Origin of the sequence: Chelativorans salis, from assembly GCF_025336525.1 — a bacterium.
Classification (GTDB): Bacteria; Pseudomonadota; Alphaproteobacteria; order Rhizobiales; family Rhizobiaceae; genus Chelativorans; species Chelativorans salis.
Map to the genome: position 1 here is coordinate 565973 of NZ_JAOCZP010000003.1, position 112485 is coordinate 678457.

Below are 112485 nucleotides of genomic sequence, written 5' to 3' on the forward strand. Positions count from 1 at the left end.
CCACACCGTCGAGGACCAGGCGCTCTTGACCGAGGCGCTGTCGACGCGGGCGGGACGCAGGGTTTCGGTGTCGGTGCCGCAGCGCGGCGAGAAGAAGGATCTCGCGGAGCATGCCCTGCGCAACGCGCGCGAGGCGCTGGGACGCAGGCTTGCCGAAACCTCTTCGCAGGCACGGCTCCTGGAAGGCTTCGCCGAGACCTTCGGGCTGGAGGCGGCACCCCGGCGTATCGAGGTCTACGACAACTCCCACATCATGGGCACCAACGCCGTCGGTGCGATGATCGTGGCGGGCGCCGAAGGTTTCGTGAAGAACCAGTACCGCAAATTCAACATCCGCTCGACCGAGATCACGCCAGGCGATGATTTCGGCATGATGCGCGAGGTAATGCAACGGCGGTTCTCCCGGCTCATCAACGAACAGGGCCTGCCGGAAAACGGCGCTGACGGCGAGGAGGAGGCTGATGCCTTCCCCACCTGGCCGGACGTCATCCTGATCGACGGCGGCAAGGGGCAGATGTCGTCCGTGCGGCAGATCCTCGACGATCTCGGCATCGCCGACCTTGTCACGGTGATCGGCATCGCCAAGGGGCCGGATCGGGACGCCGGGCGCGAACGCTTCTTCATGGAGGGAAAGCAGCCCTTCTCGCTGCCGGTGCGCGATCCCGTCCTCTATTTCATGCAGCGGCTGCGCGACGAGGCGCACCGCTTCGCCATCGGCTCGCACCGGTCACGGCGCAAGAAGGAGATGGTGAGGAACCCGCTCGATGAGATCGCCGGCATCGGACCGGGGCGCAAGCGGACGCTTCTGCACCACTTCGGTACAGCGAAGGCGGTCAGCCGGGCGGGTATCGAGGACCTGATGGAGGTCGATGGGATCTCCGAATCCATCGCCCGGCAGATCTACAACCACTTCCACGAGGGAAGATAGGGCTTTACCGACCGAGGGGTCGCCCATATGTCAGCTTGACCGCACGCTACGGCGTCTGATTTTGAAAAGGCTATCCATGAGCCAGCAATCCATGCAACAGCCGCAAAGCGCCTTCAATCTGCCCAACCTGCTCACCTATGCGCGCATCATGGCGGTGCCGCTGATAGTCCTGTGCTTTTTCCTCGAAGGGCGGCTGCAGTCGAGCGATTTCGCACGCTGGAGTGCGCTCGGCATCTTCCTGGCGGCCAGCATCACCGACTATTTCGACGGTTATCTCGCCCGTACCTGGCAGCAGACCTCGAATATTGGCAAGATGCTGGACCCGATCGCCGACAAGCTCCTGGTGGCCACCTGCCTCTTGCTGCTCGCCGCCGATACGGACCGCACCATTGCCGGATGGACGCTGTGGGCGGCGATCATCATCCTGTGCCGGGAGATCCTCGTGTCGGGCTTGCGCGAATATCTGGCGGCGCTCAAGGTGAGCGTGCCGGTGACCCAGCTCGCCAAATGGAAGACGACGATCCAGATGGTGGCGATCGGCTTCCTGCTGGCCGGCCCCGCAGGAGACAAGGTGGTGCCCTATACGACGGAGGCCGGCATCGTGCTTCTGTGGTTCTCCGCACTGGTGACGCTTTATACCGGCTACGACTATTTTCGCGCCGGGCTGAAGCATATCATCGAGGAATGAACGGCATGAAACTCGTCTATTTCGCATGGGTACGCGAACGCATCGGCAAGGAGACCGAAACGGTCACCCCGCCCGGCGAGGTAGAGACGGTGGCCGATCTCCTGGCATGGCTGAAGGCGCGCGGCGACGGCTATGCGGTTGCCCTCGAGCATGCGGAGGTGATCCGCGTCGCCGTGGACCACGAACATGTGGATCATGATGCGAAGCTGCCGGCCGATGGCGAGGTGGCGCTGTTTCCGCCGATGACGGGAGGCTGACCGTGAAAAACCGCTGCCAGCCCCTCGTGCGCGTGCAGGCGGAGGATTTCGACATCGCCGCCGAGATCGACCGGCTGACGGCGGGACGCAAGGACGTCGGCGCGGTGGTGACGTTCACCGGGCGCTGCCGCGACGAGGACGGAAAGCTCGCCGCGCTGGAACTTGAACACTATCCCGGCATGGCCGAGGCTGAGATCGGCCGTATAGCGAGCGAAGCAGCAGAGCGGTGGCCGCTCACCGGCCTCACCGTCATCCACCGCTTCGGCAAACTCCTGCCGGCCGAGAACATCGTCCTGGTCGTGGCCGCCTCGACGCACCGAAAGGCCGCACTGGAAGCGGCGGACTTTCTCATGGACTACCTCAAATCGCGTGCGCCCTTCTGGAAAAAGGAACACCCCGCCGGCGGCGACACGGGCCACTGGGTGGAGGCGAAGGCGGCGGACGAAGAGGCGCTGGGGCGCTGGCGGAAATAGCCGGAAGGTTCGGCGAGAGCCATTAAGTGCTATCGGTCGTCATCAGGGACAAGCCGAAGGCTTGTCCGGCACCCATTCCGCGACATCAACGTTCCGGAATGGGTTCCGGACAGCCTCCGCTTCACTCCGGCTTCCGGAATGACGCAGGCGGGGTGGCTACAACTCAACCGACCAGCTCGACGTCAGAGAACCAGTAGCGGATCTCCTCGGCCGCCGTCTCAGGCGCGTCTGAGCCGTGGACGGAGTTCTCGCCGATGGAGTTGGCATAGAGCTTGCGGATGGTGCCCTCAGCGGCGTCGGCCGGATTGGTGGCGCCCATGATCTCGCGGTTCTTGGCGATGGCGTTCTCGCCTTCCAGCACCTGCACCACGGTCGGGCCGGAGGACATGAACTCGCACAGCTCGTCGAAGAAGGGGCGTTCCTTGTGGACCGCATAGAAGCCTTCGGCCTGACGGCGGCTCATCCACACGCGCTTGGAGGCGACGACCCTCAGGCCCGCGTCTTCGAACATCTTGGTGATGGCGCCGGTCAGGTTGCGCGCCGTGGCGTCCGGCTTGATCATGGAGAAGGTGCGTTCAATCGCCATTTCAGGTCCTTGCGTTTGACGGGAAAGAATTGAGATGGCGGGTCTATAGCGGCGCGGAAGGCTCGTGTGAAGAGCGATCACGCCGCCGCGGGCACGCTGCGGCCCAAGCCGTCGTGAAGATCGAGACACCGAGCGAACCACTCGGCCACCGGATCGTCGGGCGCCAGGAAGGGAAAGGGCGAGGCCACGCGCGCCCATTGCAGAGCGCCGGCGACGATATAGTCGGAAAAGAGCGGGCCGTCGCCGCCGATGAATGGCTGGTGCCAGAAGAGTGTGCGCAGCGGCGCGAGGCTCGTCCGGAATCCTTCGAGCTTCGCTTCGCGGCCCGCCGGCACCTCTTCCAGCGCTTTGCCGAAGCGCGCCTCGCGGCTTTCCCGGAAATAGGTCTGGTCGGCAGGGCCGAGCATGCCATGGATATCCATCAGCGCCGCCTCGCCGATGAAGGGATGGAGCGTAAGCTGAGACCAGCGCTCGACGAACCGCGCCATCGCCTTGCCGCCTTCTCCGGCGAACAGCGTCGGCCGGTCCGGATAGGCTTCCTCCAGATAAAGCGCGATGGCGAAAGAATCTCTTACCACACGGTCGCCATCACGAATGACGGGTACGGACTTGGCCGCGCCCTCCTGGATACCGGCGATCTCAGTGAAGCGGGTGGGAACGGTCTCGAAGGAAAGGTCCTTGTGGGCGAGCGCAAAAGCGGTCTTCCAGCAATGCGGGCTGAAGGGCCGGCGTTCGTCGCTTCCGACCAGGTCATAGAGCAGGATCGTCATCGCCTTCTCCCTTGTGTCCCTACCGCTTATCCCACTCCGGGCGAAGGTTCCAATCGCTTTTTTGCACGGTAAGGATGTATGGAATTGATGGGTGGCAGCGCTAAAGATGCGCTAGTCATGAGCACCGACTCGCCAGACCGGGGAAACAGCATGAAGCGGCATTTCGAGATGATGGCGGCCTATAACCGGTGGGCGAATGGCCTCCTCTACGAGGCCGCGGCCGGTCTGAGCGCGGAGGAATATGCGCGCGACGTGGGTGCCTTCTTCAAGTCCATGGTGGGAACGCTCAACCACATTCTCGTGGCCGACCGCATCTGGATGAAGCGCTTCACCGGCAAAGGCGGGGCGCCGGCGCGACTCGACGCGATCCTTCATCCGGCCCTGCCGTCGCTCAAGCAGGCGCGCGAGGCGGAGGACGAACGCGTTGTCGATTGGATCGCCGGCCTTGACGAGAAAGCGCTCCAGGGGCGGTTCACCTACATGACCGTCGTCAACCCGCGCACCATCTCCCAGCGCCTGGCACCGGCGCTCACACATTTCTTCAACCACCAGACACACCATCGCGGCCAGGCGCACATGATCCTGTCGGTGCTGGGCAAAGAGCCACCGTCGCTCGACATGATCTATTTTCACCGCACACCGGAAGGCAGGGAGTTTTCCTAGAGGGCTTGCAAGTGCCAGCAGCAACGTCCTAAACCGCGCCGTCATGCTTACGATCAACGACCTTTCATTGCGCATTGCCGGGCGGCTACTCATCGAGCATGCCTCGCTCACCCTGCCCGCCGGCACCAAAGCCGGACTGGTGGGCCGCAACGGCACGGGCAAGACAACGCTGTTCCGCGCGATCACCGGCGAGCTAGCGCCGGAGACGGGCACGGTCAGCCTGCCCAAGGGAACGCGCATCGGCCAGGTGGCGCAGGAAGCGCCCGGCACCGAAGAGCCGCTGATCGACATCGTTCTGAAGGCGGATGCGGAGCGCGAGCGTCTGATGCGCGAGGCGGAAACGGCGGAAGACCCGCACCGCATCGCCGAGATCCAGGTGCGGCTTGCCGACATCGACGCCCATTCGGCCGAGGCGCGGGCGGCTTCCATCCTCTCCGGCCTCGGGTTCGATGCCGAGGCGCAGAAGCGCCCGGCCTCCTCCTTCTCCGGCGGTTGGCGCATGCGCGTTGCGCTGGCGGCGGTGCTGTTCGCCGAGCCCGACCTGCTTCTCCTCGACGAGCCGACCAATTATCTCGACCTCGAAGGCACGATGTGGCTCGAAAGCTACCTGTCGCGCTATCCGCACACGGTGCTTCTCATCAGCCACGACCGCGACCTTCTCAACAACGCCGTCTCCTCGATCGTGCATCTGGAGCAGAAGAGGCTCACCTTCTGGCGCGGCGGCTACGACCAGTTCGCCCGGCAATACGCGGAAAAGGCCGAGCTGCAGGAGAAGTCGCGCGTCAAGCAGGAGGCCCAGCGCAAGCATATGGAGGCTTTCGTCGAGCGCTTCCGCTACAAGGCCTCGAAGGCAAGGCAGGCGCAGTCGCGCCTCAAGGCGCTGGCGCGCATGCAGCCGATCGCCGCGGCGGTGAACGAGCACGTTCGGCCGTTTCGTTTCCCCAATCCGGCCAAGGCCGTCGCCTCCCCCATCGTCGCCGTAGAGGGCGGCACGGTCGGCTACGAGCCGGGCAAGCCGGTTCTGAAGAACCTGTCACTGCGCATCGACGAGGACGACCGCATCGCCCTTCTCGGCTCCAACGGCAACGGGAAGTCCACCTTCGCCAAGCTGATCGCCGGCAGGCTCGGTCTCGAAAAGGGCACGATGACGCTGGCGCCGGGGCTGAAGGTGTCGATCTTCGCCCAGCACCAGCTCGAGGATCTGAGGCCCGATGAGAACGCGCACCAGCATGTGCGCCGGCTGATGCCGGATGCGCCGGAGGCCAAGGTCAGAGCGCGCGTGGCGCAGTTCGGCCTTTCGACGGAGAAGATGGACACGCCGGCGCGCGACCTGTCGGGCGGCGAGAAGGCGCGCCTCCTGATGGGCCTTGCCTCCTTCGAGGCGCCGCATCTGTTCATCCTCGACGAGCCGACCAACCATCTCGACATCGACAGCCGCGAGGCGCTGGTCGAGGCGTTGAACACCTACGAGGGCGCGGTCATCCTCATCAGCCACGACCGGCACCTGATCGAAGCATGCGCAGACCGGCTGTGGCTGGTCGACCAGGGCACCGTGCGCCCCTATGAGGGCGACATGGAGGACTACCGCGCGCTGACCACCGGCGGAGCGAGCCGCAACAGGGAAAAGCGCGAGGCGGAAAAGGCTTCGAAGGCCGAACGCCGGCGCGAGGCGGCCAAGCGGCGGGCCGCACTCGAGCCGCTTGCCAAGGAGATCAAGGCGACCGAAGGCCTGATCGAGCGTACCCGCAAGCGCCTGGAAGCCATCGAAGCGCAAATGGCCGATGCCGGCCTCTACGAGCGCGACCCTGGCAAGGCCTCTTCCCTCGCCAAGGAGCGCGCGGACCTTGCGCGGACCGTCGAGCGGCAGGAGGAGAAATGGCTGGCGCTTTCGGCCGAGTATGAGGGGGAGATGGCGGAATGAGCGCGATTGTCATCGGCTTCGACGCCGACGACACGCTGTGGCAAAACGAGCGTTTCTACCGGCTCACGGAAGGACGCTTCACCGAGCTTCTAGCCGACTACGCCAAACCCGATCATCTTTCGGCGCGTCTCTTGGAGGCGGAGAAGCGCAATCTCGGCAAGTACGGCTTCGGCATCAAGGGTTTTACCCTTTCGATGATCGAGACGGCGATCGAGATCACCGAGGGGCGCGTGCCGGCGGAGACGATCCGGGACATTCTGGAAGCGGGGCGCGAGATGCTCGACCATCCGGTCGAGCCGTTGCCGCACGCCCGCGAAACGCTGGAGGCGCTCGCCGGGCAGTATCGCATCGTGCTGATCACCAAGGGCGACCTGTTCGACCAGGAGCGCAAGCTGGCGGCTTCGGGTCTCGGCGATTTCTTCGATGCGGTAGAGATCGTCAGCGACAAGAACCGTGCGGTCTACGAGCGCATATTCACCCGGCACGGCAACGGTGCCGACAAGGCGATGATGGTCGGCAACTCGATGAAGTCGGACGTGCTGCCGGCGATCGAGGCCGGCGGCTGGGGCGTGTTCGTTCCCCATGAACTCACCTGGGCGCATGAGCATGCCGAGGCGCCTTCGGGCGCCGACCGCTTCCGGCAGATCGAGCATCTGGGGGAGTTGGAGGCGGTGCTTCGGGAGATTGGGTAGCTCCCTGTTGTACGTGCATGGCACCCCGCCCACGTGGTTCGACAGGCTCACCGTGAGGGCTATGTTTGCGCCCTTCCCCCAGCGTTGCGGCTTGCACTAGCGTCGCCATGCCTTCACCCTCATCCTGAGCCTGTCGAAGGACGAGGGTGAAGGCACAACGTACCTGCACTACCCCATCACGCCTTCTTCTCCCAACGCCGGTCCCGGCCCTGCTGCCAATAGGTGACGTCGTGGCCGGCAGCCTTCATCACCTTCCACTGTGCACGGGCGGCATCGAGTTGTGCCGTGTCGTGGCCGTCGAAGAGGAAGACGGCGCGCTCGTAGCCGTCGAGAGGGCCAGGTTCGGCCCCGTCGACTAGGAAGCGGATCGTCGCGCCATTGGGGCTTTCGGGAGCGGTGGTGAGGAGCACCGGCTGTTCGGCCGCATTCGGCTCGCGGTCAGTGCCGTGCGGCAGGAAGCTGTCGTCGCGGAAGGTCCACAGCCGCGCGTCGAGGGCGTCGCGGCGCTCCTCGCCGGCCGTCTGGACGGCGACCTTCCACCCCCGCTCCAGGCTCTTCTCCACGAGCGGGGGCAGTGCCTCTTCCAGCGTCGATTCGGTCAGGTGATAGAAAAGGACTTCCACCCTCACCCCTCGTAATGGTCGGCCACCAGCCGGTCGAGCAGGCGCACGCCGTAGCCAGACGCCCACGACTGGTTGATCTCGGAGGATGGCGAGGACATGGCCGTGCCGGCGACGTCGAGATGCGCCCAGGGCGTGCCGTCGACAAAGCGCTTGAGGAACTGGGCGGCGGTGATGGAGCCTGCGTGGCGCCCGCCGGTGTTCTTCATATCGGCGTTCTTGGTGTCAATGAGCTTGTCGTATTCCTTGCCCATCGGCATGCGCCAGACCTTCTCGCCCGTCACGGTTCCAGCTGCCGTCAAGCGCTCGGCAAGCGTGTCGTTGTTGGAGAACAGACCAGCGTGGCTGTTGCCCAGCGCAACCAGGACGGCGCCGGTGAGCGTCGCCAGATTGACCATGAACTGGGGCTTGAACTCTTCGTTGCAGTACCACAACAGGTCGGCCAGAACGAGGCGGCCTTCAGCGTCGGTGTTGATGATCTCGATCGTCTGGCCGGACATGGAGGTGACGATGTCACCCGGCCGCTGCGCGTTGCCGTCCGGCATGTTCTCGACAAGACCGATGATGCCGACCGCATTCACCTTCGCCTTGCGGGCGGCGAGCGCATGTATAAGGCCGACGACTGTCGCCGCACCCGCCATATCCCCTTTCATGTCTTCCATACTGGCGGCCGGCTTGATGGAGATGCCACCGGTATCGAAGACGACGCCCTTGCCGATAAAGGCGACGGGCTTCTGCTTCGCCTTGCCGCCGTTCCAGCGCATCACCGCCATGCGCGGCGGGCGCACGGAACCCTGCGCCACTCCCAGAAGCGCGCGCATGCCGAGTTTCTTCATCTCCTTCTCAGTGAGGATATCCACCTTGACCCCGAGTTCCTCCAGTTCCTTGGCATGCGCCGCGAATTCCACCGGACCCAGCACATTGGCGGGCTCGTTCACGAGATCACGGGCCAGGAGCACGCCGTCGCCCACGGCGGAAGCCTCGGCGAAAGCCTTTTTCGCAGCCGCCGGGTCGGCGCACTGGATGGTGAATTTCACCGCTTTGCCGGCGGCGGGCTTGGGCGCGCCGTTCTCATCCTTGCGGGTCTTGTACTTGTCGAAGGTGTAGGAGCGCAGCACGATGCCGAGGCCGATCAGCGCCACGTCACGGGCACTGGCCTCGGCACCGGCGACCTCCGCGACGACCGTCACCTCGGTTGCCTTCTTGGCGGCGGCAGAAGCGGCACCGCCGATCTTCAGCCAGGCCTGTTCGTCGAGCGCATCCGTCTTGCCGGCGCCGACGGCGGCAAGACGGTCGTAGCTCGTCCCCTGCGGTGCCAACGCCTCGACACTTGTCGCGAGCTTGCCGGAAAAATCGGCAGCCGCGAAAACCTTCGGAAGGATGTCGGCCGGGTCACACGCCCTGGCTGCCTCCCCGAGCTTGCCGCCCTCCGGCGCCAATACGATGACACTGCCTTTCTTGGGCGCAGCGAATTTGGCGAACGAGATGGTCGGTTTATCTGTCATGGAGCTTCCTGTCCGGTAGGTTTGGGGCTGGCGCGATCTTGGCGGTTTTGAACAAATTGACAAGGGGGTGGAATGGGGTATGCGTTAAACCATTCCTTGGGGAGTGCAGGCAGGGAATCGTTAACCGCGTTCTTTTCCGCTTCGTTAGGCCTGTCCACGACAGACTGGGGCGGGGACAATTTCTGCCGAACCTTTCAAACCGGCGGGTCCGCGTTGTACCACCATGACGCACGGGAGGCCGTGCGCCATATAGTGGCCGTCAACACAGGTGACACATCTGCCGATGAAGGTGATTGAGCTCTACATATTGCGGCGCACGCTATCGATTTTCGCTGCCGCGCTGGCGTGGGTGCTTCTCATCGTGTGGACCACCCAGGTGCTCAACCGCATCGACCTGGTGACGAGCAGCGGGCAGTCGGCCGCGACCTTCTTCGTCGCCGGTGCGCTGACGCTGCCGGCTGTTATCCCCATCGTCATGCCGTTTGCCATCGGCATCGCCGTCGCCCAGACCCTGGCGACGATGAACACGGATTCGGAGTTGGTGGTCATCAGCGCTGCGGGAAGTCCGCGCCACGCCGTCATCCGGCCGATCCTGCTGATCGCCATCGCCACCAGCATTGCCGCCTTCGCCATCAGCAACACGCTGGAGCCATATTCACGCCAAGCCCTGCGCCAGCTTCTGGCCAGCGCGAATGCAGACCTGATTTCCACGGTCCTTCAGGAGGGCAGCTTTCAGAAGATGGACGACGGGGTGTTCGTGCAGATATCCGAGCGCCTGCCGGACGGGCAACTGGGTGGCATCTTCGTCGCCGATACGCGCGAAAAGGGCATGAAGCTGATTTACCACGCGCGCCGCGGCATTACAGTCGAGCGGGAGGGCGGCAGCATTCTCGTCATGCAGGATGGCGAAGTGCAGCGGCAGTCCGAGAACGGCGACGTCTCGGTGATCCGCTTCGAAGCCTACGCCTTCGATCTGTCCCAATTCACCCGCGGCTCGGACACGCCGACGCTTTATCGCAAGGACCGTTATCTCACCTATCTTCTCAACCCGGATCCAAACGACAAGGCCTACGCGACAAACCCGCAAAGCTATCGCGCCGAACTGCACAAGCGGCTTACCGATTGGCTCTATCCCATTGTTTTTGCGCTCATAGGGATCGCAGTGGCAGGCGACGCGCGCTCCTTCCGAGAGGCGCGGGTGCATCCGATGATCACCACCTTGGCGATCGGCCTTCTGGTGCGCTGGGTGGGCTTTTATGCCAGCAACCAGGCGGAGACGAAGCCATTCTTCGTTTTTGTCCTCTATGCGGTGCCCATAGGCATGATGGTCATCTGTACGGGTTTCATCGCCACCAACCGCATGATGGAGCTGCCGACGAGCTGGACGGAAAAGCTGAGCGAGCGTCTCCAGAGCGTTCGTGAGGATCTTTCCCGGCGCTTCGGCTGGGCGCGGAGGCGCGCATGATCGGCAGAACGCTCGGCGGTTATTTCTTTCGCCGCTACACGGTCATCACGGCTTGGAACTTTCTTGGCATCGCCGCGCTCGTCTTCATCGTCACCTTCACCGAGATTGCCGGGCGGGCGGGCGATCTCGAAGGCTATTCGGCCCAATGGGCGCTGGGGCTTGCAGCCCTGCAACTGCCTATCATCATGCAGCAGGTCGTGCCCTTCGTCGGGCTCATCTCGGCGATGGCCACCCTCATCAGCCTGAACCGCAAATATGAATTGGTGGTCGCGCGTGCGGCCGGCATCTCCGCCTGGCAGTTCCTGGCGCCGATTGCCCTCGGTGCCTTCATCTTCGGTCTGCTTGCGGTGCTCATCCTGAGCCCAATCGCGGCAGCCGGTTTCTCCAAGGCGCAGACGATCGAGGCCGAGGTACGCGGCGCCAAGACCAGGGCGAATACGGGCGAAGAGCGTTGGATCAAGCAGCGGACCCAATCAGGCGAGACGATCATCGGCGCGGATGCCGCCCTCGAGGGCGGTACGGCGCTGGTGCGGCCGGTATTCTTCATCATGGATCAGGAAGACCGAATCGTCGAGAGGCTGGACGCTCGCCGCGCATGGCTCCGCGATGGCCACTGGGAACTGAATGACGTAACCCGGCGGCGCGGCGGGGGCCCACCGGAGACCCTGGCAACCGTTGACGTACCAACAAGTCTGCAGTCCGAATTCGTGGGTCAACAGCTCACACAGCCCGAGGCGGTGTCGGTTTTCGCGCTTCCGGCGAAGATCGAGGTGGCGCGCTCTTTTGGCTTACGCGCCAATGCTTTCGCTATGTATTTTCATTCGTTGGTGACGCTGCCTCCCCTCCTCGTGGCTATGACATTGATTGCGGCGACGGTCTCCATGAGATTTGCGCGGATGGGGCAATCGGTAACGGTGATTCTGGGTGGCGTCCTTGCCGGCTTTCTGCTTTATGTCGTTTCGGTTTTGGTCAAGGCATTTGGTAGCGCCGGATTCGTGCCGCCTTTCGTGGCGGCGTGGGTGCCGGTGGTCGTAGCGATGTTTTTTGGAGTAACCTTCCTGTTGTTCAAGGAGGACGGCTAGTGGCGGGGGAAGCGGTGACGAGGGGCCGCAAGGCCTCTCTCTTGACGCGTCGGCGACGCGTCAAGGTGGGTGTGGCGCTTGTCGCCCTTATCGCGGCCGCCTCCGTCGCAACCGCGCAGGTGGGCGGGTTCGACAGAAGCGAGTTGCCGCGGGACGCGCAGATGCTGCTTTCCGCCGATACGCTCGTCTACGACAACGACCTCAACACGATCAGTGCCGTGGGCGGCGTGCAAATCGAATATGCCGGCAATCGGTTGGTGGCCCAGCGCGTCACCTACGACCGCACGACTTCACGCGTGATCGCCAGCGGCAATGTCGAAATCATCGAGGAGGACGGCAACCGCATCTATGCTGACCAGATCGATGTCACCGACGATTTCAGCGAGGGCTTCGTCCATGCGCTCAGGGTGGAGACGGTCGACGAGACCTATTTCGCCGCGGAAAGTGCGGAGCGTTCGGGAAACAGGCTGACCACCTTCAACAAAGCCGTCTACACCGCCTGCGAACCGTGCGAGGAAAATCCGGACAGGCCGCCGCTGTGGCAGATCAAGGCGAAGAAGATCATCTGGGACGGAGAGGCCAAGACGGTGCGCTTCGAGCGGCCCCGTTTCGAGTTCTTCGGCGTGCCGATCGCCTTCTTCCCCTATTTCGAAATCGCCGATCCGACAGTGAAGCGCAAGTCCGGCTTCCTCATGCCCAGCATCAGGGGCGGCAGCGAGCTGGGCTACGGGCTGAAGGTGCCCTACTACCTGGCGCTGTCGCCGACCTACGATCTCACAGCGTCGGTGACCGGCTATACCAACCAGGGCTTTCTCGGTGAGGCCGAATGGCGCCAGCAGTTCGATAACGGGCAGTACAACCTGAAGATCGCCGGCATCCGCCAGCAGAGCCCCGAGGAATGGGGTCGCGACAAGGTCGACCACTTCGAGACCGGTCGCGGCATGATCGGCTCCACGGGGCGCTTCGAAATCAATCCGCGCTGGGCCTTCGGCTGGGACGTCTTGGCACAGACGGACAAGAATTTCTCCAAAACCTACGGCATCGAGGGTTTTTCGGGCTCGGTGCATACCTCGGAAATCTATCTGACCGGCCTCAACGACCGCAACTATTTCGACCTGAGGGGCTATCACTTCCAGGTGCAGGAAAACCGGCTCGACGACCATCCACGTGCGCGCAACGACAAACAGCCCTGGGTGGCGCCGAATCTCGACTATTCCTATACGCCCGACGAACCGGTCGCCGGCGGCGAGTTGAACCTCGATGTCAACGTTCAGGCGCTGCACCGCAGCGAGGGCATGTACGGCACGAAGCTGCAGGGGCTGGAAGGCAATTCCGGGCGGCTGACGGCGGAGGCCGAGTGGAAGCGTTCCTTCGTGACCAGCATGGGGCTGGTGCTTACTCCCATGCTGCACGCCCGCGGCGACGGCATCTACAGCGACCTGTCGGCCGGCGCCCAGACAGAAATCGAGGCTTTCGCGATCAACGGCCAGGCGACGAACAGCGACATACGCTCCGCCTACTACAGGTCCATGGTGACCGCCGGCTTGGAGGCGCGCTGGCCGATCCTGTTCTCCACCGCCAGCGCCTCGCATGTCCTGGAGCCGATGGCGCAAATCTTCGTGCGGCCCGACGAACCCTATAACGACGATCTCGGCATCCCGAACGAGGACGCCCAATCGCTCGTCTTCGATGCCTCGACGCTGTTCGAACGCGACAAGTTCTCCGGATACGACCGCATCGAGGGCGGCACCAGGGCCAATCTCGGCATCCGCTATTCGGGCATGTTCGCGGGCGGCTGGACGGCGCACGGCCTGTTCGGCCAGTCCTATCATCTGGGCGGCGTGAACTCCTATGCCTCGCCCGATTTGGTAAACGCCGGCGCCTATTCGGGCTTGGACACGGACGTGTCCGACTATGTCGGGCTGGTCGGCTTCACAGCACCCAACGGCTTCTCCGCTTCGCTGGCGGGGCGTTTCGACGACGAGACGTTCGAACTGCGCCGCACGGACGTGCGGGCGGGGACAAGGCTGGGCCCGCTGAGCGTGAACGCGCAATACGCCTTCATCCAGAGCCAGCCGCTCTACGGGTTCGACGAAGATCGCCGGGAGGTCGGCGGGAGCGCTTCGCTGCGCTTCCACGAGAACTGGCGTGGATTTGCTTCGGCGACCTACGACCTGGAGACCAACGTGCTGGTGAAAAACTCCTTCGGCTTCGCTTATGATGACGAGTGCTTCATCTATACGATGACCTTCAGCCAGACGCGCAGCCGCAGCACCAACGAGCCGGAGAACAAATTCGGTTTCAGCATTGCGCTGCGTACGCTCGGTGAATTCGGCAGCAGTTCGAGTGCGCTCACGCAGTAGAATCAAGAAGGATCGGCGATCCATGCCACGGTTTTGCCTCTCGTGGCGCGTATGGATAGAAAACCGAGTTCGAATGGTCAGTATGTTATGAAGAATACAGAAACGACCCAGCCAGCGGGCAGAACCCGCCTACTGACAGCAGCGCTGTTGGCGGCGGCATTATCAGCCGTTGCCATGGCGCCGACCACCCCCGCAATGGCAGCGGAGATCCGCTATGTCGTCAACGACAAGGCGGTGACGAGCTATGATATCCAGCGCCGTGTCGCGCTTTTGCAGCTGATGCGGCGGAACGGCAATCTGAACGAGCTCGCCGCGCAGGAGATGATCGACCAGACACTGCGCCAGCAGGAGATAGAGCGGGCGCGGGTTCCCGTTACGGATGAAATGGTCAACCAGTCCTACGCGAACTTCGCCTCCTCCAACAATCTTTCTCAGGCGCAACTGGACCAGATTCTGGCTCAGTCCGGCGTGACGAAGGAACACTTCAAGGAGTTCATGCGTACGCAGATTGGCTGGGGCCGCCTGTTGCAGGCGCGCCAGCGCTCCGGAGGTTCGCTGAGCGAGCAGGAGGTGGTGCACAGGATGCTGCAGCAGGGCGGGCAGAAGCCGACGGCGACCGAGTACATGCTGCAGCGGGTAATCTTCGTCATCCCGTCCGCCGAACGGTCGCAACTGCTTGCCAAGCGCAAGCGCGAGGCACAAGCCATGCGCGACCGCTTCCAGAGCTGCGACACGACCGTGCAATTTGCCAAGGGCCTGATCGACGTAACCGTGCAGGACATGGGTCGCGTGCTGGCGCCGGAGCTGCCGGGGGACTGGAAAGAGCAGGTGCAGAGCACCAGCCCCGGCAACGCCACACCGGTGCGCGAGACGGAACGCGGTGTGGAGTTCATCGGCGTTTGTAGCGCGCGGGAGGTCTCGGATGACCACGTGGCGCAGATGGTTTTCCAGAGCGAGGAACAGAGCGATGGAACCGTCCAGCAATTATCGGAAGAGCTGATGACGGAGTTGCGCGAGAAGGCGCGCATCGCCAAGCGCTGATGGTGCTTAAGGCTGCGGCTGGCTCGTGACCGGATCTGCCCCCTCCCCGCTGGCGCTGACGATCGGCGAGCCCGCCGGTATCGGGGCGGAAGTGTTGCTCGGTGCATGGCTGGCGCGCGAGGCGAAGGCACTGCCCACCTTCTACGTTCTGGGCGATCCGGCTCTGATCGCGGCACGGGCGCAGCGGCTGGCGCTCGATGTACCGCTCATTGAGGTTTCGCCGGAGAATACGGCGGCGCATTTTGCGACCGCCCTTCCGGTCGTGCCGCTGGAAAACCGACTGGCCGATACGCCAGGCATTCCCTCCGGCGCCAATGCGGCCGGCGTGGTCGAGGCGATCACGCGCGCCGTGGAGGACACGCTATCGGGCCGTGCGGCCGCCATAGTCACCTGCCCCATTGCCAAAAAGCCGCTCTATGACGCAGGCTTCCAGTATCCCGGTCACACGGAATATCTTGGCCATCTGGCGGAAGAGGCGACCGGCGGGCCGGCCACCGCTGTCATGATGCTTGCAGGGCCGGACTTGAAAACAGTACCGGTGACGGTCCACCAGGCCCTGAACGAGGTGGCGGAAAGCCTGACCCGGCAAGCGATCGAGACAACGGGCGAGATCGTCGCCCGGGACCTTATCGGGCGTTTCGCCATTCCCTCCCCGCGGCTTGCCGTTTCCGGCCTCAATCCCCATGCAGGCGAAGGCGGCGCGATGGGCAGAGAGGATATCGACATTATCGCACCAGCCATCGCGGCCCTGCGCGACAAAGGCATCGACGCCTTCGGCCCACTGCCGGCGGACACGATGTTTCACGCTGCGGCGCGGAAAAACTACGATGCCGCTCTTTGCATGTATCATGATCAGGCGCTGATCCCGGTGAAGACGCTCGCCTTCGACGATACGGTGAACGTGACACTCGGCCTCCCCTTCATCCGCACCTCACCCGACCACGGCACCGCATTCGACATCGCCGGAAAGGGCGTTGCCCGCCCCGACAGCCTGATTGTGGCCATCGAGCTCGCCCGGTGGCTTGCCGACAATGCGGAAAAGCACGCACCATGACAATGGACGGACTGCCGCCGCTGCGCGATGTCATTCGGCGGCACGGGCTTTTCGCCAAAAAGGCGCTCGGCCAGAACTTCCTGCTCGACCTTAACCTGACACGCCGCATCGCGCGCGCGGCAGGCCGGCTCGACGGTGCGACAGTCATCGAGGTGGGGCCGGGGCCTGGCGGTCTGACGCGGGCGCTCTTGAGCGAGGGGGCCTCACGCGTGGTTGCGATCGAACGCGACGAGCGATGCATCGCGGCACTGGAGGAGATCGCCGGACACTATCCCGGCCGGCTGGAGATTGTGGCCGGCGATGCGCTGAAGACGGATTTCGCGGCACTTGCCGATGGGAAGGAGCCGGTAAAGGTCGTCGCCAACCTGCCCTACAATATCGGCACCGAACTGCTCGTCCGCTGGCTGACGCCGGAAGGATGGCCGCCCTTCTACGCGTCCATGACGCTCATGTTCCAACGCGAGGTGGCCGAGCGTATCGTCGCCCGAGCGGACAGCGGCCACTACGGACGCCTCGGCGTGCTGGCCGGCTGGCGCACGGAGGCACGAATCGTCTTCGAGGTGCCACCCCAAGCCTTCACGCCGCCGCCCAAGGTGACCTCGTCGGTGGTGCAGCTTGTGCCACGCGCCGAGCCCCTGCCAGTCGAGGTGGGAAAGCTGGCGCGGGTGACGGAAGCGGCCTTCGGTCAGCGGCGCAAGATGCTGCGCCAGAGCCTGAAGGCGGTCGGCGGTGAGGCCCTTCTGGAGACGACGGGGATCGACGGGAGACGTCGGGCAGAGACGCTGAGCGTTGAGGAGTTCGTGGCACTGGCGACTGCGCTTTGAGGCCGCACTTGCTCACGCGAGCGTCGGCTACTCCGGTTTTTCCTCCAACAGTCCGGCGACGAAATCGAAGAGCCCTGGCCGCCGGTCGCGGCGTAGGCGTTCCGCTGCGACGATCGCCTGCACTGCCTTGAAGGCGCGCGTCAGGTCGTCATTGATGATGACGTAATCGTAGTCCCGCCATTGCTCGATCTCATGGCGGGCGTTCCTAAGGCGTGTCTCGATGACGTTATCGGGGTCCTCTGCACGCCGCTTCAGCCGCGCCAGCAACTCGTCCATCGTCGGCGGCAGCACGAAGACGGAGACGATATCGCCGCGCATCTTCTCGCGCAGCTGTGTGGCGCCCTGCCAGTCGATGTCGAACAGCATGTCGCGGCCAGCAGCGATCGCCTCCTCCACGGGCTTGCGCGGCGTGCCGTAGAGGTTGCCGTGCACTTCGGCCCATTCGAGAAGCTCATCGCTGTCGCGCAGCATCTCGAAGTCGCGTTGGGACTTGAAATGGTAGTGCACGCCCTCGATCTCGCTCGCCCTGCGCGGCCGCGTCGTCACGCTTACCGACAGGGCAAATTCCTTGTCATTCTCCAGAAGACTGCGCGCAATCGTCGACTTGCCGGCGCCGGAGGGCGACGACAGAACAAGCATCAGGCCCCTGCGGCGAATGCCGTTGGATGAGAAGTCCGCTTCCATGCCCGCTACTCCAGATTCTGTACCTGCTCCCGGAACTGGTCGACGACCGCCTTCAGTTCGAGGCCGATCGCCGTCACGGAAGCGGCATTGGACTTGGAGCACAAAGTATTCGATTCGCGGTTAAATTCCTGCGCAAGAAAATCGAGCTTGCGACCGACCGGGCCACCGGTGGCTAGAAGCGCACGAGCGGAGGCGACATGCGTTTTCAGCCGGTCGATTTCTTCGCGGATATCGGCCTTGGTGGCGAGGAAGGCGGCTTCCTGGTGGAGGCGGCTCTCGTCGAGAGCGGGGGCTGCGTCCACGAGAAGCTGCACCTGCTCTTCGAGGCGGGCGCGTATATTGGCTGGCTCGCGCGAGGAGTCGGCTTCCGCCCGCAGGGTGAGCACCTCGATTGCCGCAAGGTGACCTTCCAGGACCGTGCCCAGTGACGCGCCTTCGTCGCATCGCGCCGTCGTAAGCTCGTCCAAGGCAGTATCCAGCGCCCGAAGGGCGAGTTCGTCGAGCCGCGCACGCGCCTCTTCGTCGGCACTGGCGTCGGGCATCTCCATCACCCCGCGCAGCGCCAGAAGGCCGTCGGCCGTAGCGGGGGCGGCACCGTGTTCCTGTTCCAGCCAATGAGCAAGTTTAGCCATCTCGGCTAGGAACGCCTCGTCGACCACGGGGCGGCGCAGTGCCTCGCCGCGCGTAACGGAAAGGCTTGCCTGTATGTTGCCGCGGGAGAAGCGCTTACCGACAGCACTTTTCGCCGGCTGCTCCAACCGCTCAAAACCCGGCGGCAGACGCAGGCGCGCCTCAAGCCCGCGGCCGTTGACCGAGCGAAGCTCCCAGGTGACCGAGGCCATCTCGTCGTCAAGCCCGGCGCGGGCGAAGCCCGTCATGCTTTGTAGTGCCATCTTCTTCCCCACCGCCTGCGATTCCTGCCGCGAGCGGCCGCGTCAGTTGCCTTCTTCGCCCTCTTCGGCATCAGTCTCGGCGGCCTCCGCCTCGGCGCGGGCTCTGCGCTCGCTCTCGATCTTGCGCCAGCGCGCCACGTTCTCGTTATGCTCTTCGAGCGTCGTGGCGAAGACGTGCCCGCCCGATCCGTCGGCGACAAAATAAAGCTCGTCCGTCTGCGACGGGTTGGCCACCGCCTCAAGCGCGGCGCGGCCCGGATTGGCGATCGGCGTCGGCGGCAGACCGTCAATCAGGTAGGTGTTGTAAGGCGTCTCCTTGGCCAGATCGGAGCGGTAGATGGGACGGTCGGCCGGCTTTCCCTCGCCGCCGAACAATCCATAGATGACCGTGGGATCGGACTGCAGGCGCATGCCCCGCTCCAGCCGATTGAGGAAGACGGCGGCCACGCGCGAGCGCTCGTCGGCCTGGCCAGTCTCTTTCTCGACGATGGAGGCCAGCGTCACGAATTCCTCGATGTTCTGCAGGGGAAGGCCCTCGGCACGCCTCTCCCAGATGCTTTGGACCAGTTCCTCCTGCTGGGCCTTCAGCTTGGCGATGGCCTCCGTGCGCGGCATGCCGCGGGTAAAGCGCAACGTATCGGCGGCGAGGCTCCCCTCGGGAGGCATTTCCTCAGGCATTTCGCCCGAAAGTTCCGGGGTTGCGGCCACCGTCTTGAACACCTGGGCAACCGTGCGGCCCTCGGGGACGGTGAGCGAATAGAGCACGGACTTGCCGCTCTCCAGAAGCTCCATGATATCCAACATGGAGGCGCCCGCCTTGATCTCGTATTCGCCGGCCTTGAGGCTGGCGTCGGCACCGTGCACGCGCAGGCCGATGAGGAAAATGCGCTGGTCACTGATGAGGCCCTGGCGCTCCAGCGTCTCGGCGATCTCACGCACGCCGGTATTGGGCCGAATGAGGATCGTCTCGGTCGTCGTCGACGGTCCCCGCCCCTCGAATTCGTGCTTGCCTAAATAAAAGGCAACGCCGGCAACAATCACCAGGAAGACGACGGAGGAGACGACGAAGTTCAGAAACACGACAAACTGGTTGCGCGACTGGCGCGAACGCTTGGGTGGCGGCGGCGTTCCCGCCTCCGGGCGCAGCGCCTCGCGCGCCGACCTGGCGGCGAGCGGCCTTGCCGTCTGCTCGGACCTCTTGCCGAAATTGTCCGCTTCTTCCGTCATCGCGTCAGCCGTCTCCTCTCCGCGATCAGCGGATTCATCGCCACAAAGTGAGGCACAATAGCGTCAAATTTCCGGCTTCAACGTCCCTGATCGCGCTCGCGATCAGGCCTCGAAGCGCCGGAACACCAGCGAGGCGTTGGTGCCGCCGAAGCCGAAAGAATTGGACAAGGCCACGTCGATCTTGCGCTTGCGCGGCTTATGCGGGACGAGGTCGATCACCGTCTCGGCTTCCGGATTGTCGAGATTGATGGTCGGCGGTGCCATGCCATCGCGGATGGCCAGGATCGAGAAGATCGCCTCGGCGGCACCCGCAGCCCCGAGAAGATGACCGATAGACGACTTGGTGGATGACATCGACACCTTGTCCGCCGTATCGCCCACCAGGCGCTCGACAGCCTTGAGCTCGATGGTGTCGGCCATCGTGGAGGTGCCGTGGGCGTTGATATAGTCGATGTCGGCGGGCGTTAAGCCGGCACGCTTGATCGCCGCGCTCATGCAGCGGAAGGCGCCATCGCCGTTCTCGGCGGGTGCCGTGATGTGATAGGCGTCGCCCGTCAGGCCGTAGCCCACCACCTCGGCATAGATTTTGGCGCCGCGTGCCTTGGCATGCTCCAGTTCCTCGAGCACCACCACGCCGGCCCCCTCGCCCATGACGAAACCGTCGCGGTCGCGATCATAGGGTCGCGAGGCCTTTTCCGGCGTATCGTTGAAACTGGTGGAAAGCGCCTTGCAGGCGGAGAAGCCGGCAATCGACAGGCGTGTGACGGGCGATTCGGCGCCGCCGGCGAGCATCACGTCGGCATCGCCCAGCATGATGAGGCGCGAAGCATCGCCGATGGCGTGAGCGCCTGTGGAGCAGGCCGTGACCACGGCGTGGTTCGGCCCCTTCAACCGATGGCGTATCGACACCTGACCGGAGACCAGATTGATGATATTGCCGGGGATGAAGAAAGGACTGATGCGCCGGGGGCCGCGGTCATGCAGGATGAGCGCGTTCTCGGCGATGCCCTCGATGCCGCCGATGCCGGAGCCGATGAGCACTCCGGTAGCGTAGCGATCGTCCTCCGTCTTCGGCTCCCAGCCGGAATCGGCCAGCGCCAGGTCGGCGGCGGCCATGCCGTAGACGATGAAGTCGCCCACCTTGCGTTGCTCGCGCGGCTCCAGGAAGGCGTCCGGATCGAACGCCCCCTCACCCTCGCGCGGGATGGTGTTGGCAACTTTGCACGGCAGGTCGTCGACCTCGAACTGGTCGATGCGCCTTGCCGCGCTCTTGCCGGAAAGCAGGCTCTTCCAACTTTGCTCGGCGCCGAGGCCAAGCGGCGAGAGGAGCCCGATACCGGTGACGACGACGCGTCTCATTTTACTGAATGTCCCGCCTTTGTGGCAGTTTCAGCCGGAAGCCAAGCACGGAGGCGTCAGGCAGTCGCCTTGTCGATATACTTCACCGCATCACCGACGGTGAGAATCGTTTCGGCCGCATCGTCAGGGATTTCGACGCCGAACTCTTCCTCGAAAGCCATCACCAGTTCGACGGTGTCGAGGCTGTCCGCGCCGAGATCGTCGATGAAGCTGGCCTGTTCGGTGACCTTTTCGGCGTCGACGCCAAGATGCTCGACAACGATTTTCTTGACGCGTTCTGCAGTATCGCTCATGTGGGAACCCTCGACTTCATGAATTTCCGGTCTTCGTTAGCGGCAGGCTTGCCGCTAATCAAGCTGAAAAGATGACCGGATCAACGGCTTTCTCGCCCTTCACCAGCCGTCCTCGCTTCTTTTGCAGACAGCCAGCCGTGCCGCGCGCGCCATATCACGAATGCCGGGCGCACGCCAAGCCGCACTGTCAGATCATTACCATGCCGCCGTTCACATGGATGGTCTGGCCCGTTACGTAGCCGGCTTCCGCGGAGGCCAGATAGACGACCGCGGATGCGATCTCCTCGCCCGAGCCCATGCGCTTCATGGGAATAACCCCCATGATCGCCTCGCGCTGCTTCTCATTCAGCTTCTCGGTCATGGCCGATTCGATAAAGCCGGGGGCAACGCAGTTGACCGTGACGTTGCGGGTGGCGATCTCCTGGGCCAGAGATTTGGAAAAGCCGATGAGACCGGCCTTGGAGGCGCAGTAATTGGCCTGGCCGGGGTTACCGGTGACGCCCACCACGGACGAGATGTTGATGATGCGGCCGAAGCGGCGGCGCATCATGGGGTGGGTCAGCTCGCGCGTGAGGCGGAAAGCGGCGGTAAGGTTGACCTCCAGCACGGCATCCCAGTCCTCGTCGCTCATGCGCACAAACAGGCCGTCACGGGTAATGCCGGCGTTGTTGACGAGGATATCGACGCCCTCGAGCTCCGATTCCGCTTTCCCGGCCATCGCCTTGACTTCGCTGCGATCGGACAGGTTGGCGGGGAATATCTTCGTGCGCTCCCCAAGCTCGCCTGCAAGGCTCTCCAGCTTCTCGACGCGCGTGCCGTGAAGCCCGACGACGGCGCCCCGCGCATGAAGAGCACGGGCAACGGCCTCGCCGATGCCGCCGGATGCTCCGGTGATGAGCGCCTTGCGGCCACTGAGATCGAACATGACCTAGTCCTTCTTCGAATTCGCTCGGGAAATTCCTATCACAACGCTCAGACGAGCGCCTTCATCGCTGCCTCTATATCCACCGGCGCATTGACCGCGGTCGCCTTGAGATCCCGGTTGATGCGGCGGGCAAGGCCCGTCAGCACTTTGCCCGAGCCGATCTCGTAGAGCGTGCCGACACCGTTCTTGCCGAACCACTCCACCGTCTCGCGCCAGCGCACGCGACCGGTGACCTGCTCGACAAGGCGGGCGGCGATCTCGTCGGGATCGCTGAGCGGACTGACCGTGACATTGGCGACGACCGGCACGGCAGGGGCGCTCTTGGCCACATCGGCCAATGCCTCGCGCATGCGTTCGGCGGCGGCAGCCATAAGCGCGGAGTGGAAGGGGGCGGAGACCGGCAGCATGATGGCACGCCTGGCCCCCCTGTCGGTGGCGAGCCTCGCCGCCTTTTCCACGGCCGGCGTGGCGCCGGAGATGACGAGCTGGCCACCGCCATTGTCATTGGCGATTTGGCACACTGAGCCCTTTCCGGCCTCCGCGCAGACCGCCTCGACGTCACTTGTTTCAAGTCCGATTATGGCCGCCATGGCGCCCTCGCCCACTGGCACTGCAGCCTGCATGGCGTTGCCGCGGATGCGCAGGAGGCGGGCCGTGTCGGCAAGGCTGAATGTGCCGGCCGCGCAAAGGGCCGAATATTCGCCCAGCGAATGGCCAGCGACATAGGCAACCTTGTCCTTCAGCGACAGGCCGCCCTTCTCCATCACGCGCATGACCGCCATGGAAACGGCCATCAGCGCGGGCTGGGCGTTGGCCGTCAGCGTCAGCTCATCCTCCGGCCCTTCCCACATGACCTTGGAAAGCCCCTGCCCGAGCGCCTCGTCCACTTCGTCGAAGACCGCGCGCGCTTCCGGAAAAGCTTCGGCGAGATCGCGCCCCATGCCGACCGCCTGGCTGCCCTGGCCGGGAAAAGTGAAGGCGATGGTCATTGCCGGCTACTCCCACTTTTTACTGACTTGCCCGTTGGGGCGCACGTGGTGGCGCAACAGTCAGGCCGCGTCAAGCCTTTTGCCGCGCAGCTTGCGCCGATCGCCGAGATGGATTTGGCAAGCGGTTGATGTTGCGGGCTGCTATGGTGCTTGTGTCAGGAGATGTCACCCTCTCCGGAACGCTGGTATGGCAACCGGAGACCAAGTCGCCTATATGAGACCGGCTTTGGCTTCCGGTGCCGTTCGGCGTGCCGCACCATGGCGCGTATCGAGTGCCGTTCCATTCCCCCAGCCATATCGACGGTCTTCCATGCAGCACGCGATCTCCATTTCCAAGCTTTCCAAGGTTTATGATTCGGGGCTTGCGGCCCTGCAAGAGGTCGACCTCGATATCCGCAACGGCGAGATCCTGGCCCTGCTTGGCCCGAACGGCGCGGGCAAGACGACGCTGATCTCCATCGTCTGCGGCATCGTCAACGCGACCAACGGCAAGGTCAGCGTGCAAGGCCACGACATCATCAGCGAGTTCCGCGCTGCGCGCGAACGCATCGGGCTGGTGCCGCAGGAGCTGCACGTGGAGACCTTCGAGACCGTCTGGGACACGGTGAGCTACAGCCGCGGCCTGTTCGGCAAAAAGCCGAACCCGCCGCTCATCGAGCAGCTCCTCAAGGACCTCACATTGTGGGACAAGAAGGACAGCAAGATTCTCGAGCTTTCAGGCGGTATGAAGCGCCGCGTCATGATCGCCAAGGCGCTGGCGCACGAGCCGAAGATCCTGTTCCTCGACGAGCCGACGGCAGGTGTCGACGTCGAATTGCGCAAGGACATGTGGCAGCTCGTGCGGCGGCTGCGCGAGGGCGGCGTCACCATTATCCTCACCACTCACTATATCGAGGAGGCGGAGGAGATCGCCGACCGGGTAGGCGTGATCAACAAGGGTCGGCTGATCCTCGTGGAGGAGAAGAGCGAGCTGATGCGCAAGCTTGGCAAGAAGCAGCTCACCGTGGAACTGAACGAGGTCCTGGAAACGCTGCCGGAGGCGCTTGGCGGCTATGATCTCGACCTCGAGAACGGCGGCGAACGTATCGTCTACCGCTACAACTCACAGGCCGAGCGCACCGGTATCGGCTCGCTGCTCGCCGATCTGAACCGGGCCGGCATATCCGTCAAGGATATCGCCACCGAGCAAAGCTCTCTGGAAGACATCTTCGTCACTCTCGTGGAGGAATCGCGATGAACTTCGAGGCCGTCAAAGCGATCTATATCTTCGAGATGGCGCGCATGCGGCGCACGCTGCTTCAAAGCGTGGTCTCGCCGGTGCTTTCCACCTCGCTCTACTTCATCGTCTTCGGCGCCGCCATCGGCTCACGCATCGAAGAGATCGATGGCGTTCCGTACGGCTCCTTCATCGTGCCGGGGCTGATGATGCTGACGCTGTTGCAGAACTCCATCTCCAACGCCTCCTTCGGCATCTATTTCCCGAAATTCGTCGGCACGATCTACGAGGTGCTGTCGGCGCCCATCTCCTTCCTCGAAATCGTGCTCGGCTATGTGGGAGCGGCGGCGACCAAGTCGCTGATCCTCGGCACCATCATCCTGGCGACCGCACATCTCTTCGTCCCCATCGAGATCCGCCACCCCTTCTGGATGCTTTTCTTCCTGGTGGCGACGGCGGTCACCTTCAGCCTGTTCGGCTTCATCATCGGTATCTGGGCCGACAATTTCGAGAAGCTGCAGCTCATCCCGCTGCTCGTCGTCACGCCGCTGGTCTTCCTCGGCGGCTCGTTCTACTCCATCGAGATGCTGCCGGAGTTCTGGCAGAAGGTGACGCTCGCAAACCCGGTGCTCTACCTCATCAGCGGCTTCCGCTGGAGCTTTTACGAGACGTCGGATGTGAGCGTGGAAGTCAGCATTGCCATGATCTTGCTGTTCCTGGCGCTCTGCCTGGGGCTCGTGTGGTGGATCTTCAAGACGGGGTATAGGTTGAAGACGTGAGTTCACGCCGCAATCCCACCTGAATGTGACCGGCGGGCGGGGTTCGGACGCTGCCGATGCTCACCGGCTGTGGTATGCTGTTGCTACTATGCTCGGGTGGGTCGGACCGTGATGGTGCCCGAAACTCGCTACGCCAGGAACGGCAATACCCGTATCGCCTACCAGGCGATTGGACAGGGGGCGCTCGATCTCGTTTTCGTTCCTGGCTTCATCTCCAATCTGGACCTTCACTGGGAAGACCCTGGCTACAGTCGCCTTCTGCGGCGCCTTTCATCCTTCTCCCGGCTTATCCAGTTCGACAAGCGCGGCACCGGGCTGAGCGACCGCGTCGACCCTGCCCATCTGCCAAGCCTCGAAACACGGATGGAGGACGTTCATGCCGTGATGGACGCGGCCGGCAGCGGACGTGCCGCCCTCCTCGGATCCTCCGAAGGCGCGCCGATGTCGATCCTCTTTGCGGCCACTTATCCGGAACGGACGCGGGCGCTGGTGCTCTATGGCGGCTATGCGCATTTCCATCGCTGGGTTCAGGGGCCCGAAGCCGTCGCGCACTTCACCGAGGAGGCCGAGCGAAGCTGGGGCACGGGCGCGATGCTGCGCCACTTCGCGCCGGGTCGCGTCGAGGATCCGCATTTCAGCCGGTGGTGGGCGCGTTTCGAGCGGCTGTCGGCAAGCCCCACCGCGGCCGTAGCTCTCACCCGCATGAACGCGCTGATCGATCTTCGCGCGATCCTGCCGAGCATCCGTGTTCCTACCCTCGTGATCCATCGCCAGGAGGATGTGCGCGTCGACCCCGAAGCCGGCCGTTATCTGGCGCAAAACATCCCCGGCGCCCGGTTGATCGAAATCCCCGGCCGCGACCATCCTATCTGGACCGGCGACGTCGACCAGGTGGCGGACGTCATCGAGGAGTTTCTGACCGGCATCCGCCCACAGCCGCAAACCAGCCGTGCGCTGGCCACGCTGCTTGCCAGCGGCATGGTGGGGCCTGAGCGTCATGCGGCGAAACTCGGCGACCGACACTGGCTCGAGCGGGCCGAGCAACTGCGTACCGCCGCGGCCGGAGCCGTAGAGCGGTTCGGCGGCCGGATCGTTACCCTCGACCTGGAAAGGCTGATAGCCCGCTTCGATGGACCGGCGCAGGCCGCCGGCTGCGCGACCATCCTGCGCGAGACGGCGCAGTGGCTCGGCCTGCGCCTTTCGCAAGGGCTTCACGTCGGCGAGGTCGAAATCAGCGGCGACGTCATCGCAGGTCTGGCCGTCCACGTGACGGAGCGGATCGCCCGGCATGCGGATGCCGGAGAGATCCTCGCCTCGTCTGTCACCGCCGAGCTATCCGCCGGGTCCGGCCTGCATTTCTGCGACCGTGAAGAGATAGCCGTGGAGGGGCTCTCGCGGCCGATGCGGCTCGTTACGATGATGACCGAGCAGCACCTGGAGCCCGCCCGCCACCGCCGGAAGGAGGCGGACCTCGGGAAGCTCAGCGCCCGCGAGCGCGAGGTCCTTGCGCTGGTGGCCAACGGCCTCAGCAATCCGGCGATCGCCGCCGACCTGCGCTTGAGCGAGCACACGGTCAAGCGCCACGTGGCGAACATCCTGTTGAAGCTCGACCTGCCGACGCGGGCGGCTGCGGCAGCGCTCGCCGCGCGTCAGCCCGAGGTCCGCTAGAGCGCCGTGCGTCCGTTCGGACGCTACACAAGGACGCTCTAGCACTTTGAATCTACGCATTGGCCCGATCAGGCCATTCGCTACTGGTGCTTTCAGGCGAAGCGGAAGACGCCGGAGGCGCGTATCAATCTCCCCAATGCTTGCGCCTGCACAGACGGCGGGGCAGCCATCAAGAGGAGGAGAAGATGCTGAAATTCGTCCGCAAAGCCATAACATGCGCGGCTGCCGGGGGCTTGGTGCTCGCTGCGACCGCAACCGCCGCATTCGCCGACGAGTCCGCGGCTGCGACCTATAAGGACATCGAGGAAACGCTCGGTTCCGTCCCCAGCCTCTTCCAGGTCTTCCCCGAAGTGGGGATCGCCGGGGCCTGGGCCGAGTTCAAGTCGGTGCAGCTCAATCCGGATACCGCGCTCGACGGAAAGACCAAGGAACTGTTGGGCCTGGCGGTGTCGGCGCAGGTTCCTTGCCAGTACTGCATCTATTTCCACACGGCAGCGGCAAAAGCCAACGGCGCAACGGACGAGGAAATCCGCGAAGCCGTCGCCATGGCCGCCATCGTGCGCCATTGGAGTACCGTTCTGAACGGCAATCAGGTGGACCTTGTCACCTTCCAGAAGGAGGTGGACACGATCCTGCAACGGGCTGCCGACAAGGCGAAGACAGGCAGCACCGCCCAGTGAGATACGCTCAGTGACAGACTTAAGGCGTTTTCCGGCCCCTCGGCCGGCGGGCGCCCTCGAAAAATCCAGGGAGATACAAATGCTCACGGAAACAAAACCGGTGACAGGAGCGGCCATCAAGCATGCGATCGAAAACCGCGACGGCCGGATGCTCTCGAGCTTCTATGCGGATGACGCGCTGGTCCGCGTCATCGACCGAAACAACCCGCCGAGCAAGCCGCGCGAGGTGCGTGGCCGTGCGGCGATCACCACGTTCTGGGACGACATCTGCAGCCGCGCCATGACGCACCGCGTCGACACGAGCATTACTGAAGATGACCGGATGGCCTTCACCCAGAGCTGCGCCTATCCCGACGGGACCAAGGTCTTCTGCATTGCCACGATCGAGCTGAAGGACGGCCGGATCGCCGAGCAGACCGTGGTCCAGGCCTGGGACGAGTGAACCGCCGAGGCGGAAACCCATGGGAGGTATGACATGTTTATCGCACGCTGGCAGGTTCAAGCCCGCTTCGGGCACAAGCAGAACACTATCGATCACATGCGTCGCTGGATGGAGGAAATCGGCCCCAAGGCGGGCACGGACGAGATGGGTCTCGAGCTTCTGACCGGTTCGATCGGCGCGAAGGAGGCGATTGTGGAGGCCAACCATACCGTGGAAAGCCTGGCACAGCTCGAGCAATTCTTCGAAGACATCGGAAAAATCGACGCCCACAAACAGTGGGGCAAGGAGCTGGAGCCCTACGTCGTCTCCGGCTCGACCTTCTGGAACATCTATCGCATCCTATAGCATGAGGAACCGCCGGCTTCCGAGCCGGCGGTTCGTTCCTTCGCCAAGGCAAGCCTTGCATCCCACCCAAAACCCTGTATATACGCGCCGTCTGCCGGTCCCAGCCGGGGGCTGAACGGAGGGCTGGGTGTTCTCGCCCGTTGTGAAGGCAAAAGTCTTCCGCCTCCCGTGTCTCCGCTCTCGACCGTCTCCAACACGCGCCTTTCTTCTCCGGCCAAGCCGGCAAGATAGGTCGCTGAGGCTTTAGCCGCTGGGGCCCGGACGGACGGAAGATGAAGAAAGGCAAGACAATGGCTCTATACGAACATGTGTTTCTTGCCCGGCAGGACCTCTCCGCGCAGCAGGTCGATGCGCTCCTTGAGCAGTACAAGGGCGTCATCGAGAAGGGCGGAGGCACGATCGGCCGGGTCGAGAACTGGGGACTGAAGTCCCTCGCCTACCGGATCAAGAAGAACCGCAAGGCCTATTTCACGCTCGTGGACATCGACGCGCCGGCAGACGCCGTCAAGGAGATGGAGCGGCAGATGGGTCTGTCCGAGGACGTGCTGCGCTTCATGACCGTGCGTGTGGATGCGCACGAGGAAGGCCCGTCGGCGATGATGCAGCGCCGCGACGACCGCGACCGTGGTCCGCGCCGGGACGATCGCGGCCCGCGCCGCGACGACCGTGGCCCGCGCCGTGATCACGATGACCGCCCCCCGCGCCCTCCGCGCGAAGCCAGTGAGGGAGGCCAATAATGGTCGACATCAACCAGATTCCGACGCGGCGTCCCTTCCACCGCCGCCGCAAGACCTGCCCGTTCTCCGGCTCCAATGCGCCGAAGATCGACTACAAGGACGTCAAGCTCCTGCAGCGCTACATCTCCGAGCGCGGCAAGATCGTGCCCTCGCGCATCACAGCGGTGAGCCAGAAGAAGCAGCGTGAGCTTGCAAAGGCGATCAAGCGGGCGCGCTTCCTGGGTCTTTTGCCCTACGTGGTAAAGTAAGACCGGCCGCGGGCGCACTGGCGCCCGCAGCCCCCTCCCCGCGGCGGGCGCGGATCGAGGGACGAGAAAATCCCGAGTTGGGGCAAAGCCCCTAACTGCCAGCAAGGCAGGACAGCGAACCTGAAGCCGCAAGGCACCCGTTTCCTGACCTGCCTTCCATGTTCAAGCGGCGACAGCCGCCAAAGAAGGAAACGGAACGATGCAAATCATTCTCCTGGAACGCATCCCGCGGCTCGGCCAGATGGGCGATGTCGTGAAGGTCAAGGACGGCTTTGCGCGCAACTTCCTCCTGCCGCAGGGCAAGGCGCTGCGCGCCAACGAGGCCAACAGGAAGAAGTTCGAGACACAGCGCGTCGAGCTCGAGGCGCGCGACCTTGAGCGCAAGAAGGAAGCCGAGGGCGTCGCCGAAAAACTCGACGGCCAGAGCTTTATCGTCATCCGCTCGGCCGCCGAGACGGGACAGCTCTACGGCTCCGTATCGCCGCGCGACATCGTCGAGGTGCTGAACGAGAACGGCTTCAAGATCGGCCGCAATCAGGTTGACCTCAACCAGCCGATCAAGACCATCGGTGTGCTCAATGTGGCGATCGCGCTGCACCCCGAGGTCGTCGTGACCATCACCCTCAACGTCGCCCGCTCGGCCGACGAGGCAGAGCGCCAGGCGCAGGGCGAGACGCTGGATTCGGCCGAGGCGATCTACGGCGAGGACGTCAACGAGAGCGCACGGCCGGAAGAATTCTTCGACCCGGAAGCCGAGTTCGCTGAGCCGGAAGAGACCGAAGAGGTCCCTGCCGCCGAAGAACCCGCCGGGGGCGAAGAGGAAGAAAAGGCCTAAGCGCCGATTCTTCCATAGCACTCTCCTGGGGCCGGGCGGCGATGACGTCCGGCCCCACATTTATTGTGAACCAATATTTCAAGCGAATTGAACCAATTGAGACGAGACGGCCACCGACACCGTAATAGCCGGATTACCGCGACTTTCACGATGTCAGCAGTCTTCCTGCCGTGGCGCGGGCAAACTCGGGTAACCCTTTTCAACCGTGATGCATCTGTTGCATAATCGCTACATCCTAGGCATGTAAGCGGGGTGAGTGATGAATCGGTTGCTTGCGAAACTTGCATCCCGCCTCGTGCGGAAGGGCTCCCTGAGTATCACCGACGCGGACGGCGCCGTGCACAGCTTCGGCGACGGGTCAGGCGAGCCGGTACGTATCGTCATCCATTCCAGGCGAGCCGAGCGGGCCATCGCGCTCGACCCGATGCTGGCGGTTCCGGAAAGCTATATGGAAGGCGAGTTGGACTTCGAGCGGGGCGATGTCCTGGCGCTGCTCAAGCTCAGCTATCAGAATCTAGACGGCGCCGGCGCGGAGACGTTCGTCATGAAGCTGGGCGAAGGCGTTCGCTATCTTTTCCGCCGCCTGCACCAGTTCAACCCCGCCGGCCGTTCCAAGCGCAATGTGGCGCGCCACTACGACCTTTCCGGCGAGCTCTATCGGCTCTTCCTCGACGAGGACATGCAGTATTCCTGCGCCTATTTCCCCCAGCCGGACATATCGCTGGACGAGGCGCAGCGCGCTAAGAAGCGCCATATCGCCGCCAAGCTGGCGCTGGAACCGGGCCAGAAAGTGCTCGACATCGGCTCGGGATGGGGCGGTCTCGGCCTTTATCTGGCGCGTCAGTTCGATGTCGACCTTCTGGGCGTGACCCTGTCGGAGGAGCAGCACGCGGTGTCCCGCAAGCGCGCCGAGGAGGAGAAGCTCGACGGCAAGGCGCGCTTCGAGATCGCCGACTACAGGGCGCTTTCCGGCCCCTTCGACCGCATCGTCTCGGTCGGCATGTTCGAACATGTGGGGATCAACCACTACCGCACCTTCTTCGACAAATGCGCACAGCTCATGGGTGACGCCGGCGTGATGCTCCTGCACACGATCGGCCGCACGTCGGGACCGACGGTTACCAACGCCTTCATCCGCAAGCACATCTTCCCCGGCGGCTACATCCCTTCCCTTTCGGAGGTGATTCCGGCGATCGAGAAGTCCGGCCTCATGGTCACCGACGTCGAGGTCCTGCGGCTGCACTATGCGGAGACGCTGAAGAACTGGCGCGAGCGCTTCCTCGCAAATCGCGACAAGGTGCTGGAGATCTATGACGAGCGCTTCGCGCGCATGTGGGAATTCTATCTCGCCGGCTCGGAAGCCGCCTTCCGGTGGCAGGACCTGGTGGTCTTCCAGATCCAGCTTGCCAAGAAGCGCGAGACGCTGCCCCTGACGCGCGACTATATCGGCGAGACGGAGAAGCGCCTGGCCTCTCCCGATGGGCAAAAGACGTTTACCGACGCGGCCGAATAGGAATATTATCCACCCTACCCTGATGATTCGCTGTCAAGCATGGAAAGCGCAGCAATGCGTTTTCCATCGTGCGGGTGCAATTGCGTGTGGATAGCGGGTGCTTCGGCCAGGTTTGAGCGATAAGTCGGGCATAACGGCCTTACGCAACGGCGCGCAAAGGTTTACGAGGGAACGGTTTTGGGGGCGCCGGATCTGTCCGCTGTTATCCGGCAGCCATAATAACGACAACGGAAATCCCGATGGCTGATGCAGTCCGCAAGCTGAACACGGCGGAAACGCCTCTTTATCGTGAGGCGCCCAACAACATCGAGGCCGAGCAGGCCCTGCTCGGCGCCATCCTCGTCAACAACGACGCCTTCTACCGCGTCTCGGATTTTTTGAAGCCGACCCATTTCTACGAGCCGCTGCACCGCAAGATCTACGAGGTGGCGGGCGAGCTCATCCGCATGGGCAAGATGGCCAATCCGGTGACCATCAAGACCTTCCTACCCGCCGACGAGAAGGTGGGCGAGATGACGGTGCAGCAGTACACCGCCCGGCTGGCAGCGGAGGCCGTCACCATCATCAACGCCGCCGACTATGGCCGCGCCATCTACGATCTTGCCGTCCGCCGGGCGCTGATCACCGTCGGCGAGGATATGGTCAATATCGCCTATGATGCACCTGTCGACATGGCGCCGGGCGACCAGATCGAGGATGCGGAGCGGCGGCTGTTCGAGCTCGCCGAGACCGGGCGCTACGACGGCGGTTTCGAAAGCTTCGGCGACGCCACCAAGATCGCCGTCGATATGGCCAATGCCGCCTTCATGCGCGACGGCCATCTTTCCGGCATCGCCACAGGCTTGCGCGATCTCGACCGGCGCATGGGCGGGCTGCAGCCGTCGGACCTCATCATCCTCGCCGGCCGCCCCGGCATGGGCAAGACGTCGCTCGCCACCAACATCGCCTTCAACATCGCCAACGCCTACGAGCCGGCGCAGCAGGCCGACGGCTCCTTCGCCGCGGCCAATGGCGGCGTCGTCGGCTTCTTCTCGCTGGAAATGTCGTCGGAGCAGCTCGCCACCCGTATCATCTCCGAGCAGACGGAAATTCCCTCCTCCAAAATCCGCCGCGGAGAGATTTCCGAGGCCGATTTCGAGAAGCTGGTGGGCTGTGCCCAGATGATGCAGAAGATCCCGCTCTTCATCGACCAGACGGGCGGCATCTCCATCGCCCAGCTCGCCGCGCGCGCCCGGCGGCTGAAGCGCCAGCGCGGGCTCGACGTGCTGGTCATCGACTATGTGCAGCTCATGCAGGGCACCAGCGCCCGCGCCCAGCAGAACCGCGTGCAGGAGATCACCGAGATCACCACGGGCTTGAAGGCACTCGCCAAAGAGCTCGCCGTGCCGATCGTCGCGCTCTCCCAGCTTTCCCGCCAGGTGGAAAACCGCGAGGACAAGCGTCCGCAGCTTTCGGACCTGCGCGAATCGGGCTCAATCGAGCAGGACGCCGACGTGGTTCTCTTCGTCTACCGCGAGGAGTATTATCTGGGCAACCGCGAGCCGAAGCCCGGCACGGAAGAGTACATCAAATGGGAGAGCGAGATGAATGAGGCGCGCGGCAAGGCCGAGGTCATCATCGCCAAGCAGCGCCACGGACCTACCGGCACTGTCAATCTCGGCTTCCAGGGCGAGTTCACCCGCTTCTCCGATCTCGCCGAGGACTCCCACCTGCCGGAGCGTTTCGAGTAGAGGTGCCCTATTCGCCCGACATGATCGGCAGCGGGCCAATGCCGCATCTGGCCGGGGGGCGGCTTGTCATCAATCTTTCCGCGCTTGCCGCCAATTACCGGCTGCTGGCGGAGCGCTCGACGCCCGCGCAAGCGGCGGCCGTCGTGAAGGCCGATGCCTACGGGCTCGGACTTGCGCCGGTGGCACGCACGCTCTGGGCGGCGGGATGCCGGCGCTTCTTCGTAGCACTTCCGCATGAGGGTCTGGCGATGCGCGACATCCTGCCGGAAGCGGAAATCTTCGTCTTCAACGGGCTTTTCGGCTCGGAGGCGGCGGTGGCCTATCGCGCGGGGCGGTTGATTCCGGTCCTCAACGCGCAAAGCGACCTCTCCATCTGGGAAGCTTACGGCTGGGACGACGGCGAGACGCCGCGCCCCTGCGCCATCCACGTCGAGACCGGCATGAACCGGCTGGGGCTCACGCCGGAGCGGGCGCGCACGCTGGCCGAAGAGAACGCCCTGACGAGAGCGCTCACCCCGGTGCTGGTGATGAGCCACCTTGCTTGTGCGGACACGCCCGACCATCCCATGAACCGGCGACAACTTGAATCCTTTCAGGCACTTCGGACGCTCTTTCCAGAAACCGAAACAAGCCTCGCCAACTCCGCCGGGATATTCCTCGGTGGTGGTTTCCTGTGCAATGTCACCCGCCCAGGCATCGCCCTCTACGGCGGCGCACCCGTCAGCGGCGCCGCCAATCCCATGCAGCCGGTGGTGACAGCGGAAGCGCGTGTGTCGCAGGTGAAGCAGGTTCGTGCCGGCGACACCGTCAGCTACGGCGCCACCCCGCTTGCCCGCGACACGATCATTGCGGTTGCCTCCACCGGCTATGCCGACGGCTATCACCGCGCGGCCTCGGGCGGCGGCGTGCCGCTGCGCAACCTGAGCAACGGCGCCAGCGGCTTCATCCACGGGCACGAGGCACCGGTGCTCGGCCGGGTGACAATGGACCTCACGCTTTTCGACGTCACGGCACTCGGACCGGACGCGGTGGCGGTGGGGGATCATGTCGAGCTCTTCGGGCCGAACATGCCGATCAACACGGTGGCGGAGGCGGCAGGCACCATTGCCTATGAACTGCTGACCTCGCTCGGGCCGCGGTATCACCGCGAGTATGTGGGGGGAGGTGAGGAGTGAGCCAATCGCCTTTGCTCTGCGCCTTGCACGGCAGGAAAATCTGCTAATGGCCAAGTCCCGCGTCCAGTTTATCTGCCAGAATTGCGGCACCGCCCACGCCCGCTGGGCGGGCAAGTGCGACGGCTGCGGCGAGTGGAATACGCTGGTGGAGGAAGGCACCTCAAGCGGCATCGGTAGTGGGCCGCAGTCCTTGCGCAAGGCGCGGGCCGGCCGCGCCGTGGCGCTGACGACGCTTTCCGGCGACATCGAGGATGCGCCGCGCATCGTCACCGGCATTGGCGAACTGGACCGGGCGACGGGCGGCGGCTTCGTGCGCGGTTCCGCGCTTCTGGTGGGTGGCGATCCCGGCATCGGCAAGTCTACCCTGCTGACCCAGGCGGCGGCCGCCCTTGCCGCCAGGGGCCACCGCATCATCTATGTCTCGGGCGAGGAGGCGGTGGCGCAGATCAGGCTCAGGGCACAGCGGCTCGGCGTGGCGGAAACGCCGGTGGAGCTTGCCGCCGAGACCAATGTCGAGGACATCCTGGCCACCATTGGCGACGGCAAGAGGCCGGACCTCGTCATCCTCGATTCCATCCAGACGCTCTGGACCGACCTTGCCGAATCGGCGCCGGGCACGGTGACCCAGGTGCGTGCGGCGGCGCAGGCGATGATCCGGTACGCGAAATCGACAGGTGCCGCCATCGTGCTCGTCGGCCACGTGACCAAGGAAGGCCAGATCGCCGGCCCGCGCGTCGTCGAGCACATGGTGGACGGCGTGCTCTATTTCGAGGGCGAAGGCGGGCATCACTACCGCATCCTGCGCACGGTGAAGAACCGCTTCGGCCCGACGGATGAGATCGGCGTCTTCGAGATGGGCGACCGGGGCCTTCGCGAGGTGCCGAACCCATCGGAGCTCTTCCTGGGCGAGCGCAGTGCGGCCGCACCGGGTGCAGCCGTCTTCGCCGGCATGGAGGGCACGCGGCCGGTTCTGGTTGAAATCCAGGCGCTCGTCGCCCCCTCCCCGCTCGGCACGCCGCGGCGCGCCGTGGTGGGCTGGGATTCGCCCAGGCTTTCCATGGTGCTGGCGGTGCTCGAGGCGCATTGCGGCGTGCGTTTTGCCACCCATGACGTGTACCTGAACGTGGCCGGCGGCTACCGCATCTCGGAACCGGCGGCAGACCTCGCCGTGGCGGCCGCCCTTGTCTCCTCGCTCACCGGGCTTGCCCTGCCCGCCGATTGCGTCTATTTCGGCGAAATCAGCCTCTCGGGCGCCGTCCGCCCGGTCGCGCATGCGGGAAGCCGGCTCAAGGAAGCCGAGAAACTTGGCTTCGGCCAGGCCGTCATGCCGCCGGGAAACGAAGAACCCGCGGGCGGCATTTCGGCGCAGGCATGGCGGCCAGAGAGCCTTGCGGATCTCGTTGCCCGGATAGCCGGCTCGAGCACGCCGTGAAGGAGAAAACTTTGGTGGATTGGCTGGCAGGATACGGGAAGAAGCGGTATTGGGCGTGCTTCCTGAAATGGAGTTTGGGTGACGATGCCAATCACGCTGCTTGACGGAATCCTCGTCGGCTTCACGCTTGTCTCGGCGATGCTTGCCATGGTGCGCGGATTCTCGCGCGAAATCCTCTCCATCGCCTCCTGGGCGCTTGCCGCGATTGCCGCCTATTTCTTCTACCCATTGGTGTTGCCCTATGTAACACCCTATATAGGCAATGCGATGGTCGCTCTGGCGGCGGCGGCGGCAGCGGTCTTTTTCATCGCGCTCATCATCGTGACGGTGATCACGATGAAGGTGGCCGACTTCATCATCGACTCCAGGGTCGGCGCGCTCGACCGCACGTTGGGCTTCTTGTACGGCGCAGTGCGCGGCATCCTGGTGGTGGCGGTGGCGCTTTTGTTCCTGAACTGGCTCCTGGGTGCAAACCCGCCGAGCTGGGTCGCGGAGGCGAAGTCACGTCCGCTCCTGGAGGGTGTGGGAGAGTGGCTGCAGGACCTGCTGCCCGACGACCCGGAGACATCGATCTTCGACCGCGTGTCGCCCGGCTCCAGCACGGCAGGCGATACGGAGACGAACAACTGACGGCCCGGAAGGCCGCCAGAAGGAAGACTAACCAAGGCACAAGGCGGCCAGCGATGGCGGACGACACTGATTTGCCTCTCATGGGCGAAGCCGACGATCATTTCCACGACGAGTGCGGCGTTTTCGGCATCTTCGGGCGCCAGGACGCGGCGGCGATCGCCACGCTGGGCCTGCACGCCCTGCAACACCGCGGCCAGGAGGCCGCCGGCATCGTCTCCTTCGACGGCAGCCAGTTCCATGTCGAGCGGCATATCGGGCTCATCGGTGACACGTTCACCAAACCCGCCGTGATCGAGCGGCTGAACGGCTCTCGCGCCATCGGTCACACCCGCTATTCGACCACGGGCGGCTCCGGCCTGCGCAACGTGCAGCCTTTCTTCGCCGAGCTGGCCGAGGGTGGGCTGGCGGTTGCCCATAACGGCAACATCACCAACGCGATGACCGTGCAGCGCCGCCTGCAGAAGCAGGGCTCGATCTTCTCCTCCACCTCCGATACCGAAACCATCATGCATCTGGTGGCGACCAGCAAGGAGCGCCACACCAACGCCCGCTTCATCGATGCAGTGCGCCAGCTCGAAGGCGCCTTCTCGCTGGTGGCGCTGACCTCGAAGAAGATGATCGGCTGCCGCGATCCGCTGGGCATCCGCCCGCTGGTGCTGGGCGATCTCGAAGGCGCCTATATCCTTGCCTCGGAAAGCTGCGCGCTCGACATAATCGGCGCCCGCTTTGTCCGCGATCTTGAGCCGGGCGAGATGGTGGTGGTCACGGAAAAGGGGATCGAGAGCTTCTTCCCCTTCAAAAAGGCCAAGCAGCGTTTCTGCATCTTCGAATATGTGTATTTCGCCCGGCCCGATTCCTCGGTCGAAGGGCGCAATGTCTATGAGGTGCGCAAGCAGATCGGTGCCGAACTGGCGCGCGAGAACCCTCTGGAGGCCGACATCGTCGTTCCGGTGCCCGATTCGGGCACGCCGGCCGCGATCGGCTTTGCTCAAGCAGCGGGGCTTCCCTTCGAGCTCGGCATCATCCGCAACCACTATGTGGGCCGCACCTTCATCCAGCCGACCGATTCCATCCGGCACATGGGCGTCAAGCTGAAGCACAATGCCAACCGCCGCCTGATCGAGGGCAAGCGCGTGGTTCTGGTGGACGATTCGATCGTGCGCGGCACGACCAGCCAGAAGATCGTGCAGATGGTGCGCGATGCGGGAGCTACCGAAGTGCACATGCGCATCGCCTCGCCGCCGACACGCGCCTCCTGCTTCTACGGCGTCGACACGCCGCAGACGTCGAAGCTCCTCGCCTCTCGCATGTCGATCGAGGAGATGGCGGAGTTCATCCGCGTCGATTCGCTGGGCTTCCTCTCCATCGACGGGCTCTACCGGGCTGTCGGAGAAGCCGCGCGCAACAACGAGCAGCCGCAGTTCTGCGACGCCTGCTTCACCACCGAATACCCGACGGAGCTGACCGACCACCACGGCACCGATAACGTGCGCCAGCTCTCGCTGCTGGCGGCCGGCGGGCAGTAGCACCCCTTCTCCTTCCTATCTAAGTGCGGGGAAAACCAGCACATGACGGAACCTCTGGACCTTTCAGGCCGCATCGCGCTCGTCACCGGCGCCTCGCGCGGCATCGGCTATTTCCTTGCCAAGGAGCTGGCGGCGGCGGGAGCCCACGTGCTTGCCGTGGCGCGCACGGTGGGCGGGCTTGAAGAGCTGGACGACGAAATCAAGGCCGGCGGCGGCGAGGCGACGTTGGTGCCGCTGGACCTGACCGACATGGCCGGCATCGACCGCCTGGGCGGCGCCATCCACGAGCGCTGGGGCAAGCTCGATGTCTTGGTGGCCAATGCCGGCATCCTCGGCACCATCTCGCCCATCGGCCACGTGGAGGCGAAGACCTTCGAGAAGGTGATGACTATCAACGTCACATCCACCTGGCGGCTGATACGCTCGGTCGACCCGCTGCTCAGGGCTTCGGACGCAGGCCGCGCCATTGTCATGTCGTCGGGTGCCGCGCATGTGGCGCGCGCCTTCTGGGCGCCCTATGCGGCTTCCAAGGCGGCTGTCGAGGTGCTGGTGCGCTCCTGGGCGGACGAGACCAAAAACATGCCGCTCAGGGTCAACTCGGTCAGCCCCGGGGCCACGCGCACGGCGATGCGGGCGCAGGCGATGCCCGGCGAGGATCCCCAGACCCTGCCGCATCCCTCGGAAGTGGCGGCGAAAGTCCTGCCTCTGGCAAGCTCGGAACTGACGGAGACTGGGCTTGTCTTCGACGTCCGAAGGGACCGCTTCTTGCACTACCGGGTGCCGGAATAGCGCTCTTCTTCTAAAACACGATTGACCTCACCCGGTCTTGCGTTACCCTCGCGTGTAGCGGCCGTCAGAAGCCGCGCAGGGAGAGAGCACCGTCAGCCATTGTTGCGGTGAATCAAGTTGTGCTCCAACTCATTGTTTATGTGAAAATTTGAGCAATTCCGGAAAAAGCGGGGACCGGTTGTCCATCCGGAATTGCGACAAGATAAGGGACTGGATCCGGTCATCGATTCGGTGAAACGATGATACGATCTGGACCGATTGCGGAGACCGGCCTGCGGCTCGGAGGTGCGGAAGAATGACGATAGTCATTGCGCTTATCATAGCGATCCTGGCTTTGTGGCTTGTCGCCGCGATCTACTGCCGAATACGGCTGGGATTGAGCCTGCACCAAGCGATGCTCTATGCGCCGCTGAAGTTTTTCTTCCGCATCGGCGACGGCGCCATCGTCACGGCTCACGCGGCGGAGCCGCCCGTCATCTATGCGGTGTGGCACCGGTCTCGCCTGGAGCCGGCATTGATGCTGGCGATCTTGCCGAACGACACGCTGCATATCCTGGATGAGGCCTCGGCGAACGCCTGGTGGCTCGATCCCTGGCGCGCACTGGCACGTACCATCGCCTTCAACGCCCGGCACATCTTCGTCAGTCGGCGGCTGGTGCGCCGCCTTAGGGGCAAGGGGCGGCTCGCCGTCTACCTTCCGGACAACGAGGCGCCGGACGCCAAGGCCTTCCGTCTCTTCCGGGCGATCGCCCGCATCGCCGCGGCGGCGGAGGCGCGCGTGGTGCCGATCCATGTGGAAGGCTCCGTGCGGTCGTTCTTCTCACTGGCGCCGGACGGTGGGCGGCAGCTTCTGCCGCGCCTGACCGTGGCCACACTGGCGCCCCTGACCATTGCCGAAATGGTGGCGCTCGCCGATACCGAAGGAAAGCCGATGGCCGCCAATGCGCTGTTCGACCGCATGCTGGCGGTTCGCCGCGCAGCGCCCGAGACGACGAAGGATCCCGAGTTGGCCTGAGGCCGCCGGTGGCTCAGTCCCCGGCGTCCTTCGCCGCCGCTTCCTCGCGCTCCGCACGGCGCGAATAGGCGCGCACGCTGAAGGCAAGGAAGACGAGATAGGCAATGGCAGAGGCCGCCATGGTCTGCCAGGTGTAGCTGGCCAGAAGCAGCGCGTAGAAGACGACGACGAGCATCAGCGGCATCACCAGCTCGCGGCGAACGCGGCTGCCGGAGCTTTTGCCGGAATAGACCGGCAGGCGGCTGATCAGGAGAACCGCGATGGCCAGCGTATAGGCCGAGGCCGCCAACGCCACCGGGCGGTCCGGCACCACGCCGAGAAACCCGACATAGACCGGCAGCATGACGAGTGCGGCACCCGCCGGCGCCGGCACGCCGACGAAGTAGTCTGCCTGCCAGGCCGGGCGGTCCGCATCGTCCAGCATGACGTTGAAGCGGGCAAGACGCAGCGCACAGGCAATGGCGAAGAGAAGCGCGGCGATCCAGCCGATGGCCCCTGCCCTGTCGAGCATGTAGGCGTAAAGCACAAGTGCGGGGGCGACGCCGAAATTGACGATGTCGGCAAGCGAATCCATCTGCGCGCCGAATTTCGAGGAGGCCTTGAGCATGCGCGCCACCCGTCCGTCCACGGCGTCGAGGAAGGCGGCGACAAGCACCATGATGACCGCCGTCTCCACCCGCCCCTCGAAGGCAAGGCGAATACCGGAAAGCCCGGCGCAGATGGCCAGCACCGTAATGAGGTTCGGCACGATGAGGCGCAGCGGGATTTCGCGGATGCGCGGTCCGCCGCCGCCGTGCGGCTCGAAAGGTGGAAACGGCCCGGCCATCAGGACACCCGCACGAGCGGCGGTGCTTCCTCGCTGCCGAACTCGGCGATGACCGTCTCGCCGCCGGTCGCAATCTGGCCGACGGCAACGCGCGGCCGGGCTCCTTCCGGCAGGTAGACGTCGACGCGCGAGCCGAAGCGGATGAGGCCGAAACGCTCGCCGACGGCAATCTCACCCGGCGCCTCGGCCCAGCAAAGGATGCGACGGGCGACGAGGCCGGCAATCTGCACCACGGGAATAGGCCCGTGAGGGCTTTCGATGATGAGGCTGTTGCGCTCGTTCTCACTACTGGCCTTGTCGAGGTCGGCGTTGAGGAAGCGGCCGGGCCGATGCTCGATCAGCGAAACGCGCCCGCGCACGGGCGCGCGGTTGATGTGGCAGGCGAAGACGTTCATGAAAACCGAGATGCGCAACATCTCTTTGGAGCCCAGGCCGAGCTCTGGCGGCGGCACGGCCGGGCCGACGGAGGATACCGAACCGTCGGCCGGCGCGATGACCAGCCTGTCGTCGACCGGCGTGACGCGCGGCGGATCGCGGAAGAAAAAGGCGCACCAGGCCGTCAGCAGCATGCCGATCCAGAACAGCGGCTCCCAGATGAGGCCGAGGACGAGGGAGGCGACTGCGAACCCGGCGATGAAGGGATAGCCCTCACGGTGGATGGGCACGAATGTCTTTCGGATCGTGTCGACTAAGCTCATCGGTTCTCCGCGCCCCGGTGGATATCAGGTGCGGATTTCCTATCGGAAAGAGCGCCGCGCTGCAACGCGGGTGGCACAGCTATGCCCTTGCTTCCGGTATGGGTGGAGCGCAGAAGTCCAACGGGAAGACACCGATGGCTGCCTTGCGGAAAGCGGATCGCCTCCGTAGCTTCCTGCGGTCGTTCCGACATATCTGTTTTGACCATGGCACCAAGAATATCGTCAAGAATTGCAAGCTTCGTTGATGCGCTGCCATTGGAACCCGGTTTTCGGGTTCTCGAAGTGGGTTGCGGGCCAGGCGTTGCCGCTCGCGAGATTTCGCGACGTATCGGCAGCGGCACAGTCGTTGCGATAGATCGTTCGGCCAAAGCGATCAGGATCGCAACTGACGGATCAAAGCCTGAGATCGCAACCGGTCGGCTGCGTTTCCAGCACGTCGCAATCGAGGATTTCGAGTTGCGATCCGGGGAGGAGCCATTCGACATCGCCTTCGCCATGCGGGTCGGAGCTCTTGACGGGCGTCACCCGGAGTTGAGGAAATGTGCGATGAACCGCCTGAAAGCGGCTCTAAAACCGGAAGGTCTATTGTTCATTGACAGCGACATTCCCGTTCGAGGTAGTGAAATAGATGACTAAGATCGAGACCTGAGCCGATCGTACCATTGCCGAGGGACGGCAACGGGCCGCAAGCAGAATTCGAGCCGAAGCCCCATCCGCTCCTAATAACTCGGCACCTTCCGCACCACCACGCCCATCTCGTCCGTCTCGCGGGCGAGCCGCAGGCGCTCTTCCGCCTCGCTCGCCTCGCGCTGGCGATCCCACATGTCGGCATAAAGGCCGCGGGCGGCGATGAGTGCGTGATGGGTGCCGCGCTCGGCGATGCGGCCGTCCTTCAGGACGATGATCTCGTCGGCGGCAATGACGGTGGAAAGCCGGTGGGCGATGACCAGCGTCGTGCGGCCGCGGCTGACCATGTCGAGGGCGGCCTGAATCTCCTGTTCGGTATGGGTGTCGAGCGCAGAAGTCGCCTCGTCGAGGATGAGGATCGGAGGCGCTTTGAGGATGGTGCGGGCGATGGCCACACGCTGCTTCTCTCCGCCGGAGAGCTTCAGCCCGCGCTCGCCGACCATGGTGTCGTAGCCGGCGGGCAGGCCGTCGATGAAATCGGCGATCTGCGCCAGTTCTGCGGCCCGGCGCACCTCCTCCTCCGATGCATCAGGCCGGCCGTAGCGGATGTTGTAGGCAATCGTATCGTTGAAGAGCACCGTGTCCTGCGGCACCATGCCGATCGCTGCCCGCAGGCTTTCCTGCGTGACGTCGCGCACGTCCTGGCCGTCGATCAGGACGGCGCCCTCCTGAATGTCGTAGAAGCGGAAGATGAGGCGCGAGATGGTTGATTTGCCGGCGCCCGAGGGGCCGACCACCGCCACCGTCCTGCCGGCGGGAATGTCGAAGCTGATGCCCTTGAGGATCGGCCGATCCCCATCATAGGCGAAGGCGACATCGTCGAAGCGCACATGGCCCTTATCGACCTTGAGCGGCGCCGCACCCGGCCGATCCTGCACCTCCGCGGGAACATCGAGCAGATCGAACATCTGCTCGATGTCGGTAAGGGCCTGGCGGATTTCGCGGTAGATGAAGCCGATGAAGTTGAGCGGAATCGATAGCTGCATCAGCATCGTGTTGATGAAGACGAAGTCGCCCACCGTCTGCGTGCCGCGCATCACTTCCCACGCCGACAGCCCCATGGCAGTGGCCATGCCGAGGCCGAAGATGACGCCCTGACCGAAATTCAGCCAGCCGAGCGAGGTCCAGGTCTTGGTGGCCGCCTCCTCGTAGCGCCCCATGGAGCGGTCGAAGCGGCTGGCCTCCATCGCCTCGTTGTTGAAGTATTTCACCGTCTCGAAATTGAGCAGCGAGTCGATCGCCTTGGTGTTGGCGTCGGTGTCGGAATCGTTCATCTCCCGGCGGATGGTGATGCGCCAGTCGCTCGCCCGCACCGTGAACCACGTATAGAGGCACACGGTGACGGCGATGATGGCGACATAGGCCCAGCCATAGGCGACGGCGAAGATGACGGCCGAAAGGGCGAACTCCAGGATTGTGGGGACCGTGTTCAGGATTGTGAAGCGGACGATGGTATCGATGCCCTTGGTGCCGCGCTCGATGATGCGCGACAGGCCTCCCGTACGCCGCTCCAGATGGAAGCGCAAAGACAGCGCGTGCATGTGCACGAAGGTGCGGTAGGCGAGCTGGCGTACGGCATGCTGGCCGACGCGGGCGAACAGCGCATCGCGAAGCTGGTTGAAGCCGAGCTGGACGACGCGCACCAGATTGTAGGCGACCACCAGCATCAGGGGACCGGCCAGGACGGCCGGCAGATAAGCGGGCGCCGTCCCCTCGCCCGAAAGCTCGTCGGTCGCCCATTTGTAGAAATAGGGAACGAGAACGAGGATCACCTTCGCCAGGACAAGGAAGACAGTTGCCACCACCACGCGAAACTTGAGATCCTGCCGGTCGGACGGCCACATGTACGGCCACAGGTTCACCAGCGTGCGGAGCGTGGTGCCGGATTCGGCGGAGACGGTTTTTTGGGCCAATGCGTGCTGCCTCAGATTTCCCTGCCGTTCTCGTCCGCCCGCGCGGCGCAGGCATTGAGAAGGCCGCCCACCGCCCCGGAAAGCGCCAACAGCGCCTCCCTGTCCACCGCATAGCGCGAGCGCTGTCCCTGCGGGCTCATGCGCACCAGCCCCGCCTCAAGAAGGATCTTCAGGTGCTGTGAGACGGTGGACTGGGCAAGCTGCAGCCGGCAGACGACGTCCTTGCAGCAGCAGTAGTCGACGCCAGAGAGATAGCGCAGGATCTCGATGCGCGCGGGATGCGCCAAGGCGAAAAGGCCACGGGAAAGCACGTCAGGTGCGCAACAGCCGGAAGCGGGCGCGGACGGTTCGGAGATGTTTGCCAAGCTATTCATCGTTAATCGTCGATATACGATGAACAAGTCAGTTGCAAACGGAAAGAGGTTTTCGCTGTCGGCGGGCTGCTGCCCAGCCGCTCCACGCTCCCGTAAGCCTATCCCTCCTCGTCCCGGGCCTCCTCCGGCGGGACGGCCTGTTCGCCGATGGCGCCGAGGTCGGCTTCTTCGCCTTGCTCGGTCTTCTCCGGCAGGGCGAAGATCTGTCCCGGCCAGATGCGGTCGGGATCGCGGATCTGGTCCTGGTTGGCGAGGTAGATGGTGGTATAGCGGATGCCATGCCCATAGACGCGGCGGGAGATGTGCCACAGCGTGTCGCCGCGGCGGATGATGACGGCGCCATCGACGGGCTCGAGCGGCGGCGCCATCTCGGCGGTCTCGCCGACGCTAGGCGCCACATCCTGCCCACTCTCCCCGGCTTCGGCCGTCCGCCGATCGCCGTTCTCGGCAGCCTCCCGTCGATTGCCGTTCACGGCAGCGTCGGCGCTGTCGTCAGCCGTTCCGGTGCCCGGCATTTCGGCCTTTGCGTCCGTCCGTATCCTCCTGTTCGGATCGGGCGCCACGGCGGCGATCTGCTCCCCTTCCTGCCGCTGGAAAGGAACGGCGGCACGGGCGATCACGCTGGCATCGTCGTCGCCGAGAACGTCGGCGCGCACGATATAGTCGCCCACCGGCAGATCGCGTTCCGTCTCGACAAGGAAGCTGCCGTCCGGATTGACGGTCGTTTGGCCGAGCAACACGTCGTTGACATAGACGCGCACATGGCGGCCAGGTTCGGCCGTGCCGGCCACGAACACCTGCCGCCCATCAATCTCAACTGCCTCTATGAAGGCCGAAACGCCTGTGTCGGCCGGCGCCTCCTGCTCGGAACCGTCGGCCTCGGCCGCCTGCGCGTCCTGCCCCTCCTGCGCGGGTGCCTCAGCAGCCCGTGCCGGCGCGTCCTGCCCTTCCCCCGCAGACCCAGCCGTGCCGGCCGCCTCATCCGACTGGGCCTCCGCTATCGGGCCGACACGCTCTTCGGCGGGAGTTGTCTCGCCGGGCCGATCGTCGGTCGCATCCGACGACCGCTCCGCCATCTCTCCGGTTTGGCCGGCATCCTCATCGCCGTCAGGCGCCGTGGCCTGTTCCCCGGAAGGTGCCTGCGCCTCGGCCGGTTCGCCCTCCGCTTCGGCGCTTTGCGCGGCCTCGGGGACATCGCCCGCCGGCGCCTCGCCCTCAGGTCTCGTGATCAGACGGCTCGGCTGGCCCGGCTGCTGCACCAGGGCGACAACCTGGCCGCTGCCGGCGGACGGGATCGACACGACGGCCGTCTCCTCGGAGGTGGCGGCTACGTTGTCGGAAGAAGTGGAGCGCAGCACGATGTTATGCTCTCCCGGCGTCAGCGCCTGATCGAGCACGGCGGCAAAATCACCCGATGGCCCGGCTTTGGTCGTGGCCAGAAGCATGGAGCCGCTCAGGACTTCCACCTCGGCGCCGGGAGCGGCCCCGCCCGCGACGACCATAGAGCCGTCAGGCTCGACGCGCAGAACGTCGAAGGAAGGAACCACCACCTCCTCCTCCGGCCGCGCTTCGGCGTCGTCCTTCGACGCTCCCTCCGCTTCTTCGGGTGCTCCTGCACCGGCGGAGGTACCCTCGTCACGCCGCGTCGATGAAGCCCCGGCGCCAGCATCTCCGGCGTCGAGCGCGGCCGTCTTTTCACCGGCGCCTTGCGCCGCCGGATCGAACGCGCCGGCAAAGTAGGCGGTGCCAACGCCGAAAACGACCATTCCGGCGATAAAAAACAGCACCTTGAGCGGAGTAATCGCCATCAATCCCGATCCCATGGCCCCTATTTTGAGCGGTCTATCCTGTTTTTCCAAGGCCTACAAGGAAAAGCCCGTGGCGGCCGGCCCTGCCGGGAAAACCATCTCGGAGTCGTTTCCATCTTGACCCGACTCGGCTGTGCAATCACCAATCAACGCATGAGCACGATCACATCCGTCTGCGTCTATTGCGGCTCCTCCCCCGGCCGCGACGGCAGCTTCCTCGAAGCGGGGCGCAAACTCGGCAACGATCTGGCGCGCGCCGGCTTACGGCTCGTCTACGGGGCCGGCGCCACGGGTATCATGAATGCCGTCGCCACCGGCTGTCTGGAGGAGGGCGGCGCGGTGACGGGCATCATCCCACGCTTCCTTATCAACAAGGAGGCGCCGGGGTCGTCGCTCGACAGGCTCGACGATCTCATCCTCACCGACGACATGCATCAGCGCAAGCACATTATGTTCGACCGCTCGGACGCTTTCGTGGCACTGCCCGGCGGCATCGGCACGTTGGAGGAGATCGTCGAGATCATGACGTGGGCGCAGCTCGGGCGGCACGAGAAGCCGATCGTCTTCGCCAATTTCAGCGGCTTCTGGGGACCTATGCTCTCCCTCCTCTCGCACATGAAGGCGGAAGGCTTCATCCACTCGCAAGAGCGGGTGCGGCCGTTGGTCATCGACCGCGCCGAGGACATCGTGCCGGCGCTGACCCGCACCGGCGCCTATTCGGAAGGCGACCCGGCCATCATCGGCCGCCTCTGACGGAAGCGCGCCCGCAGCATCGGCCACGTATAGATCACCAGCGCCGACCAGATGAGGGCGAAAGCGACGGCGCGCACGCCGCCGAAAGGCTCCTTGAAGGCGAAGACGGCGATGAGGAAGATCATGGTCGGCGCGATGTACTGCATGATGCCGATCGTCGAGTAGCGCAGGAGCTTTGCGCCGAAGGCGAAGAAGAGCAGCGGCACCGCCGTGACCGGCCCGCAGGCCAGTAGCAGCCAGGTATCCGTCGGTACAGAAAGCCGGAAATGCCCCTCCCCCGTCCACTGCACCCAGGCGATGTAGCCGAGCGCCGGGATGCTGAGGATCAGCACTTCAAGGAAGAACCCCTGGCTGGGGCCGACGGGCAGCGTCTTGCGCAGGAAGCCGTAGGTGGCAAAGGAGAAGGCGAGCACCAGCGACACCCAGGGCAGCCCGCCCGCGTCGACCGTCAGCACGACCACCGCCAGCGCGGCCAGCCCCACGGCAGCGACCTGCATCGCACTCAGCTTTTCGCGCAGGAAGATCGCCGCGAGCGCGATCGAGACCAGCGGGTTGATATAGTAGCCGAGCGCCGTCTCGACGGCCCGGCCGGCGCCGACGGCCCAGACATAGACACCCCAGTTCACCGCGATGAACGTCGCCGTCAGCGCCGCCATCGCCAGTGTGCGCGGGGAGCCGAGAGCCCGCCGGATGTCTGCCGTGCGGCGCAGGAGGAGGAGCACGACGCCGGCAATCGGCACCGACCAGACGACGCGGTGCGCCACCACCTCGCTGGCGGGAATATGCGCCACCGCTTTCATGAAGAAGGGCAGCATGCCCCACAGCAGATACGCCGAGAGAGCGAAAAGAAAGCCGCGCAGCGATTCATCGTCGCTGGCAGGCTGGGGAGCCGTGACCGTTTCAGCCATATATCCTATACGGCCGCGAGGCCGGTCCTTTCGCGGTTCTTCACCAGCTTGTAGACGATGGAATCCATCAATGCCTGGAACGAGGCGTCGATGATGTTGTCGGAAACGCCGACGGTCCACCAGCGCGCGCCGGTGATGTCCTGCGATTCGATGAGGACGCGCGTCACCGCCTCTGTGCCGCCGTTGAGGATACGCACCTTGTAATCCGCCAGCGTCAGGTCGGCGATCTCGCTCTGATACTTGCCGAGGTCTTTTCTGAGCGCGATGTCGAGCGCGTTGACCGGTCCGTGGCCCTCGGCGACCGAAAGCAGCGTCTGGCCATCGACGGTTACCCGCACGACGGCCTCGGATACGGTCTTCAAATTGCCCATGGCGTCGAAGCGGCGCTCAACCATGCAGCGGAAGCTGTCGACCTTGAAGAACTCCGGCACGCTGCCCAGCGTGCGCCGCGCCAGCAGCTCGAAGCTCGCGTCGGCACCCTCATAGGCATAGCCGATCGCCTCGCGCTCCTTGACGAGCGCGATGAGCGTGTCGAGGCGCGGATCGGCCTTGTCGACCTTGATGCCGCGCCGCTTCAGTTCGGCAATGAAGTTCGACTTTCCGCCCTGGTCCGAGACCATCACGCGGCGCGTGTTGCCGACAGCTTCCGGCCGCACATGCTCGTAGGTCTCAGGCTCCTTCAGGATGGCCGAAGCATGGATGCCCGCCTTGGTCGCGAAGGCGGAGGCGCCGACATAGGGCGCCTGGTTGTTGGGTGCGCGGTTCAGAAGCTCGTCGAACGCATGCGAGAGGCGTGAGATGTCCGCAAGCGATTCCCGCGAAATGCCGGTCTCGAACCGCTCCGCATACGCGGGCTTCAGCATCAGCGTGGGGATCAGTGTGATCAGATTGGCGTTGCCGCAGCGCTCGCCGATGCCGTTCAGCGTGCCCTGGATTTGGCGCACCCCCGCCTCAACTGCGGCCAGAGAGTTGGCGACCGCCTGGCCGGTGTCGTCATGGGCGTGGATGCCGAGATGGCTGCCGGGGATGCCGGCGGCGATCACAGCGGTGACGATGTCGCGGATTTCGCCAGGCTGCGTGCCGCCGTTGGTGTCGCACAGCACCACCCAACGGCTGCCCGCCTCATAAGCCGCCTTTGCGCAGGCCAGGGCATAGTCCGGGTTTGCCTTATAGCCGTCGAAGAAATGCTCGCAATCGACCATCGCCTCCTTGTCGGCGGCGCGCGCGGCTTCCACGGAGGCGCCGATCGCGTCCAGATTCTCCCCGTTCGTCGCGCCGAGCGCCAGACGCACGTGATAGTCCCAACTCTTGGCGACAAAGCAGATCGCATCGCTCTTCGACTGCACGAGAGCCGCCAGCCCCGGATCGTTGGAAGCAGAAACGCCAGCGCGCTTGGTCATGCCGAAGGCGACGAAGGCGGAGCGGCCGGTGCGCTTCTCGCTGAAGAAGGCGGTGTCGGTCGGGTTGGCGCCGGGATAACCGCCCTCGACGTAATCCATGCCGAATTGATCAAGCAGGCCGGCGATGGCGATCTTGTCCTCGACGGAAAAGTCGATACCCGGCGTCTGTTGCCCGTCGCGCAGGGTGGTGTCGAAGAGGTAGATGCGTTCTTTACTGGACACAGTTATCGATCCACGAATTGGTCTGTGGCACGGATGAGCCGGTCAAGGATGCCCGGTTCGGAGAATGCGTGACCCGCGCCTTCAATCAGGTGAAACTCCGCCTCCGGCCATGCCTTGTGCAACTCCCACGCGACACGCAGCGGACAGGGCATATCGTAGCGCCCATGGATGATGACGCCGGGGATACCCCTCAGCTTCACGGCGTCCCTCAAAAGCTGGCCCTCCTCCAGCCACGCTCCATGCACGAAATAATGGTTCTCGATGCGCGCGAAGGCGATGGCGAAATCGTCCTCGCCAAACGCCTCGCTAAGCGACGCATCGGGCAGAAGCGTGATGGTCTCTCCTTCCCACAGGCTCCACGCTTTGGCCGCCTCCAGCTGGACCGCCCGGTCGCCGGATGTCAGACGCCGGCGATAGGCGCCCAGCAGGTCCCCGCGCTCGGCCTCGGGAATGGGAGCGACAAAACGCTCCCACTTGTCCGGGAACATCTCCGAGACGCCAAACTGATAGTACCAGTCGAGCTCGGCCCTGGTGAGCGTATAGACGCCGCGCAAAATGAGCTCGGAGACGCACGCCGGATGGGTTTGCGCGTAGGCAAGCGCCAGGGTCGAGCCCCAGGAGCCGCCGAAAACCTGCCATTTGTCGACGCCCATCATCTCGCGCAGCCGCTCGATGTCGGCCACGAGATGCCACGTCGTGTTGGCCTCCAGGCCGGCGTGGGGCGTGGACTTGCCGCAGCCGCGCTGGTCGAACAGCATGACGTCGTATTTCTGCGGGTCGAACAGGCGCCTGTGCTTCGGCGAGATACCGCCTCCCGGACCGCCATGGAGGAAAACGGCCGGCTTGCCGCCGCGCGTTCCCGCCCGCTCCCAATAGATGCGATGCCCGTCCCCGACATCCAGCCTCCCGCTGTCGAAGGGCTCGATTTCGGGATAAAGCGTGCGAAGCCTGTTCATTCGAGTGTCTCCGGCGGCCACTCTTCGGTGTCGTGATCGGGATGCTGCCGGCTGGTGCGCCTTATCTGCGCAAGCAGTTCGGGCGGATCGGTCTCCTCCGACGCCGTGCTCTCCAGCCCGGCAAGTTCGGCAAACCACGGCATACGTCCCTCGCTGCCTGCCTGCCGCGCTGGCTTCACGCGCTCGGGATGGTCGAGAGAGCCGAGTGCGACGCTGATGCGGCCGGGACCCTCCACGAAGCGGTAGGTGAGCGGGGTTCCGCAATCGCGGCAGAAGCCGCGCTCCACCAGGCCCGAACTCCTGAAGATGGCAAGCGCACCACGCGTCACCTCGAAATCGTCCATCTCAACGCTGGCGAGCGGCGCAAAATATGAGCCGAAGGCCTTCTGGCACATGCGGCAATGGCAGATGTGGGGGTTATGCGGTTCCCGGTGCAGCGTATAGCGCACCGCGCCGCACTGGCAGCCGCCGGTGATGGGCTCAGTGTTCATCAATGTTCCTCCGGCGGCCATTTCTCGGTGTCGTGGTCGGGGTGCTGGTAGGAGACAAGATCGGAGAGATAGTCCGTCACGGATACATCTTCCATCGTCTCATGCCCCGGCAACCCGTGAAGCGTATCGACATAGGGCAGCTTGCCCTCGATGCCCCACTGGATCGCCGGTGCCAGTTCATCCGGGTGATCGAAGGCGCCAATGGCGAGCGCTAGGCCGTCCTCGCTGTTGTCGGGCGCCTCGAAGGTCAGCGGCGTGCCGCATTCGGCGCAGAAGCCGCGCTTCACGTGATTGGACGACTGGAAGCGCTTGGGCTCGCCGCGGGTCCATCGAAACTTGGCGTCGCGCACCGAGACCAGCGGCGCATAGAAGCTGCCGAAGGCTTTCTGGCACATACGGCAATGGCAGATAGACGGCCTGCCGAGAGCGCCTTCGGCACGAAAGCGCACGGCTCCACACTGGCAGCCGCCGGTGTAGATCGGTTCGTTGTCCAGGCTCATGATTGCCTCCTTCCGCTCTCAATCCGGCCGATGACAGACGGCCTCGACATTATTGCCGTCCGGGTCGAAGACGAAGGCTCCGTAATAGTCGGGATGGTAATGCGGCCTCAGCCCCGGCGCACCATTGTCGCGTGCGCCGGCGGCGAGAGCCGCTTCATGAAAGGCATCCACCTCCGCACGCGAGTTGGCCGTGAAAGCCACGTGCTTCGGCTCGCTTTCCCCCTCGCCCTCGTGCAACCAGTAGACCGGCCGCTCGCGCCCATAGCCGCCAACCTTCACCCCGCCGGTATATTCCACCGGCACCATCATCAGAAGCCTCGCGCCAAGCGGCGCCAACGCCTTGTCGTAAAACGCCTTCGCCCGCTCGAAATCCGCGACCTTGATACCGATATGATCGATCATCGCTTCACCTCCCATCGCGTCCTGCGTTCACCCGTCTCCGGATCCTTATAGTCCATAAGCTGAATGCCTCGTGCCGCCATGTCCTCCCGGATCCTGTCGGCCTCCGCAAAGTTCTTCTCACGAATGAAGGAGAGGCGTGCGGCGATCTCCGCCTCCACCACAGCCTCATCGATCGAGGCACCAGCGGCCTTGCCGGAGAACCACTCTTCCTGCGACTTCTCCAGGAGCCCGAGGAGCGCACCGCTCGTCTTCAACGCTGCCTTCGCCCCCTCGCTCCCTTTCGCCGCCTGAGCACGCAGTTCGTGAAGGGCTGCGATGGCGCCGGTGGTGTTGAGATCGTCGAGCAGCGCACCGAGCGTGTCGGCGCAGATCATCCCTGCCGCCTCGGCGTCGCCCACTGCACGATACCAGCCGTCGAGCACGCCCTCCGCCTCCTCCAGCTTGCGCTGCGAGAAGTCGATTGGCTCGCGGTAGTGCGTCATCAGCATGGCAAGCCTGAGCACTTCGCCCGGCCACTTGCGGCCGCCGAAATTCTCCGCCGCCAGAAGGTCGTGGATGGTGACGAAGTTGCCTTCCGACTTCGCCATCTTCTTGCCCTCCACCTGCAGGAAGCCGTTGTGCATCCAGTAGTTGGCCATCGTCTCGGTGCCGTGGGCGCAGCGCGACTGGGCGATCTCGTTCTCGTGGTGCGGGAAGATGAGGTCAAGCCCGCCGCCGTGGATGTCGAAAACCTCGCCCAGATAGGCGGCCGACATGGCCGAGCATTCGATATGCCAGCCGGGTCGGCCGCGGATCGCCACCTCTTTCCCGTCGATCGTGAAGGTCGCCTCCCAGCCGGGCTCCTCGGCCGAGGATTCCTTCCACAAGACGAAATCGGCCGGGTTCTTCTTGTGCGGGTCGACGGCCACGCGGGCGCCGGCCTGCTGGTCCTCCAGCTTGCGCTTGGAAAGCCCGCCATAATCCGGCATGGAGGCGGTATCAAATAGGATTTCGCCTTTAGCCTCATAGGCATGGCCGCCGTCGATGAGACGTTGAATCAGGTTCACCATGTCTGGGCGGCCGTCGGCGCGCGGCAGGACGAACTCCGTGGCACGCGGCTCCACACTCGGCTGCAGGCAGCCGAGTGCCGCCACATCGGCGTGGAACTGGCCGGCCGTCTTCTCCGTCACCCGTCGGATCGCCTCGTTGAGCGACAGCCCGCCGGCCTCGATCTCCGCGCCATAGTCGCGCAGTGCGCGGGCGTTGATCTTGTCGTCGACGTCGGTGATGTTGCGCACATAGGTGACGCTGTCCTCTCCGTAGAGATAACGCAGCAGACGGAACAGCACGTCGAAGACGATCACCGGCCGCGCATTGCCGATATGGGCGAAGTCGTAGACGGTCGGGCCGCAGACATAGACCCGCACATTGGCGGCATCCAGCGGAACGAAATCCTCCTTCCGCCGCGTCAGCGTGTTGTAGATCCGCAGTCCCTTGAACCCGTCAGGCATCCTCAATCCCCTCATCTCGCCCCGTCATCTCGAACACTTGCACTTGCGCAACGCAAGCTGAACCCCCGGCCTGCTGGCCTGGGCGTTTTTCGTGTCGGGCAAGAAAAGGCGAAAACGACCGGACCAGCGGAAGGCGCTAGCCGATAATGCAAATGCCGATGATGGCGAACAGCGTTTTCATGGTGGTCCTTATCGCCTTCACGCCCGCCCTCGTCAAGCACGGAGATTGCCGGGGCATGTGTTGCAGCAGCCACACAATGTGAAGGAAGTATTAAGCTTGTTACCGCAATTTTATGAACTGGACCGCGGCACAGGGTGTTTAGGGCGCAAAGGACATGAATATGTCGGAATCAGCACCCAGGTGCGACGAGAAGGGACCATAAACCCAGGCAAGAACCATGGCCTCAGACAACGCCAGGCAAGAGAAAGCCAATCCCGTGAAACAGACACCAGCGAAGAAGCAGCTTGTCGACCAATACCGGAAGGTCGGCCCTGCAGCCATCAACGCTGCGCTTTTGTGCAAGGGTAAGCCGAAAAAGAAGGACGAGCCCAAGCGCCTATATGAAGCGCGCGAGGAGGCTTAGGCCCAACGCGGCCATCACCAGGCCGATCAGGCTGTCGAGCACGCGCCAGGCGCGTGGCCGGGCGAACACCGGCTGCAGGAGCCGGGCGCCGTAGCCCAGTCCGTAGAACCACAGAAATGACGCCGCGATGGCGCCCACGGCAAAGCTCGTGCGTGCCGCGCCGGCATAGGCACCGGACAAAGATCCCACCAGAATCACCGTGTCGAGATAGACGTGCGGGTTGAGGAAGGTGAAGGCGAGGCAGGTGGCGACCGCCGCCTTCAGCCCCGTCGCCCCGCTGCGCGCGGCATGCAGCGCATCGGGGTGCAGGGCACGGCGGAAAGCCTTGGCGGCGTAGGCGAAAAGAAAGACCGCGCCGCCGAGCGTGACCGCCGAAATCAAAACCGGTGAACGGGCCACCAGCGTTCCAAGCCCCGCCACGCCCGCCGCGATCAACGCGGCGTCGGAGAACGAACAGATCAGGCACAGGATGAAGACGTGCTGGCGCAGCAGGCCTTGGCGCAGGATGAAAGCATTCTGCGCGCCGATCGCCACGATCAGCGAACCGCCGAGGAGAAGACCGGCCAGGAAGGGGGAATAGAGTGGGTCGTCCATGGACTGCGATTTGCCCTAGCCAGACGGCGCGTGCAACAGGCAAGCGCGGCAAAGGCATAGGGCCAGCAGCGACATGCCAGCGGACGGACCAGCGCATTCGGAAAATGCCGGTACCCCTTTCGCGCCCCCTCCGTCCTGCCGGACATCTCCCCCACGAGGGGAGATTGGCCGTGGCGAAGGTTTCGCCCAGTCGCCTGTGTTACAGGGGAAGCGCCGGCAAAGCGGCCAGCGCAATCCCCCCGTGTGGGAGGAGATGTCCGGCAGGACAGAGGGGGCGCGAAGAGCGACACCTACAGAACCCACGCCGGGCGTTTCAAAACAACCGCAATTGCTCCGCCCGTTCCGCAACCTCCTCCTCCACCACTTCCGGCTCGACCCGCTCCTGCACCTCCGGCCCCGTATTGGCCACCTTGTTCACTCTGTCGGAAACCGGAACCGCCTCGAAGAACCCCTCCTCCACCGGCGCCAGCAAATCCGCCACGTCGCGCGGTTCGGAGCGCACGCAGTCGAGCCAGCGGGAAAAGTGCTCCGGCCGGATGACCGCCGGCATGCGGTGGTGGATGTCCGCCAGGTCGCGGCTTGCCGCCGTGGTCAGGATGGCGCCGGTGTCGATCTCACTGCCGCCGGGCTCCGCGTAAGTCTCCATCAGGCCGGCGAAGGCGATGGGGCCGCCGGAACGGGGGCGTACCCAATAAGCCTGCGTGCGCCCCTTGCCGCTGCGCCGCCATTCGTAGAATCCGGACGCTGGCACTAGGGCGCGGCGATGGCGCATGGCGGCGCGGAAGGTCGCCTTCTCGGCCGCGGTCTCCGAGCGGGCATTGATGAGAAGCGGCATGTCCTTCGGGTTCTTCGCCCAAGAGGGAATAAAGCCCCAGCGCACGAGCAGCGCCCGCCGGTCCGGCAGGTTGGAGCCTTCCGGGCGCGGCGCGCCGCCGACGGTCATCAGGATGGGCTGCGTGGGCGCGATGTTGTAGCGCGGTGGGAAGGCCTCCACCTCGGCGACGCCCAAGAGCGCCTCCACACCCTCCGGCCTGTCAGTCAGCGCAAAGCGTCCGCACATTCGTCCTGCCTCCATATTCAAGACGGCGTTGCCACGCCGGGGGCTGCGGGTAAGGTAAGGGCATGCACCGAGGATGCAACGATGGACAGGGGTGATATCCACGCCGTTTCGGTGGCGGCGATGCAGGACGGCCGCTTTTTGCTGGTACGGCGTGGGCGGGCGCCCGCGCGCGGGCTGTTCGCCTTTCCCGGCGGGCGTGTCGAGGCCGGTGAGACCGACGAGGAAACGGCACGGCGCGAGCTTCGCGAGGAAACGGGGCTCACGGCGGACGAGATCACTCCCCTGTGCGAGATGACGATCGACGGCGACGGCGGGCGGCGATACCGGCTCAAGGTCTACCGTGCACTCCAGCTACACGGCACGCCCGTTGCCGGTGATGATGCCGACCATGTGGGCTGGTATGCGCTCGACGAGATGCGCGAGCTGCCGATCACGGCAAGCACCCTCGCTGTCGCCGAGGATATGGAAGCCGGCATCGGGAAATAGCATTTCTCTTGCGTTGTGACCGGTTTCCCGGCGACAAGAAGGCATGAGATCGTCGTCGAAGCCCTTAGCTGCTGCCGCGCTTTTCCTCGCCTCCGTCTTCGCCGCGCCGGCGGCCGCCGTCGACGCACCCTACGACCGTCAGCTCATGCGGCTCTCGGAGGTGCTGGGCTCGATCCACTACCTGCGCCGCCTGTGCGGCGAGGAAGATGGCGGCTGGCGTGCGCAGATGGAGGCGCTGCTCAGGGCCGAAGCCCCATCCGAGGAGCGCCGGGCCAAGCTGGTGGCAAGCTTCAACCACGGGTACCGCTCCTTCGCAGCGATCTATTCGACCTGCACCGAATCGGCGGTCCAGGCAATCGAGCGCTATATGAGCGAAGGCGAGGCGCTGACGAGCGAGATCGTGCTGCGCTACGGCAATTAGAGCGGGCTTGCGGCCCGTGAGGGTAAACCCGCCCCACCCGCGATTCACCCGCCGTTAACTGCGATGAGCGGTGCCCGCACGCTGCCGCATTTGCCGTGGTAGTCCATCGTCTGGGACATTTTGGGACTCCGGCGCACTCCGACCCCGGACCGGCGCCGAAGCGACGGGTGAGGTTGCCATGTATATGACTGTTGCCGACATCGAAGCGCAGATCGAGGAAGAGAAACGCTCGGCCTGCACCGAATGCCATAGCGCGGCCTGGGCCGAAGGCCTGTGGGCGGGAATCGAACCGGAGATCATCGCCGAGGCGGCTCTCGCCACGGCCTTGAGCGAGCTCGGCAAAAACGGTGGCGAGGACGCGCTCGTCTCGCTGCTGGAGCATATGCGCGATCGCGTCCTGGCGGGCGATTTCACCCCGCAACGCACCTGCCATTGAGCTTGCCACCGCCTTTGGGTATGTCTTGCGAGGCAAGCTGCCTCTAACAGTCCGTCTTAAATCCCGGCGGCCAACAGACGCGCGAAGGTGGCGCCGATGCCGACATTTCTCCCACCGGCCTTCACGGGCCGGCCGTTCGTTGTGGCACTGGCTGTTGCCGGGCTGCTGAGCCTTACAGCCGAGGCGCGTGCCTTGAGCGAGGCGCTGCCGGAGTACGCATCGGAGGAAGAGGAGCCCGGCGCCGAGCGCATCCTCCTGCCCGGCGCGGAGCCGTCTTCCCAAGCGGACGACCAGCCGACGGGCGACGTCACGCGGCCCGACACACGCCTCGACGAGGCCTCACCGGAGGTGATCTACGACCTCGACCAGCTTCCCGAGCCCGTGCGGCGCATGCGCAACCTCATCATCGAAGCCTCCCGCAGCGGCGATCTGGAGAAGCTGAGGCCGCTCATCGGCACGGGTCCGGAGAAGACCCAGCTCTCGCTCGGCGGGCTCGACGGCGACCCGATCGACTTCCTGCGCGAGGTTTCCGGCGACGAGAAAGGCCATGAGATCCTGGCCATCCTGCTCGAGGTGATGGAAGCGGGCTTTGCGCGGCTCGACGAGGGTACGGAGCGGGAGCGCTATGTATGGCCCTATTTCTTCGCCCTGCCGCTGGAAGAGCTGACGCCGGAGCAGCGGGTCGAGCTTTTTACGCTTGTCACGGCCGGAGACTATGAAGATATGAAGGCGTTCGGCGCCTATATCTTCTACCGCGCCGCAATCACGCCGGAAGGGCGCTGGCTGTTCTTCGTCGCAGGCGATTGAGGAAAATGGAGGCGATATGCCCGACGCAACCACCCTCGCCCAGCCGGGCACAAGCGAACTGCCGCAGGTGCGGCGCGGCAGCCGGACGCGGCTCGTGCGCCGGGTGATCCTCTTCCAGGTGAAGCTTTTCGCGGACGGCCTGCGCGACTTCGTGATGAGCCCCCTTTCCATTGTCGCCGGCGTCCTCGGCCTCTTCAGCCGCGACCCCGAAGGCGCTTATGATCGCCTCATGCAGTTCGGCCGCGACACGGACCGGTGGATCAACCTTTTCGATGCCTACGGCGCGCAGCCGGGCGGACAGGGTCCGACGCTGGACGCGGTCGCCGACGAGATCGAGACGGCCATCCGGCGCGACTATGCCGACGGCGGCGTGAGCGCGCGGAGCGCGGAGGCGATGCTGGGCCTCGCCCGGCAGTTGCGGCGCCGGCGGTAGCGGTCTTGCCGACAGGCCCGGAGCCGCTTACCTAGACGGGAAGCCGCACTCGACCGGATTCGGGGACCGCCCTGCCCATGCCCACAGCCCAGATCGCCGACCGCGCCGTCCTCCTCGTTACAGGACCGGACGCCGAACCCCTCCTGCAGAACGTCATCACCCCCGATCTTTCCGCCCTTAATGAAGGTGAAGCACGACCGGGAACCCTGCTCACGCCACAGGGAAAGATCCTGTTCGATTTCCTCATCTCGCGAACCGGCGACGGCTTCCGGCTCGATTGCCGAAGCGACGTGGCGCCGGACTTCCTCAAGCGGTTGATGCTCTACCGGCTTCGGGCAAAGGCGGAGATTTCCCTTGAGGAACAATCTCCTGTCCATGTTTCATGGCAAACTGATTCACCGGCTTCCTGGGACAAATCAACATCCGTCGCCGACCACCGTTTCCCCGAGACGGTCGTCCGGCATTACGGCGAAGACGTCAAAGCCGACGCGCCCGAGGAGGAGTGGCACCGCCTGCGGGTGGCGCACGGCGTGGCCGAGAGCGGCAGCGACTACACGCTTGGCGATGCGTTCCCCCATGACATCCTCTACGACCAGAACGGCGGCGTCGGCCTCAGGAAGGGCTGCTTCGTCGGCCAGGAGGTGGTCTCGCGCATGCAGCACCGCGGCACCGCACGGCGGCGCCTGGTGATCGTGCACGGCGACGCTCCTCTCCCCGCCTCCCGCACGGATCTGACGGCCAACGGCCGTGCGCTGGGCGCGCTCGGCACGGTGTGCGGAAATGACGGCCTGGCGATCCTGCGCATCGACAAGGCGGCCAGCGCCCGCCAGGCCGGAACGCCGATCCTCGCCGGCGACATTCCCGTTACGCTTACCGTGCCCGCCTATGCCTTCACGCTCGACGGCGGCGGTGAGGCGGAGACGGCCTGATGGCGAAACGCCCGGCCGAGCCGCCGCGCGCCTGGCAGCGCATGCTTTCCGGCCGCCGGCTCGACCTCCTGGATCCCTCCCCCCTGGACGTCGAAATCACCGACATCGCGCATGGGCTGGCGCGCGTGGCGCGCTGGAATGGGCAGACTGAGGGCGACCACGCCTTCTCCGTGGCGCAGCACTCACTGCTGGTCGAGCAGATCTTCCGCCAGCTGAACGAAGATGCCGGCCCCGACTGGGCCATGGCTGCGCTCCTGCACGACGCGCCGGAATATGTCATCGGCGACATGATTTCCCCCTTCAAGGCGACACTGGGCGACGACTACAAGTCGGTGGAAAAGCGCCTGCAGCGGGCAATCCACCTGCGCTTCGCCCTGCCGCCCGAAACACCGGCCAAGCTCCTGGCGGCGATCAAGCGCGCCGACCGCATCGCTGCCTTCTTCGAGGCCACAAGGCTTGCCGGTTTCTCCGACCATGAGGCTGCGCGCTTCTTCGGCCGGCCGCGCGGCTTTTCCGCCGATGCGCTGACCCTCCCCCCGCAGCCCGCCCGCCGCGCCCAAAAAGCCTTTCTCGCCCGCTTTCACCTCATCGAGAAGCGACGCGCCAAGGCGTCCGAGACGCGTACAATCAACGGTTTATTCACCTCTTTCCCCTAGGGCATCGATAGAGGCCGAACTGCGGCACTACGGGGCGAAGCCGGTATTGGCATTCCGAACAACCGATATATCCGACCGGATATAGCCGCCTGATTTGGTCGGGCTGCGGCTGGGGGCTTATGTGTCATGGTTGAACGGAGACTTTTCACATGGAAACGGAAACCGCACTTGCACACCTGAGCGAGCTCGCCGTCAGCTATTCCCTCTCCGTGCTGGGTGCGATCGTCCTCATCCTCGCCGGCATCATCGCCGCCAGCGTGCTGCAACGCTGGGTGGGAAACAGCCTCCGCCGCTTCCCCAATTTCGACGAGACGCTGGTGCGCTTCCTCTCCGGAACCGTGCGCTACATCGTGCTTGCGCTGGTGCTCGTTGCCGTTCTGGCGCAGTTCGGCGTGCAGACGGCCAGCATCATCGCCGCCCTCGGCGCGGCTGGTCTCGCCATCGGCCTCGCCCTCCAGGGCACGCTGCAGAATGTCGCCGCCGGCATCATGCTCCTGGCACTCAGGCCTTTCCGGGTCGGCGAATATGTCGATGCCAGCGGCATTGCCGGCACGATCGAGGAGGTCGGCCTTTTCGCCACCGAGCTGAAGACCGCGGACGGGATCTACATCCTGGCCCCCAATAGCGAGCTCTGGAACAAGGCCATCACCAACTACTCGCGCAACGCGCTACGCCGCTTCGACCTAGCGATCGGCATCGGCTATGGCGACGACATCGAAAAGGCGCGGAAGATCCTGATAGACCTAGCGGAGGCGGACGAACGCGTGGTCTCGGTGCCGGAACCCTCCACCTTCGTCGGCGACCTGGGCGACAGCGCCGTTGTGGTGACACTCCGCTACTGGACGGCCACGATCGATTTCTGGTCGGCCCGGTTCGACCTCACCCAAGCGGCGAAGCAGGCTTTCGACAAGAACGGCATCTCCATCCCCTTCCCGCAGCGCGATATCCACTACGTCCCCGCGGAAGCGCCGAAACCACCCGCAAAGCCACGCCGCGCGGCCTAGATACCGGCGTCCGAGCGCCTTCACGGCCAAGGCGGGCGCATAAGCCCGCCTTCTCAATTCATCAAAACTATTGAACGCACAGGCCTCATCAATTCGTTCAAATAATCACAGGCTTCAGCTAGTTTACGCCCTCCACCATCGCGAGATCCCCCATGGCCGAAGCCGCTGCCGCCCGTCCCGCCCCCTCCTTCCCCTGGCTGATCGTCATTTGCGGCTGCATCATCGCCGCCCTCACCTTCGGTCCCCGTTCGGCCATGGGCTTCTTTCAGCTTCCGATGCTGGAAGAGAAGGGCTGGGACCGCACCACCTTCGGCCTCGCCATGGCCCTGCAGAACCTGCTCTGGGGCATCGGACAGCCCGTCTTCGGCGCCATCGCAGACCGTTTCGGCACCTGGCGCGTGCTGGCGCTTTCCGGCCTTCTCTACGCACTCGGCCTGTTCCTCATGGCGACCGCCGAGAGCGAGGCGATGCTGCATATCGGCGGCGGCGTGCTCGTCGGCCTCGGCGTGGCTGCCGGTTCCTTCTCCATCGTGCTCGCCGCCTTCGCCCGCAACGTGCCGGCGGAAAGCCGCAGCCTCGTCTTCGGCATCGGCACGGCGGCGGGCTCGGCCGGCATGTTCCTCTTCGCACCCATCAGCCAGGGGATGATCGATGCCTATGGCTGGTCCGACACGCTCGTCTACATGTCGATCGCCATGCTGGTCGTCCCCGTGCTCGCCATCCCGCTTATCGGCAACTCGAAGAGCGGCAGGGTGCAGCAGGTCGAGTTCGAGCAGACGTTCGGAGCAGCGCTCCGCGAGGCCTTCGCCCATCGCAGCTTCATGCTGCTCGTCTCCGGCTTCTTCGTCTGCGGTTTTCAGGTGGCCTTTATCACCGCGCATTTCCCCGCCTATATCGGTGATATCGGCATCGATGCGCGCTATGCGGTGATCGCTCTGGCATTGATCGGCTTCTTCAACGTCATCGGCTCGCTCGCCTCTGGCTTCATCGGCCAGCGCTACCCGAAGCCCGCCTTCCTGGCGCTGATCTACATCGGACGCTCGATCGCGGTGACGGCCTTCCTCCTCCTGCCGCAGACGCCCACCACCGTGATCGTCTTCGCCATCGTCATGGGGCTCTTGTGGCTGTCGACCGTGCCGCCCACCAACGCGCTCGTCGCCGTCATGTTCGGCACGCGCTATCTCGGCATGCTGGGTGGCATCGTCTTCTTCTCGCATCAGGTCGGCTCCTTCCTGGGCGTGTGGCTGGGCGGCTATCTCTACGACCAGTTCGGCTCCTACGATGCAGTGTGGTGGCTGGGCGTGGCGCTCGGCATCTTCGCTGCGGCGGTGCACTGGCCGATCCAGGAGAAGCCGGTCGACAGGCCGGCGATGGCAGCGGCGGAGTAGCGGCTGGCGCAATTGTCCAAATTGGCAGACATCATCAACGCACTCGAGGCGCAGTCGTGGTCAAGCTGGGTCTATCTCGATGACGCGGCCACCCTTACCGGTGAAACCGACGTTCTGGTCATAGACCCTGATGAAGCGGAGCTGGGCAACGACGACTTCACACCCCTCGTGGTCCAAGAGGCAGGATATTCTGAGTTCTTGTCCATCGCTGACATGCAATCGGTGGTCAGCAATCTCTCGCAGCAGATATCCGAGCCGTCCCTCGATCAAAAGATACAGGCGCTGCAGCACTATTTTGCAAATGATGCGTTCATCAGAATTGGGTAATGAGCCAGCTCGATACGCGCAAGACGCTTAAGCCGATCCCAACCTTCCGCAACGAAGCCGAAGAACGGCTATTCTGGGAAACGCACGCCTCGGTGGACTATGTGGACTGGAGCAACGCGGAGCGCGTGCCTCCCTCCCAAGCTCAGGCGTCAGGAGGAAGGGAACACCTCCTGCCGAAGGCTGCGCGTAAGCGCTGAAAGGAGCCCCGTGCGCGCTTCCGGTTCGGCGAGCCCGCGCGGCTCGTAGACATGGCGGTGGAGAAAGAAGCCGGTCAGCGCGAAGGCCTGGGCGAGCGCTTCACCGTCGCAGCCCGTCTCGCCGCCCGCCAGCAGGAACGCCGGCAGCGGCAAAAGCTTGTCGCGCCACGCCTCCCCCGCCTCACGGCTGGCCGCCCTGCCCGTCTTCGGCGACACATAGGCGAGGTCCTCACCGCTTCCCGTCAGCGCGCATCGGGAAAGGTCGAGGCCAAAGCCCAGTTCCTCCAGAACGGCAAGCTCGAAGCGGGCGACCAGCGGGCCGGCCACGGCCGCGTCGTCGAGATGGGCGGAGACGACGCGAAGCGTCTCGAAGAGGCCGGGGTGCGGGTCGCGCTCGGGCAGAAGGCGCAAGTGGGCGGCCAGCACCTGGATGCCGTAGACGGCAACAGCCGAATCGAGGAGACGGGCGGCGTTCAGCTCCACCGGTTCGACCTGAAAGGTGCCCAGATGCTCGTCGAGCCGCGCGCGCCAGGTGATTTCCACCCGGTTGCCCGGCTGCAGGACGGGCTGCATCTTGCGCGAGCGGCCGCCGCGCACGAGACCGAGATGGCGCCCGTGGGCAGTCGTCATCACCTCCAGGATGGCGCTGGTCTCGCCATGCCGGCGGGTGCCGAGGATGATGCCTTCGTCGTGCCATTCCATGGCACGGTTTTCCTCCCCTCACTCGGGGAATTCAAGGCCCATCTCTCGGAAACGCTCGGGGTCGTCGCCCCAGCCGCTGCGCACCTTGACGAAAAGGAACAGATGCACCTTCTGCTCCAGGATCGCCGCCATCTCCTCGCGCGCGGCCTGGCCGATGGCGCGGATGGAAGCCCCTTTGTGGCCGAGCACGATCTTCTTCTGGCTGTCGCGCTCGACATAGATCACCTGCTCGATGCGCACCGAGCCGTCTTTCCTCTCCTCCCACTTCTCCGTCTCCACATGGGCAGCATAGGGGAGTTCCTGGTGCAGGCGCAGATAGAGCTTTTCGCGGGTGATCTCGGCGGCGAGCTGGCGCATGGGCAGATCGGAGATCTGGTCTTCGGGATAGTACCATGGCCCCTCGGGCAGCCTTTCGGCCAGATAGGTCATCAGATCATCGCAGCCCGAGCCGGTGAGCGCGGAGATCATGAAGGTGCGCTCGAAATCGGCCCGCTTGTTGGCCTCGTCGGCGAGCACCAGAAGCGTTTCGCGTTTCACCCGGTCGATCTTGTTGAGGATCAGCACCTTGGGCTGGCGGACATTGGCGAGGTTGTCGAGGATGGCTTCGGAATCGCCGCGAATGCCACGCTCGGCATCGATGATCACAGCGATGATGTCGGCATCCCGGGCGCCTCCCCAGGCGGTCGTCACCATGGCGCGGTCGAGCCTTCGGCGCGGCCGGAAGATGCCGGGCGTATCCACGAATACGATCTGCGCATTATCATGAATGGCGATGCCCCGGATCAGCGCCCGGGTGGTCTGCACCTTATGGGTAACGATGGAGACCTTGGCGCCGACCAGCCGGTTGAGCAGCGTCGATTTGCCGGCATTGGTGGCGCCGATCAGGGCGACAAAGCCGGAGCGGGTGGCGATCCCGCCACTATCCTGCGAAGGCTCGACGGGTTCACTCATGACGCTTCATCCAATGGTTCCCAAACGCCCTCGCGCACCAGAACCTCGGTGGCGGCGGCCTGTTCCGCCTCGCGCTTGGAGCGGCCGCGGCCGCTGCCTTCCGCATAGCCGGCGATCTCGACTGCCACGGTGAAAATGGGGTCGTGGTCAGGTCCGTCACGCCCATCGATCCGGTAGACTGGCGTGGCACCGGAGGCCCGGTGCGCCCATTCCTGGAGGGCCGTCTTGGGATCGCTGCGCGCCGCACCTGCCGCCTTCGAACGTTCTGTCCAGTGGGTGCGAATGAAGCGGCTTGCCGCTTCCAACCCGTTGTCGAGGTAGATGACGGCGATGAGCGCCTCCATCACGTCGGCGCGCATGTTGATCTGCTTTGTCGGGGCGCGCGAGCGCAGGTCGCTGCCGGTCCGTATCAGCGTATCCAGGCCCAACTCGTCGGTGATCGCGGCGAGCGTATCGGCGTTGACCAGCGCGTTGAGGCGCACCGAAAGCTCGCCCTCCGGCGCCTCGGGAAAGGTCTCATAGAGCATTTCGGCGACGACGAGGCCAAGCACCCGGTCGCCAAGGAACTCCAGCCGCTGATAGTCGACACCCGCCTTGCTGCGCGCGCTCGAATGCGTGAGCGCACTTTCCAGGAGGCGCGCGTTGCGGAAGGCGACGCCGGTGCGCTGTTCGGCCGCCTCGGCCAGCCGCTCTCCCGTCAGACGCTTGGCTGCCATGGCCTTGCCGCTAATCGACCCAGGTGAAGAAGCGCGTGGGGCGGATTTCGGTCGGCCACTTCCAGATCTCCAGGGGGCTGACGCCGCCGGCGATGGAGAAGAAGATGATGTTGGCGCGGCCGACGAGGTTCTCCGCCGGCACGAAACCGACGGAGAAGCGGCTGTCGGTGGAGTTGTCGCGGTTGTCGCCCATCATGAAGTAATGCCCCTCGGGCACGACGAATTCGCGCGTGTTGTCGCCGACGGAGTTGGGCGACAGGTCGAGCGTCTCGTAAGAAATGCCATTGGGCAGCGTCTCGCGATAGACATCGACCGGCCGCGTCATCTCGGTGATGTCGGGATTGTCGATCTCGCCGACCTTTTCACGCTCCACCGGTGCATCATTGATGTAGAGCTGGCCCTCGCGCACCTGGATGCGGTCGCCCGGCAGGCCGATCACCCGCTTGATATAGTCGAGCGAGGGGTTGGGCGGGAACTTGAAGACGACCACGTCGCCACGCTCCGGCTCCGAGCCCCAGATCCGCCCGGAAAAGATGGGCGGCGAGAAGGGAAGCGAGTAGCGGGAATAGCCGTAGGCCCATTTGGTGACGAACAGATAGTCACCCTCCAGCAGCGTCGGACGCATGGACCCCGAAGGGATGGAGAAAGGCTGGAAAAGCAGGGTACGGATGACGAGTGCCAAGAGCAGCGCCTGGACAATGACGCTGACAGTCTCGCCAAGACCGCCTGATTTTTTCCGGGATTTGTCGGCCACGCTCATGTCGTCCTCGGTTCGGGGCAGCGGGCCGAACATCTCCGCGGCCCTTTTTGCGATTCGTCTTATCGGCTCATACCGCTCACGGCAATGCGCTCACGCACGCGTGTTGCCCTTTGTCACACGTCCGCAACGGCTTCAATGATGACGAAAGCCTGAGCCAGGGGGAAGTCGTCGGTGATGGTCACGTGAACGAGCGCCTTATGGCCGGGCGGCATTATGGCTTCGAGCCTGGCCGCCGCGCCCCCGGTCAACTGCATGGTGGGCTTGCCGCCCGGCAGGTTCACCACGCCCATGTCGCGCCAGAAGACACCGCGCGACAGGCCGGTGCCAAGCGCCTTGGCGCAGGCCTCCTTGGCGGCGAAGCGCTTCGCGTAGGATGCCGCACGCTCGTGCCGGCGGTCCGACTTGGCGCGCTCGATCTCGGTGAAGACGCGATGGACGAACCGCTCGCCGTGACGCTCCAGCGTCCTTTCGATGCGGCGGATGTCGATGAGGTCACTACCAAGGCCGATAATCATGAAACCTCAACCCGCCATCGCGCTGGACTGCTCAAGCGCCCGCCGCCGTGCCTTTTCGGCCAGGCGCTTGCGCCGCTGCTCGCGGAAGGTGACGGTGCCCCAGCGCGTGAGGATGTAGACAGCGAGGCCTACGACGAGGCCCAGAGGCAGCGAGCCGACCGCCATCGGCTTCAGGAAAGGCTGCCACAGGCTTGAAAACTCCATGTGCCACAAAAGATGACCGATGTCCCTCGGTCCAATGCCGGTCGGATGGCGGCCGTAGAGGATGAGCTTGCCGAGCTCCAGCGTGGCCCCCCAGATGAAGGGAAAGGTAAGCGGGTTGCCGACGGCGGTGCCGATGGCCGAGGCCACCAGGTTGCCGCCGATGATCCAGGCAATGGCTGCCGCGAGCAAGAAGTGGAACCCGAGAAATGGGGTGAAGGAGGCGAAGACGCCTGCAGCGATGCCGGCGGCGATCGCATGCGGCGTCGCCCGCAGCCGCAGCGCACGCTTTACGAAATATTGAGCCGAGCGCCAGAACGAGCGCCGGGGCCACACCAGCATCCTCACTCGCTCGCCAAGATCCACGCTTTTCCTTCGTTTGAACAGCATCTTCGTCTACCACACCCCACGGGCCATTTCGGCCAGCGCTCCCCGGGGCCGAGCATAAGCCGCTCCTGTTAACAGGGTCTTCCACAATACGGCCGCCAAGGGTTTTGACCTCTTATGTAATGTCGGATCGTGCAAGGAAAACAGGCAACCTGCCACGCGCGCCGCAAAGGCCGCGTTTGCAGCTCCAATAGCGGGGGCTGGAGGCGGAAATGAGGCTCCGCTACCCATTCACCCGGCGCACGTCGCTCACGCAGGCCGTCTCCTTGAGCTGGGAGACAAGGCGGTTCAGGTGCTTCAGGTCCCAGACCTCGAGATCGAAGATCATCTCGGTGAAGTCGGGTGCGGTGCGCCCCATGGAGAGCGTGTGGATGTTGGCGTCGTTGGTGGCGATCACCTGGGCGATGCTGGCAAGCGACCCCGGCTCGTTGATGGCGGTGATCGAAAGGCGCGCGGGAAAGCGCTCCTTCATGTTCTCGTCGATGTCCCAGCGCACGTCGATCCAGCGCTCCGGCTGGTCGTCGAAGGCGGTCAGCGCCGGCGACTGGATGGGATAGATGGTGATGCCGGAGCCCGGCTGCAGGATGCCGACGATGCGGTCGCCCGGCACCGCCCCCTCCGGGGCGAAACGCACCGGCAGGTCACCCGACACACCCCGGATCGGCAGCGCTCCGTTTTCGCCGGCGGCAGGCCCGTCCTTGCCCTTGTCCTTGCGGCTGCGCCGTGAAGAGCGGCCTGGGATCTGGAACAGCATGCCGGCGGCATTGCGCAGGTTGAACCAGCCCTCCTCACGCGCCTTCGGGCTCTGGGTGACGCGTTCGTCCTTGTAATCAGGAAAGACCGCATGGACGACGTCCTGCGACGACAGTTCCCCGCGCCCGACGGCCGCCAGCACGTCCTCCACGTCCTTGCGGGCAAGCCGGTGCAGCACCGGCCTCAGCGCATCCTTGGCGTAGGTCTTGCCGGCGCGCTCGAAGGCGCGCTCCAGAATGCGCGCGCCAAGGCCGGAATACTGCTTGCGGATGGCATTCTTGGTGGCGCGCCTGATCGCCGAGCGCGCCTTGCCGGTCACCACCACCGATTCCCAGGCCGCCGGCGGCACCTGCGCCTTGGAGCGGATGATCTCCACCTCGTCGCCATTCTTCAGTTCCGTCATCAAGGGCATGATGCGGCCGTTGACCTTGGCGCCGACGCAGGTGTCGCCGACATCGGTGTGAACCGCATAGGCGAAATCGATGGGCGTGGCGCCGCGCGGCAGGGCGATCAGCCTGCCCTTGGGCGTGAAGCAGAATACCTGGTCCTGGAACAGCTCCAGCTTGGTGTTCTCCAGGAAATCTTCCGGATTGTCGCCCTCCGACAGCGCTTCGATGGTGTGCCTGAGCCATGCATAGGCATTGGTGTCCTTGGAGATCCGGTGGCCGGGGCCGTTGGGCTTGGAGCCGAAATCCTTGTAGAGCGAGTGCGCGGCAACCCCGTATTCGGCGACGGTGTTCATCTCGCGGGTGCGGATCTGCAGCTCAACGCGCTGGCGCGACGGCCCGACGATGGTGGTGTGGATCGACCGGTAGTCGTTCTGCTTGGGCGTCGAGATGTAGTCCTTGAAGCGCCCGGGCACCATCGACCACGTGGAATGGATGGCTCCCAGCGCGCGATAGCAGTCGTCCACGGTGTCAACGACGACGCGGAAGCCGAAGATGTCGGAAAGCTGCTCGAAGGAGAGTGCCTTGGTCTCCATCTTGCGGAACACCGACCATGGCTTCTTCTGGCGGCTCTTCACCGTCGCCTTGATCTTGTATTTCTCGAAAAGCTTGGCGAGCGCCTCCTCGATCTCGGAGATGACGCCGCGATTGCGCTCCAGAAGGTCGGCAAGCCGTTCGGTGACCGCGTGGAAGGCCTCCGGGTTGATATAACGGAAAGCCAGTTCCTCCAGCTCCTCGCGCATGTCCTGCATGCCCATGCGCCCGGCCAGCGGCGCATAGATCTCCATAGTCTCCTCGGCGACCCTCAGCCGCTTGTGCACCGGCACGTGGTCGAGCGTGCGCATGTTGTGCAGACGGTCGGCCAGTTTGACGAGGAGCACGCGGACATCCTCGGAGACGGCCAGCAGCAGCTTGCGCAGGTTCTCCGCCTGTGCGGCCTTGGTGGAGACGAGGTCGAGCTTCTTCAGCTTGGTCAGGCCCTCGACGAGGCGGCCGATATCGGGGCCGAACAATTCGTCTATCTCGGCGCGGGTGGCCGAGGTATCCTCGATGGTATCGTGCAGGAGAGCCACCGTGATAGTCGACTCGTCCAGATGCATGTCGGTGAGGATGGCGGCGACTTCGAGCGGGTGCGAGAAATAAGGATCGCCCGAGGCGCGCTTCTGGTGGCCATGCTTCTGCATGGCATAGACATAGGCTTTGTTCAGGAGCGCCTCGTTGACGTCAGGCTTGTAGCGCTGCACGCGCTCGACAAGCTGGTACTGACGCATCATGGGCGGCTTCTCCTCATACACAAAACATGCGCCGCGTCAGCCACGCGGCGCATATCGACGTTGCATCGGCAGGATAGGCCTGTGCGGACCGCCGCGAAAGAGCGCGGGCCGTGCGGACGATCAGAAATCGTCGCTCTTCTCCGGGGGCACGAGCCCCTCGATGCCGGCAAGCAGCTCTTCCTCGCTCATGCGGTCGAAGGACACGCTTTCCTCTTCCGATGCCTCGGCTTCCGGCGCGGCTTCGGGCTGGTCGGCGATGACCGGCAGGTCGGCCTCCGGCTCGTCCACCTCCACATGCTTCTGCAGGGAGTGGATAAGCGCCTCCTTCAGGTCGCCGGGCGACAGCGTCTCCTCGGCGATCTCGCGCAGCGCCACGACGGGATTCTTGTCGTTGTCGCGGTCGATGGTGATCTGCTCGCCCTGGGAGACCTGGCGCGCCCGGTGGCTGGCGAGGAGCACGAGGTCGAAGCGGTTCTCGACCTTGTCAATGCAGTCTTCAACGGTGACACGGGCCATTGTCTGCCCCTTTCATTGCACAAAACTTGCGGGAAAACCTGCGGGGTCATTAGCTTTTCCGGATGCAAAATACAAGGCTTCCATGCGAGATGCGACGAGCCGCCGCCTCATCTGCCTGTCATGCCGGATCGACATTCACGCAAGCTTGATAATTTTTCACCCACTATAACTAATTTGCATTGGCATGATTACAAGTCCGCACTATGTCAACGGATATCTGAACCATTCGGCGCCGGCTGTGTTAAGTGGCGCCACGAGCTATTCCTGCGCAGCCGATTGCCACGAAGGATATTTGTACCATGTTCGATCCACGCGAAAAGATCGCTATGTTCATCGACGGCGCGAATCTTTACGCCACATCACGCGCTCTCGGATTTGACATAGACTACCGCAAGCTGCTTTCCAGCTTCCAAAAGCGTGCCTATCTGCTCCGCGCCTACTATTACACCGCTCTGGTGGAGGATCAGGAGTACTCTTCCATCCGTCCGCTCATCGACTGGCTCGACTACAACGGCTACAAGGTGGTGACCAAGCCCGCCAAGGAGTTCACCGATTCCACCGGCCGCCGGAAGATCAAAGGCAACATGGACATCGAGCTGGCGATCGACGCGCTCGAGCTCGTCGACGTGGTGGACCATTATGTGCTGTTCTCCGGCGACGGCGATTTCCGCACGCTGGTCGAGGCCTTGCAGCGCAAGGGGCGTAAGGTGAGCATCGTCTCCACCATCCAGTCGCAGCCGCCGATGATCTCCGACGAGCTGCGCCGGCAGGCGGACACCTACATCGACCTCGCCTCGCTGCAGGCAGACATCGGGCGTGACCCGTCCGAACGTCCCATTCGCCGCAACGAGCCGCACGATTTCGAGCCCAACGACGCCGAATGAGCCCTAGCCCGTATTTCTCACACTCCTTGCGCCCTGCGTCGCATTGTGGCGAGACGGATGCGGGTAAAAGGCGCGCAGGGCGTATCGGGCATACGTTCAAGCGGCTTTCGCCCGTAGGCGGCCGCCAGAACGCGACCCTTCGGGCCAGCCGAGAATGGTGACAGTGTGCGTCGAATGGCTTGGGCGATCGACCACATCGCGCCGCGCCGTTCTCCTACTCTGTCGCCATTCTCGGCTGGCGCAGGGAGCAAGGAGTGTCAGAAATGCGGACTGACGCCGAGCCGCCCCGGGACTGCTCCCATTGCCCGCGTCTGGGCGCCTTCATCGCCGGTTGGCGCGAACGCGAGCCGGCATGGTTCAACGCGCCGGTGCCCACCTTCGCGCCGGCTGGCGGCGACGATGATGCGCGGCTCCTCATCGTCGGCCTTGCGCCGGGCCTGCGCGGCGCTAACCGAACCGGCCGCCCCTTCACCGGCGATTTCGCCGGCACGCTTCTCTACGAGACGCTGACCCGCTTCGGCTTCGCGCACGGCACCTTCGATGCACGCCCCGATGACGGGCTGGAGCTCGTCGACGCGGCCATCACCAACGCCGTGCGCTGCGTGCCGCCGGAGAACAAGCCAGTGGGCAGCGAGATCAACACCTGCCGCAAGCACTATCTCACGCCCACGCTCGAGCGCTTCACCAATCTCGAGGCAATCGTCACGCTCGGCACCATCGCCCACCAGTCGACGGTGCGCGCGCTAAGCCTCCCCGTCCGCGCCCTCCCCTTCGCCCACGGCGCCGTGCAGGACGCCGGCGGCATCCACATCTTCTCCAGCTATCACTGCTCGAGGTACAACACGAACACGGGTAGGCTGACGGAGGAGATGTTCGTGGAGGTGTTTCGGAGAGTGAGGGAGTTTTTGGGTGAGTAGTGAGTAGTGAGTAGTGAGTAGTGAGTAGTGAGGGAAATACTTCTGCCCTCCGAACAGAACACCCCGTCTTCACTATTCACCCCCTTACTTTCACCCCTTCTCCTTCAACAGCCGCGCCTTCTCCCGCGCCCAATCCCGCTTCTTCTCGGTCTCGCGCTTGTCGTGCAGCTTCTTGCCGCGGGCGATCGCCATCTGCAGCTTGGCGATGCCGCGCTCGTTGAAGTAGAGCTTCAGCGGCACCATGGTCATGCCTTCGCGGTCGACAGCCTGGGCCATGCGGGCGAGCTCCTTCTTGGAAACCAGGAGCTTACGGCGCCGGCGCGGCTCGTGGTTGAACCTGTTGCCGGCGAAGTATTCAGGGACGTAGGAATTGATGAGCCAGAGCTCGCCGCCCTCCACGGAGGCATAGGACTCCTGGATGTTGGCTTGCCCCTCGCGCAGCGACTTCACCTCCGTGCCGGTCAGTACGAGGCCCGCTTCCAGCGTGTCCATCACCTCATAGGCGAAACGCGCCTTGCGGTTCTCGGCAACGGTCTTGATGTTTGGGTTCTTGTCTTTGGCCATGAAGGGGGAATGCGCGCCGGCGCCGTCAGTTCATCAGCCCGGCGTGGACCATCGCCGCGTCGATCTTCTCGGCGGTCGAGGCCTCCACGGTCACGAGCGGCAGCCGGACGGTGTTCTCCACCTTTCCAAGGCGCGACAACGCATATTTCGCGCCGCAAAGTCCCGGCTCTATGAACAGTGCCTTGTGCAGCGGCATCAGACGGTCCTGCAGGTCGATCGCCTTTTCCTTGTCGCCGTTCAGCGTGGCTTCCTGGAATTCGGAGCACAGCCGCGGCGCCACGTTGGCGGTCACCGAAATTGCGCCGACGCCGCCATGGGCGTTGAAGCCGAGTGCGGAGGCATCCTCGCCGGAAAGCTGGATGAAGTCCTTGCCGCAGGTAAGACGCTGCTCCGACACGCGGTCGACCTTGGCGGTGGCATCCTTGACGCCGACGATGTTCTTGAAATCGGCGGCGAGCCTTCCCATCGTCTCGGGCGTCATGTCGATGACCGAGCGCGGCGGGATGTTGTAGATGAGGATCGGCAACTTGGTGGCACGCGCCACGGCCGCGAAGTGCTCGTAAAGGCCCTCCTGGTTCGGCTTGTTATAATAGGGCGTGACGACAAGCACTGCATCCGCCCCCACCTTTTCCGCATGCTCGACGAAACCGATCGCCTCGCGCGTCGAATTGGAGCCGGCGCCGGCGATGACGGGGACGCGGCCAGCCGCCGCCTCCACACAAAGCCGCACCACTTCGCGGTGCTCCTCATGAGTCAGTGTCGGGGATTCACCCGTCGTGCCCACCGGCACGAGGCCCTTCGAGCCTTCCTCGATCTGCCATTCGACAAACGCGCGGAAGGCGTCTTTATCCAGGCTTCCATCCTGACGAAACGGCGTCACGAGCGCTGTGATGGAACCCCTGAACATTTCCCGAAACTCCTCGATTGTGCTCCCGGCGCACCCCCTTCGACGGGCCGCCGACCGGGCTTCTACCCGATCATGGAGCGCGGCACCATAGTGTTGCCACGCTAAGCCCGCAAGAACCGCTTAGCGAATGGTTATTGGCACAGAGCCATCATGCCCGATAACCCTTCCTTAACGCGCTTTTCACTGCCCTCAAAATAGGATTGGGTAAGAATATCTGCGCATTCGTGGGATCGTTGGGTGGCAGAGTTGTTTAAGACGAAAGCGGCGCTGACGGCGTTGGCACTGGGGCTTTCCACACTGGGCATGGGGGCGCAGGCCGGAAGTCTCCCTGGCGAGGCACCGCTGCCCACGCCGCGCCCCTATGCGCCGCTGGACAAGGCGGCGATGGCCGCCTCGCTTCCCTTCGTCACCGGTATCCTCAATCCGCAAGGGGACCTGGCCTTGTTGAAACAGGGCCTTCAAGCGCTGTCCAAAGGGGACGTTTCGGCCGCCAGAAGGACCCGCGAAGCGCTTAAGGAGAGGTCTCTCGATCACGCGATCATGGGCTGGGCCATCGCCCTTTCCAATGCCAGGGGCGTGCGCAGCCGGGAGATCGCCGAGATCACAGAAGCCCTTCCCGGCTGGCCCGGCATGGCGCGGCTGCGCGCCAACAGTGAACGCGCACTCTACCGCGAGAACCTGCCCCCCAGCGAGGTCATTGCCGCCTTTGGCGGCAAGCGCCCCGCCACCTATGAAGGAACCATAGCGCTCGCCCGCGCGCATACCGCCCTTGGCGACGAAGAGGCGGCCCGCGGCGCGGTGCTCTCCCCTTTCTGGCGCAGCGAAAAGCTGGAGCTGAAGGAGGAAATGGCGATCCTGAAGGAATTCGGCGGCGTGATACCGGCGGCGGACCACCGCCACCGGATGGAGCGCATGTTGTACGGTGACCGCATACGCTCGGCGGAACGGGTGGCGAAACGCGCCGGCGGCGAGGCGCTGACCCGCGCATGGGCAGCCGTCATCCGAAACCAGCGCGAGGCGGGCAAGCTGCTCGACGCGGTGCCGGAGAGCGAACGCACGGCCGGTTACGTGTTCGCCAAGGCGCGCTATCTGCGCAGGACCGGGAAGTTCCACGAGGCAGCGGAGGTGATGCGGTCGGCCCCGCGGGACGTTGCGAAGCTGGTCGATCCGGACGTCTGGTGGTTCGAGCGGCGAGTGCTGTCGCGCGAGCTCCTGGATATCGGCGAGGCGAAAACAGCCTACCGGATCGCCGCCGCCCATGTCGGTGGAAGCCGGACAAGCAAAGCGGATGCGGAATTCCATGCCGGCTGGTATGCGCTGCGCTACCTTGACGATGCCGAGACTGCCGCCCGCCATTTCGCCCGCATCGCCGACATCGCCGACGGGCCGATTTCCCGCGCGCGTGCCTTCTATTGGCTTGGCCGGGCGGCGGAGGCGGGCGGGCCCGGAGACGCCGAGGGCTACTATCAACAGGCCGCTGCCTATGGCACCGCCTTCTACGGCCAGCTCGCCGCCGCCAAGCTCGACCGCTCCATCCTCGACGCCGCCCATCCGGAGCCGACGGACCTGGAGCGCCGACAGTTTGCCGGACGCAGGATCGTACAGGCGATCCGGCGGCTGGAGGCGGCCGATCAGTACCGCTATGCCGGCATCCTCTATCGCGATCTTGCCGAGGAGCTTTCGAGCACCGGTGAGTTGACGCTTCTGGCGGCGATGGCGGAGAGCCGTGACAACCATTACCTGGCGCTGCGCATCGGCAAGGCCGCCGCCAGCCGCGGCCTGGAGATCGGCATGCTGGCGCATCCGGTGGGCGCCATACCGGCAAGCGCTTCCGTCTCGGACGCCGGCAAGGCGCTCGCCTACGCCATTGCGCGGCAGGAGAGCGAGTTCAACACGGGTGCGGTTTCCAGCGCCGGCGCGCGCGGGCTTCTGCAGCTCATGCCGGGGACGGCCAAGGCCATGGCGCGGAAAGCGGGCCTCGCCTACTCCGCCCCCCGGCTCACCACCGATGCCGGCTACAACACAACGCTCGGCTCGGCCTACCTCAGCGAACAGCTCGGCCGCTTCGACGGCTCCTATATTCTTACCTTCGTCGGCTACAATGCCGGCCCGCGCCGCGCCCAGGAATGGATCAAGCGCTACGGCGACCCGCGCGGCGCGCCCATCGACGAGGTGGTAGACTGGATCGAACGTATTCCCTTCACCGAAACGCGTCACTACGTGCAGCGCGTGATGGAGAACTATCAGGTTTACAAGATGCGGTTGACCGGCCGCTTCGACATCGAGAAGGATCTGGTGGAGGGACGCTGAAGAGCCGACACGGATGGGGAGCGGGGCTTTGGGGGACGGTTTTTCCGATTTTTTCTACACGTCCAACGATGGGCTGAGGCTGCACGCCCGCATCTACGGCAATAGGCAGGACGACAGGCCGCCCGTGGTCTGCCTGCCCGGCCTGACGCGCAACGCCGGCGATTTTCACGCCCTTGCCCTTGCACTCTCAGGCAACGAAAAGACGCCGCGCCAGGTCATCGCTTTCGATTATCGCGGGCGCGGCCGGTCGGAGTATGACCGCGACTGGCGCAACTACACGATTGCGACCGAGGCCGCCGATATTTCCGCCGGGCTGACGGTGCTGGGCGTCGAATATGCCACCTTCTTCGGCACCTCGCGCGGTGGGCTCATCATCATGGCGCTGGCGGCAATGCGGCCGGCGGCGCTGAAGGCGGCGGTGCTCAACGATATCGGGCCTGTCGTCGAGGGGGCGGGGCTGGCGCATATCCGCAGCTATCTGGAGAACGCGCCGAAGCCGCAGAGCATCGAGGAGGCCGTCCGCCTGCAGAAGGCGACGCACGGGCAGGCCTTCTCCGCACTTTCTAAGGCGGACTGGGAACGCCACACGCGGGCCCTCTACCGCACGGAAAACGGCCGCCTTACGGCCGACTACGACCCGCGCCTCGTCAAGACGCTGCGGGAAATAGACCTCAGCCTGCCGCTGCCGGCCATCTGGCCGCAATTCGAGGGGCTGGGAGGCATCCCGGTGCTCGCGATCCGCGGCGCCAACTCGGCGCTTCTGTCGGCCGAGACTTTCGCGGAGATGGCGCGCCGGCACCCGCGCCTCGAGCCGATCACCGTCGAGGGCCAGGGTCACGCGCCACTTCTGGAGACGGCCGACCTGCCACGCCGCATCAGCGCCTTCCTGGCACGCGCCGAAAAGGCAGCGCGGTAAGGCGAACGGAACCAGCAAAGAAAAACCCGGCGGGCAAGCCCGCCGGGTTCTTTCAAGCCTGTCTTCTAACCGAGATTAGAAGTTGCGGTCGAAGCGCAGGAAGCCGCCGAAGTGACCGTCGTCGGCGCTGTCGCCATCGTAGTAGTTGACGGCGAGCTTGGTGTTGAAGTTCTCGACGAGCGCGTAGTCGATCACCGCACCAGCGGCCCAGTCGTCAGCACCGCTGAAGTGGTTGTCGGCGAAGTACTGAGCGCCGGCACCGACCGAGAGCCTCGGCGTGGCAGCAAACTTCAGGTAGCCGCCGGCCGACCACTCGTAACCGCCCACGCTGTCGGGATGACCGACCGAGTAGAAGTTGTCGTCGGACTCGTAGGTGCCCAGAAGCTCGAGCGAGATCTGCTCGGTGGCGTTGATCTTGGCGATCGCCTTGGCGGCCCACTCTTCGGCCGTGGCGTCGTAAGCGCCCCACAGGTTCACGCTGCCCCAGGCCTGAGCGACACCGAGGTTGCCGACCACGTTCGGCGTGTAGTCCTCGTTGTAGTCGGCCTCTTCGAGCGCCACGGTGACGAAGACGCCGTTGGCGGCATCGAAGGTGTAGCGGATGAAGTGGGCACGGTCGCCGCCGCCGCTATCGAACTCGCCGGAGAGGCCGGCGTCGTACAGCGTGTCGCTGAGACCCATGGCGAGGCCGCCGAGCGAGATGATGCCCTGCTGCAGACGGACGAAATTATCCGGGTCGCCAGCATCGTTGAAGATGCCGTTAATGCCACTCTGGGTGTCGGCGCGCAGTTCGATGAAGCCGCCGAGGGTGCCGAACTCGGTCTCCGAGCGGGCGTCGACGGTGAGCGTGCCACGGGCAAGCTTGCGCCAGCCGTCGTCTTCCTCGTCCCAGTCGATCTGGTAACGGACGTAGCCGCCGATCTTCAGGCAGGTCTCGGTCCCCGGGATGTAGAAGAAGCCTGCGCCGTAGACGTCACAGACGCGGACATATTCCATCGGCTCCGGCTCCGGAACGAAGATGGCATCGGCCGCCTGGGCGCCCGTCGTGGCGGCCATGGCGGCCGCGGAGCCAATGAGAAGGCTCTTAATGTTCATTTTCTGACCTCCAGTCAAAAGTTCTAAATACGGGTCTGGGCTTTTTGCTGAAGGACAGCGTTCCCTGCCCCATCCCCACTTACGAAAAAGTTGCGCCCCCGGCGCTCCTTCTTCTGTGGCGACATTACTCACGCCACGCCGGGGATCAACCGCGATTGCCGCGCCTGTGCCGTCACGCACACTCTATCGGCGATACCTGTTGCACAAAAGCCACGTTTGGAACGGCTACGGTAATAAATCCTTAAGATTACGGAGCGGCTTACGGTAATGCGCGCCGGAAATTTACCCCCTTTTCGCTTCGCCGGGCAACGCGAAAGGGCGAATCGTATGCATTGAACTTGCACCGGCGGGCGCCCATCTGCGTTTTCGTGGCCAGCGCGATTCGCGGCGCGGCCGGAAGGTGGAAGAGGCGCCTGGGGCGTTGCGGCCTCATTGTACTGTGCGAAGCATGCAAGACATGTTGATTGTGCCGCCGCTTTTCTTTATCCAGCCTGCCACGGAGAGGTGGCCGAGTGGTCGAAGGCGCTCCCCTGCTAAGGGAGTAGGCTCCAAAAGGGCCTCGTGGGTTCGAATCCCATCCTCTCCGCCAGCCTTCGCAAAGGGGGCTGCCAGACCGTTTCGCCGCCCTTGAACGCTCCTTTCCCTCGAAATCCGTCCTTTCCTCCGACAGCGCGGAATCTCCATTCCGATTCTGTCTCCAAGCAAAATCAATCACTTCCGACCTCCGGCTGCGATTCAGACTGGAGGTCAGAAAATGAACATTAAGAGCCTTCTCATTGGCTCCGCGGCCGCCATGGCCGCCACGACGGGCGCCCAGGCGGCCGATGCCATCTTCGTTCCGGAGCCGGAGCCGATGGAATATGTCCGCGTCTGTGACGTCTACGGCGCAGGCTTCTTCTACATCCCGGGGACCGAGACCTGCCTGAAGATCGGCGGATACGTCCGCTACCAGATCGACTGGTCCGAGGGCGACGACGGCTGGCGCAAGCTTGCCCGTGGCGACCTGACGATCGACGCCCGCTCGGAGACCGAGTTCGGCACTCTTGGTGGCTTCATCGAGTTCCGCGCTGATTCCTACTCGGGCATCTCGACGCCAGACTTCGCAGCGATCGATCCTGCCCTCGCTCCGCTGAGCAGCGTCGGTGCGGGTATCACCCGCGGCGTCTACCTGCAGCAGGCGATCATCTCGCTCGGTGGCCTCGCCATGGGTTACAGCGACACGCTGTATGACGCCGGTCTGTCGGGTGAATTTGATTCCGGTGGCGGTTCTTCCATCCACTTCATCCGCTACACGTTCGATGCCGCCAACGGCGTCTTCGTCACCGTGGCGCTTGAAGAGGCTGATGACAACCTCGACTACACGCCGAACGTGGTCGGCAATATCGGCGTAGCCCAGGGCTGGGGCGCTGTGAACGTCTGGGCCGCTTACGACGCCACGGCCGAAGAGTGGGCCGCCAAGGCGATCGCCAAGATCAACGCCACCGAGCAGCTCTCGCTCGAGCTTCTGGGCACCTATGAGTCCGACAGCAGCTTCTACTCGGTCACGCGCGGCGGCTACGAGTGGTCGGCCGGCGGCTACCTGAAGTTCGCCGCCACGCAGAGGCTCTCGGTCGGTGCCGGCGCTCAGTACTTCGCCGACAACCACCTCACCGGCAACGACGACTGGGCCGCTGGTGCGGTGATCGACTACGCGCTCGTCGAGAACTTCAACACCAAGCTCGCAATCAACTACAACGACGGCGACAGCTTCGACGACGGCACGTTCAGCGGCTTCATCCGCTTCGACCGCAACTTCTAAGCGGTCCAAACCTCGGCGCCCGGTGGCTTCGGCCACCGGGCGTTGCATCTCCGTTCTATCCCAAGTAGCCTTGTTATGGAATATAACTACACGTTAGTTCGTGTGATGGGGCATTAGGGGGGACTGAATGGTGACTTGGTGCAAAAAGGGGTGGTCTGTATTTTTCCCGTTGGGGAACGGTGCAAATGCAGAAGAGTGCAGCCATGGTTCACCAAAAAATTTCTGGGCTGGTGTCAAAAAAATAGCGGCCTTTATGGCCGGCGGCGCCAGACAAACGAGTTTAAGGCTGCAAGAGGACGGAGATGCGTCGCATACCACGGACACAGTCCGCGGTTACGCGATAACCTGCTGATAATACTGAATAATTTCTCCAGCAGAGCGTCTCGGTCACTATGTCTCAGAATCTGCATGCCGTTGGCAGCGACAACGATGAATGGGTCACGGGCCCGGTAGCCGATTATTCGGTGACGTTCAGCAGCACGCCGTTGCGGGTTGTCGATACGTTCAACCTCAAGGAGCTCTTCGCCAAATTCGGCGACGTTCTCTGGGAGCCGGGAAGACACAAATACAACGTGACCTCGTTCATCGGTGAACTGGATGAGCTGCTGCTCGGCAGGCGCTTCAGCGCCTTCGATCAGGAAACGCTCGACGACCTGATCGGCAAACTGCGCTCCCGCGGGAACAGCAATGCGACCATCAACAGAAAGATGGCAGCGCTGAGCAAGTTGCTGCGGAAGGCGTATAAGATGGGGTGCATCCACAGCCTGCCGGAGTTCCGGCGGCAGAAAGAGAGAGCGGGGAGGATCCGCTTCCTCGACATGGAAGAGGAGAAGAGGCTGTTCGCTGCCATCCGTACGCGCAGCGAAGATGCCTATAGGCTGTGCGTTTTCCTGGTCGACACGGGTTGCCGGCTGGGCGAGGCACTGGGTCTTACCTGGAACGACGTGCAGGGCGGGCGCGCCAGCTTCTGGATCACCAAATCCGCACGCAGCCGCACCGTTCCCATGACAGCCCGCGCGCAAAGCGCCGTAAAGATCCCCAAGAACGGGCACAAGGGCCCCTTCGCCATGCTGCAGCAGGCGCCTTTCCGTGCCATTTGGAACGAGGCCAAGGCCGAGGTCGGCCTGGGGAGCGATACCCAGGTGGTGCCGCACGTGCTGCGCCACACCTGCGCCTCCCGACTGGTACAGGGCGGAATCGACATGCGCCGTGTGCAAATGTGGCTCGGCCACCAGACCCTGCAGATGACAATGCGCTACGCTCACCTGGCGACAAGCGACCTCGACCCTTGCGTCGACGTGCTCGAATTGAGCTGCAGGAAGCCTGCGAAGAAAAGTGCCGCGGCTGGCTAAGGCGCGATGAGGTTCGTTCCGTGGGGGCGACGTTCCCCTCGCTTGCGACTTCTAACACTTAGCCTCCGCTTCGCTCCGGCTAAGTTATTGAAATCACTTTCTCTCCCGCAAGGGGAGAGATAGGCGCGAATTGCACCGTCTCGGCAAAATCTCCAGCGTTGGCGATTGCCGCAAAGGGTCATGCAAGCGTTATCTCTCCCCTTGCGGGAGAGAAAGCGATTTCTTGGGTTTAGCAAAGTTAAGTCCTTAGAAATCGCAAGTGAGGGGTAAAACCTCAGCCCCTACCGGATAGATCTCGGCAAACTGACGAAAGACCGGGAGTCATCCTCGTCGCCTAATCGCCGCATCCGCTTTGCACCGGCGCGCCAACCCTTTAAAGAAAACATTCCACCACGCCAAAAAACCCGAAATGCCTATGCCCCAGCGCCCTCCCCTCACTCCGCTTGTCGACAGCCTCCCCGCGACCGTGCCCTTCGTCGGGCCGGAAACGCAGGAGCGCAATCACGGGCGACCCTTCCGCGCCCGCCTGGGCGCCAACGAGAACGGCTTCGGCCCTTCGCCAAAGGTGGTCGAGGCGATGCGGGTAGCTGCACCCGACGTGTGGAAATACGGCGATCCGGAAAGCCACGACCTGCGGCAGGCACTGTCGGCCCTCCACGGTGTGGCGCCGGAAAACATCGTCGTCGGCGAAGGCATCGACGGGCTTCTGGGCCTCATCGTGCGGCAATATGCGGAGCCGGGCACGCCGGTCGTCACCTCGCTCGGCGCCTACCCCACCTTCAATTACCATGTGGCAGGCTTCGGCGCGCGGCTTGTCACCGTCCCTTATGAGGGCGACCGGGAGAGCCTGAACGGGCTGCTTGAGGCCGTGCGGCGCGAAGAGGCGCGCATCGTCTACCTCTCCAACCCGGATAACCCCATGGGCACCTGGTGGGAGGCGGACGAGATCGACCGCTTCATCGCCGCCCTGCCCGAGACCACCATGCTGGTGCTCGATGAGGCCTATTGCGAAACCGCTCCTGCCTCCGCTCTGCCGCCGCTCGAGCCTGCGCGGCCCAACGTCTTGCGCATGCGCACATTCTCCAAGGTCTACGGACTGGCGGGTCTGAGATGCGGCTATGCCATCGGCAAGGCCGAGGTGATCCGCGCCTTCGACAAGGTGCGAAACCATTTCGGCATGACGCGCATCACGCAGGCGGCAGCCCTTGCCGCACTCAACGACCGGGCGCATCTTGAATGGGTGGTCGACGCGGTCGACGCCTGCCGGCGGCGCCTCACGGCGATCGCCGAGGCGCACGGGCTTGCCGCCCTCCCCTCGGCGACCAATTTCGTCACCATCGACTGCGGCAGCGACGGCGCCTTCGCCATGCGGGTGCTCGAGGCGCTCGGCAAGCGCGACGTCTTCGTGCGCAAACCCATGGCGCCCGGCCTGGACCGCTGCATCCGCGTGAGCGTGGGGCCCGAGGCCGAGATCGCCGTGTTCGAGGCGGAGTTGGGTGGGGCGTTGGAGGCTGCGCAGCGCGTGGGTGAGTGGTGAGTAGAAATGACAATCTTGCTCGGGGGCACCAGAGATCACACCACTATTCCCCTCCTTATTCCCTCCTCAGGCCGTCATCATCGGCACCGGCGACGAAATATCGACAACCGTGCCTGCCGGATCGCGCAACAGCATGCGCCGCTGGCCATAGAAGAGGTCGGTCGGCGGCTCGATGATCTCCGCCCCCATTGCCTTCGCCTGCTCGAAGGCGACGAGCACTTCATCGACAATCAGTGTAAGATAGCCGCCGCCAGGCGGGCGGGCGGCCGCCGGCGGGGTCACGTCACTGTTGCGGGCGATGATACCCAGCTCAAGCCGCGGCCCCTCGCGCGGCACCAGAACGGTGTACCACTCGGCCTCGTAGATCACCTCCATATCCAGAAGCGTCGCGTAGAAATCGCGCACGGCCGGCAGGTCGTCGGCAACGATATTATACATGGTGCGGCGGACGGTCGAAGCGGGCAACGGATCACTCCTGAACTGTTTCGCGTGCGGCCAGGATGTGGAACATCTCCTAGCGCGACCTGCAGCATCCACTCTCCGGTTATCGGAATCAATATTCGGAAAGCCGATGCGCACTTCCAAGCATTTAGCGCATCCCTTGCGCATCCAAACCGGTACGCAGCCCCTACCCCATGTCCTCCTCGCCGCCCGGACCGAATTGGCGGTGCAGGATCTCCACCAGCTCCGCCACCTTGCCCGTGGGCATAGGGCGGAAGTCGTTCACCAGCGCCTCGTCGTTCATCACCCAGGCATGCGCCTCGGCCAGCTCGCGGTCGCTGGCGCCGGTGGTCGCGAGTTCGGCCAGCAGCGCGTTGTCCACCGGCCCCAGGATACTTTCTACCTCTTCCCTCGTCAGTGCCATCGCAATCTCCCCTTCCTGCCTATTGAACTCGAGGAGAAATGCTGTTGATGGCATGAGGTTCCCGTTCTGCAACATGCGCGCCACGAAGTGCCGCCTTGCCATAATTAAACGTACGTTCTATTAATTAATGCGAAGGAGCATCGGCCATGGCACGCACCGCGGGTTCCGACGGCGAGAAGACCAAGGCCGCCATACACGCAGCGGCCCTGCGGCTCATGGCGCGGCACGGGTTCGAGGCGGTGTCGATGCGCCAGCTCGCCGAGGAGGTGGGCGTGCAGGCGGCCGCCCTCTACCGCTATTTCCCCACCAAGGAAGACCTGCTTTACACCCTCATGCGCACGCATATGGAGGGGCTCATCGCCTCGTGGGAGGCCGCACGCCCCGCCTCCGGCAATGCCGCCGCACAACTTTCCGCCTTCGTGGAAAACCACATCCGCTTCCACGTTGCACGCCGGCATTCCACCCATGTCAGCAACATGGAGCTCAGAAGCCTGTCGCACGAGCGGTTGACGCACATCCTGCGCCTGCGCGCGACGTATGAGAAGGAACTGCGGCAGATCCTGCGCGCCGGCGCCGATGCCGGCACCTTCCGCATCGAGGATATGGCGCTCACCGCCATGGCGATCATCCAGATGATCACCGGCGTCATCGTCTGGTTTCGGCCCGGCGAACGCCTTTCCGTCGAGGAAGTGGCCGATACCTATCATACCATGACCCTGCGCCTTGTCGGCGCGCCAGCCTGACGGGAGGAATTTGGCGATGTTCACGCAGACACTCGGGTTTGGCCTCGGCGATGAGATCGAGGCGCTGCGCGACATGGTGCACCGCTTCGCCCAGGAGAAGATTGCTCCGCTGGCGGCCGGAATCGACGAGAGCAACGACTTCCCCGCCCATCTGTGGGCCGAGATGGGGGCGCTCGGCCTCCTCGGCGTCACCGTCGAGCCAGACCATGGCGGCTCCGGCCTCGGCTATCTCGCCCATGTGGTGGCGATGGAGGAGATCTCGAGGGCCTCCGCCTCCGTCGGCCTCTCCTACGGCGCCCATTCCAATCTCTGCGTCAACCAGATCCGTCGCTGGGGCACTGATGAGCAGAAGGCCAAGTACCTGCCTCCCCTGTGCGCCGGCGAGACCGTCGGCGCGCTCGCCATGTCGGAGGCGGGTGCGGGCTCCGACGTCCTGTCCATGCGCCTGAAGGCCGAGAAAAAGAACGACCGCTTCGTCCTCAACGGCTCCAAGATGTGGATCACCAACGGCCCCGAGGCCGACACGCTGGTCGTCTATGCAAAGACGGACGCGCGGGAAGACGGCCGCGGCATCACCGCCTTCATCGTGACAAGCGAGATGGCCGGCTTCTCCGTCGCCCAAAAGCTCGACAAGCTCGGCATGCGCGGCTCCAACACGGGCGAGCTCGTCTTCGACAATGTCGAGGTGCCGTTCGACAACGTGCTCGGCGAGGAAGGCCGCGGCGTCGAGGTGCTGATGTCCGGCCTCGACTACGAGCGCGTGGTGCTGGCCGCCGGCCCGCTCGGCATCATGGCCGCCGCGCTCGACGTCGCCGTGCCCTACGTCAGGGAGCGCAGGCAGTTCGGCCAGCCGGTCGGTGCCTTCCAGCTCGTCCAGGGCAAGCTTGCCGACATGTATACCCGCTTCAATGCAACCCGCGCCTATGTCTACGCCGTGGCGGCGGCCTGCGACCGCGGCGAGACCACCCGCAAGGACGCCGCCGGCTGCATCCTCTATGCGGCCGAAAACGCCACGCAGACGGCGCTCGACGCCATCCAGCTCCTCGGCGGCAACGGCTACGTCAACGAGTTCCCCACCGGCCGCCTCCTGCGCGACGCCAAGCTGTACGAGATCGGCGCCGGCACGTCCGAGATCAGGCGCTGGCTCATCGGCCGGGAGATTGTCGGAGAAGCGGGCTGATCCGGCGCGCGAAATGCCCTATGCATGGCGAGCACGCATGATCCCGCCGCCCCTGCCCGAGCAAGGAAGCCATGGCCGTCATAAAATCCCAGATCTCCCCCGCCTCCGACGCCTTCAAGTCCAACGCCGCGCGCATGAAGGCGCTGGTCGCCGAGATGGCCGAAAAGGCGGCCACGGTCGAGAGCGGCGGCTCCGAGGAAGCGCGCGCCCGCCACACCGCCCGCGGCAAGCTCCTGCCGCGCGAGCGCCTCGCCCGCCTGCTCGACGTCGGCGCTCCCTTCCTGGAGATCGGCCAGTTCGCCGCCTACGGCATGTATGAGGGCGACATCGCGTCTGCCGGCATGATCGCCGGCGTCGGCCGCGTCGAAGGCCGCGAATGCGTCATCGTCGTCAACGACGCCACGGTGAAGGGCGGCACCTACTACCCCCTCACCGTCAAAAAGCACCTGCGCGCCCAGGAGATCGCGCTTCAAAACAATCTCCCCTCAATCTATCTCGTCGATTCGGGCGGCGCCAACCTGCCCAACCAGGACGAGGTCTTCCCCGACCGCGAGCATTTCGGCCGCATCTTCTACAACCAGGCCAACATGTCGGCCAAAGGCATCCCGCAGATCGCCTGCGTCATGGGCTCGTCGACGGCCGGCGGCGCCTATGTGCCGGCGATGAGCGACGAGACCGTCATGGTCAGGAACCAGGCGACCATCTTCCTCGGCGGCCCGCCGCTGGTGAAGGCCGCCACCGGCGAGGTGGTGACGGCGGAGGAGCTCGGCGGCGCCGACGTCCACACCCGCCTCTCAGGCGTTGCCGACCATTACGCGCTTGACGACGAACACGCGCTCGCCATCACCCGCCGCATCGTCAAAAACCTCAATCGCAAGAAGACCATAGCGCTCGACCTTCAAAAACCGATTCCACCCCTCCACGACCCCACCGAGATCTACGGCCTCATCCCCGAGGACACGCGCCAGCCCTACGACGTGCGCGAGGTGATCGCCCGCGTGGTCGACGGCTCCGCCTTCGACGAGTTCAAGCAGAACTACGGCACCACCCTCATCACCGGCTTCGCCCACCTCTACGGCATCCCCGTCGGCATCATCGCCAACAACGGGGTCCTCTTCTCCGAATCCGCGCTCAAGGGCGCCCACTTCATAGAGCTGTGCTGCCAGCGCAAGATCCCGCTCATCTTCCTGCAGAACATCACCGGCTTCATGGTCGGCAGAAAATACGAGGCCGGCGGCATCGCCCGCGACGGCGCCAAGCTCGTCACCGCCGTCGCCACCGCCCGCGTGCCCAAGATCACCGCCATCATCGGCGGCTCCTTCGGCGCCGGCAACTACGGCATGTGCGGCCGCGCCTTCTCCCCCCGCTTCCTGTGGATGTGGCCCAACGCGCGCATCTCCGTGATGGGCGGCGAACAGGCGGCAACGGTCCTCGCCATCGTCAAGCGCGAGGGCATCGAGAGGAAGGGCGGGACGTGGAGCGAGGCGGAGGAAGCGGCGTTCAGGGCGCCGATCCTGGAGAAGTACGAGCGCGAGGGGCACCCGCTTTATTCAAGCGCGCGGCTGTGGGACGATGGGATTGTGGACCCGGCGAGGACGCGGGAGGTGTTGGGGTTGAGCCTGAGTGCGGCGCTGAATGCGGAGGTGGAGGAGACGCGGTTTGGGGTGTTTCGGATGTGAGGAGGCTTGAGTTAAGCAGAGCTACTAAGAGCTGAAGCGACATCCAAAGAGTTCAGAATCAAACCCTAGTGAGCCCGTCAGGAATGAAGCCCTTTTTCTCGGGCCCAGTCAAACCAATTGATGACTTCTGAATCGATAGGCTCAAGAGTTTCATCCAAACTGTGATTATCACCGTAAATCATAAGATTATCGCATGGCCAGCGGGCGGAAGGAGCTATTAGGCCATCGCACTCAAGGAAACTTACAGCCGCCCCTATTTCTTGGGTGCGACCGTAATTCCGTTCCTCATATCGAGGTTCCTCAATGCCCAGCGATGCAAATTCTGCACGAATAATCCGGAGTGTTTTGCTCGTAGTGACGCGCAGGCGATGTAAACAAAGAGGCTTGGTTGGGGTGGGATTCTGGAGAAGCAGATAGGAAACTACCTCGGCAAGAGCTCCTTCTTTCTCCAAACTCGTATACAGAATCTGGACCGCCGCCGCCCCGCTCGGTTCGGGAGCCCACCGACCACCATTGTTAGAAAATGCGGTGGGATCCTTATTCATTGGTGTTACACGGAAGACTTCCCCTGAGAACCGCTCTTGCGGCAAACTAGCCAAAGTATCAAGTAGGGCCGGATCGTGGACGCGACGTATTCTGCTCATGTTAAAGGTAGACACCGTCTCTCATCTTTTGGACCAACGAGAGAACGTCATCAATGCGTCCCACACGGATAAGATCTGCTGGGGATTCCCCATCAAGAAACCGTTGACGAGCAAAAATCCAGCGACGTGCATCGTTTGGTTCGTAGAAATCACCAAGCTGATCAACTATGTATTCGAGTTCCAGAAGAAGTTTCTCTGTGTCTCTGTGCGGATATGCTTTTCCCTGATTCCACCGAGAAACCGTCTCGGGGCGAACGTCAAGCATGTTCGCCACGTCGATCAGCTTGATCGCTCCCTTCTGCGATATGCGATCCAATACTTGTGCTAGGGCGCTACTCATTTCATATTTCTTAGCATTAGTTATCCCAAACTTCTTCTTCAGCCTCGCCCTTCTCGTTGTGAGCGAGTTTCAGGCTCACGTGCAACTGACCTGATCTCATACGAAGCCACGAGATGGGCCATTGCATCTCTATAATTTGCAAGTCGAACCTGCTCCTTATGTAGTTTCGTAGCGAGTTCGTTGTTGGGTACACTCAAACTTGCGGCTTTTGCCATCATATCCGAAGCGTGACGAACGTTATCCTCCAAATAGCTAGATGGGCGAGATGTAAGGGGAACGGTGTCAAGGCGTTCAACCTCTCGGGCTCTTTGACGTAGATAGTGCCGAACAGGATGCCGTATCATATCGCTTAGGCCACCGGGGCAGCAGTGGGGATCGCGACATCCGAAACGACCATGCGTTCGACTGTTGTGGCGGATCAAGGCCTCGGCATGCTCCTTCTTTAAAAGGAGTCCTATGGAAGGTATTAGAACTCGTGGGCCGCTTCCACCACCTTTCGAGTCACTACGTGGCCTACGAAGCCGGGACGCTCTGAAGCTTTCATTCATCATCACACCATGAGAAATCGCTCCAGCCGAACCAAATGCGAGTAAGGCCAACCCAGTTAGGCCAGCCACATGGTCAGCAACAATTGGGATATCAAGAGCATGGAAGTCGCTGAGCGCCTCAACGTAGTCAGCTGTCTTGGCGCCAGTCTCATTTGCTCCAAAATTCTCAGCCTTGATCCAAAGAGCGTCAATTGGCGCATCACGCAACGCCGAAATAACGGCGGCTCTCTTAACTTTGTCCCGTAGTAGAGCGATCGGGAGAGCAAGAGAGTAAATAATAGGTATGGTCTCCGGAAGTAGATTCCGGAGATGGCCGGCGTTGGCAACATCAGCGGCGATCCAACGATCATTATGAGACTGCAGGAGATGCGTTGGCGCCATCACCTCCGAAAACCCGTTCTCTACCGCGAACTCTGCAATTTGCGAAACGCGTAGGCGCCCTTCCACCCCAAGAAAATCTTGGAGACGATGGGGTCGTTTCCCCGCTGACCACGGAAGCTCAGCAAGAGCTTCCGTGAAACCTCCCGGTAACGCTGACACCTGCGTCTTCGGATCAAGGATTAGGTCCATCTCGGCACGCTGCGCGGAGGCGAAGAGCTCAGCATGTCTGTTCGTGTGCTGTGCCTCTATGACGAAGCCGTGGTAGCCGCGCTCACCTTGTGCGATTAGCTCACACACCTGCAGATGGTCGTTCCAACCGACTCGCAAAAAGTGGCCTAGGTGCGACCGAGATGCTCGTACACGGGGAGGTCGTGGGAGATGAACTACATTGTCGGACATTGTGACATGCTCCGCTTGAGTCGAGCATGATCTTAAACTTGACATTTTGAATGCGCAATAGCTTTGCAAAAAGACCGACTAATAGCTTGACTTCCCTCACTCCCCATTCACCAACCCCAGCACCAGCCGGTGCACATTCCCGCCTTCGCTCATCTCCTCGCGATCAAACTCCCGGCTCCGCCGCTTCAACTCCTCAGCGAGCGGCGGCAACCGCCGCTGCAGTTCGGCGCGGGTCTTCGTGCAGTCGGGGTCGTCCGCCACGGACAGCCCCACCGACAGGGCCTCGATCTTCTTCGTGATGTCGATGATGATCTCGCCGTGCACCCGCTCGTGCTTCTCCACCCCGTCGATGAACCGCTCCCACAGCCGACGCGTGGCGGCCGGCAGGTCGCCGGCCGGCTCCGGCAGGCGATAGGTGATGACGAGGTTGGGCTTGGCGGCGGCGAGCACGCAGCCGCCGCCCTGCGGCCGGTAATCGCGCCGCCAGGTGAGCTTGTAGTCCGTATAGGCGATGGCGCGGCCGAGACCCGCCTTCGGCCCGTTTTCGCCGATCGAGCGGTAGAGCGCGATGCCCGTCTTGCCGGAGATCGCATAGGTCTCCACCCGCTCGACCGCCCGCCACCCGGCCTGTGCCGCCGCCGGCACGGGCAGGAGAAGGGTCGCCGCCAGCGCTATCCGCAAACCCGCCTTCAATCGCCCCTCCTCCTTGTCCGGTGCTGTGTCCGAACTGAAAAGGCCAAAGCGCCGGCGGGTCAAGTCCGAATGGATGCGGGTGCCGCGCGGGCCTCCCGGCTCCGGGCAAGGCTGTCGCATATGGAGGAGCTTTGTTCGGCTTCGCCGGACCCGACCCTCAATCCCTCCACACAAGGGGGAGGGAGGCAGGTCGAGCCCTCCATCGTCCCCCTCCCCCTTGTGGGGAGGGTTAGGGGTGGGGGTCAAACTGCACAAAACAGCATGCGATAGCCCCCGGCTCCGGGAAGGAGGTCGGGAGCTGCGCAGGCGTCAGCCGTCCACGGTCGCCTGATCGAGGATGGCGGCCGGTTCGGCTGCGGTGGGGATCTGCTCCATCGCCACCAGCCGGTCGGCGCAAAGATCGGCGGCGCCGGAGACCTGTTCTTCCAGGAGGTCGAGCGTTGCCCAGCCACCCTCGTCGATGAGGTCGTCGCGCTGCCAGGAGCTTGCGTCCTTCAGCGCTTGCAGGTTCTGCTGCGCCTCGGGGGCAGCGACGAACCGGTTGACACAAATGGAGGCCACAAGGCTTTCGCGCGCCTCCTCCCTGGCGCCGGCGGCCATCGATTCCGCCGTGCCGCCAGTCACCCATCCTCCCGCGGTGAATCCGACGATCATGGTCAGCACGACCGCAGCCACGCACGACCACAGCCACATGCCCTTCGTCGGACGGTATTCCTGCCAGCGTTGAGACAGGCTTTTGGATTCTGCCATTGTTCTTCCTTTCGTTTGTAACGGAATCTAACCGCTCGTTACAATTCGAGACTACAGCATTACCCCCTCCCTGTGAACCGCCACCGCCTCTTTTCCGGTTTTCCGCCATGTCGGCGGGCGGCATGCCCCCCTTCATCAGCCATCCCGGCGGGCGCTGCTCCCCCACTCCGCCGCGGTTCCTCCACCCCAACGCGCGCGTCATCCTGGAATGTGGACGAGTCACTGCATGGTTCCTCGGGTCAAGCCCGAGGATGACGATGGTAGGAAGGGCGGCGTAAATCGCCGAGGTTTGCGATTAGCCGCAACCTCAACACAACTCGTCATCCTCGGGCTTGACCCGAGGACCCATGCCTGAACAGCGATCACGGACACCAACTGGACCAACGATATGGACCAAAGCGGGGATAAATTCCGCCCCTCGTTCCCGCCAACTGATTGATCCCCCACAACCTGCAAACTTTTCTCGCAGGAAAATTCGCCCCCCTGCCCAAGCCGCCCCTATCATAGCCCCATCGCTCTCGCGGGAACCGGGTCCGGACCGGGGATCAGGGAGGGCGGCGGAGACCTCCCCCTTCGGGCTGCCGGTGCCCGGAGGCCTGAGGGCCCGCGACAGGCCGGCGGTGCCGGAGGCGCTACAGACAAGCGTCGCCGGCATTGCGGAGAAGCCGCCAGGCTTCCCGTCCGGCCCGGCAAAGCCCCCCAATCGGGTGCAGCCGGGAAGGGCGGGGGGCCGGGTGACCGGCCGACCGTCGGGACAGACTTCGGCGGGGCGCGTTGGACGCGCCTTAAAAATAAATAGAGTGGCTCGGACAACGCGCCCCGCTTCCCAACCTATCAAATGGCCAGACGGTGAGAACCGGGCGTGGCAACGATGGCGCGCGCCTACCCGCCCCTTGCCGCAAGCGGGATGCAGAAGGGCCGTCCCGTCTCCTCGTCGGAGAGCACGCGGCAGTCGATGCCGAACACCTCGGCGATGCTGTCAGCGTGGAAGACGCGGGTGACCGGGCCGGCGGCCGCCACCCGGCCCTCCTTGAGGAAGACGATGTCGTCGGCGAAGCGCGCAGCAAGGTTCAGGTCGTGCAGCACCACCACCACCGTCTTGCCCTCCTCGTGGCTCAAGCCGCGCACCAGCGACAGCGTGTCGAGCGCGTGGGCGATGTCGAGGTGGTTGGTCGGCTCGTCGAGCAGGATCACGGGTGCCGCCTGAGCGATCACCATGGCGATCCACACCCGCTGCATCTGCCCGCCCGACAGCGTGCCGATGGGCCGGTGGGCGAGATCGGCGAGGTCCGTCGCCGCCAGCGCCGCCTCCACCGCCTCGCGGTCGGCCGTCCCCTGCCGGGCAAGCCCGCGCCTGTGGGCGTAGCGGCCGAGGTTCACGAGGTCTAGAACCGTCATCTCCTCCGGGGCGCTCGGGCTCTGGCTCAACATGGCGATCTCGCGCGCCAGCGCCTTCGGCGCCCAGCCGGAGAGCGGCTTACCCTCGAGGAAGACGCCGCCTTCCCTGAGCGGCAGCATGGCGCGCATGGCCTTGAGCACGGTCGACTTGCCGCAACCGTTGGGCCCGCAGAGTGCCGTCACCCGGCCGCGGGCGACGGAAAGGTCGAGGCTAGAGAAGACCAGCCGCTCGTCATAGCCGGCAGCGGCGGCGCTGAGCGCGAGGGTCTGGTCGTTGCTGCGTGACCGGTCATGCATGGGCGCGGCCCGTCCTGAACAGGATGAAGAGGAAATAGGGAGCGCCGATCAGCGCGGTCGCCGCCCCCGTCGGCACCTCCAGCGGTGCGAAGGCGAGCCGCACCACGATATCGGCCAGCACCACCATCGCCGCCCCGACAAGCGCGCTGGCGGCGATCGCCGGCAGGGCGCGGGTGCCAACGAGAAGACGCGCGGCATGCGGCGCCACCAGGCCGACAAAGCCGATGGCGCCGACGAAGGAGACGGCCGAGGCCGTCAGCACCACGGCGAGCGCGATGAGCAGTGCCTGCGTGCGCCTGACGGGGAGGCCCGAGGCCTCGGCGCTAGAGTCGTCGACGAGGAGCTGGTCCATGCGGGCTGTAAGAATGAGGAGCACGGGCAGGATGAGCGCCATCAGGCTTGCCAGCACCACGACATCGCTCCAGCGCGCCTCGTGGACGGAGCCGGCAAGCCAGATGGAGGCCTGGCTCGCCCGGTAGACCGGACCGACGATCATCAGAAGCGTCACCCCCGCCTTGGCGAGCGCCCCCAGCGCAAAGCCGTGCAGCACCAGGCCCACCGGGCCGCCGCCGGCGCCGCGCGCAAGCACGGCCACGAGCACGGCGAAGACGGCTGCCCCGACGGCCGCCGCCACCGGCTGCCAGTAGATGCTGACGGTGAGCGAATTGGCGGAATCGCTGAAGAGAAAGAGAAAGCCCACCGCCCCGAGTGCGGCACCGTCGGAGATGCCGAGAACGGTGGGCGCTGCAAGAGGGTTTCGGGTGGCCCGTTGCAGGAGGAGGCCGGCAAGCGCCAGCGCCATGCCTGCAAGGGCGGAAAGCAGCACCCGCGGCGCTCTGAGGCCCCAGACGATCAGCCGGTCCGTCTCCGCCCCCTGCCCCACCAGCGCCGGCAAAAGGCGGTCGAGCGTCATCGAGGAACTGCCGAGCGCAACGCCCGTCACCGCCGCCGCGCCGAGCAGCAGGACAAGTGCCGCAAGCCTGCCCGCCCGCCCGTGCGCCGGCGCACGGGCTATCTCCGTCGCAACCGCCGTCATGCCGCCTCCAGCCGCGGCCGCCGGCGCAACAGCGCCAGGAGCACGGGCACGCCGATCATGGCGAGCACCGAGCCGACCGGCGCCTCTGTCGGATAGACGACGAAGCGCGAAAGAATATCCGCCAAAAGCGCCAGAACGGCGCCCGCGAGCATCGACAGCGGGATCAGCGCGGCATGTCCCCGCGCCCCCATGCGCCGCGCCACATGCGGCGCGGCGAGGCCGACAAAGGCCACCGGCCCGGCGATGGCGACGCAGACGCCGGCAAGTAGTGCCGCCCCGGCAACCGCCGTGCTCCGCGCCGCCGCCACCGGCAGGCCCAGCGCCCCCGCGGTGGCATCGTCGGCGGTCAGAACGTCGAGAGACCGCGCGTAGAAGAGGCAGAGAATAGCGATCACGGAGATGACGGCAGCGGCCGGCACGATCGTCCACAACTCGCCATAGGCAAAGGAGCCGGAGAGCCAGAACAGAAGCTCCTCCATCGAGCGCTCCTGCGAGACAAGCACAATCTGCGTCCCCGACATCAAGAGTGCCGCGATGACGAAGCCGGCCAGAAGGAGATGCAGCGGCGCAGCACCGCCGCCGAGGCGCGCCACGCCGTAAACGGTTGCGGCAGCAAGCATGGCGCCCCCGCAAGCGGCAAGCATGACCGGCAGCATGAGTTGCTCGCCCGTAAAGGTAACCAGTAGAACGGCAGCAAACGCCCCGCCCGCATTCACGCCCATCAGCCCCGGCTCGGCCAGCACGTTGCGCGTGACCGTCTGCATCAACAGCCCCGACAACGCCAACCCCGCCCCGACGGTGACGGCGATCAGCGTGCGTGGTAGGCGCAGCGTGGTGACGATCAACGCGGCCTGGTCGGTTCCGCCCTCCGTCAGCGCACGCCACACTTCCGCCGGCGGCGTAAAACGGACACCGAAGTGCAAGCTGGAAAGAGCCAGAAGCGGCAGCGCGAGGAGGAGCGCGAGGGTCGAGCGTGTCATGAACAGTCTCCGCTCCCGTCGTTTTCATAAGATGATTTGCAAAGTCAACTTCTAACTTGACTCGGTCCGTCAGTATTTGCATCACCGGCCAACCGTTCTCGAAGGGGAAGAAGCGATGCACAAGCTCATGAAACTAATGGCGGCAGCGGCATTCCTGCTCGTCCCACTGGCCGCGGAAGCGGCCGAGGTCCCCCATGCCATGGGCACAACGGAAGTACCGGACGAGCCGAAACGCATAGTCGTGCTGACGAACGAGGGGACGGAGGCGGTTCTGTCGCTGGGCATTCAGCCGGTGGGAGCGGCGAATTCGTGGACGGGCGACCCGTGGTATCCGCACATCACGGAGCTGATGGAGGACGCTGCGCCGGTGGGCAAGGAAAGTGCGGTCAACCTGGAGCTCGTGGCGGCGCTTCAGCCCGACCTCATCCTCGGCAACAAGACACGCCACGAGGCGATCTACCCGCACCTCACCGCCATAGCGCCGACGGTCTTCTCGGAGCGGCTGCGCGGCGACTGGCGCGAGAACTTCGAGCTTTATGCCGAGGCAGTCGGCAAGCCGGAGGAAGGCGCGCGGCAGCTTGAGGCCTTCGACGCCCACGTCGCCGAACTGCGCGAGAAGCTGGGCGACAAGACGGAGGAGCGCATCAGCATCGTACGCATGATGGCGGGCCAGATCCGCATCTACCAGAAAGACAGCTTCTCAGGCTTTATCCTCGAGCAGATCGGTTTCCGCCGTCCTCCCAACCAGGATGTCGACGAGTTTGCGCTCCGGGTCGGCAAGGAGAGCATTCCGGACATGGAGGGCGACAGGCTGTTCCATTTCACCTACGAGACGGGTGATGGCGAAGGCGAGAAGGCAACGCAGGAAGTGCTGAGCGATCCGCTGTGGCAGAGTCTGGATGTGGTGAAGGCCGGTAAGGTGCATGCCGTCGATGATGTCATCTGGAATACGGCCGGCGGGATTCTCGCCGCGCACCTGATGCTCGACGATATCGCCCGCATTTACGGTGTAGCGGATTAAACTTCTCTTCCCTCCCCACGAAGGGGGAGGGAAGAAGGCGGCCCGCCGTCCCCCGCCTAGCCTTGTCAGAACTTGCCGACGACGTTCAGGAATGGTCCGCGGTCGTCCAAGGTGAGGTCGCGCAGATCGTCTGAGAAGCGGCCGAAATTGTAGCCAGCGCCGACCTTGAAGTTGTTGCCGACATGCCGGTACAGGGCGGCAAGCAGACCGTAGTCGACGGTCTTGATATCCGGCGTGAAGAAGGCACGGCCTTCCAGAAGGGCATCCCACTCCTTCACGATGTGAAGATCGGTACGCACGACACCCAGATGCGCGACTGAATCCTGCCACTCACCGAGCGTTTTGGATTCGCTGTTGCGATAGCGGATCTGGCCGAAGCGTGCGCCGTACTTGCCGCCAATCGACAGCCAGGGCAGAACGTCGTAGGTCACGTCCGCAGAGACAATGTGGCTGCGCTGCAGCGGACCGTTGGTGCCGCCACCGGACAGCAACGACGATATCTGGTCGTTACCCGGCAGGTCATAGAGGAAGGTATAGCGGGCCAATGCATTGAGGCGATCGTCGAGGATCGGTCTGTAGGCATAGCCGAGCGAGGCCTCAACGTAGTCACCGTCGTAGAAGACACCGGCATCCGATTCGGAGACCACCGCATCGACATTGGCAAGCAACCGGCCGCTCTCGTGATGGCTCCAGGTGCCGCCGCTCGACAATAGGTAAGTGTTGCGGTCGCGCGTTTTGTCGTCGGACCGCTCGAAGCGCGCCTCACCACGGACGCGGCCCTTCAAACCCAACTCCTCATCGTTATACCCGACGGCAAGCGAGGCGGCATAGCGATCGAAGTCGGAGCGCTCCTTCCCCGTCTTTGGGTCGATGCGATCGTCCATGACACGGCCCACCTCCGCGCCGCCGTCGACGGTCCACATGGCGTCGGGTGTGTAGACCACGCCATAGGTCTGTGCCAGCGAACGGCGGCGACCGAACAGGTCGTAGTTATTCTCCGCATAAGCGGAGGTGACGTCGTCGATGCGCTTGCGCACACCGCCGACGACGGCGCCGCGATCCACGCCATCGAGCACGTCGCTGCGGGTGAGATCGAAGGAGCGGTCCGGGTCGAGGCGGTAGCCGATGTAGTAGTGGTCCTCGGCTGTTGGGTTGTAGGTAACATTGGCAAGGCCGCCGAAGCCGCGGTTGCCGTGGGAGACCTCGCCTTCGACGCCGATCTTCTCGGTCAACCTGACCTGTGCGCCGAGGCCGTAGCGGTCATTTTTGTAGATATCGCCGTCACGCTCCATCGTCGATTGGGCGAAACCGTAATACAGGTAGTCGGCGTTCTGGCGGTAATCCACGCGAACGCCGGCGTCCATGCGCTTGCCGTCATACCCCTTCTTTCCTGACTTGGTGGCCTGCGGCGAGCGGAGCTTGGTGTAGGAAACGCCGAAGGATGCCTTCCAGTAATTGTCGAACTGCCAGCTAACCGTAAGGTCGCTGTCGCGCTTGCTCTGACCGCCATCGTCTTTCAGTTCATCATAGGAGGCACCAATCTCCACGTCTCCGGTGATCGGCAGGGAGACGTGCCCGCCCCAGATACGGCGATCGTGCCTCAGTTGCTCGGTGATGGTGGAGAAGTTGGCATCCTTGGATTCGTAGTAGGCGCCAGCCTTGCCGCCAACACCATAGCGGTTGAAGTCCGCCAGATCGACTTGGCCTTCGACCATCCAGGCCTCGGCCGAGCGACCGCCGGAGGGTGATCTGTTGTTGATGGTCAGACCACCGTCGGTCGAATAGGTGGAACCGAATCCAGGCCCCTTCGACTGTGCAATTTCCGCTTCAAGATAGGTCGTGTCGGAGCGGCGCAGCAGAAGGTCGGCGCCGATAGCCTTCTGGTCGGCTTCGCCGGTTTTCTCATTCATGCCGGTGACGCCAATGCGCAGCCGGTCGCCCAACCAGCGCTGGACGCGGCCGCCATAGACATAGCCGTCCAGATCGCCGGCTCTCGGCTCGTATTCGTATTGAACGATGAGATACTGCTTGCTTTCGCCGAGTGCGCCGTCGCGTACCGGGCCCAGGCCCAGCGTGCTCGAAGACAGGGGGCGCTTCAGGATGACGACGCCCTGCAGATAGTCGAAGGTGTAGTCTTCGCCTTCCTTCAGAAAGCGCCGCTCCACGAGGCGGCCCGTCAGCCCGTCACGCGTCTCCACCGAGATTGTCTCGGAGCCTATGGTGATGTCCTGGCGCTTGAGGAAATAAGCGGAACCGCCGGTGCCCAGGAACTCGTCACGCTGGGGCAGCGTGTCCGGCAAGGCGGCATAAAGGTCCACCCTGCCCTTGCGCTCGCCGAAGGAGGTCGTGCCCTGCGAGCGGTAAACGGCGTTGGCGCCATAGAGCCCGCGGTCGGAGGAAAGAAACCGCGTACCCTCGATGCGGGTCTTGTAGTTGCCCCACATGATATGGCTGTCGCCACGCTCCAGGCGCACATAGAACTTGCCCTGCGTAGGTGCATCCTCGACCGAGGTCGAATCGTCGCCGTAGACCGGGTAGTACTTGTCCGGATCGATGCGGCGCAAGAGTTCCTGCGCGTCCTTGGCATCCATGTGGTTGAACAGGCTTTTGATCTCGTTTTCGCCGGTGTCGGCGGCGGCCGTCAGAAGATACTTTCCCTTGATCTTGCCCTTCAGGTAGAAGGCCAGCCGACCCTTCTTGTAGTACTTGTCGTACTCATCGGTGCGCACGGCCTCGATGCCGGGATCGCCGGTCCGCTTGCCGACGGTGAAATCGGCCAGAGCCACGTAGAACCACTCGTTGGTGGGGATATTGACGTCTCGGCTGAAATACAGGCCCCCGGCCTTCATCGGGCCGTCGACGGCGATGTCCACCACATGGTCGCCCGGCGGCAGGATGCGCTGGGTGACGAAGGCACCCTTGGGATCGATAGGGATGGGTTCGTCGAACACGTGGATGCCGTAGCCTTCCGGCACGTTACGGCCGTAGACAGTGACGGCGCCGCCGTGAACGGGAATGTTGCGGAAGGCGGTGCGGTCCTCCGCCAGGCCCGGCGCCACTGCGTCGCCGGAATCCCGCGGCAGGTCATTGTCGGTGCGCGCGATCGTCAGCGGCAGCGTTTCATCGAGCCGCCCCTCCTCGTCATAGACACGCAGCACGTAGCTGTACTCACCGGCGCCGCCGGTCGGCATAACCCAGTCGGCCAGGCTGTTTGGCTGCGTGGGGATGATGTCGATCGGCTTGCGCGAAGGGTTGGGACCCTCGCGGAAGATACGGATTTCCGCCCGACCGATAAAGGCCGGATAGTTGGTGGTGGAAACGAAGGTGATGGCCTCACCGGCTTTGAATGTGTGGCTGATTGGTACCGTCGACACGTTCAGGAGCGGCTGCTGGTCGAGCCCGTCGAATTTGAGCTGGATGTCCACCGCGCTGAGGTCGACATCCGTCTTGCGCTGCCGCTCAACGGGCCGCGCTGTGGAATCGACGCCGAAGGCACCCTCGTCCTGGATAATCCCGGACTCATCCACAACCTGGCCGTCAACACTGATCTTGAAGGGGATGCCGGTCTGATCGGCGAGCGATTCCTGCTCGAGATTTGGCGTGATGGGCAGACGTCCGGTGGTGCTGCGGTCGAGCATCTTGCCGCGCATGGCCGAGGGGCAATCATCCTCAACGCATTCTGCCTCCATGCCTTCGGTGGCCGCCGCAGCATTCTCGTCGTCCAGCAACCAGTCGGCGGCGAAACTTGGCTGACTCACCAACATGACGGCGACAATCGCACTCGTCGCCCGGAGAAATTGATCGCGTGCATAAGTCATGATGTGATACCCGCTGTTCTTGCTCGTGTTGATGGTCGGTCTCATTCCGGTGTCTCTAATGCTGGTTTCGATTTCGATCCGGCAGCAGTGGCCGCATGATAAGTTTGCGGCCCGTGGGCGGCCGTCGGCAGCAACTAGCGAACCTGAGCGCCAACCTCTCCCATTCCTGATCCTTGGCTGCGGCAGCTCGGTTTACATCTGTGGTGTGGCAGCACCGCCCGACGTATAGGAAGGCGGGCAACGATTCGGTCAGTTGCGAAGGTGTATGTTTACGGTATCTGCGAACCGCTCCCGCTGCCGGCATCCCCGTTGCTGGTGCGGCGCAGGCACATGAAAGATGCGGGCGGCGACCGCAGATGGCCCAGCAGCCACCGCCAGGCGGCGCGGCCTCCTCGAAACCCGGATTGAGGAAGCTACGCTGCGGTTGCGTTCTTGATGCCGTAGTCGCGCCGAAGACGATTGCTGCGGCGTCAAGAACCCCGGCCGCCTTCAAACGCGGCATTGGCCACCAATCCGAACTCGGATGATCACCATGAATATGCGTAACGCGGGTATTGTCTTTCATCACGTCGCCTTCCCTGTCGCCGCAAAGGACATGTGATTTGCGGTCGTTGCGGGCGCTTTCCCCCAATGCATAGGAGAAAGACAGTGCTTCGATCAGTTGCGATCGAGTAGGGTTACGGTAGATGTACGCTTTGCTCTTCTCGGGCGTGTACTCTGGCCGAGATGGCGGGGGTCGCCGGCTCACCGCGTATGGCGAGGGGCCGGCTTCCGGTCATGCCAATGGCCGCTTCATTTGCCTGTCTCGATGCGCGTTTCGACGTCGAGGCGGTATCGGCCGGGCTTCTGCTTCCACAGGTCGGCGATGACGCGGCGCAGCTGCCTGGTGCGCTGGGCGGCCAGCTTGCGGTCGACGGCGGCGTCGATATAGGCCAGCCGGAGAACCGACTCCTCGGCCTCCAGAATGCTGATGAGGCCTGGCATCTGCATGAGCCATTCAGGCCTGAGATTGGCCTGGCCCGGCTCGAAAGCGGCGTCGTTGACGTCGAGCCGCACCACCCGGCCAACGGCGGCGGCGAAGTTGATGCGCGATGCCTTGCCCGCCGTCAGCCGCACGCTGCGCGGGTTCTCGCTGACGATGCGGTAGCCTGTCGGCAGCGTGCGCGGGTCGAGCTTCATCAGATAGGTCGAGCCGATGCGGCCGTCGGGCAGGTCGGCACAGGCGACATGGAAGCGGCCGTGCTTGTCCGTGGTGATCAAAAGGCCCCCGACCGTGGCCACACGGGCCCCCGCCAGTCCCGGCTCGCCTTCGTCCTGATAGCCGTTGCGGTTGATATCGTCGAACACCTTGCCGACGATGTCGCCGCAATCGAAGATCGGCTCGGTGACCACCTCCACTTCAGCCGTGGCGACGTTGGAGGCCACACTCACCATGTCATCGCCCAGGAACACCTGCGCCCGGTTGACGAACTTGCCGGGCTGGACGGCGCCCGACACGCCGAGCTGCATTTGGACGACGATCTCCTCCGTGTCGGCCGTGTAGGGTACGTTCTCGAATACGAGCCGGCGCCCTTCCACCTTCGGCTCCATCTTTTCATCTTTCGGCTCCCTTTTTTCATCGTGGACCGTCGCCGTACCCTCGATATAGGTGAAGCCGGGCGGCATGGTGTCGATCAGGGTGATCGGCTCGCTGGCGCTCTTCAGCTCCGTCGGGTTCAGAGTGATGGTGTAGGGCACCCGCTCGCCGCGCCGCACCTGTGCCAACTGCGCTTCCTTGGTGGCGCTGAAGCTCGGCAGGTCCCCCTTGGCGGTGGCCTCCTCCACCTCCTCGATCGGCTCGTCGTCGCGCGCCGAGGTGGCTGCCGCGCCGGCCGTGTTCTCCACCCCGCCCTCGATGCCGGCCGCGTTCGCCACGTCCTGCGCACTCAGCGTGTAGGCGGCTTCGAATGTCTGCTGCGCCTTCGAATCGAGATCGACGGAGGCCGGCGTGAAGGCCGACAGCGAGCCCGTGCCGGGCTTGCCGTTGAAGGTCGGGCCGGCGTCGACGGGCCGCGCCCCCAGCGCCCGCGTGTTGCCCTCGTTCCTGAGGGTGACCTTGTAGGTGATCACATCGCCCGCCCGGGCGAGGCCCTCCGGCATAATGGGTTGCTTGTCCACCACCTTCAGAAGCCGGTGCTCCGGCAGCGGCACGAGGACCGGGTCGTCGGCGCTATAGGGGTCATCGTTGTACTCGTTGTCGGTGAGGTCGTTCGGATCGTCCGACAGGTCCTCGACCGACGCCAACTGTACGCCGTCGTCGCCGGGGACCGGATCGCCCGTGGCCTTCACCTGCGTCAGCACCGCCCCTTCGTTAAGGTCATCCTGGGTCAGCTCATGCGTGGCAGAGAAGGTCTTCCCTTCGTCGTCCTTACCGGCCGGCAGCGTCGCGAGCGGCCCGCCCTCGACATCGATATCCGGCGTCATGGCGCGCCCGGTCGCTGCGGTCTCGACCACCTGCGGCGGCGCAACGCCCTCGACCCTGATGTTCTCCAGCGTCACATTGCCTTGGTTAAAGACCGTGATTGTGTAGTGAATCAGCTCGCCCACCTCGGGAATGCCGTTCGCGTCGTTCGGGTCCAGTGTACCCGACATCTCCACGCGGATTCGCGGCGCCTTCGTGAAGGCGAAGGTGGTCGCCTCGCCGGGCGCGCCGCCGGGCGGGTGCGAGGCCGTCTCTTTGATCGTGCCGCCGCGCGCCGTCTTGCCGGTCAGCGTGGCCACGTTCTCCACCGTGCCGTTGTCCACGTCCTCAGCCTTGATGGTGTACTCGACCTGGAAGGAGGTCTCGTCGCTGTCGCCGGGTTGGAGCGGGTCCTGCCGCTCGCCCTTCACCTCGGCCCCCTCCTTCTCGTCGCGGATCGTCAGCGTGGTGATCGGCGTGTTGCCTTTGTTGGTGACGACGAGCGGGTAAACGAGCAGGTCGTCCGTATTTTGAATGTCGTCGTTGTTTACGTCCTTCCAGTCGGGCTCCCTCTTCTCGAAGTCCACATCCACCACCTCGTCGAGCACCTCCGTCCAGCTTGCCGGGTTCGAGCTCACCGCGGTGCCGCGCGTCGACGTACCGCTGGCTGTGGCTGTATTCTCCACCTTGCCCGCCAAGAGGTCCTCTTCAGTGAGCGTGTAGGTGGCGGTGATGGGTGCGGGGTTCTCCCCACCCGCCGCGAGCGTCACCGGAAGGCCCTCGATCTCCCCCACCTTGGGGTCGTCGATGGCGGTGACCTCGATCGTCACATTGCCTTGGTTCTTCAGCGTGAAAGTGTAGGTGATCGTGTCGATGCCCGCGTCCGCCCGCCCGTCCTCGCCAAGGTTGGGCTGGCCCTCCTTCGTCAAGACAAGCGCAGCGGGGTTCTCCAGAACCTCGATCACCGTAGCCGGGTTGCCATTCTCGTCCTGCGAGGTGTCCGTGACTAACCTGTCCTCGTCCCCTTCATACCCTTTGGGATAGGCCGTCACCGTGGCCGTGTTCATGATCTTGCCGCTCGGATCGTCCACGTCCGCCTGCGTGACCGGGTAATCAACGAAGCAGGTGTGCTCCGTTGCCAACTCAGCGGGAAGCGCGGGTGTGCACTCGCTTATCTTGCCTCCGAGGAATCCGTCCTCGAGCTTGATGCCGACGAGCGGGAAATTGCTTTCGTTCGTGATCTTGAAGGTGTAGCGGATCGTCTCGCCCTGCTCGACGTAAGTGTTCGCGTCAATGTCGTCGAGATGCTCGGCCGACTTGAGAAGAACGATCTCGCTCTGTACATCGAGCGCTGCGTTTGAGTCGCCTCCTTCGTAAGAGGGTAGTCTGGGATGCCCTCCGGGCTCGCCGTCGCGGTCGCCTTATTTGTCACCGAGGCTGCCAAAAAATCGTCAGAGTCCAGGGGATAGATGCCGGTCCAAATTGCCGTACCCCCGGGCGCAAGGGGGCTGGTCGCATCGGCGGGGACACCGCTTCCGGGGGTTGGATTAGCGACCTTATCATCCTGCATGCCGACGCTGACAAGCGGGACGTCGCCCTTGTTCTCCAGGATAAACTGGTAGTGGATCTCGTCTCCTACATCCTGCTGGTCGGGCGTACCATTCCTGTCCTTGATCTCGACCACCTCCTTCGAGAACTCCATGAAGATGTCGTTGATCGTGTATTCCCACGTGGACTGGCCCGCGGCGTCACCGCATATGGTCGTGCTTTTGAGCAGGAACTCGGGATCCTGGGGATCGTCCGTTGGTTGCAACTCGAATGCGATCGTCTCCTTCTGCTCATCTACCTCGTCCCGCTGGATCTCGATCGGAAGGTTGATCGGATCGCCCTCGTAATTGCCCGGGGGGATGGTAATATCGAATGTGTCTGTTCCGCTTGATGTGGTGTAGTCGACGCCGAGCGTGGCGGTGCCGCCGGTCACCTTCACTGTCACCGTGAAGGCGTTATCCACATTGCCCACGACAATGAGATGCGGTACGGTGGCCGACGGGTCCTCCGGGCCTTCCGTCGCACCCCCAAGCTCGATCACCGGGACGATCGTCAGCCTGATATCGTCGAGAAAGTTGCCAACGGTGGTATTTCCGCTGCCCGTACTGACGGCACCGAAGCCGAAAGGTTGTATCGCGGTGGCGGAGTTCCATGTAAACGCACCGCTGTACCCAACCCAGCCATTCTGCAACACTTGAAAATTACATGCTGTGGGATTTGCCACCCCTCCCTCAGTATGTTCTGTGCACGCTCCTATGCCGTCGGTCGATGTGGTGACGGTCGCTACGCGGTTCGTCTTATCGGTGACATCCTGGGCAATTTTGAACTCCATCGTGTCGTAGACGGGACCGGCACCGTCGACCCGGCCGCGATGGCTCAGTTCCCACTTCACGCGGTCGCCTTCCACGAGGCAGATCTCCTGGTACAGTAAGGAATCTTGCTCCGCGTTCAGCTCCACATATCGCCCCGTGCCACTACTGCTGCCACTATTCCAGTACTCGATGACTGGAGCGGTGACCTGTCTGCCGCCGCAGTTCGTCGGCATGGGGTCATGAGTTGTAAGCCAGCCACCTGCATCGTCCTGTGCGATGTACTGGCAGCTACCATCAGGTATCTCGAAATCCAGATTAGAGAAGTTGCGTTTGATATACGTCGGCGGTGTCTGCGCCTGCGCCTCTTCGGCCGTGCCAACCACCGTTGCAGCGACCGCGAAAGCCGCCACCTTTAAGAACAACGAACGCCATCCCATACGCGCCTCACTCAACGATTGTGCTCCGACTGCCGGGCGATGATACGTTGCTGAACGAACACTGGTCACAGCCATCTCTCTCCTGATACCCTTCGCATTAATCGTACTTGCCTGGAGCCCGCCCTTGCGCTAAGCGCACAGGGGCGGATCCATCTGCTCACTTCCGACATGAAGCCTCCCCGCCCCGCGATGAGAGCTGCGGCGCGCTTCATGGGAGTTACGCATATACAGGACAGGTACAGAGCGTTGCGTTCCGGGGTGCAAACGCTAGAATCATCCAAAGGATAGGCGGCGCCGCGTTTACGTCACGCCTCTTTGCGTACATTTACCGTAAACCCACCGTATGCATCGCCTTGCACTCCGGCCCGACCGCCACCAGCGGGCGTCCGGCAGAGGGAGCGTGACGCGCGGCCGGTGAGCGGGCTATAAGATCGGCGGCATCGCGTCATGCGTTGTCTGAAGCAGAGACGATCCGGGAGGTCGGATGTTCGAAAAGATCCTCATCGCCAATCGCGGCGAAATCGCCGTGCGCGTGATGGAGACGGCGCGTCGGCTGGGCGTTGCCACGGTGGCCGTCTATTCGGACGCGGATGCCAGGGCGCTGCATGTAGCGAGCGCCGACGAGGCTGTACGCATCGGCCCTGCCCCTGCGGCGGAGAGCTATCTTGATGGCGCGCGCATTATCGCGGCGGCCAAGGAGCGCGGGGCCGAGGCGATCCATCCAGGCTACGGCTTTCTGTCGGAGAACCCGGACTTCGCGGAGGCCGTGGAGGCGGCGGGGCTCATCTTCATTGGGCCGTCTCCCAAGGCCATCCGTGCCATGGGGCTGAAGGATGCGGCCAAACGGCTGATGGAGAAGGCCGGCGTGCCGGTGGTGCCGGGTTATCACGGCGAGGCGCAGGAGCTGGTGGTGCTGGCCGGCAAGGCGCGCGAGATCGGCTATCCCGTACTCATCAAGGCGCGCGCCGGCGGCGGCGGCAAGGGCATGCGGCGTGTCGACGAGCCGGAGGCGTTCGCCGAGGCGCTGGCCGCGGCCAAACGGGAGGCAAAGGCCGCCTTCGGTGACGGGCGTGTGCTTGTGGAAAGGCTGATCGCGAAGCCGCGCCACATAGAGGTGCAGGTGTTTGGCGACCGGCACGGCAATGTGGTGCATCTTTATGAGCGCGACTGCTCTGCACAGCGCCGCCACCAGAAGGTGATCGAGGAGGCGCCCGCGCCGGGCATGACCAATGCCATGCGCACCGCGATGACGGACGCGGCGGTGAAGGCGGCGCGAGCAATCGGCTACAGCGGCGCTGGCACGATCGAGTTCATCGTCGACGCATCGAAGGGGCTCAGGCCCGACCGCTTCTGGTTCATGGAGATGAATACGCGGCTGCAGGTCGAGCATCCGGTGACGGAGATGACGACGGGCGTCGACCTGGTGGAGTGGCAGTTGCGGGTGGCGGCGGGCGAGGCTCTGCCCCGCACGCAGTCCGAGATCGCGCTTACCGGCCACGCCGTCGAGGCGCGGATCTACGCCGAGGATGCCGCGCGCGGCTTCCTGCCGGCCACTGGCACGCTGCATCATCTGCGCTTTCCGGCAAGTGCCGCGGGGGCAAGCCTGCGCGTCGACACCGGTGTGCGCGAGGGCGACGCCATTTCACCGCATTACGACCCGATGATCGCCAAGCTGGTGGTGCATGCGGGCGACCGCGCAGGCGCGCTTTCCGCACTGGCGGCAGCGCTGGAGGAGACGGAGATCGCCGGCTCAACCGTGAACACCGCCTTCCTCGCGCGGCTGGCGCGCGACGAGGCGTTTGCATCCGGCGATGTCGACACGGGGCTCATTGAGCGGCGACAGGAAGCGCTGACGCGCACCGCGGAGCCGGATGCCGGGGCCATAGCCGAGGCGGCGCTTGCGGCTTCCGGCGCTGCCCACCGGCCCGAGACGTGCGAGCCCTTCGAGGCGATCACCGGCTATGGCCATTTTCACCCGCCTGTGCATCCCAGCACGATCCATTATGGTGAGCGTGTAATGGCCTATGCTATCACCGGGCTCGGCGACGGGCGCTTCGCCGTGCAGATAAAAGGGCCGGAGGGGACGGAGGAAACGGTGATACTCACGGCCGGAGCAAGCACGCGGCTCGCCTCATGGCCAGGTCACGTGACGCTCTTCGACGGCGCAAACAGCCATACATTCCGCCTGCACGACCCGCTGGCGCTTGCCGAGGAGGCGGCCGTCGGCGGCGACAGCCTGCGCGCCCCGATGCCGGGGCTCGTCAAGATGGTGCGGGCTGCGGCGAAGAAGCCGGTAAAAAAGGGCCAGCCGCTGCTCGTACTTGAGGCCATGAAGATGGAACATACAATCGCCGCCCCCCATGACGGCATCATCGCCGAAATCGCCGCCGAGGGCACACAGGTGAACGACGGGGCGGTGCTGGTGCGATTTGAGGAGTGAACGGTGAGTAGGAATAGTGAGTAGTGTGAGATTGGGGTCCCCCTATTCACTACTCTCTATTTCCTTCACTGCATCGTCATCCACTCGCGCGCCTCGCGCAAAGCACGGGCGATGTCGGCTTTCGACATGGTGGCCGCCAGTTCCGAGCGCATCTCGGCGGCGCGCTCCGATCCCTTGATGGCGGCGATGTTGAGCCACTTGTGCGCGGCTACGAGGTCCATGTCGCAGTCGCGGCCGGTTGCGTACATCATGCCAAGCTGAAGCAGAACGTCCGTCTGGGCGCTGCCGCCTGCCGTGGCTGATCCTATTCCCTGAAAATCGAAACGTGCCATTATCTTATCCCCGTTTTACGTCCTGAGAGCCGCCCGCCTTCTTCTTCCCGAGGCGGTGCTGCGATGGTCCCGAGAATGGCGACGAGGACTGAAATCGCCGTTAAATAGCTTGATTAATATGCAGAAAATAAAGTTCAAACATTCGGTAAAGCGCTGGATTCCGTTAAGGATAGGAGTGCCTGAAGTGCAAGAGCTTCAGCCGCTCGGACGCGAAAAAATGTAACCGACGCGACAACCCTTTCCTAACCATCGCCGAAGACCTGCTGGAAAAATATCGCCGTTCCCATGATCCAATGAGACCCGTGGAAGCGCAACTTTCAGCATCTTCCGCGCGCGCTCGGAATGCATTACGCTTACGTTCGCGTAATTGGCGGGACCAAGTCCGCCAGTGTCAGGGAGGACAAGAGATGATACGCAGGATGTTCTTTGCGGGTGCGGCACTTCTTGCCGCGATGGGGCCGGCGCTGGCCGATCCGATCGAAGGGAGGTGGAAGACCGGATCCGGCAACACGGCGGAGATCTCCGCCTGCGGTGGCGCCTTCTGTATCACGCTAAAGACAGGTCCGCACGCCGGCAAGCAGATCGGCCGCTTTGAACCGCAGGGAGAGGGCAGCTATGCGGGCACGGTAACGGATCCGAATAAGGACAAGACCTATAAGGGCAAAGGGAGCCTGGAGGGCAATGTCTTCACCATGGGCGGCTGCGTGCTCGGCGGCCTTATCTGCCGCAACGAAACCTGGTCGCGCATGTAGTGTGGGAACACCCCTCACTTGATCTCTGCGAACTCTAGCCCGCCCCGCAGGCCCTCAAGAACCGCCGCACCGTCTCGGCCATGCCGAATTCCAGAGCGTCGGCCGTCAGCCCGTGCCCGATGGAGACTTCCGCCAGCGCCGGGATGCGGTCGGCCACGGGCGGCAGGTTGGCGACGGTCAGGTCGTGCCCGGCGTTGACGCCGAGGCCGAGCGTGGCCGCCGTGTCTGCCGTCCTTACGAGATTTTCCAGCTCTTTTGCAGCCTTTGCCGGGTCGTCGTGGCAGGCGCCGTAAGGCCCGGTATAGAGCTCCACCCTGTCCGCACCCGTTTCCTTCGCCGCCCGCAGCCCTGCCTCGTCCCGATCGGGATCGCAGAACAGCGAGACGCGAAAGCCGCCTCGTTTCAGGCGTCCGACAACGGGCTTCAGAAATGCCGCCTCCTTGACGAAATCCCAGCCGTGATCCGACGTAGGCTGCGCCGGGTCGTCGGGCACCAGCGTCACCTGCTCGGGCTGGTTCTCCTCCACCAGGCGCAGGAAGTCCTCCGTCGGATAGCCTTCGATGTTGAACTCGCGGTCGGGAAACTCGTCATCGATCATGGCGCGGATCGGCGCCAGGTCGGAAAAGCGGATATGGCGCTGGTCGGGACGGGGGTGCACAGTCAGTCCATGGGCGCCGGCGGCGAGCGCGATGCGGCCTAATCCCGTCACGCTCGGCCACGGCAGATCGCGCCGGTTGCGCAGCATAGCGATCGCGTTAAGATTGACGGAGAGCTTGGCCGGCATGGCGAATCCCATTGCGTGGAGAGCTTTTCTCTTCACCCCTATACCGGCTTTCGGCGGAACTGACAGGGCCAATTGCGGTTGTCGTGAGGGACAGGCGGACGGCCCGCGGGCGCCGATGAGCGCCATCCAGGAGATGATGCGATGCTGATCAACGAGACCCCGCCCCACGTACGCCGCATCGATACCGACCGCGAGGACGCCTATGCCTTCGAGATCACCGGCCATATCACGGCCTCTGATGTCGAAAACATGTACGGCCTTTTGGAAGGCGCGTACGAACTGCACGAACGGATCGACCTGATCATTATCATCCACGACTATGAGGGCTTCGACTGGAGCGCGGCGTGGAAGGATCAGGTCATGTTCGGCAAGACCCGCGCGTTTAAGCATATCCGTAAATGCGCCGTGGTCGGCGGGCCGGGCTGGATTAGCTCCGCAATCGCTCTCTTCCGGCCGTTCTTATCAATGGAGATGAAGCACTTCGAGGCGGCGGAGATGGATGCAGCGTGGGCGTGGATCGGCGCCAACCCGCTTCCCAGCCCGGCTTAAACCTGGGTCATCGGCTTCCGCTTTTCTTGGAATGGCTCTACCGCACCACCGTCAGTCGCTCCGCAGCACGCGTGATCGCCGTATAGAGCCAACGCTGACGGGTGTCGCGGAAGGCGAAGCTCTCGTCGAACAGCACGACATCGTCCCATTGCGAACCCTGCGCCTTGTGAACGGTGAGAGCGTAGCCGAAGTCGAAGTCGTCGTAGCGCTTCTTCGTCTGCCAGGGGATTTCGGATTCCGGATCCTCGAACGCCGCCTTCAGGAGCTTGATCTTGGCCACGCCACGGTCCGGATCGTCCTCCTCGGGCGAGACCAGCAGGTTGATGCCCGGCTTCACCGTCTCGCGCGAGGCCGTCATCACCTTCCACAGAGAGCCGTTCAGAAGCCCCTTGTTCGGGTCGTTTCTCAGGCATACCAGCTTGTCGCCCGCCTGCGGGAGGAGGCCCTCGAATCCTTTCAATTCGCGCAGGCGCTGGTTATAGCGCCGCCGCGTGCGGTTGATGCCGAGCAGCACCTGATCGGCGGAAAGAACCAGGTCGCTGTTCACGTCGGCTTTCGAGATCACCTGCGCTGTGCCGTAGTCGCCATGCATGAACTCCCGGCCCTCACGCACGTCGAGCGCCAGACGGATGATGGGGTTGTCGCGCGCCTGGCGATGGATCTCGCTCAGGAGATAATCCGGCTCGTGCTCGGTGAAGAAGCCGCCGCCGGAGATGGGTGGCAACTGGCCGGGATCGCCCAAAACCAGAATAGGCGTGCCGAAGGACATGAGATCGCGGCCCAGTTCCTCGTCCACCATGGAACATTCGTCGATGACGACGAGCTTGGCGCGCGAAATCGGGCTTTGCCGGTTGAGCGAGAAGGTGGGCGACATCGAGGTCTTGCCCGTTGCCTCATCTTCCACCTGCTCTTCGCCGCGCGGGCGATAGATCAGCGAATGGATGGTGCGCGCGTTCGGGGCCCCCTTGGAGCGCAGCACCTGGGCCGCCTTTCCGGTGAAGGCGGCAAACTGCACGTCGCCGTCCACATGCTCTGCAAAGTAGCGCGCCAGCGTGGTCTTGCCCGTGCCGGCATAGCCGAACAGCCGGAAGAGTTGCGACTGCCCACCCTGCAGCCAGCGCGACACGGCCTTCAGCGCCTCGTCCTGTTGCGGCGAAAACTCCATGAGGCCAGAAATCAGATTCTGTGACGGATGAACAGGCCTTCATCGAGCCGCGCCGCGTTGCGCTACCTCAGCATCGGCCACAGCGTCGCGGCCAGCGCCACTCCCATCGCGACATTGAACCACTTGAGCCGCTTCGGGTCTGACAGAAAGCTCCGTAGCGCCACTCCGAAGCCGGCCCAGACCGAAACGCTCGGGAAGTTGACCAGTACGAAGGCGAGTGCGACTAGGACAACAGAGAGGAAGGGCGCCCGCGGGTCCGTGTAGATGGCCATGGCCGTCACCGCCAGTACCCATGCCTTCGGGTTGACCCACTGGAATGCCGCTGCCTCTATAACTTGCATCGGCCGTGCGCCGTCGCCCGCGTTTGAGCCGAGCGACCGAGAGGTGGCGATCCGCCAGGCGAGGTAGAGAAGGTAGGCGCCACCAGCCACCTTCAGCGCCACGTTGAGCTGTGGGTAGGTAGCCAGAAGCGCCCCCAGCCCAAAGCCGACCGCGAGCAGCAGTGAAGCAAAGCCGCCCGCAATGCCGAACATGTGCGGGATCGTGCGGCGGAAGCCGAAATTCACGCCCGAAGCCAGAAGCATGAAATTATTCGGCCCCGGCGTAACGGAGGAAACGAAGGAAAAGAGCAAAAGGGCGAGGAAGACATCGAACGGCACGGCATGACCTCTATTACATCAGCAATGCTGGCATTCAGGTAGATTCGTCGATAGTAACCATGCCGCTGTTCGGCAGTTCAACTTAGATTCTTCAGTCGGCACTTTCCGAAGTAGCGAAAGGTCACCGGGCCTGAGCTCTTATTACATCCCCTCCGGGCCGCGGTTCATCGCTGCCACGCCCGTGCGGCAGACCTCCACAAGGCCGAGCGGTTTCATGATGGAGATGAACTGTTCGATCTTCGACACGCGACCGGTGATCTCGAAGATGAAATGCTCGGTGTTGGCGTCGACCACCTGGGCGCGGAAGGCGTCGGCAAGCCTCAGCGCTTCCACGCGGTCATCGCCCTTGCCGCTGACCTTCACCATTGCCAGTTCGCGCTCCAGCGGGCGGTCATGGCCCCGCTCATAAGCTGTCGACGTCAGGTCCACCACCCGGTGCACCGGCACGATGCGCTCGAGCTGGTGCTTGATCTGTTCCAGAACATGCGGCGTGCCGCGGGTGACGATGGTGATCCGCGAGAGGTGCCGCTCGTGCTCGGTTTCGGAGACTGTGAGGCTGTCGATATTATAGCCGCGGCCGGAGAAAAGGCCGATGACACGCGCCAGAACGCCCGGCTCGTTGTCGACCAGCACGGCAAGCGTCCGCTTTTCGTCCGTCTCGGTTTCTTTGGTAATGAAATAGGCGGAGCCTGTCGGCTTGAGCTGGGCGTTCATGCGTTTGTTCTCTTTTTCAACGATCGGTCACAAGCAACTTCCGTGCGAGACTCCAAATCCTAGACCAGCGCCCTGCCCTTGGCGTCGATGGCATTGGCCACCGCCTCGTCGGTCGCCTCGTCCGGCAAGAGCATCTCATTGTGCGCCTTGCCTGAGGGGATCATAGGGAAGCAGTTGGCGAGGTTCGCAACCCGGCAATCGAAGATCACCGGCTGGTCGGTCTCGATCATCTCCCTGATGGCATCGTCGAGTTCGCCCGGCTTCTCGCAGCGGATACCTTTGCAGCCATAGGCCTCTGCCAGCTTGACGAAATCCGGCAGCGCCTCCGTATAGGAGTGCGACAGGCGGTTGCCGTGCAAGAGTTGCTGCCACTGCCGCACCATGCCCATGTACTGGTTGTTAAGGATGAAGATCTTGATCGGAGCGCGGTGCTGCACGGCCGAGCTCATCTCCTGCATGGTCATCAGCACCGAGGCGTCGCCGGCGATGTCGATGACCAGCGCGTCGGGGTGTGCGATCTGGACGCCGAGGGCTGCCGGCAGGCCGTAGCCCATGGTGCCGAGCCCGCCTGAGGTCATCCACCGGTTGGGCGCCTCGAAGCCGAAATGCTGGGCGGCCCACATCTGGTGCTGACCGACCTCGGTGGTGATGTAGACGTCGCGATACTTGGTCATCTCGTAGAGCCGCTGGACTGCATATTGCGGCATGATGACGTCATCGTTTGGCTTGTAAGCCAATGAATCCCGCGCCCGCCATTTGGCGATCTGT

110 protein-coding genes, 1 tRNA gene and 2 pseudogenes (2 of these 113 only partly in view) are annotated in these 112485 nt (G+C 64.0%); 58 read left to right on the plus strand and 55 right to left on the minus strand.

Annotation, left to right across the window (positions count from 1 at the left end):
- From uvrC to N5A92_RS12850, 4 genes are all read left to right on the plus strand, one after another.
- Positions 1-928, plus strand: the 3' portion of a protein-coding gene (uvrC, locus tag N5A92_RS12835) for an excinuclease ABC subunit UvrC (protein WP_260903226.1). It extends 1034 nt beyond the left edge of the window; the window shows 928 of its 1962 coding nt (coding positions 1035-1962); its start codon lies off the left edge, out of view; its stop codon occupies positions 926-928.
- A 76-nt stretch (positions 929-1004) separates the two neighbouring features.
- Positions 1005-1616, plus strand: coding sequence for a CDP-diacylglycerol--glycerol-3-phosphate 3-phosphatidyltransferase (gene pgsA / locus N5A92_RS12840; protein WP_260903228.1), 612 nt, complete (start codon positions 1005-1007; stop codon positions 1614-1616).
- 5 nt (positions 1617-1621) lie between these two features.
- On the plus strand, positions 1622-1873 hold the full coding sequence (gene moaD, locus N5A92_RS12845; protein WP_260903230.1) for a molybdopterin converting factor subunit 1: 252 nt from the start codon (positions 1622-1624) through the stop codon (positions 1871-1873).
- A 2-nt stretch (positions 1874-1875) separates the two neighbouring features.
- On the plus strand, positions 1876-2346 hold the full coding sequence (locus N5A92_RS12850) for a molybdenum cofactor biosynthesis protein MoaE (protein ID WP_260903232.1): 471 nt from the start codon (positions 1876-1878) through the stop codon (positions 2344-2346).
- A gap of 163 nt (positions 2347-2509) precedes the next feature.
- On the opposite strand, the gene ndk is transcribed toward N5A92_RS12850, so the two are convergent.
- On the minus strand, positions 2510-2932 hold the full coding sequence (ndk, locus tag N5A92_RS12855) for a nucleoside-diphosphate kinase (RefSeq protein ID WP_260903234.1): 423 nt from the start codon (positions 2930-2932) through the stop codon (positions 2510-2512).
- Positions 2933-3009: 77 nt separating this feature from the next.
- The gene (locus N5A92_RS12860; protein ID WP_260903237.1) at positions 3010-3702 is read right to left on the minus strand and encodes a glutathione S-transferase family protein; all 693 of its coding nucleotides are present in this window, start codon (positions 3700-3702) and stop codon (positions 3010-3012) included.
- Positions 3703-3852: 150 nt separating this feature from the next.
- Here N5A92_RS12860 and N5A92_RS12865 point away from each other — a divergent pair, with 150 nt between their 5' ends.
- The 3 genes from N5A92_RS12865 to N5A92_RS12875 are packed head-to-tail and all read left to right on the plus strand — an operon-like array spanning position 3853 to position 6978.
- Entirely contained in the window at positions 3853-4365 is a 513-nt protein-coding gene (locus N5A92_RS12865; RefSeq protein WP_260903240.1) for a DinB family protein, read from the plus strand.
- A gap of 43 nt (positions 4366-4408) precedes the next feature.
- Positions 4409-6286, plus strand: coding sequence for an ABC-F family ATP-binding cassette domain-containing protein (locus N5A92_RS12870; RefSeq protein WP_260903242.1), 1878 nt, complete (start codon positions 4409-4411; stop codon positions 6284-6286).
- Entirely contained in the window at positions 6283-6978 is a 696-nt protein-coding gene (locus N5A92_RS12875) for an HAD family hydrolase (RefSeq protein ID WP_260903246.1), read from the plus strand. Before N5A92_RS12870 ends, N5A92_RS12875 begins: the two co-directional genes overlap by 4 nt.
- 176 nt (positions 6979-7154) lie before the next feature.
- Here N5A92_RS12875 and N5A92_RS12880 read toward each other — a convergent pair whose 3' ends face one another.
- Together N5A92_RS12880 and N5A92_RS12885 are read right to left on the minus strand one after the other, a co-directional pair.
- A complete protein-coding gene (locus N5A92_RS12880) occupies positions 7155-7601 on the minus strand; it encodes a DNA polymerase III subunit chi (protein ID WP_260903247.1) in 447 nt (148 codons plus the stop codon).
- 2 nt (positions 7602-7603) lie between these two features.
- On the minus strand, positions 7604-9103 hold the full coding sequence (locus N5A92_RS12885) for a leucyl aminopeptidase (protein WP_260903249.1): 1500 nt from the start codon (positions 9101-9103) through the stop codon (positions 7604-7606).
- Positions 9104-9386: 283 nt separating this feature from the next.
- On the opposite strand from N5A92_RS12885, the gene lptF reads away from it, so the two are divergent.
- From lptF to rsmA, 6 genes are all read left to right on the plus strand, one after another.
- The gene (gene lptF, locus N5A92_RS12890; RefSeq protein ID WP_260903251.1) at positions 9387-10568 is read left to right on the plus strand and encodes an LPS export ABC transporter permease LptF; all 1182 of its coding nucleotides are present in this window, start codon (positions 9387-9389) and stop codon (positions 10566-10568) included.
- Entirely contained in the window at positions 10565-11650 is a 1086-nt protein-coding gene (gene lptG / locus N5A92_RS12895; protein ID WP_260903253.1) for an LPS export ABC transporter permease LptG, read from the plus strand. The genes lptF and lptG overlap by 4 nt, the downstream gene beginning before the upstream one ends.
- Before the next feature lie 161 nt (positions 11651-11811).
- Complete coding sequence (locus tag N5A92_RS12900; protein WP_260903607.1) at positions 11812-14013, plus strand: LPS-assembly protein LptD; 2202 nt, start codon at positions 11812-11814, stop codon at positions 14011-14013.
- Between the two features lie 174 nt (positions 14014-14187).
- Positions 14188-15054 carry a SurA N-terminal domain-containing protein gene (locus tag N5A92_RS12905; RefSeq protein WP_260903254.1) on the plus strand — a complete coding sequence of 289 codons (867 nt, stop codon included), beginning with the start codon at positions 14188-14190 and terminating at the stop codon, positions 15052-15054.
- 25 nt (positions 15055-15079) lie between these two features.
- On the plus strand, positions 15080-16108 hold the full coding sequence (pdxA, locus tag N5A92_RS12910; protein WP_260903255.1) for a 4-hydroxythreonine-4-phosphate dehydrogenase PdxA: 1029 nt from the start codon (positions 15080-15082) through the stop codon (positions 16106-16108).
- Positions 16105-16932: a 16S rRNA (adenine(1518)-N(6)/adenine(1519)-N(6))-dimethyltransferase RsmA gene (gene rsmA / locus N5A92_RS12915; RefSeq protein ID WP_260903256.1), complete on the plus strand. Its 828-nt coding sequence runs from the start codon at positions 16105-16107 to the stop codon at positions 16930-16932. Before pdxA ends, rsmA begins: the two co-directional genes overlap by 4 nt.
- A 27-nt stretch (positions 16933-16959) precedes the next feature.
- Here rsmA and gmk read toward each other — a convergent pair whose 3' ends face one another.
- The 7 genes from gmk to fabD form a co-directional block, all read right to left on the minus strand.
- Positions 16960-17616, minus strand: a complete 657-nt coding sequence (gmk, locus tag N5A92_RS12920; protein WP_260903259.1) for a guanylate kinase — start codon at positions 17614-17616, stop codon at positions 16960-16962.
- 5 nt (positions 17617-17621) lie between these two features.
- Positions 17622-18509: a YicC/YloC family endoribonuclease gene (locus tag N5A92_RS12925; RefSeq protein WP_260903260.1), complete on the minus strand. Its 888-nt coding sequence runs from the start codon at positions 18507-18509 to the stop codon at positions 17622-17624.
- 42 nt (positions 18510-18551) lie between these two features.
- Positions 18552-19736: an endolytic transglycosylase MltG gene (gene mltG / locus N5A92_RS12930; protein WP_260903261.1), complete on the minus strand. Its 1185-nt coding sequence runs from the start codon at positions 19734-19736 to the stop codon at positions 18552-18554.
- Between the two features lie 102 nt (positions 19737-19838).
- Positions 19839-21095, minus strand: a complete 1257-nt coding sequence (gene fabF / locus N5A92_RS12935) for a beta-ketoacyl-ACP synthase II (RefSeq protein WP_260903263.1) — start codon at positions 21093-21095, stop codon at positions 19839-19841.
- 56 nt (positions 21096-21151) lie between these two features.
- On the minus strand, positions 21152-21388 hold the full coding sequence (locus N5A92_RS12940; RefSeq protein WP_260903265.1) for an acyl carrier protein: 237 nt from the start codon (positions 21386-21388) through the stop codon (positions 21152-21154).
- 187 nt (positions 21389-21575) lie between these two features.
- On the minus strand, positions 21576-22313 hold the full coding sequence (fabG, locus tag N5A92_RS12945; protein WP_260903266.1) for a 3-oxoacyl-[acyl-carrier-protein] reductase: 738 nt from the start codon (positions 22311-22313) through the stop codon (positions 21576-21578).
- Between the two features lie 47 nt (positions 22314-22360).
- Entirely contained in the window at positions 22361-23302 is a 942-nt protein-coding gene (fabD, locus tag N5A92_RS12950; RefSeq protein WP_260903268.1) for an ACP S-malonyltransferase, read from the minus strand.
- Positions 23303-23612: 310 nt separating this feature from the next.
- Between fabD and N5A92_RS12955 the strand changes: the two genes are divergently transcribed.
- From N5A92_RS12955 to N5A92_RS13035, 17 genes are all read left to right on the plus strand, one after another.
- Positions 23613-24539 (plus strand): ABC transporter ATP-binding protein, encoded by a 927-nt coding sequence (locus N5A92_RS12955; RefSeq protein WP_260903270.1) that lies wholly within the window; start codon positions 23613-23615, stop codon positions 24537-24539.
- Positions 24536-25297, plus strand: coding sequence for an ABC transporter permease (locus N5A92_RS12960; RefSeq protein ID WP_260903272.1), 762 nt, complete (start codon positions 24536-24538; stop codon positions 25295-25297). Before N5A92_RS12955 ends, N5A92_RS12960 begins: the two co-directional genes overlap by 4 nt.
- 111 nt (positions 25298-25408) lie before the next feature.
- A complete protein-coding gene (locus N5A92_RS12965; RefSeq protein WP_260903280.1) occupies positions 25409-26965 on the plus strand; it encodes an alpha/beta fold hydrolase in 1557 nt (518 codons plus the stop codon).
- A gap of 185 nt (positions 26966-27150) precedes the next feature.
- Complete coding sequence (locus N5A92_RS12970) at positions 27151-27645, plus strand: carboxymuconolactone decarboxylase family protein (protein WP_260903283.1); 495 nt, start codon at positions 27151-27153, stop codon at positions 27643-27645.
- Positions 27646-27724: 79 nt separating this feature from the next.
- The gene (locus N5A92_RS12975) at positions 27725-28087 is read left to right on the plus strand and encodes a nuclear transport factor 2 family protein (RefSeq protein ID WP_260903285.1); all 363 of its coding nucleotides are present in this window, start codon (positions 27725-27727) and stop codon (positions 28085-28087) included.
- A 33-nt stretch (positions 28088-28120) separates the two neighbouring features.
- Positions 28121-28432 carry a hypothetical protein gene (locus tag N5A92_RS12980; protein WP_260903286.1) on the plus strand — a complete coding sequence of 104 codons (312 nt, stop codon included), beginning with the start codon at positions 28121-28123 and terminating at the stop codon, positions 28430-28432.
- Between the two features lie 290 nt (positions 28433-28722).
- Positions 28723-29169 carry a 30S ribosomal protein S6 gene (gene rpsF / locus N5A92_RS12985; protein WP_260903609.1) on the plus strand — a complete coding sequence of 149 codons (447 nt, stop codon included), beginning with the start codon at positions 28723-28725 and terminating at the stop codon, positions 29167-29169.
- Positions 29169-29417 carry a 30S ribosomal protein S18 gene (gene rpsR / locus N5A92_RS12990; RefSeq protein ID WP_260903287.1) on the plus strand — a complete coding sequence of 83 codons (249 nt, stop codon included), beginning with the start codon at positions 29169-29171 and terminating at the stop codon, positions 29415-29417. Before rpsF ends, rpsR begins: the two co-directional genes overlap by 1 nt.
- A gap of 199 nt (positions 29418-29616) precedes the next feature.
- On the plus strand, positions 29617-30252 hold the full coding sequence (gene rplI, locus N5A92_RS12995) for a 50S ribosomal protein L9 (protein WP_260903290.1): 636 nt from the start codon (positions 29617-29619) through the stop codon (positions 30250-30252).
- A gap of 259 nt (positions 30253-30511) precedes the next feature.
- Positions 30512-31765 (plus strand): cyclopropane fatty acid synthase, encoded by a 1254-nt coding sequence (locus N5A92_RS13000; RefSeq protein WP_260903294.1) that lies wholly within the window; start codon positions 30512-30514, stop codon positions 31763-31765.
- A 239-nt stretch (positions 31766-32004) separates the two neighbouring features.
- Positions 32005-33495: a replicative DNA helicase gene (locus N5A92_RS13005; RefSeq protein WP_260903296.1), complete on the plus strand. Its 1491-nt coding sequence runs from the start codon at positions 32005-32007 to the stop codon at positions 33493-33495.
- A 20-nt stretch (positions 33496-33515) separates the two neighbouring features.
- Complete coding sequence (gene alr, locus N5A92_RS13010) at positions 33516-34670, plus strand: alanine racemase (RefSeq protein WP_425248578.1); 1155 nt, start codon at positions 33516-33518, stop codon at positions 34668-34670.
- A 46-nt stretch (positions 34671-34716) separates the two neighbouring features.
- Entirely contained in the window at positions 34717-36102 is a 1386-nt protein-coding gene (radA, locus tag N5A92_RS13015) for a DNA repair protein RadA (protein ID WP_260903298.1), read from the plus strand.
- 84 nt (positions 36103-36186) lie between these two features.
- Entirely contained in the window at positions 36187-36732 is a 546-nt protein-coding gene (locus N5A92_RS13020; protein WP_260903619.1) for a CvpA family protein, read from the plus strand.
- Positions 36733-36785: 53 nt separating this feature from the next.
- A complete protein-coding gene (purF, locus tag N5A92_RS13025) occupies positions 36786-38258 on the plus strand; it encodes an amidophosphoribosyltransferase (RefSeq protein WP_260903300.1) in 1473 nt (490 codons plus the stop codon).
- A gap of 42 nt (positions 38259-38300) precedes the next feature.
- Positions 38301-39047, plus strand: coding sequence for an SDR family NAD(P)-dependent oxidoreductase (locus N5A92_RS13030; protein ID WP_260903301.1), 747 nt, complete (start codon positions 38301-38303; stop codon positions 39045-39047).
- A gap of 295 nt (positions 39048-39342) precedes the next feature.
- Positions 39343-40062 (plus strand): 2-acyl-glycerophospho-ethanolamine acyltransferase, encoded by a 720-nt coding sequence (locus N5A92_RS13035; protein ID WP_260903302.1) that lies wholly within the window; start codon positions 39343-39345, stop codon positions 40060-40062.
- 13 nt (positions 40063-40075) lie between these two features.
- Here the strand turns inward: N5A92_RS13035 and pssA are convergent, their stop codons facing one another.
- Together pssA and N5A92_RS13045 are read right to left on the minus strand one after the other, a co-directional pair.
- Positions 40076-40888, minus strand: coding sequence for a CDP-diacylglycerol--serine O-phosphatidyltransferase (gene pssA, locus N5A92_RS13040; protein WP_260903303.1), 813 nt, complete (start codon positions 40886-40888; stop codon positions 40076-40078).
- The gene (locus tag N5A92_RS13045) at positions 40888-41586 is read right to left on the minus strand and encodes a phosphatidylserine decarboxylase (protein WP_260903306.1); all 699 of its coding nucleotides are present in this window, start codon (positions 41584-41586) and stop codon (positions 40888-40890) included. The genes pssA and N5A92_RS13045 overlap by 1 nt, the downstream gene beginning before the upstream one ends.
- 204 nt (positions 41587-41790) lie before the next feature.
- On the opposite strand from N5A92_RS13045, the gene N5A92_RS13050 reads away from it, so the two are divergent.
- The gene (locus N5A92_RS13050; protein WP_260903621.1) at positions 41791-42222 is read left to right on the plus strand and encodes a class I SAM-dependent methyltransferase; all 432 of its coding nucleotides are present in this window, start codon (positions 41791-41793) and stop codon (positions 42220-42222) included.
- Positions 42223-42305: 83 nt separating this feature from the next.
- Here N5A92_RS13050 and N5A92_RS13055 read toward each other — a convergent pair whose 3' ends face one another.
- The 3 genes from N5A92_RS13055 to N5A92_RS13065 form a co-directional block, all read right to left on the minus strand.
- On the minus strand, positions 42306-44186 hold the full coding sequence (locus N5A92_RS13055) for an ABCB family ABC transporter ATP-binding protein/permease (protein ID WP_260903307.1): 1881 nt from the start codon (positions 44184-44186) through the stop codon (positions 42306-42308).
- An 11-nt stretch (positions 44187-44197) separates the two neighbouring features.
- Positions 44198-44560 (minus strand): ArsR/SmtB family transcription factor, encoded by a 363-nt coding sequence (locus tag N5A92_RS13060; RefSeq protein WP_260903310.1) that lies wholly within the window; start codon positions 44558-44560, stop codon positions 44198-44200.
- A gap of 98 nt (positions 44561-44658) precedes the next feature.
- The gene (locus tag N5A92_RS13065; protein WP_260903312.1) at positions 44659-46368 is read right to left on the minus strand and encodes a LysM peptidoglycan-binding domain-containing protein; all 1710 of its coding nucleotides are present in this window, start codon (positions 46366-46368) and stop codon (positions 44659-44661) included.
- A 153-nt stretch (positions 46369-46521) separates the two neighbouring features.
- On the opposite strand from N5A92_RS13065, the gene N5A92_RS13070 reads away from it, so the two are divergent.
- Complete coding sequence (locus N5A92_RS13070; protein WP_260903316.1) at positions 46522-47121, plus strand: LOG family protein; 600 nt, start codon at positions 46522-46524, stop codon at positions 47119-47121.
- On the opposite strand, the gene rarD is transcribed toward N5A92_RS13070, so the two are convergent.
- From rarD to N5A92_RS13115, 9 genes are all read right to left on the minus strand, one after another.
- Positions 47082-48029: an EamA family transporter RarD gene (gene rarD, locus N5A92_RS13075; protein WP_260903317.1), complete on the minus strand. Its 948-nt coding sequence runs from the start codon at positions 48027-48029 to the stop codon at positions 47082-47084. The genes N5A92_RS13070 and rarD overlap by 40 nt on opposite strands.
- 5 nt (positions 48030-48034) lie before the next feature.
- Positions 48035-49651, minus strand: coding sequence for a citramalate synthase (gene cimA / locus N5A92_RS13080; protein ID WP_260903322.1), 1617 nt, complete (start codon positions 49649-49651; stop codon positions 48035-48037).
- 2 nt (positions 49652-49653) lie between these two features.
- Positions 49654-50607 carry a prolyl aminopeptidase gene (gene pip, locus N5A92_RS13085; RefSeq protein ID WP_260903325.1) on the minus strand — a complete coding sequence of 318 codons (954 nt, stop codon included), beginning with the start codon at positions 50605-50607 and terminating at the stop codon, positions 49654-49656.
- Positions 50604-51098, minus strand: coding sequence for a GFA family protein (locus tag N5A92_RS13090; RefSeq protein WP_260903330.1), 495 nt, complete (start codon positions 51096-51098; stop codon positions 50604-50606). The genes pip and N5A92_RS13090 overlap by 4 nt, the downstream gene beginning before the upstream one ends.
- Positions 51098-51598 (minus strand): GFA family protein, encoded by a 501-nt coding sequence (locus N5A92_RS13095; protein WP_260903332.1) that lies wholly within the window; start codon positions 51596-51598, stop codon positions 51098-51100. Before N5A92_RS13095 ends, N5A92_RS13090 begins: the two co-directional genes overlap by 1 nt.
- A gap of 18 nt (positions 51599-51616) precedes the next feature.
- Positions 51617-52000 (minus strand): VOC family protein, encoded by a 384-nt coding sequence (locus N5A92_RS13100; protein WP_260903333.1) that lies wholly within the window; start codon positions 51998-52000, stop codon positions 51617-51619.
- Complete coding sequence (gene cysS, locus N5A92_RS13105) at positions 51997-53490, minus strand: cysteine--tRNA ligase (RefSeq protein ID WP_260903336.1); 1494 nt, start codon at positions 53488-53490, stop codon at positions 51997-51999. The genes N5A92_RS13100 and cysS overlap by 4 nt, the downstream gene beginning before the upstream one ends.
- 557 nt (positions 53491-54047) lie before the next feature.
- Positions 54048-54668 (minus strand): LysE/ArgO family amino acid transporter, encoded by a 621-nt coding sequence (locus tag N5A92_RS13110; protein ID WP_260903338.1) that lies wholly within the window; start codon positions 54666-54668, stop codon positions 54048-54050.
- Positions 54669-54981: 313 nt separating this feature from the next.
- Positions 54982-55728 carry an SOS response-associated peptidase gene (locus N5A92_RS13115; protein WP_260903341.1) on the minus strand — a complete coding sequence of 249 codons (747 nt, stop codon included), beginning with the start codon at positions 55726-55728 and terminating at the stop codon, positions 54982-54984.
- Positions 55729-55809: 81 nt separating this feature from the next.
- Here N5A92_RS13115 and N5A92_RS13120 point away from each other — a divergent pair, with 81 nt between their 5' ends.
- The 11 genes from N5A92_RS13120 (at position 55810) to N5A92_RS13170 (ending at position 62812) form a co-directional block, all read left to right on the plus strand.
- The gene (locus tag N5A92_RS13120; protein ID WP_260903344.1) at positions 55810-56214 is read left to right on the plus strand and encodes an NUDIX hydrolase; all 405 of its coding nucleotides are present in this window, start codon (positions 55810-55812) and stop codon (positions 56212-56214) included.
- Positions 56215-56257: 43 nt separating this feature from the next.
- The gene (locus N5A92_RS13125) at positions 56258-56635 is read left to right on the plus strand and encodes a TIGR02301 family protein (protein WP_260903345.1); all 378 of its coding nucleotides are present in this window, start codon (positions 56258-56260) and stop codon (positions 56633-56635) included.
- 178 nt (positions 56636-56813) lie between these two features.
- On the plus strand, positions 56814-57071 hold the full coding sequence (locus N5A92_RS13130) for a hypothetical protein (RefSeq protein WP_260903348.1): 258 nt from the start codon (positions 56814-56816) through the stop codon (positions 57069-57071).
- Positions 57072-57167: 96 nt separating this feature from the next.
- Positions 57168-57878, plus strand: a complete 711-nt coding sequence (locus tag N5A92_RS13135) for a cytoplasmic protein (RefSeq protein ID WP_260903350.1) — start codon at positions 57168-57170, stop codon at positions 57876-57878.
- Between the two features lie 16 nt (positions 57879-57894).
- Positions 57895-58311: a hypothetical protein gene (locus N5A92_RS13140; RefSeq protein ID WP_260903353.1), complete on the plus strand. Its 417-nt coding sequence runs from the start codon at positions 57895-57897 to the stop codon at positions 58309-58311.
- A gap of 77 nt (positions 58312-58388) precedes the next feature.
- Entirely contained in the window at positions 58389-59240 is an 852-nt protein-coding gene (gene ygfZ / locus N5A92_RS13145; RefSeq protein WP_260903354.1) for a CAF17-like 4Fe-4S cluster assembly/insertion protein YgfZ, read from the plus strand.
- Entirely contained in the window at positions 59240-59896 is a 657-nt protein-coding gene (locus tag N5A92_RS13150; protein ID WP_260903356.1) for an HD family hydrolase, read from the plus strand. The genes ygfZ and N5A92_RS13150 overlap by 1 nt, the downstream gene beginning before the upstream one ends.
- A gap of 149 nt (positions 59897-60045) precedes the next feature.
- Positions 60046-60900: a mechanosensitive ion channel family protein gene (locus N5A92_RS13155; RefSeq protein WP_260903357.1), complete on the plus strand. Its 855-nt coding sequence runs from the start codon at positions 60046-60048 to the stop codon at positions 60898-60900.
- Between the two features lie 152 nt (positions 60901-61052).
- Positions 61053-62288 (plus strand): MFS transporter, encoded by a 1236-nt coding sequence (locus tag N5A92_RS13160; protein ID WP_260903358.1) that lies wholly within the window; start codon positions 61053-61055, stop codon positions 62286-62288.
- A 21-nt stretch (positions 62289-62309) separates the two neighbouring features.
- On the plus strand, positions 62310-62615 hold the full coding sequence (locus N5A92_RS13165) for a DUF7716 domain-containing protein (RefSeq protein WP_260903360.1): 306 nt from the start codon (positions 62310-62312) through the stop codon (positions 62613-62615).
- Positions 62615-62812, plus strand: coding sequence for a CopG family antitoxin (locus N5A92_RS13170; RefSeq protein WP_425248571.1), 198 nt, complete (start codon positions 62615-62617; stop codon positions 62810-62812). The genes N5A92_RS13165 and N5A92_RS13170 overlap by 1 nt, the downstream gene beginning before the upstream one ends.
- Here N5A92_RS13170 and recO read toward each other — a convergent pair.
- The 8 genes from recO to rpoZ form a co-directional block, all read right to left on the minus strand.
- Positions 62765-63514 (minus strand): DNA repair protein RecO, encoded by a 750-nt coding sequence (recO, locus tag N5A92_RS13175; protein WP_260903363.1) that lies wholly within the window; start codon positions 63512-63514, stop codon positions 62765-62767. The genes N5A92_RS13170 and recO overlap by 48 nt on opposite strands.
- An 18-nt stretch (positions 63515-63532) precedes the next feature.
- Positions 63533-64465, minus strand: coding sequence for a GTPase Era (gene era / locus N5A92_RS13180; protein ID WP_260903365.1), 933 nt, complete (start codon positions 64463-64465; stop codon positions 63533-63535).
- Entirely contained in the window at positions 64462-65181 is a 720-nt protein-coding gene (gene rnc, locus N5A92_RS13185; protein ID WP_260903368.1) for a ribonuclease III, read from the minus strand. The genes era and rnc overlap by 4 nt, the downstream gene beginning before the upstream one ends.
- Positions 65182-65191: 10 nt before the next feature.
- Positions 65192-65941 (minus strand): signal peptidase I, encoded by a 750-nt coding sequence (lepB, locus tag N5A92_RS13190; protein ID WP_260903371.1) that lies wholly within the window; start codon positions 65939-65941, stop codon positions 65192-65194.
- 113 nt (positions 65942-66054) lie between these two features.
- Positions 66055-66456, minus strand: a complete 402-nt coding sequence (gene acpS / locus N5A92_RS13195) for a holo-ACP synthase (RefSeq protein ID WP_260903372.1) — start codon at positions 66454-66456, stop codon at positions 66055-66057.
- 6 nt (positions 66457-66462) lie between these two features.
- Positions 66463-66999: a DUF2062 domain-containing protein gene (locus N5A92_RS13200; RefSeq protein ID WP_425248572.1), complete on the minus strand. Its 537-nt coding sequence runs from the start codon at positions 66997-66999 to the stop codon at positions 66463-66465.
- A 268-nt stretch (positions 67000-67267) separates the two neighbouring features.
- Entirely contained in the window at positions 67268-69517 is a 2250-nt protein-coding gene (locus N5A92_RS13205; RefSeq protein ID WP_260903375.1) for a RelA/SpoT family protein, read from the minus strand.
- 120 nt (positions 69518-69637) lie between these two features.
- Positions 69638-70033: a DNA-directed RNA polymerase subunit omega gene (rpoZ, locus tag N5A92_RS13210; RefSeq protein ID WP_260903376.1), complete on the minus strand. Its 396-nt coding sequence runs from the start codon at positions 70031-70033 to the stop codon at positions 69638-69640.
- Between the two features lie 299 nt (positions 70034-70332).
- Here rpoZ and N5A92_RS13215 point away from each other — a divergent pair, with 299 nt between their 5' ends.
- Both N5A92_RS13215 and N5A92_RS13220 read left to right on the plus strand, forming a co-directional pair.
- Complete coding sequence (locus N5A92_RS13215) at positions 70333-70917, plus strand: LabA-like NYN domain-containing protein (protein ID WP_260903378.1); 585 nt, start codon at positions 70333-70335, stop codon at positions 70915-70917.
- A gap of 263 nt (positions 70918-71180) precedes the next feature.
- Positions 71181-71834 carry a uracil-DNA glycosylase gene (locus tag N5A92_RS13220; RefSeq protein ID WP_260903380.1) on the plus strand — a complete coding sequence of 218 codons (654 nt, stop codon included), beginning with the start codon at positions 71181-71183 and terminating at the stop codon, positions 71832-71834.
- Between the two features lie 90 nt (positions 71835-71924).
- Here N5A92_RS13220 and smpB read toward each other — a convergent pair whose 3' ends face one another.
- Entirely contained in the window at positions 71925-72398 is a 474-nt protein-coding gene (smpB, locus tag N5A92_RS13225; RefSeq protein WP_260903385.1) for an SsrA-binding protein SmpB, read from the minus strand.
- Positions 72399-72423: 25 nt separating this feature from the next.
- Entirely contained in the window at positions 72424-73305 is an 882-nt protein-coding gene (dapA, locus tag N5A92_RS13230; protein ID WP_260903386.1) for a 4-hydroxy-tetrahydrodipicolinate synthase, read from the minus strand.
- A 303-nt stretch (positions 73306-73608) separates the two neighbouring features.
- Here dapA and N5A92_RS13235 point away from each other — a divergent pair, with 303 nt between their 5' ends.
- Both N5A92_RS13235 and N5A92_RS13240 read left to right on the plus strand, forming a co-directional pair.
- On the plus strand, positions 73609-75615 hold the full coding sequence (locus N5A92_RS13235; RefSeq protein WP_260903624.1) for a lytic transglycosylase domain-containing protein: 2007 nt from the start codon (positions 73609-73611) through the stop codon (positions 75613-75615).
- A 13-nt stretch (positions 75616-75628) separates the two neighbouring features.
- Positions 75629-76531 carry an alpha/beta fold hydrolase gene (locus N5A92_RS13240; RefSeq protein ID WP_425248573.1) on the plus strand — a complete coding sequence of 301 codons (903 nt, stop codon included), beginning with the start codon at positions 75629-75631 and terminating at the stop codon, positions 76529-76531.
- Between the two features lie 75 nt (positions 76532-76606).
- Here the strand turns inward: N5A92_RS13240 and N5A92_RS13245 are convergent, their stop codons facing one another.
- Positions 76607-77626, minus strand: a complete 1020-nt coding sequence (locus tag N5A92_RS13245) for a porin (RefSeq protein ID WP_260903388.1) — start codon at positions 77624-77626, stop codon at positions 76607-76609.
- Between the two features lie 498 nt (positions 77627-78124).
- On the opposite strand from N5A92_RS13245, the gene N5A92_RS13250 reads away from it, so the two are divergent.
- The 4 genes from N5A92_RS13250 (at position 78125) to N5A92_RS13265 (ending at position 82313) form a co-directional block, all read left to right on the plus strand.
- Positions 78125-78215, plus strand: a tRNA-Ser gene (locus N5A92_RS13250).
- Positions 78216-78380: 165 nt separating this feature from the next.
- Positions 78381-79424, plus strand: coding sequence for a porin (locus tag N5A92_RS13255; RefSeq protein ID WP_260903389.1), 1044 nt, complete (start codon positions 78381-78383; stop codon positions 79422-79424).
- A 392-nt stretch (positions 79425-79816) separates the two neighbouring features.
- A complete protein-coding gene (locus tag N5A92_RS13260) occupies positions 79817-80776 on the plus strand; it encodes a tyrosine-type recombinase/integrase (RefSeq protein ID WP_260903390.1) in 960 nt (319 codons plus the stop codon).
- Between the two features lie 415 nt (positions 80777-81191).
- A complete protein-coding gene (locus tag N5A92_RS13265; RefSeq protein ID WP_260903391.1) occupies positions 81192-82313 on the plus strand; it encodes a pyridoxal phosphate-dependent aminotransferase in 1122 nt (373 codons plus the stop codon).
- A gap of 66 nt (positions 82314-82379) precedes the next feature.
- Here the strand turns inward: N5A92_RS13265 and N5A92_RS13270 are convergent, their stop codons facing one another.
- The gene (locus N5A92_RS13270) at positions 82380-82778 is read right to left on the minus strand and encodes a VOC family protein (protein WP_260903394.1); all 399 of its coding nucleotides are present in this window, start codon (positions 82776-82778) and stop codon (positions 82380-82382) included.
- 163 nt (positions 82779-82941) lie between these two features.
- Positions 82942-83178: a hypothetical protein gene (locus tag N5A92_RS13275; RefSeq protein WP_260903396.1), complete on the minus strand. Its 237-nt coding sequence runs from the start codon at positions 83176-83178 to the stop codon at positions 82942-82944.
- Positions 83179-83324: 146 nt separating this feature from the next.
- Here N5A92_RS13275 and N5A92_RS13280 point away from each other — a divergent pair, with 146 nt between their 5' ends.
- The 3 genes from N5A92_RS13280 to N5A92_RS13290 all read left to right on the plus strand — a co-directional run bounded on the left by N5A92_RS13280 (position 83325) and on the right by N5A92_RS13290 (position 86780).
- Positions 83325-83921 (plus strand): TetR/AcrR family transcriptional regulator, encoded by a 597-nt coding sequence (locus N5A92_RS13280; protein ID WP_260903397.1) that lies wholly within the window; start codon positions 83325-83327, stop codon positions 83919-83921.
- A gap of 16 nt (positions 83922-83937) precedes the next feature.
- The gene (locus tag N5A92_RS13285) at positions 83938-85101 is read left to right on the plus strand and encodes an isovaleryl-CoA dehydrogenase (RefSeq protein ID WP_260903399.1); all 1164 of its coding nucleotides are present in this window, start codon (positions 83938-83940) and stop codon (positions 85099-85101) included.
- A gap of 71 nt (positions 85102-85172) precedes the next feature.
- Positions 85173-86780: a carboxyl transferase domain-containing protein gene (locus N5A92_RS13290; RefSeq protein ID WP_260903400.1), complete on the plus strand. Its 1608-nt coding sequence runs from the start codon at positions 85173-85175 to the stop codon at positions 86778-86780.
- A gap of 77 nt (positions 86781-86857) precedes the next feature.
- Here N5A92_RS13290 and N5A92_RS13295 read toward each other — a convergent pair whose 3' ends face one another.
- The 7 genes from N5A92_RS13295 to N5A92_RS13325 form a co-directional block, all read right to left on the minus strand.
- The gene (locus tag N5A92_RS13295) at positions 86858-87424 is read right to left on the minus strand and encodes an RES family NAD+ phosphorylase (protein WP_260903401.1); all 567 of its coding nucleotides are present in this window, start codon (positions 87422-87424) and stop codon (positions 86858-86860) included.
- Position 87425: 1 nt separating this feature from the next.
- Positions 87426-87764 carry an antitoxin Xre/MbcA/ParS toxin-binding domain-containing protein gene (locus tag N5A92_RS13300; RefSeq protein WP_260903402.1) on the minus strand — a complete coding sequence of 113 codons (339 nt, stop codon included), beginning with the start codon at positions 87762-87764 and terminating at the stop codon, positions 87426-87428.
- A 1424-nt stretch (positions 87765-89188) separates the two neighbouring features.
- Positions 89189-89785 carry a DUF922 domain-containing Zn-dependent protease gene (locus N5A92_RS13305; RefSeq protein ID WP_260903403.1) on the minus strand — a complete coding sequence of 199 codons (597 nt, stop codon included), beginning with the start codon at positions 89783-89785 and terminating at the stop codon, positions 89189-89191.
- 309 nt (positions 89786-90094) lie between these two features.
- Positions 90095-90535 (minus strand): P-loop NTPase family protein, encoded by a 441-nt coding sequence (locus N5A92_RS13310; protein WP_260903404.1) that lies wholly within the window; start codon positions 90533-90535, stop codon positions 90095-90097.
- 882 nt (positions 90536-91417) lie between these two features.
- Positions 91418-92230 (minus strand): ABC transporter ATP-binding protein, encoded by an 813-nt coding sequence (locus N5A92_RS13315; protein ID WP_260903406.1) that lies wholly within the window; start codon positions 92228-92230, stop codon positions 91418-91420.
- On the minus strand, positions 92223-93266 hold the full coding sequence (locus N5A92_RS13320; protein WP_260903409.1) for a FecCD family ABC transporter permease: 1044 nt from the start codon (positions 93264-93266) through the stop codon (positions 92223-92225). Before N5A92_RS13320 ends, N5A92_RS13315 begins: the two co-directional genes overlap by 8 nt.
- A complete protein-coding gene (locus N5A92_RS13325; RefSeq protein ID WP_260903410.1) occupies positions 93263-94246 on the minus strand; it encodes a FecCD family ABC transporter permease in 984 nt (327 codons plus the stop codon). The genes N5A92_RS13320 and N5A92_RS13325 overlap by 4 nt, the downstream gene beginning before the upstream one ends.
- 115 nt (positions 94247-94361) lie before the next feature.
- Here N5A92_RS13325 and N5A92_RS13330 point away from each other — a divergent pair, with 115 nt between their 5' ends.
- On the plus strand, positions 94362-95267 hold the full coding sequence (locus N5A92_RS13330) for an ABC transporter substrate-binding protein (RefSeq protein ID WP_260903411.1): 906 nt from the start codon (positions 94362-94364) through the stop codon (positions 95265-95267).
- Between the two features lie 65 nt (positions 95268-95332).
- Here N5A92_RS13330 and N5A92_RS13335 read toward each other — a convergent pair whose 3' ends face one another.
- The 4 genes and pseudogenes from N5A92_RS13335 to N5A92_RS13345 all read right to left on the minus strand — a co-directional run.
- Positions 95333-99130 carry a porin family protein gene (locus N5A92_RS13335; RefSeq protein ID WP_260903412.1) on the minus strand — a complete coding sequence of 1266 codons (3798 nt, stop codon included), beginning with the start codon at positions 99128-99130 and terminating at the stop codon, positions 95333-95335.
- Between the two features lie 747 nt (positions 99131-99877).
- On the minus strand, positions 99878-102616 hold the full coding sequence (locus N5A92_RS13340; protein ID WP_260903413.1) for a DUF7507 domain-containing protein: 2739 nt from the start codon (positions 102614-102616) through the stop codon (positions 99878-99880).
- Between the two features lie 3 nt (positions 102617-102619).
- A pseudogene (locus tag N5A92_RS27645) lies at positions 102620-102856 on the minus strand (DUF7507 domain-containing protein); the annotation flags it as partial.
- Between the two features lie 77 nt (positions 102857-102933).
- A pseudogene (locus tag N5A92_RS13345) lies at positions 102934-104397 on the minus strand (DUF7507 domain-containing protein); the annotation flags it as partial.
- 409 nt (positions 104398-104806) lie between these two features.
- On the opposite strand from N5A92_RS13345, the gene N5A92_RS13350 reads away from it, so the two are divergent.
- A complete protein-coding gene (locus N5A92_RS13350) occupies positions 104807-106762 on the plus strand; it encodes an acetyl/propionyl/methylcrotonyl-CoA carboxylase subunit alpha (RefSeq protein WP_260903415.1) in 1956 nt (651 codons plus the stop codon).
- Between the two features lie 65 nt (positions 106763-106827).
- Here N5A92_RS13350 and N5A92_RS13355 read toward each other — a convergent pair whose 3' ends face one another.
- A complete protein-coding gene (locus N5A92_RS13355; RefSeq protein ID WP_260903416.1) occupies positions 106828-107094 on the minus strand; it encodes a sel1 repeat family protein in 267 nt (88 codons plus the stop codon).
- Positions 107095-107501: 407 nt separating this feature from the next.
- On the opposite strand from N5A92_RS13355, the gene N5A92_RS13360 reads away from it, so the two are divergent.
- Positions 107502-107846: a DUF2147 domain-containing protein gene (locus tag N5A92_RS13360; RefSeq protein WP_260903417.1), complete on the plus strand. Its 345-nt coding sequence runs from the start codon at positions 107502-107504 to the stop codon at positions 107844-107846.
- 34 nt (positions 107847-107880) lie between these two features.
- Here N5A92_RS13360 and N5A92_RS13365 read toward each other — a convergent pair whose 3' ends face one another.
- Complete coding sequence (locus N5A92_RS13365) at positions 107881-108630, minus strand: pyridoxine 5'-phosphate synthase (protein WP_260903418.1); 750 nt, start codon at positions 108628-108630, stop codon at positions 107881-107883.
- Between the two features lie 141 nt (positions 108631-108771).
- On the opposite strand from N5A92_RS13365, the gene N5A92_RS13370 reads away from it, so the two are divergent.
- Positions 108772-109179 carry a SpoIIAA family protein gene (locus N5A92_RS13370; RefSeq protein ID WP_260903420.1) on the plus strand — a complete coding sequence of 136 codons (408 nt, stop codon included), beginning with the start codon at positions 108772-108774 and terminating at the stop codon, positions 109177-109179.
- A gap of 37 nt (positions 109180-109216) precedes the next feature.
- On the opposite strand, the gene N5A92_RS13375 is transcribed toward N5A92_RS13370, so the two are convergent.
- The 4 genes from N5A92_RS13375 to N5A92_RS13390 all read right to left on the minus strand — a co-directional run.
- The gene (locus N5A92_RS13375) at positions 109217-110344 is read right to left on the minus strand and encodes an ATP-dependent DNA helicase (protein WP_260903422.1); all 1128 of its coding nucleotides are present in this window, start codon (positions 110342-110344) and stop codon (positions 109217-109219) included.
- A 62-nt stretch (positions 110345-110406) separates the two neighbouring features.
- The gene (locus N5A92_RS13380) at positions 110407-111003 is read right to left on the minus strand and encodes a LysE family translocator (protein ID WP_260903423.1); all 597 of its coding nucleotides are present in this window, start codon (positions 111001-111003) and stop codon (positions 110407-110409) included.
- Between the two features lie 141 nt (positions 111004-111144).
- Complete coding sequence (ilvN, locus tag N5A92_RS13385) at positions 111145-111717, minus strand: acetolactate synthase small subunit (protein WP_260903432.1); 573 nt, start codon at positions 111715-111717, stop codon at positions 111145-111147.
- Positions 111718-111776: 59 nt separating this feature from the next.
- On the minus strand, positions 111777-112485 hold the 3' portion of the coding sequence (locus N5A92_RS13390) for an acetolactate synthase 3 large subunit (RefSeq protein ID WP_260903435.1). The gene runs 1094 nt beyond the window's last position; the window shows 709 of its 1803 coding nt (coding positions 1095-1803); its start codon lies off the right edge, out of view — the gene reads right to left on this strand; it ends in the stop codon at positions 111777-111779.

Excerpts from the sequence above, each read along its gene's own strand:
- pgsA (WP_260903228.1), top strand. The coding sequence starts at position 1,005 with ATGAGCCAGCAATCCATGCAACAGCCGCAAAGCGCCTTCAATCTGCCC.
- moaD (WP_260903230.1), top strand. The coding sequence starts at position 1,622 with ATGAAACTCGTCTATTTCGCATGGGTACGCGAACGCATCGGCAAGGAG.
- ndk (WP_260903234.1), bottom strand. The coding sequence starts at position 2,932 with ATGGCGATTGAACGCACCTTCTCCATGATCAAGCCGGACGCCACGGCG.
- N5A92_RS12860 (WP_260903237.1), bottom strand. The coding sequence starts at position 3,702 with ATGACGATCCTGCTCTATGACCTGGTCGGAAGCGACGAACGCCGGCCC.
- N5A92_RS12865 (WP_260903240.1), top strand. The coding sequence starts at position 3,853 with ATGAAGCGGCATTTCGAGATGATGGCGGCCTATAACCGGTGGGCGAAT.
- N5A92_RS12870 (WP_260903242.1), top strand. The coding sequence starts at position 4,409 with ATGCTTACGATCAACGACCTTTCATTGCGCATTGCCGGGCGGCTACTC.
- N5A92_RS12875 (WP_260903246.1), top strand. The coding sequence starts at position 6,283 with ATGAGCGCGATTGTCATCGGCTTCGACGCCGACGACACGCTGTGGCAA.
- N5A92_RS12885 (WP_260903249.1), bottom strand. The coding sequence starts at position 9,103 with ATGACAGATAAACCGACCATCTCGTTCGCCAAATTCGCTGCGCCCAAG.
- lptF (WP_260903251.1), top strand. The coding sequence starts at position 9,387 with ATGAAGGTGATTGAGCTCTACATATTGCGGCGCACGCTATCGATTTTC.
- lptG (WP_260903253.1), top strand. The coding sequence starts at position 10,565 with ATGATCGGCAGAACGCTCGGCGGTTATTTCTTTCGCCGCTACACGGTC.
- N5A92_RS12900 (WP_260903607.1), top strand. The coding sequence starts at position 11,812 with ATGCTGCTTTCCGCCGATACGCTCGTCTACGACAACGACCTCAACACG.
- N5A92_RS12905 (WP_260903254.1), top strand. The coding sequence starts at position 14,188 with ATGGCGCCGACCACCCCCGCAATGGCAGCGGAGATCCGCTATGTCGTC.
- rsmA (WP_260903256.1), top strand. The coding sequence starts at position 16,105 with ATGACAATGGACGGACTGCCGCCGCTGCGCGATGTCATTCGGCGGCAC.
- gmk (WP_260903259.1), bottom strand. The coding sequence starts at position 17,616 with ATGGAAGCGGACTTCTCATCCAACGGCATTCGCCGCAGGGGCCTGATG.
- N5A92_RS12925 (WP_260903260.1), bottom strand. The coding sequence starts at position 18,509 with ATGGCACTACAAAGCATGACGGGCTTCGCCCGCGCCGGGCTTGACGAC.
- mltG (WP_260903261.1), bottom strand. The coding sequence starts at position 19,736 with ATGACGGAAGAAGCGGACAATTTCGGCAAGAGGTCCGAGCAGACGGCA.
- fabF (WP_260903263.1), bottom strand. The coding sequence starts at position 21,095 with ATGAGACGCGTCGTCGTCACCGGTATCGGGCTCCTCTCGCCGCTTGGC.
- N5A92_RS12940 (WP_260903265.1), bottom strand. The coding sequence starts at position 21,388 with ATGAGCGATACTGCAGAACGCGTCAAGAAAATCGTTGTCGAGCATCTT.
- fabG (WP_260903266.1), bottom strand. The coding sequence starts at position 22,313 with ATGTTCGATCTCAGTGGCCGCAAGGCGCTCATCACCGGAGCATCCGGC.
- fabD (WP_260903268.1), bottom strand. The coding sequence starts at position 23,302 with ATGACCATCGCCTTCACTTTTCCCGGCCAGGGCAGCCAGGCGGTCGGC.
- N5A92_RS12955 (WP_260903270.1), top strand. The coding sequence starts at position 23,613 with ATGCAGCACGCGATCTCCATTTCCAAGCTTTCCAAGGTTTATGATTCG.
- N5A92_RS12960 (WP_260903272.1), top strand. The coding sequence starts at position 24,536 with ATGAACTTCGAGGCCGTCAAAGCGATCTATATCTTCGAGATGGCGCGC.
- N5A92_RS12965 (WP_260903280.1), top strand. The coding sequence starts at position 25,409 with ATGGTGCCCGAAACTCGCTACGCCAGGAACGGCAATACCCGTATCGCC.
- N5A92_RS12970 (WP_260903283.1), top strand. The coding sequence starts at position 27,151 with ATGCTGAAATTCGTCCGCAAAGCCATAACATGCGCGGCTGCCGGGGGC.
- N5A92_RS12975 (WP_260903285.1), top strand. The coding sequence starts at position 27,725 with ATGCTCACGGAAACAAAACCGGTGACAGGAGCGGCCATCAAGCATGCG.
- N5A92_RS12980 (WP_260903286.1), top strand. The coding sequence starts at position 28,121 with ATGTTTATCGCACGCTGGCAGGTTCAAGCCCGCTTCGGGCACAAGCAG.
- rpsF (WP_260903609.1), top strand. The coding sequence starts at position 28,723 with ATGGCTCTATACGAACATGTGTTTCTTGCCCGGCAGGACCTCTCCGCG.
- rpsR (WP_260903287.1), top strand. The coding sequence starts at position 29,169 with ATGGTCGACATCAACCAGATTCCGACGCGGCGTCCCTTCCACCGCCGC.
- rplI (WP_260903290.1), top strand. The coding sequence starts at position 29,617 with ATGCAAATCATTCTCCTGGAACGCATCCCGCGGCTCGGCCAGATGGGC.
- N5A92_RS13000 (WP_260903294.1), top strand. The coding sequence starts at position 30,512 with ATGAATCGGTTGCTTGCGAAACTTGCATCCCGCCTCGTGCGGAAGGGC.
- N5A92_RS13005 (WP_260903296.1), top strand. The coding sequence starts at position 32,005 with ATGGCTGATGCAGTCCGCAAGCTGAACACGGCGGAAACGCCTCTTTAT.
- alr (WP_425248578.1), top strand. The coding sequence starts at position 33,516 with ATGATCGGCAGCGGGCCAATGCCGCATCTGGCCGGGGGGCGGCTTGTC.
- radA (WP_260903298.1), top strand. The coding sequence starts at position 34,717 with ATGGCCAAGTCCCGCGTCCAGTTTATCTGCCAGAATTGCGGCACCGCC.
- N5A92_RS13020 (WP_260903619.1), top strand. The coding sequence starts at position 36,187 with ATGCCAATCACGCTGCTTGACGGAATCCTCGTCGGCTTCACGCTTGTC.
- purF (WP_260903300.1), top strand. The coding sequence starts at position 36,786 with ATGGCGGACGACACTGATTTGCCTCTCATGGGCGAAGCCGACGATCAT.
- N5A92_RS13030 (WP_260903301.1), top strand. The coding sequence starts at position 38,301 with ATGACGGAACCTCTGGACCTTTCAGGCCGCATCGCGCTCGTCACCGGC.
- N5A92_RS13035 (WP_260903302.1), top strand. The coding sequence starts at position 39,343 with ATGACGATAGTCATTGCGCTTATCATAGCGATCCTGGCTTTGTGGCTT.
- pssA (WP_260903303.1), bottom strand. The coding sequence starts at position 40,888 with ATGGCCGGGCCGTTTCCACCTTTCGAGCCGCACGGCGGCGGCGGACCG.
- N5A92_RS13045 (WP_260903306.1), bottom strand. The coding sequence starts at position 41,586 with ATGAGCTTAGTCGACACGATCCGAAAGACATTCGTGCCCATCCACCGT.
- N5A92_RS13050 (WP_260903621.1), top strand. The coding sequence starts at position 41,791 with ATGGCACCAAGAATATCGTCAAGAATTGCAAGCTTCGTTGATGCGCTG.
- N5A92_RS13060 (WP_260903310.1), bottom strand. The coding sequence starts at position 44,560 with ATGAATAGCTTGGCAAACATCTCCGAACCGTCCGCGCCCGCTTCCGGC.
- N5A92_RS13065 (WP_260903312.1), bottom strand. The coding sequence starts at position 46,368 with ATGGCGATTACTCCGCTCAAGGTGCTGTTTTTTATCGCCGGAATGGTC.
- N5A92_RS13070 (WP_260903316.1), top strand. The coding sequence starts at position 46,522 with ATGAGCACGATCACATCCGTCTGCGTCTATTGCGGCTCCTCCCCCGGC.
- rarD (WP_260903317.1), bottom strand. The coding sequence starts at position 48,029 with ATGGCTGAAACGGTCACGGCTCCCCAGCCTGCCAGCGACGATGAATCG.
- pip (WP_260903325.1), bottom strand. The coding sequence starts at position 50,607 with ATGAACAGGCTTCGCACGCTTTATCCCGAAATCGAGCCCTTCGACAGC.
- N5A92_RS13090 (WP_260903330.1), bottom strand. The coding sequence starts at position 51,098 with ATGAACACTGAGCCCATCACCGGCGGCTGCCAGTGCGGCGCGGTGCGC.
- N5A92_RS13095 (WP_260903332.1), bottom strand. The coding sequence starts at position 51,598 with ATGAGCCTGGACAACGAACCGATCTACACCGGCGGCTGCCAGTGTGGA.
- N5A92_RS13100 (WP_260903333.1), bottom strand. The coding sequence starts at position 52,000 with ATGATCGATCATATCGGTATCAAGGTCGCGGATTTCGAGCGGGCGAAG.
- cysS (WP_260903336.1), bottom strand. The coding sequence starts at position 53,490 with ATGCCTGACGGGTTCAAGGGACTGCGGATCTACAACACGCTGACGCGG.
- N5A92_RS13110 (WP_260903338.1), bottom strand. The coding sequence starts at position 54,668 with ATGGACGACCCACTCTATTCCCCCTTCCTGGCCGGTCTTCTCCTCGGC.
- N5A92_RS13115 (WP_260903341.1), bottom strand. The coding sequence starts at position 55,728 with ATGTGCGGACGCTTTGCGCTGACTGACAGGCCGGAGGGTGTGGAGGCG.
- N5A92_RS13120 (WP_260903344.1), top strand. The coding sequence starts at position 55,810 with ATGGACAGGGGTGATATCCACGCCGTTTCGGTGGCGGCGATGCAGGAC.
- N5A92_RS13125 (WP_260903345.1), top strand. The coding sequence starts at position 56,258 with ATGAGATCGTCGTCGAAGCCCTTAGCTGCTGCCGCGCTTTTCCTCGCC.
- N5A92_RS13130 (WP_260903348.1), top strand. The coding sequence starts at position 56,814 with ATGTATATGACTGTTGCCGACATCGAAGCGCAGATCGAGGAAGAGAAA.
- N5A92_RS13135 (WP_260903350.1), top strand. The coding sequence starts at position 57,168 with ATGCCGACATTTCTCCCACCGGCCTTCACGGGCCGGCCGTTCGTTGTG.
- N5A92_RS13140 (WP_260903353.1), top strand. The coding sequence starts at position 57,895 with ATGCCCGACGCAACCACCCTCGCCCAGCCGGGCACAAGCGAACTGCCG.
- ygfZ (WP_260903354.1), top strand. The coding sequence starts at position 58,389 with ATGCCCACAGCCCAGATCGCCGACCGCGCCGTCCTCCTCGTTACAGGA.
- N5A92_RS13150 (WP_260903356.1), top strand. The coding sequence starts at position 59,240 with ATGGCGAAACGCCCGGCCGAGCCGCCGCGCGCCTGGCAGCGCATGCTT.
- N5A92_RS13155 (WP_260903357.1), top strand. The coding sequence starts at position 60,046 with ATGGAAACGGAAACCGCACTTGCACACCTGAGCGAGCTCGCCGTCAGC.
- N5A92_RS13160 (WP_260903358.1), top strand. The coding sequence starts at position 61,053 with ATGGCCGAAGCCGCTGCCGCCCGTCCCGCCCCCTCCTTCCCCTGGCTG.
- N5A92_RS13170 (WP_425248571.1), top strand. The coding sequence starts at position 62,615 with ATGAGCCAGCTCGATACGCGCAAGACGCTTAAGCCGATCCCAACCTTC.
- recO (WP_260903363.1), bottom strand. The coding sequence starts at position 63,514 with ATGGAATGGCACGACGAAGGCATCATCCTCGGCACCCGCCGGCATGGC.
- era (WP_260903365.1), bottom strand. The coding sequence starts at position 64,465 with ATGAGTGAACCCGTCGAGCCTTCGCAGGATAGTGGCGGGATCGCCACC.
- rnc (WP_260903368.1), bottom strand. The coding sequence starts at position 65,181 with ATGGCAGCCAAGCGTCTGACGGGAGAGCGGCTGGCCGAGGCGGCCGAA.
- lepB (WP_260903371.1), bottom strand. The coding sequence starts at position 65,941 with ATGAGCGTGGCCGACAAATCCCGGAAAAAATCAGGCGGTCTTGGCGAG.
- acpS (WP_260903372.1), bottom strand. The coding sequence starts at position 66,456 with ATGATTATCGGCCTTGGTAGTGACCTCATCGACATCCGCCGCATCGAA.
- N5A92_RS13200 (WP_425248572.1), bottom strand. The coding sequence starts at position 66,999 with ATGCTGGTGTGGCCCCGGCGCTCGTTCTGGCGCTCGGCTCAATATTTC.
- N5A92_RS13205 (WP_260903375.1), bottom strand. The coding sequence starts at position 69,517 with ATGATGCGTCAGTACCAGCTTGTCGAGCGCGTGCAGCGCTACAAGCCT.
- rpoZ (WP_260903376.1), bottom strand. The coding sequence starts at position 70,033 with ATGGCCCGTGTCACCGTTGAAGACTGCATTGACAAGGTCGAGAACCGC.
- N5A92_RS13215 (WP_260903378.1), top strand. The coding sequence starts at position 70,333 with ATGTTCGATCCACGCGAAAAGATCGCTATGTTCATCGACGGCGCGAAT.
- N5A92_RS13220 (WP_260903380.1), top strand. The coding sequence starts at position 71,181 with ATGCGGACTGACGCCGAGCCGCCCCGGGACTGCTCCCATTGCCCGCGT.
- smpB (WP_260903385.1), bottom strand. The coding sequence starts at position 72,398 with ATGGCCAAAGACAAGAACCCAAACATCAAGACCGTTGCCGAGAACCGC.
- dapA (WP_260903386.1), bottom strand. The coding sequence starts at position 73,305 with ATGTTCAGGGGTTCCATCACAGCGCTCGTGACGCCGTTTCGTCAGGAT.
- N5A92_RS13235 (WP_260903624.1), top strand. The coding sequence starts at position 73,609 with ATGGGGGCGCAGGCCGGAAGTCTCCCTGGCGAGGCACCGCTGCCCACG.
- N5A92_RS13240 (WP_425248573.1), top strand. The coding sequence starts at position 75,629 with ATGGGGAGCGGGGCTTTGGGGGACGGTTTTTCCGATTTTTTCTACACG.
- N5A92_RS13245 (WP_260903388.1), bottom strand. The coding sequence starts at position 77,626 with ATGAACATTAAGAGCCTTCTCATTGGCTCCGCGGCCGCCATGGCCGCC.
- N5A92_RS13255 (WP_260903389.1), top strand. The coding sequence starts at position 78,381 with ATGAACATTAAGAGCCTTCTCATTGGCTCCGCGGCCGCCATGGCCGCC.
- N5A92_RS13260 (WP_260903390.1), top strand. The coding sequence starts at position 79,817 with ATGTCTCAGAATCTGCATGCCGTTGGCAGCGACAACGATGAATGGGTC.
- N5A92_RS13265 (WP_260903391.1), top strand. The coding sequence starts at position 81,192 with ATGCCCCAGCGCCCTCCCCTCACTCCGCTTGTCGACAGCCTCCCCGCG.
- N5A92_RS13275 (WP_260903396.1), bottom strand. The coding sequence starts at position 83,178 with ATGGCACTGACGAGGGAAGAGGTAGAAAGTATCCTGGGGCCGGTGGAC.
- N5A92_RS13280 (WP_260903397.1), top strand. The coding sequence starts at position 83,325 with ATGGCACGCACCGCGGGTTCCGACGGCGAGAAGACCAAGGCCGCCATA.
- N5A92_RS13285 (WP_260903399.1), top strand. The coding sequence starts at position 83,938 with ATGTTCACGCAGACACTCGGGTTTGGCCTCGGCGATGAGATCGAGGCG.
- N5A92_RS13290 (WP_260903400.1), top strand. The coding sequence starts at position 85,173 with ATGGCCGTCATAAAATCCCAGATCTCCCCCGCCTCCGACGCCTTCAAG.
- N5A92_RS13295 (WP_260903401.1), bottom strand. The coding sequence starts at position 87,424 with ATGAGCAGAATACGTCGCGTCCACGATCCGGCCCTACTTGATACTTTG.
- N5A92_RS13300 (WP_260903402.1), bottom strand. The coding sequence starts at position 87,764 with ATGAGTAGCGCCCTAGCACAAGTATTGGATCGCATATCGCAGAAGGGA.
- N5A92_RS13310 (WP_260903404.1), bottom strand. The coding sequence starts at position 90,535 with ATGGCAGAATCCAAAAGCCTGTCTCAACGCTGGCAGGAATACCGTCCG.
- N5A92_RS13315 (WP_260903406.1), bottom strand. The coding sequence starts at position 92,230 with ATGCATGACCGGTCACGCAGCAACGACCAGACCCTCGCGCTCAGCGCC.
- N5A92_RS13320 (WP_260903409.1), bottom strand. The coding sequence starts at position 93,266 with ATGACGGCGGTTGCGACGGAGATAGCCCGTGCGCCGGCGCACGGGCGG.
- N5A92_RS13325 (WP_260903410.1), bottom strand. The coding sequence starts at position 94,246 with ATGACACGCTCGACCCTCGCGCTCCTCCTCGCGCTGCCGCTTCTGGCT.
- N5A92_RS13330 (WP_260903411.1), top strand. The coding sequence starts at position 94,362 with ATGCACAAGCTCATGAAACTAATGGCGGCAGCGGCATTCCTGCTCGTC.
- N5A92_RS13335 (WP_260903412.1), bottom strand. The coding sequence starts at position 99,130 with ATGAGACCGACCATCAACACGAGCAAGAACAGCGGGTATCACATCATG.
- N5A92_RS13350 (WP_260903415.1), top strand. The coding sequence starts at position 104,807 with ATGTTCGAAAAGATCCTCATCGCCAATCGCGGCGAAATCGCCGTGCGC.
- N5A92_RS13355 (WP_260903416.1), bottom strand. The coding sequence starts at position 107,094 with ATGGCACGTTTCGATTTTCAGGGAATAGGATCAGCCACGGCAGGCGGC.
- N5A92_RS13360 (WP_260903417.1), top strand. The coding sequence starts at position 107,502 with ATGATACGCAGGATGTTCTTTGCGGGTGCGGCACTTCTTGCCGCGATG.
- N5A92_RS13365 (WP_260903418.1), bottom strand. The coding sequence starts at position 108,630 with ATGCCGGCCAAGCTCTCCGTCAATCTTAACGCGATCGCTATGCTGCGC.
- N5A92_RS13370 (WP_260903420.1), top strand. The coding sequence starts at position 108,772 with ATGCTGATCAACGAGACCCCGCCCCACGTACGCCGCATCGATACCGAC.
- N5A92_RS13375 (WP_260903422.1), bottom strand. The coding sequence starts at position 110,344 with ATGGAGTTTTCGCCGCAACAGGACGAGGCGCTGAAGGCCGTGTCGCGC.
- ilvN (WP_260903432.1), bottom strand. The coding sequence starts at position 111,717 with ATGAACGCCCAGCTCAAGCCGACAGGCTCCGCCTATTTCATTACCAAA.